This is a genomic window from Paenibacillus caui, from assembly GCF_019904135.1.
Taxonomy (GTDB): domain Bacteria; phylum Bacillota; class Bacilli; order Paenibacillales; family Paenibacillaceae; genus Fontibacillus; species Fontibacillus caui.
The window spans coordinates 1-112196 of sequence record NZ_JAIOGQ010000014.1; the positions used below are offsets into that span (position 1 = coordinate 1).

93 protein-coding genes, 1 tRNA gene, 2 pseudogenes, 1 riboswitch and 1 other annotated feature are annotated in these 112196 nt (G+C 50.2%); of the genes and pseudogenes, 18 read left to right on the forward strand and 78 right to left on the reverse strand.

Going from position 1 to position 112196, the window contains the following annotated elements; translation table 11 throughout:
• Window positions 1-156: 156 nt before the first annotated feature.
• Together K7397_RS21495 and K7397_RS09985 are read left to right on the forward strand one after the other, a co-directional pair.
• Window positions 157-258: pseudogene (locus K7397_RS21495) on the forward strand (DUF6262 family protein); the annotation flags it as partial.
• A 548-nt stretch (window positions 259-806) separates the two neighbouring features.
• Entirely contained in the window at window positions 807-1460 is a 654-nt protein-coding gene (locus tag K7397_RS09985; protein ID WP_223067811.1) for a CPBP family intramembrane glutamic endopeptidase, read from the forward strand.
• Window positions 1461-1698: 238 nt separating this feature from the next.
• Here K7397_RS09985 and K7397_RS09990 read toward each other — a convergent pair whose 3' ends face one another.
• The 26 genes from K7397_RS09990 to metA form a co-directional block, all read right to left on the reverse strand.
• Window positions 1699-6018, reverse strand: coding sequence for a glycoside hydrolase family 66 protein (locus K7397_RS09990; protein WP_223067812.1), 4320 nt, complete (start codon window positions 6016-6018; stop codon window positions 1699-1701).
• A 104-nt stretch (window positions 6019-6122) separates the two neighbouring features.
• Entirely contained in the window at window positions 6123-7802 is a 1680-nt protein-coding gene (locus K7397_RS09995) for a glycoside hydrolase family 13 protein (RefSeq protein WP_223067813.1), read from the reverse strand.
• Window positions 7803-7847: 45 nt separating this feature from the next.
• A complete protein-coding gene (locus tag K7397_RS10000) occupies window positions 7848-8666 on the reverse strand; it encodes a carbohydrate ABC transporter permease (RefSeq protein WP_223067814.1) in 819 nt (272 codons plus the stop codon).
• Window positions 8666-9532: a carbohydrate ABC transporter permease gene (locus K7397_RS10005; RefSeq protein WP_223067815.1), complete on the reverse strand. Its 867-nt coding sequence runs from the start codon at window positions 9530-9532 to the stop codon at window positions 8666-8668. Before K7397_RS10005 ends, K7397_RS10000 begins: the two co-directional genes overlap by 1 nt.
• A 68-nt stretch (window positions 9533-9600) precedes the next feature.
• A complete protein-coding gene (locus K7397_RS10010) occupies window positions 9601-10830 on the reverse strand; it encodes an ABC transporter substrate-binding protein (RefSeq protein ID WP_223067816.1) in 1230 nt (409 codons plus the stop codon).
• A gap of 162 nt (window positions 10831-10992) precedes the next feature.
• A complete protein-coding gene (locus K7397_RS10015; protein WP_223067817.1) occupies window positions 10993-11997 on the reverse strand; it encodes a LacI family DNA-binding transcriptional regulator in 1005 nt (334 codons plus the stop codon).
• Between the two features lie 240 nt (window positions 11998-12237).
• On the reverse strand, window positions 12238-12702 hold the full coding sequence (gene trmL / locus K7397_RS10020) for a tRNA (uridine(34)/cytosine(34)/5-carboxymethylaminomethyluridine(34)-2'-O)-methyltransferase TrmL (protein ID WP_223067818.1): 465 nt from the start codon (window positions 12700-12702) through the stop codon (window positions 12238-12240).
• A 152-nt stretch (window positions 12703-12854) separates the two neighbouring features.
• The gene (gene serC, locus K7397_RS10025) at window positions 12855-13943 is read right to left on the reverse strand and encodes a 3-phosphoserine/phosphohydroxythreonine transaminase (protein ID WP_223067819.1); all 1089 of its coding nucleotides are present in this window, start codon (window positions 13941-13943) and stop codon (window positions 12855-12857) included.
• Between the two features lie 161 nt (window positions 13944-14104).
• On the reverse strand, window positions 14105-15055 hold the full coding sequence (locus tag K7397_RS10030) for a metallophosphoesterase family protein (protein WP_223067820.1): 951 nt from the start codon (window positions 15053-15055) through the stop codon (window positions 14105-14107).
• Between the two features lie 122 nt (window positions 15056-15177).
• Entirely contained in the window at window positions 15178-16602 is a 1425-nt protein-coding gene (glnA, locus tag K7397_RS10035; protein ID WP_223067821.1) for a type I glutamate--ammonia ligase, read from the reverse strand.
• Window positions 16603-16845: 243 nt separating this feature from the next.
• The gene (aroF, locus tag K7397_RS10040) at window positions 16846-17898 is read right to left on the reverse strand and encodes a 3-deoxy-7-phosphoheptulonate synthase (RefSeq protein ID WP_223067822.1); all 1053 of its coding nucleotides are present in this window, start codon (window positions 17896-17898) and stop codon (window positions 16846-16848) included.
• Window positions 17899-18197: 299 nt separating this feature from the next.
• Window positions 18198-19157, reverse strand: a complete 960-nt coding sequence (locus K7397_RS10045) for a 4-hydroxy-3-methylbut-2-enyl diphosphate reductase (protein ID WP_223067823.1) — start codon at window positions 19155-19157, stop codon at window positions 18198-18200.
• Between the two features lie 79 nt (window positions 19158-19236).
• Entirely contained in the window at window positions 19237-20718 is a 1482-nt protein-coding gene (locus K7397_RS10050; protein WP_223067824.1) for a sensor histidine kinase, read from the reverse strand.
• Window positions 20719-20721: 3 nt separating this feature from the next.
• On the reverse strand, window positions 20722-21411 hold the full coding sequence (locus K7397_RS10055; RefSeq protein ID WP_223067825.1) for a response regulator transcription factor: 690 nt from the start codon (window positions 21409-21411) through the stop codon (window positions 20722-20724).
• Window positions 21412-21523: 112 nt separating this feature from the next.
• Window positions 21524-23146, reverse strand: a complete 1623-nt coding sequence (locus tag K7397_RS10060; RefSeq protein WP_223067826.1) for a S1C family serine protease — start codon at window positions 23144-23146, stop codon at window positions 21524-21526.
• A gap of 192 nt (window positions 23147-23338) precedes the next feature.
• Entirely contained in the window at window positions 23339-24001 is a 663-nt protein-coding gene (locus K7397_RS10065; RefSeq protein WP_223067827.1) for a response regulator, read from the reverse strand.
• Window positions 23998-25035, reverse strand: coding sequence for a sensor histidine kinase (locus tag K7397_RS10070; RefSeq protein WP_420488773.1), 1038 nt, complete (start codon window positions 25033-25035; stop codon window positions 23998-24000). Before K7397_RS10070 ends, K7397_RS10065 begins: the two co-directional genes overlap by 4 nt.
• Before the next feature lie 7 nt (window positions 25036-25042).
• Window positions 25043-25984: a cell wall-active antibiotics response protein LiaF gene (liaF, locus tag K7397_RS10075; protein WP_223067829.1), complete on the reverse strand. Its 942-nt coding sequence runs from the start codon at window positions 25982-25984 to the stop codon at window positions 25043-25045.
• A gap of 221 nt (window positions 25985-26205) precedes the next feature.
• Window positions 26206-26340, reverse strand: coding sequence for a hypothetical protein (locus tag K7397_RS21840; protein WP_273545608.1), 135 nt, complete (start codon window positions 26338-26340; stop codon window positions 26206-26208).
• A 93-nt stretch (window positions 26341-26433) separates the two neighbouring features.
• A complete protein-coding gene (locus tag K7397_RS10080; protein ID WP_273545609.1) occupies window positions 26434-27051 on the reverse strand; it encodes a 3D domain-containing protein in 618 nt (205 codons plus the stop codon).
• A 109-nt stretch (window positions 27052-27160) separates the two neighbouring features.
• The gene (thrS, locus tag K7397_RS10085; protein WP_223067830.1) at window positions 27161-29098 is read right to left on the reverse strand and encodes a threonine--tRNA ligase; all 1938 of its coding nucleotides are present in this window, start codon (window positions 29096-29098) and stop codon (window positions 27161-27163) included.
• Between the two features lie 410 nt (window positions 29099-29508).
• Window positions 29509-30381 (reverse strand): putative sporulation protein YtxC, encoded by an 873-nt coding sequence (locus K7397_RS10090; protein WP_223067831.1) that lies wholly within the window; start codon window positions 30379-30381, stop codon window positions 29509-29511.
• 198 nt (window positions 30382-30579) lie between these two features.
• Window positions 30580-31716 carry a cyclic dehypoxanthinyl futalosine synthase gene (mqnC, locus tag K7397_RS10095; RefSeq protein WP_223067832.1) on the reverse strand — a complete coding sequence of 379 codons (1137 nt, stop codon included), beginning with the start codon at window positions 31714-31716 and terminating at the stop codon, window positions 30580-30582.
• Between the two features lie 168 nt (window positions 31717-31884).
• Window positions 31885-33078: a trans-sulfuration enzyme family protein gene (locus K7397_RS10100; protein ID WP_223067833.1), complete on the reverse strand. Its 1194-nt coding sequence runs from the start codon at window positions 33076-33078 to the stop codon at window positions 31885-31887.
• Complete coding sequence (locus K7397_RS10105; RefSeq protein ID WP_223067834.1) at window positions 33075-34259, reverse strand: aminotransferase class I/II-fold pyridoxal phosphate-dependent enzyme; 1185 nt, start codon at window positions 34257-34259, stop codon at window positions 33075-33077. The genes K7397_RS10100 and K7397_RS10105 overlap by 4 nt, the downstream gene beginning before the upstream one ends.
• Before the next feature lie 16 nt (window positions 34260-34275).
• Window positions 34276-35211, reverse strand: a complete 936-nt coding sequence (gene metA / locus K7397_RS10110) for a homoserine O-acetyltransferase MetA (protein ID WP_223067835.1) — start codon at window positions 35209-35211, stop codon at window positions 34276-34278.
• A gap of 116 nt (window positions 35212-35327) precedes the next feature.
• Window positions 35328-35450: riboswitch (SAM riboswitch) on the reverse strand.
• Window positions 35451-35883: 433 nt separating this feature from the next.
• Between metA and corA the strand changes: the two genes are divergently transcribed.
• Window positions 35884-36819 (forward strand): magnesium/cobalt transporter CorA, encoded by a 936-nt coding sequence (corA, locus tag K7397_RS10115; RefSeq protein ID WP_223067836.1) that lies wholly within the window; start codon window positions 35884-35886, stop codon window positions 36817-36819.
• Between the two features lie 83 nt (window positions 36820-36902).
• Here the strand turns inward: corA and K7397_RS10120 are convergent, their stop codons facing one another.
• Window positions 36903-37910, reverse strand: a complete 1008-nt coding sequence (locus K7397_RS10120) for an HRDC domain-containing protein (protein ID WP_337926705.1) — start codon at window positions 37908-37910, stop codon at window positions 36903-36905.
• A gap of 289 nt (window positions 37911-38199) precedes the next feature.
• Here K7397_RS10120 and K7397_RS10125 point away from each other — a divergent pair, with 289 nt between their 5' ends.
• On the forward strand, window positions 38200-38502 hold the full coding sequence (locus K7397_RS10125) for a DUF3055 domain-containing protein (RefSeq protein WP_223067837.1): 303 nt from the start codon (window positions 38200-38202) through the stop codon (window positions 38500-38502).
• A gap of 122 nt (window positions 38503-38624) precedes the next feature.
• On the opposite strand, the gene K7397_RS10130 is transcribed toward K7397_RS10125, so the two are convergent.
• The 12 genes from K7397_RS10130 to K7397_RS10185 form a co-directional block, all read right to left on the reverse strand.
• Window positions 38625-39515 carry a 5'-3' exonuclease gene (locus tag K7397_RS10130; protein ID WP_223067838.1) on the reverse strand — a complete coding sequence of 297 codons (891 nt, stop codon included), beginning with the start codon at window positions 39513-39515 and terminating at the stop codon, window positions 38625-38627.
• Window positions 39516-39618: 103 nt separating this feature from the next.
• Entirely contained in the window at window positions 39619-39981 is a 363-nt protein-coding gene (locus tag K7397_RS10135; protein ID WP_223067839.1) for an arsenate reductase family protein, read from the reverse strand.
• Between the two features lie 36 nt (window positions 39982-40017).
• Window positions 40018-40980 (reverse strand): RluA family pseudouridine synthase, encoded by a 963-nt coding sequence (locus tag K7397_RS10140; protein ID WP_223067840.1) that lies wholly within the window; start codon window positions 40978-40980, stop codon window positions 40018-40020.
• Window positions 40981-40986: 6 nt separating this feature from the next.
• Window positions 40987-41553 carry a cob(I)yrinic acid a,c-diamide adenosyltransferase gene (locus K7397_RS10145; RefSeq protein ID WP_223067841.1) on the reverse strand — a complete coding sequence of 189 codons (567 nt, stop codon included), beginning with the start codon at window positions 41551-41553 and terminating at the stop codon, window positions 40987-40989.
• Between the two features lie 133 nt (window positions 41554-41686).
• Window positions 41687-41950 carry an aspartyl-phosphate phosphatase Spo0E family protein gene (locus tag K7397_RS10150; protein ID WP_223067842.1) on the reverse strand — a complete coding sequence of 88 codons (264 nt, stop codon included), beginning with the start codon at window positions 41948-41950 and terminating at the stop codon, window positions 41687-41689.
• Window positions 41951-42116: 166 nt separating this feature from the next.
• Window positions 42117-43325 (reverse strand): aminotransferase class I/II-fold pyridoxal phosphate-dependent enzyme, encoded by a 1209-nt coding sequence (locus K7397_RS10155; RefSeq protein WP_223067843.1) that lies wholly within the window; start codon window positions 43323-43325, stop codon window positions 42117-42119.
• Window positions 43326-43338: 13 nt separating this feature from the next.
• A complete protein-coding gene (locus K7397_RS10160) occupies window positions 43339-43839 on the reverse strand; it encodes an Lrp/AsnC family transcriptional regulator (protein ID WP_223067844.1) in 501 nt (166 codons plus the stop codon).
• Window positions 43840-44007: 168 nt separating this feature from the next.
• On the reverse strand, window positions 44008-44403 hold the full coding sequence (locus K7397_RS10165; RefSeq protein WP_237690827.1) for a spore coat protein: 396 nt from the start codon (window positions 44401-44403) through the stop codon (window positions 44008-44010).
• A 15-nt stretch (window positions 44404-44418) separates the two neighbouring features.
• On the reverse strand, window positions 44419-44652 hold the full coding sequence (locus K7397_RS10170) for a hypothetical protein (protein ID WP_223067845.1): 234 nt from the start codon (window positions 44650-44652) through the stop codon (window positions 44419-44421).
• Between the two features lie 196 nt (window positions 44653-44848).
• The gene (locus K7397_RS10175) at window positions 44849-45379 is read right to left on the reverse strand and encodes a hypothetical protein (RefSeq protein ID WP_223067846.1); all 531 of its coding nucleotides are present in this window, start codon (window positions 45377-45379) and stop codon (window positions 44849-44851) included.
• A gap of 31 nt (window positions 45380-45410) precedes the next feature.
• Entirely contained in the window at window positions 45411-45824 is a 414-nt protein-coding gene (locus tag K7397_RS10180; RefSeq protein ID WP_223067900.1) for a DUF350 domain-containing protein, read from the reverse strand.
• Window positions 45825-45843: 19 nt separating this feature from the next.
• The gene (locus tag K7397_RS10185; protein ID WP_223067847.1) at window positions 45844-48204 is read right to left on the reverse strand and encodes an endonuclease MutS2; all 2361 of its coding nucleotides are present in this window, start codon (window positions 48202-48204) and stop codon (window positions 45844-45846) included.
• Window positions 48205-48396: 192 nt separating this feature from the next.
• Between K7397_RS10185 and K7397_RS10190 the strand changes: the two genes are divergently transcribed.
• Entirely contained in the window at window positions 48397-48753 is a 357-nt protein-coding gene (locus K7397_RS10190) for a phage holin family protein (RefSeq protein WP_223067848.1), read from the forward strand.
• A 64-nt stretch (window positions 48754-48817) separates the two neighbouring features.
• On the opposite strand, the gene K7397_RS10195 is transcribed toward K7397_RS10190, so the two are convergent.
• Entirely contained in the window at window positions 48818-49921 is a 1104-nt protein-coding gene (locus K7397_RS10195; protein ID WP_223067849.1) for a GGDEF domain-containing protein, read from the reverse strand.
• Window positions 49922-50151: 230 nt separating this feature from the next.
• Between K7397_RS10195 and K7397_RS10200 the strand changes: the two genes are divergently transcribed.
• Window positions 50152-50532, forward strand: coding sequence for a cupredoxin domain-containing protein (locus K7397_RS10200; protein WP_223067850.1), 381 nt, complete (start codon window positions 50152-50154; stop codon window positions 50530-50532).
• Between the two features lie 43 nt (window positions 50533-50575).
• On the opposite strand, the gene zapA is transcribed toward K7397_RS10200, so the two are convergent.
• The 3 genes from zapA to pheS all read right to left on the reverse strand — a co-directional run bounded on the left by zapA (window position 50576) and on the right by pheS (window position 55944).
• A complete protein-coding gene (zapA, locus tag K7397_RS10205) occupies window positions 50576-52267 on the reverse strand; it encodes a cell division protein ZapA (RefSeq protein ID WP_223067851.1) in 1692 nt (563 codons plus the stop codon).
• Window positions 52268-52441: 174 nt separating this feature from the next.
• The gene (pheT, locus tag K7397_RS10210; protein ID WP_223067852.1) at window positions 52442-54883 is read right to left on the reverse strand and encodes a phenylalanine--tRNA ligase subunit beta; all 2442 of its coding nucleotides are present in this window, start codon (window positions 54881-54883) and stop codon (window positions 52442-52444) included.
• Window positions 54884-54909: 26 nt separating this feature from the next.
• A complete protein-coding gene (gene pheS, locus K7397_RS10215; protein WP_223067853.1) occupies window positions 54910-55944 on the reverse strand; it encodes a phenylalanine--tRNA ligase subunit alpha in 1035 nt (344 codons plus the stop codon).
• Window positions 55945-56003: 59 nt separating this feature from the next.
• Window positions 56004-56295 (reverse strand) — a binding site (T-box leader).
• A 214-nt stretch (window positions 56296-56509) separates the two neighbouring features.
• Between pheS and K7397_RS10220 the strand changes: the two genes are divergently transcribed.
• Window positions 56510-56737 (forward strand): YwbE family protein, encoded by a 228-nt coding sequence (locus K7397_RS10220; RefSeq protein WP_223067854.1) that lies wholly within the window; start codon window positions 56510-56512, stop codon window positions 56735-56737.
• A 151-nt stretch (window positions 56738-56888) separates the two neighbouring features.
• Here K7397_RS10220 and K7397_RS10225 read toward each other — a convergent pair whose 3' ends face one another.
• The 7 genes from K7397_RS10225 to K7397_RS10255 all read right to left on the reverse strand — a co-directional run bounded on the left by K7397_RS10225 (window position 56889) and on the right by K7397_RS10255 (window position 64905).
• A complete protein-coding gene (locus K7397_RS10225; protein ID WP_223067855.1) occupies window positions 56889-57851 on the reverse strand; it encodes an ABC transporter permease in 963 nt (320 codons plus the stop codon).
• Window positions 57852-58928: an ABC transporter permease gene (locus K7397_RS10230; protein WP_223067856.1), complete on the reverse strand. Its 1077-nt coding sequence runs from the start codon at window positions 58926-58928 to the stop codon at window positions 57852-57854.
• On the reverse strand, window positions 58921-60459 hold the full coding sequence (locus tag K7397_RS10235; protein ID WP_223067857.1) for an ABC transporter ATP-binding protein: 1539 nt from the start codon (window positions 60457-60459) through the stop codon (window positions 58921-58923). Before K7397_RS10235 ends, K7397_RS10230 begins: the two co-directional genes overlap by 8 nt.
• 153 nt (window positions 60460-60612) lie before the next feature.
• The gene (locus K7397_RS10240; protein WP_223067858.1) at window positions 60613-61647 is read right to left on the reverse strand and encodes a BMP family lipoprotein; all 1035 of its coding nucleotides are present in this window, start codon (window positions 61645-61647) and stop codon (window positions 60613-60615) included.
• A gap of 318 nt (window positions 61648-61965) precedes the next feature.
• Window positions 61966-62039, reverse strand: a tRNA-Gly gene (locus K7397_RS10245).
• A 146-nt stretch (window positions 62040-62185) separates the two neighbouring features.
• Window positions 62186-63727, reverse strand: a complete 1542-nt coding sequence (locus K7397_RS10250; protein WP_223067859.1) for a putative bifunctional diguanylate cyclase/phosphodiesterase — start codon at window positions 63725-63727, stop codon at window positions 62186-62188.
• A gap of 218 nt (window positions 63728-63945) precedes the next feature.
• Complete coding sequence (locus K7397_RS10255; RefSeq protein ID WP_223067860.1) at window positions 63946-64905, reverse strand: aldolase catalytic domain-containing protein; 960 nt, start codon at window positions 64903-64905, stop codon at window positions 63946-63948.
• Between the two features lie 225 nt (window positions 64906-65130).
• On the opposite strand from K7397_RS10255, the gene K7397_RS10260 reads away from it, so the two are divergent.
• The 3 genes from K7397_RS10260 to K7397_RS10270 are packed head-to-tail and all read left to right on the forward strand — an operon-like array spanning window position 65131 to window position 67605.
• Window positions 65131-65373, forward strand: coding sequence for a FeoA family protein (locus K7397_RS10260; RefSeq protein WP_237690828.1), 243 nt, complete (start codon window positions 65131-65133; stop codon window positions 65371-65373).
• Window positions 65370-67394 (forward strand): ferrous iron transport protein B, encoded by a 2025-nt coding sequence (gene feoB, locus K7397_RS10265; protein WP_223067861.1) that lies wholly within the window; start codon window positions 65370-65372, stop codon window positions 67392-67394. The genes K7397_RS10260 and feoB overlap by 4 nt, the downstream gene beginning before the upstream one ends.
• 43 nt (window positions 67395-67437) lie before the next feature.
• Complete coding sequence (locus tag K7397_RS10270) at window positions 67438-67605, forward strand: FeoB-associated Cys-rich membrane protein (protein ID WP_223067862.1); 168 nt, start codon at window positions 67438-67440, stop codon at window positions 67603-67605.
• A 121-nt stretch (window positions 67606-67726) separates the two neighbouring features.
• On the opposite strand, the gene K7397_RS10275 is transcribed toward K7397_RS10270, so the two are convergent.
• The 8 genes from K7397_RS10275 to ilvB form a co-directional block, all read right to left on the reverse strand.
• On the reverse strand, window positions 67727-68833 hold the full coding sequence (locus K7397_RS10275) for an ATP-binding protein (protein WP_223067863.1): 1107 nt from the start codon (window positions 68831-68833) through the stop codon (window positions 67727-67729).
• Between the two features lie 412 nt (window positions 68834-69245).
• Window positions 69246-69650, reverse strand: coding sequence for a hypothetical protein (locus tag K7397_RS10280; RefSeq protein WP_223067864.1), 405 nt, complete (start codon window positions 69648-69650; stop codon window positions 69246-69248).
• Window positions 69651-69867: 217 nt separating this feature from the next.
• Window positions 69868-70413 (reverse strand): peroxiredoxin, encoded by a 546-nt coding sequence (locus tag K7397_RS10285; RefSeq protein WP_223067865.1) that lies wholly within the window; start codon window positions 70411-70413, stop codon window positions 69868-69870.
• Window positions 70414-70609: 196 nt separating this feature from the next.
• The gene (gene leuB / locus K7397_RS10290) at window positions 70610-71689 is read right to left on the reverse strand and encodes a 3-isopropylmalate dehydrogenase (protein ID WP_223067866.1); all 1080 of its coding nucleotides are present in this window, start codon (window positions 71687-71689) and stop codon (window positions 70610-70612) included.
• 174 nt (window positions 71690-71863) lie between these two features.
• Window positions 71864-73393, reverse strand: a complete 1530-nt coding sequence (locus K7397_RS10295; protein ID WP_223067867.1) for a 2-isopropylmalate synthase — start codon at window positions 73391-73393, stop codon at window positions 71864-71866.
• 198 nt (window positions 73394-73591) lie between these two features.
• Window positions 73592-74584 carry a ketol-acid reductoisomerase gene (ilvC, locus tag K7397_RS10300; RefSeq protein ID WP_223067868.1) on the reverse strand — a complete coding sequence of 331 codons (993 nt, stop codon included), beginning with the start codon at window positions 74582-74584 and terminating at the stop codon, window positions 73592-73594.
• Between the two features lie 186 nt (window positions 74585-74770).
• Window positions 74771-75256 carry an acetolactate synthase small subunit gene (gene ilvN / locus K7397_RS10305; RefSeq protein WP_420488774.1) on the reverse strand — a complete coding sequence of 162 codons (486 nt, stop codon included), beginning with the start codon at window positions 75254-75256 and terminating at the stop codon, window positions 74771-74773.
• On the reverse strand, window positions 75256-77001 hold the full coding sequence (gene ilvB / locus K7397_RS10310; RefSeq protein WP_223067869.1) for a biosynthetic-type acetolactate synthase large subunit: 1746 nt from the start codon (window positions 76999-77001) through the stop codon (window positions 75256-75258). Before ilvB ends, ilvN begins: the two co-directional genes overlap by 1 nt.
• Window positions 77002-77664: 663 nt before the next feature.
• On the opposite strand from ilvB, the gene K7397_RS10315 reads away from it, so the two are divergent.
• A complete protein-coding gene (locus K7397_RS10315) occupies window positions 77665-78120 on the forward strand; it encodes a GNAT family N-acetyltransferase (RefSeq protein ID WP_223067870.1) in 456 nt (151 codons plus the stop codon).
• Here K7397_RS10315 and K7397_RS10320 read toward each other — a convergent pair.
• From K7397_RS10320 to K7397_RS10340, 5 genes are all read right to left on the reverse strand, one after another.
• The gene (locus K7397_RS10320) at window positions 78114-78422 is read right to left on the reverse strand and encodes a hypothetical protein (RefSeq protein WP_223067871.1); all 309 of its coding nucleotides are present in this window, start codon (window positions 78420-78422) and stop codon (window positions 78114-78116) included. The genes K7397_RS10315 and K7397_RS10320 overlap by 7 nt on opposite strands.
• Before the next feature lie 137 nt (window positions 78423-78559).
• Window positions 78560-78919: a 50S ribosomal protein L20 gene (gene rplT, locus K7397_RS10325; RefSeq protein WP_223067872.1), complete on the reverse strand. Its 360-nt coding sequence runs from the start codon at window positions 78917-78919 to the stop codon at window positions 78560-78562.
• A gap of 36 nt (window positions 78920-78955) precedes the next feature.
• Entirely contained in the window at window positions 78956-79156 is a 201-nt protein-coding gene (rpmI, locus tag K7397_RS10330) for a 50S ribosomal protein L35 (RefSeq protein WP_223067873.1), read from the reverse strand.
• 32 nt (window positions 79157-79188) lie between these two features.
• Window positions 79189-79683, reverse strand: coding sequence for a translation initiation factor IF-3 (gene infC / locus K7397_RS10335; protein ID WP_223067874.1), 495 nt, complete (start codon window positions 79681-79683; stop codon window positions 79189-79191).
• A 298-nt stretch (window positions 79684-79981) separates the two neighbouring features.
• Window positions 79982-81223, reverse strand: coding sequence for a glycosyltransferase family 2 protein (locus K7397_RS10340; protein ID WP_223067875.1), 1242 nt, complete (start codon window positions 81221-81223; stop codon window positions 79982-79984).
• A gap of 688 nt (window positions 81224-81911) precedes the next feature.
• Here K7397_RS10340 and K7397_RS10345 point away from each other — a divergent pair.
• Both K7397_RS10345 and K7397_RS10350 read left to right on the forward strand, forming a co-directional pair.
• Complete coding sequence (locus K7397_RS10345) at window positions 81912-82442, forward strand: phosphatase PAP2 family protein (protein WP_237690829.1); 531 nt, start codon at window positions 81912-81914, stop codon at window positions 82440-82442.
• Between the two features lie 53 nt (window positions 82443-82495).
• The gene (locus K7397_RS10350) at window positions 82496-83635 is read left to right on the forward strand and encodes an MGDG synthase family glycosyltransferase (RefSeq protein WP_223067877.1); all 1140 of its coding nucleotides are present in this window, start codon (window positions 82496-82498) and stop codon (window positions 83633-83635) included.
• Between the two features lie 113 nt (window positions 83636-83748).
• Here K7397_RS10350 and trmB read toward each other — a convergent pair whose 3' ends face one another.
• Window positions 83749-84456, reverse strand: a complete 708-nt coding sequence (gene trmB / locus K7397_RS10355) for a tRNA (guanosine(46)-N7)-methyltransferase TrmB (protein WP_223067878.1) — start codon at window positions 84454-84456, stop codon at window positions 83749-83751.
• Between the two features lie 459 nt (window positions 84457-84915).
• Here trmB and mnmL point away from each other — a divergent pair, with 459 nt between their 5' ends.
• The 4 genes from mnmL to K7397_RS10375 are packed head-to-tail and all read left to right on the forward strand — an operon-like array spanning window position 84916 to window position 87891.
• A complete protein-coding gene (gene mnmL, locus K7397_RS10360; protein ID WP_223067879.1) occupies window positions 84916-85869 on the forward strand; it encodes a tRNA modification radical SAM protein MnmL/YtqA in 954 nt (317 codons plus the stop codon).
• 1 nt (window position 85870) lies between these two features.
• Complete coding sequence (gene mnmM, locus K7397_RS10365; RefSeq protein WP_223067880.1) at window positions 85871-86452, forward strand: tRNA 5-(aminomethyl)-2-thiouridylate-methyltransferase MnmM; 582 nt, start codon at window positions 85871-85873, stop codon at window positions 86450-86452.
• A 54-nt stretch (window positions 86453-86506) separates the two neighbouring features.
• Window positions 86507-86908 (forward strand): VOC family protein, encoded by a 402-nt coding sequence (locus K7397_RS10370; RefSeq protein WP_223067881.1) that lies wholly within the window; start codon window positions 86507-86509, stop codon window positions 86906-86908.
• Window positions 86909-86946: 38 nt separating this feature from the next.
• A complete protein-coding gene (locus K7397_RS10375) occupies window positions 86947-87891 on the forward strand; it encodes an alpha/beta fold hydrolase (protein ID WP_223067882.1) in 945 nt (314 codons plus the stop codon).
• Between the two features lie 189 nt (window positions 87892-88080).
• Here K7397_RS10375 and K7397_RS10380 read toward each other — a convergent pair whose 3' ends face one another.
• The 13 genes from K7397_RS10380 to K7397_RS10440 all read right to left on the reverse strand — a co-directional run bounded on the left by K7397_RS10380 (window position 88081) and on the right by K7397_RS10440 (window position 110490).
• A complete protein-coding gene (locus K7397_RS10380) occupies window positions 88081-92991 on the reverse strand; it encodes a GH32 C-terminal domain-containing protein (protein WP_223067883.1) in 4911 nt (1636 codons plus the stop codon).
• 193 nt (window positions 92992-93184) lie between these two features.
• On the reverse strand, window positions 93185-94660 hold the full coding sequence (locus K7397_RS10385) for a glycoside hydrolase family 32 protein (RefSeq protein ID WP_223067884.1): 1476 nt from the start codon (window positions 94658-94660) through the stop codon (window positions 93185-93187).
• 56 nt (window positions 94661-94716) lie between these two features.
• Window positions 94717-96174, reverse strand: a complete 1458-nt coding sequence (locus tag K7397_RS10390) for a glycoside hydrolase family 32 protein (RefSeq protein WP_223067885.1) — start codon at window positions 96172-96174, stop codon at window positions 94717-94719.
• Between the two features lie 26 nt (window positions 96175-96200).
• A complete protein-coding gene (locus tag K7397_RS10395) occupies window positions 96201-97868 on the reverse strand; it encodes a glycoside hydrolase family 32 protein (RefSeq protein WP_223067886.1) in 1668 nt (555 codons plus the stop codon).
• Window positions 97869-97989: 121 nt separating this feature from the next.
• Window positions 97990-99351 (reverse strand): ABC transporter substrate-binding protein, encoded by a 1362-nt coding sequence (locus K7397_RS10400; protein WP_223067887.1) that lies wholly within the window; start codon window positions 99349-99351, stop codon window positions 97990-97992.
• A gap of 134 nt (window positions 99352-99485) precedes the next feature.
• The gene (locus K7397_RS10405; RefSeq protein WP_223067888.1) at window positions 99486-100445 is read right to left on the reverse strand and encodes a carbohydrate ABC transporter permease; all 960 of its coding nucleotides are present in this window, start codon (window positions 100443-100445) and stop codon (window positions 99486-99488) included.
• A 20-nt stretch (window positions 100446-100465) separates the two neighbouring features.
• Window positions 100466-101368: a carbohydrate ABC transporter permease gene (locus K7397_RS10410; protein ID WP_223067889.1), complete on the reverse strand. Its 903-nt coding sequence runs from the start codon at window positions 101366-101368 to the stop codon at window positions 100466-100468.
• A 13-nt stretch (window positions 101369-101381) separates the two neighbouring features.
• Window positions 101382-103667, reverse strand: a complete 2286-nt coding sequence (locus K7397_RS10415; protein WP_223067890.1) for a DUF5696 domain-containing protein — start codon at window positions 103665-103667, stop codon at window positions 101382-101384.
• A 33-nt stretch (window positions 103668-103700) separates the two neighbouring features.
• Window positions 103701-104390, reverse strand: coding sequence for a Yip1 family protein (locus tag K7397_RS10420; protein WP_223067891.1), 690 nt, complete (start codon window positions 104388-104390; stop codon window positions 103701-103703).
• Window positions 104387-105856, reverse strand: a complete 1470-nt coding sequence (locus tag K7397_RS10425) for an NHL repeat-containing protein (RefSeq protein ID WP_223067892.1) — start codon at window positions 105854-105856, stop codon at window positions 104387-104389. The genes K7397_RS10420 and K7397_RS10425 overlap by 4 nt, the downstream gene beginning before the upstream one ends.
• A 13-nt stretch (window positions 105857-105869) precedes the next feature.
• Window positions 105870-106739, reverse strand: coding sequence for a carbohydrate ABC transporter permease (locus K7397_RS10430; RefSeq protein WP_223067893.1), 870 nt, complete (start codon window positions 106737-106739; stop codon window positions 105870-105872).
• 17 nt (window positions 106740-106756) lie between these two features.
• Window positions 106757-107656, reverse strand: a complete 900-nt coding sequence (locus tag K7397_RS10435; RefSeq protein ID WP_223067894.1) for a carbohydrate ABC transporter permease — start codon at window positions 107654-107656, stop codon at window positions 106757-106759.
• Window positions 107653-110490 (reverse strand): extracellular solute-binding protein, encoded by a 2838-nt coding sequence (locus K7397_RS10440; protein WP_223067895.1) that lies wholly within the window; start codon window positions 110488-110490, stop codon window positions 107653-107655. The genes K7397_RS10435 and K7397_RS10440 overlap by 4 nt, the downstream gene beginning before the upstream one ends.
• A 509-nt stretch (window positions 110491-110999) precedes the next feature.
• On the opposite strand from K7397_RS10440, the gene K7397_RS10445 reads away from it, so the two are divergent.
• Window positions 111000-112004, forward strand: coding sequence for a LacI family DNA-binding transcriptional regulator (locus K7397_RS10445; protein ID WP_223067896.1), 1005 nt, complete (start codon window positions 111000-111002; stop codon window positions 112002-112004).
• Between the two features lie 80 nt (window positions 112005-112084).
• Here K7397_RS10445 and K7397_RS22015 read toward each other — a convergent pair.
• Window positions 112085-112196: pseudogene (locus K7397_RS22015) on the reverse strand (group II intron maturase-specific domain-containing protein); the annotation flags it as partial.

Here is a 112196-nt window from a genome sequence, read left to right on the forward strand (position 1 = left end):
GTGACTTCCTCCATTCTGGGGTTTTTGGTTTGGTCACCGAAAAACTTCGCCAAATTGGGGTGAAGTCCCTTTTTTATGCCTGAAAATCCTTGTGGCTCAAGGGCTTATATTACTGCAAAATGCTCAATTAACTAATTAACTGTACTATGATTATTAGAGGATGCCCTTATTGAATCACTGAAACGGAAGATTAAAAAATTTGAAGATGATAACAAACAACTTAGAGAGCAATTGAAGGTTGCTTATGCAGAGATATAAAGTTTAGTTTATGGAGAGACGGTACTCTCCATCCCTGCTTGTTCAACAAACAGGCCATATTGCGGAGGAATTATGTAATCAAATATGGATATGTATTGAAACTATTCGACAAAAATACCGTATAAAAGATAAACATTTAAATTGAGAGGTTGAAGTGAAATGCAAACAATTTTAACTGCAGTGATTACTTTTGTCGTATTGATTGGAATAGGTAGAATTGTGACGAAGGTAAAAACGAAATAAAGGAACAAAGCTATTACATATTGATTTTGTTTTGTATAATAATCATTAAATGAAGAATTGGGCAGAAGAGGGAGTTCTTGATTCCGATTTAAGAATTACTTGAAAGTAGGGACAATAGACTGTTGTGCAATGTATTTAAAACTTCAAAACTAAGACATCTAATTTTTTGTATGCTGTTCACCTTTACCGTTACTGTTATTTTTTCAAAGTTCCCTTTTGTTCCGGAATTACCAAGTGAAGTGACAACACAAATAATTATTATCCTTTGTCTTTATGTAGTTCCTATTTTGTGGTTTACGAGGAAGTTGAAACAAAATAACGATTCAATCCATAGATTCTTTAAAAAGCCTGTACCGATTAAATTAAGAACTATAATCGCATCCGCAATTATGCCCTTGATTTTTGGGCTAGGGATGATATTGATTGTTATCGTTCTACTACTTAATATTTCACCAGAATCTACCACTGCAACGGCATTGCCATCGAAGGAAAAATTTATTCCTTGGTTTTTTGTTTTCAAACTAGTTTCTGTCGTCCTGATTGCCCCGATATGCGAGGAAATCATTTTCAGAGGATATCTTTTAGGACGTTTAACAGATAAATTCGGTTTGAAAAAAGGGATTATATTTTCCTCGGTTATTTTCGGTGTATTGCATTTACAAAATATTTTTGGTGCTACGATGATGGGAATTATTTTGTGCCTAATATTTATTAAAACAAACAGTTTAGTCACGCCGATCATTGTTCATATCACATCTAATGCTATTGTTGGTTTGAGAGATATTTATCTTGCCTTTGATGTAGGTACTCAAAACGTGCAATCAACCTCAGCACCTTCCTTACCTTTAATATTAATTGGAGCCTTAATTCTGACTATTATTGGTTCCATCTGGCTTGTGCCGTTTTTAAAAAGAAATTGGAAAAAATTAACTGATAAAGGTTATCCGTTAATTTTGTGAATACGTTACTCAAGGAACGGGCGCAATTGTTGAAAAAGAAGTAAAAGAGTGATACATATTATACATGACTAATATGTATCACCCTATATTTTTTTACTTTTTACAATTTAGGTCTTGATAACTTTAAAACAGTACGACTTTATTTCATAGCTACATTAGCGTCATGATGCTGGCAAAAACTCAAAAAAACTGGCGCCAACATGTGGCCGCCAGTTTGCAGGGCATAAATCCTGACTGTTTATTTTCCGTTATTTTCGAAAAAAGGCTGTGCACTGGTCTGTTTGGGGCTGCGGTTTATGACAATCATGGACCAGTATTCCAGTTCGGGAAGCTCAATGACAATGGAATCTCCGCTCCATCTGTAATGAAGCTCCGTCAGCGCGCCCTCCCCGCTGTCAGGTGTTGCCGCATATACCTTAAGCCCTGCGGCTTCCTGTTTGGTTACGCCAACGGGATAAGTGATCTCCAAATTTTTCTGGACGGCAGCTTCCTTGGCGGCATTGCGCCAATTGTCGTCATTGCCCAGCAGGTTGATCAAGTGCAGCACTTCATAGCTCTCAAAGCCTTTGTTGTCCTTGTTTTTACGGACCGTATACCACAAGCTGTTCTTGGAGCCATCGGTACTGAGCGCAATGCTTTGGCCCTTGCTGCCCGCAACAGCAATTTTTGTCTGGTCATCAGCTTTGCTGTCAAACAGCAGGTTTTCATACGCCGCCAAAAATTTATAGTACTCTTTCAAATGCTCCTTCGTCTCGTCCAGCAGCTTCTTGCTGCGGTTCGGATAATATTCGTGCGCCAGCATATTCGGCCCTTCCTCGAGCTTCTCCGCTGTTCCGAGCTCGATGTGAGTGGCTCCCATAGATGCGAGAGCTGCATCCATCAGTCTCACTGACGGCTCGTTGAAATAGCCGAGTGTCAGACGCCGGAGGTGAAGGACGCCTTTTTCGTCGTCTTGTTCCATCTTAAGCGTAATTTTATGCTTGCCCTTCTCCAGATAAGGAACAATAAAATATCCGTCCTCGCTATACTTGTTCAGCCCTTCCGTTCCATCAAAGGATACGGTTGCCGGATCGCCGTTCAAATTCTGCGCCCGCTTCCCGTCAATATAGAGCGAACGCGTCGTTGCCGTTCCCGGATTCGCATACGTATAGATCAGCGATGTTTCTCCGGACTCTGGCACCTCAACATCAAAGCTCACCTCGTCGCCAGCATGGCCAAAATTCTCTACCGTATCCTTGTTCAGTATCATGGCCGGAAGAATTTCTCCATTCTCCGCTTCATAAATCCGGTGATATGAAAGGTCGGCAGACGCTACCTGAAGGCTGTCTAGCTGAATGCCCTCGTCCTCCCGATCATCGACCTTGATCGTGATACGGTTATTCCCGGCCTGCAGCTGAACACCCGGCTGTTTCTTGTTCTTCCAGACCGGCCCGGTCGAATCAAACGTTACAGCACCGGCCGCTTCGCCGTTGATCACAACAGCACGGACCGCAGGCAGGACCAAACTGCCTTCCGTCTTGTACTGCCAACCCAAGTCATAAGTACCGGCAGCCGGCACGTTTACGTCAAAGGTGACAAAATCCCCTTCATCCTTGAAATCATGCACATAGCCAACCGAGGTTTGAATCCCTTCGGAGACGCTTGCCTTGTCAACGGTGTATACATCGCTGCCCAGGTTCAAGCTGCTAAGATTAATGTATTGTCCATCCGATTCCAGGGTCAGCTTAACCTTGTGTGAACCTGCTGGAACTGCAGTGGAAACGTCAAGCTCACCCATCGCTCCGTCCCAACCGCCGGAGGTGCTGGCAAAGGCCACGTGCTCGGCAACGGTTCTGCCGTCCACAGCAATGCTGAAAATCGGGTTGTTGCCGCTCCGGTAAACGAAGCCAAGCTTATCCACAGCTTGATCCGTATCGATGTCAAACTCGATCGATTGTCCCTGCTTGCCGAAATTATCGGTTTTGGCAAGAGTAACGTTCACACTGCCCGTCTTCGCTACAACCGGCTGCCATCCAATTGTCACCTTGGAAGCATCCTCCGCCTGATATGTCTTATTGTCCAGTTCAAGCTTGTCGATTTCCAGCCCTCCGGATGAAGAGGACATGTCATTCTTCAACATGATGGTAGGCGCATCTCCGCCGCTTTGCAGATAGAGCGGCAGAGAGACGGTGCTCCACGCTTTATCAGTAGATTTATAAGTAAGCACTCCCGCTTTGCGCCCGTTCACATAGACGCTCTGCTTCGCCTCGGTCCCTGTATTCCGGTAGGTTACCACAAGCGGATATTCTCCGGCTTTTGCGGGCTCAGGCGCTTTGAATTCGATATAATCCCCTTTTTGCGTAAAATTACCCAGATAGGTGTCGATCGCCTTAATTTCGGCCTTTTTGGCAGGAGACCAGCCTGTTTCCGCATACTGCGCCATATATATTTCCTGGCTCAGCTTCAGATACTGCAGGTTCAGGCCTGTATCATTACTGCCTTCAACCTTCAGCGTAATGACGTTGTCGCCCTTGTTCAGATGTACCATCGCAGTTTGACCTTCTTCAAACGCATCTGCCGCTCCGGTCGCCGTAAAATCGAGTCGGCCGTTCTTTTTGCCATTTACATATAAAGTTCGGCTTACCTGCCGGCTTTCGGCAGCATAGCTGAAGGACAGCGGATAATTACCGCCCTTGGCAGCCTTCACATGAAATTTCACGTAATCCCCATCGGTTTCAAAGCCATAAACATGACTATACTGATCGACATGGCAGCTGATCATCTCTGCGAACACGGCCTCGTAACGTTTGTCTACTCCCTCTCCCTTCACATCCAGGCTGGCCACATTCAGCCACAGATCGTTTGAATTGAGCTGCAGCTTGATCTTGTTGTCCCCTGCTTTAAGTTCGGCTTGGGCGGTTATCTGGGCAACCGGATTTCCCCATCCCGTCTTGTGGTCAAACAAAATGCTTCCAGCTGCAATCTGCTCATTTACGGACAGTCTGCCGTCGGGACTTCCCCCGTCGTTGCCATGGCCATAATTGAGGGTTAGTTCGTATTTGCCCGCCTTTGGAACGTTCACCGTAAAGATAAGCTGATCCTCGTCTTTTTTGCCAAAATCCCCAACCCAGCCGGAGGCAGTGCCGATGCGGGATGCAAACTCGGTTACTTTAGGCATGCCTGTCGCTTCTGAAGCATCATAGGGGACGCCCGTCGCTTGCTTGTAGTTTATATAACCGGCAATGACCATCGCCTTGCCCCCGTCTTTGGCACGGGTATCGTTCACTACCTCCTGCAAGTCCCGGTAACGGTCCTTATCCTGCCAGATTTCGCTGTAATCGAAATCGGTTTTCGTATCGGGACGGGTTACAGTGCTGTATCCCGAGTTGCCTCCAACCATGTTGAAGGTAAGATCGTTTTTCCCGCTGTTATTCTCAGTAAGCGATTCCTTTGTGCTGTTGATCAGCTTGTTGTAGTCCAGGGAATAGTAGCGCTTGTTTCCGTGATAATCGAGCAGGTAATCGTTATCCGAGGCTCCCCACTGATCGAGATGGATGCCGTTGAATCCGAACTCGTTGACAGCGCGGTCGAATTGCTTTGTAATGTACTGCTGCCATTCCGGATTGCCCGGGTCCTGAAGGTAAAGCGCCGTCGGATTGGGTTTCACCCCGCTGAAATAAAAACCGTTCTGATCCTTGATGCCAAAGACGCCCGCTTCATTCTTCGTCGCATTCTTGTTATACAGGCCCCATTCCGGCTTGACGCCAAAGTCTTCGTAATTTTCTCTCGCAGCGTAGTTCATTTCGTAAGCCATTGCCGCGGCGCCGTATTTCTGAGCCGCTGCCACCTGCTGTTTTACTGTAAGCGGATACAATAATCTGCCAAGCAAATCATGGTAAACTGTGTCTTTGTCGATTGGCGCCGTAATAAAATTACCCTCGGCATCCTTCAGCGGCTTGCCGTCCGCGTCCGTCTTCGAATAAACCGAAACGTCGTGACGCCACATCCAGTCGTAAAATTGATAGCCGTTCAAGTAGTAGTCCTGGGACAGCTGCTTCATCTTCTCGTCGCTTTGCTGCTCCGTCTCATTCGGGAACTCCGATGAATAACCGTAACGCGGATAACGCGTCCAGGTGCTGGATACGTCAACGGCTGCAGTCTGAACGTCAAGGGGTCTTGAGTCGATCCACGCTTTTACGATGTAGCCCTGGAAATCTTTCTCAGGAGGCGTCCAGGTTACAGCCATTGCCTCCGTTCCTCCGGCGCTGACCGAAATTGGCTGGGTGCCTTCCGCAATCAGCTGATCCAGCTGATAGACCCGGATGTTCAGGTTGCCCTTCCAACTGACGCTTTGATCCAGATGGAGGGTAAACGTTACCTTCTCCCCGGGGGCATATCTCGCCTTGTCTATCGTCAGATCGGTAAGGGGCTTTGGCGGGACAAATGAGGATAACGATGGATTTGCGCCGGTTGATTCTTCCGCATTGGCCTTTTGACTCCCTATGTAAACGGGACCCGTGCCTTGCACCAGCATTAGCGCAGCAATAAAACCAATCCATAGTTTACGCTGTTTAGACAAATTACTGTTCCTCCTCTTATGGTCGAGTTTTTATATTTAAAGGACCTGGATCTCTCCCTTTTTCAAGTTTGATACAGGCCCTGTAAATATCCATTTCGAGTTATTTATCCCTGGAACTTATACACCCTCGCTTCATATGGACGGAGCTCCAAATGCCGGATGTCGGAATCAGCCTCAACGTCATAATTGCTGATGAGCAGCTTTGGATCCGCATAAGAAATATCGGGTGGAAGTGTAAATTCGGCTGGAGCTTCAAAGAAGTTCAGCACGACCAACAATCTGTCATTCTTAAGGCTGCGGAGGTAAGCGTAAACTTGCTCATCTTCCTCGCCCAGCAGGATGTAATCCCCGTACACGATAACGTCATGCTGCTTCCGAAGCTGAATCAGCCGTTTGTAATAATGAAAAATGGAATCCGGATCCGCCATGGACTGTTCCGCATTGATTCTGGTGTAGTTCGGATTTACGCTAATCCACGGTGTACCCGTCGTAAACCCGGCCTTCGGCCCGGCGCTCCACTGCATCGGGGTACGTCCATTGTCTCTGCCTTTGGCATATATGGACTTCATGATCGCTTGTTCGTCATGGCCGGCGTCCTTATATTCCTTATACATATTCAGAATTTCAATATCCTTGTACTGATCGATCGACGAAAACTGCACGTTCGTCATGCCGATCTCCTCGCCCTGATAGATGTAAGGCGTTCCTTGAAGGGTATGCAGCAGCGTTGCCAGCATTTTGCCCGATTCCTTATGGTAGGTCGTGTCATTTCCAAATCTGGAAAGCATCCGGGGCTGATCATGATTATTCAAATAGAGACTGTTCCAGCCTTTTCCGTTTAACGCCGTTTGCCACTTGGTCATAATCTTCTTGAAATCGGTCAGCTTCCAGGGTGTAACGTCCCATTTTCCACCGGGGCCGCTGTCCACACCCATTAGCTCAAAGTGAAAGACCATATTAAGCTCGCCGCGGTCCTCTCCGACAAAACGCTCCGCTTCTTCCGGGGTCACGTCAATACATTCCCCTACGGTCATCACGTCGTATTTGGACAGTACATTGCGGTTCATTTCCTGCAAATATTCGTGGATGCGAGGACCGTTTACGAAATATTTTCCGCCGAAATGATACCCGTCCCCATCGCCCTCCGCATCCGCGAGCTCCTGAACCTTGGATACGAGATTAATGACATCCATCCGAAAGCCGTCGATCCCTTTTTCAAGCCACCAGGTCATCATGTCGTACACTTCCTGGCGCACCTTGGGATTCTCCCAATTCAGATCGGGCTGCTTGCGCGAGAACAGGTGGAGATAATATTCGCCGGTTTGTTCGTCCAGCTCCCAGGTCGAACCGCCGAAGAAAGAGCCCCAGTTGTTCGGCTCCTTGCCCTCTTTGCCCTGCCGCCAAATATAATAATCCCGGTAAGGGTTGTCTTTGGATTTTCGCGACTCTATGAACCAGGCGTGTTCATCCGAGGAATGGTTCACGACCAGGTCCATAATCAGCTTCATCCCCCGGTCATGCAAGCCATCCAGCAGCATTTGCCAGTCATCCAGCGTGCCGAATTCATCCATGATGTCCTGATAATCGCTGATATCATAGCCGTTATCGTCGTTGGGCGATTTATAGACCGGACAGAGCCAAATGACGTCAACGCCAAGCGTTTTCAAATAATCCAGCTTTGAAATGATTCCCTGAAGATCACCGATGCCGTCGCCGTTGCTGTCCATGAAACTGCGGGGGTAAATTTGGTATACTACGCTTTCTTTCCACCATTGTTTCTGCATGAGTAACTCTCCCATCTAAAAGGAAGTATTTTCGAAAGAACCACTTTATTTAACGGCACCCTGCGTAATCCCATTGATTATCCATTTTTGGGCGAACAGATAAATGATGACCATCGGCGATAAGGCAAGCAGATAAGAGGCAAACGCCAAATTGAAGTCTGTGCTGAACTGGCCTTGGAACACATACTGAACAAGCGGCAGGGTGTAGGAATCCTGGTTCCCCAGCAAAATGAGCGGCAGCATGAAATCATTCCATGTAGACAAGCAGGCCAGAATGCCGATTGTCGCATTAATGGGCGCCAGCAGCGGGAAAATAATTTTCCAGAACGTCCCCCAGGTTGAAGCCCCGTCCACCGTTGCCGCTTCTTCCAGCTCGTAAGGAATGGTACGAATATAGCCGACATAGACGAAAGTATTAAACGCTAGCCCGTAAACAATATACAGAATAATCAGACCCGTAATATTGTTCATGCTGAGGTCGGTCGTAACCTTGACGACGGGCAGCATGATGATTTGAAAAGGAATGAACATCGCGCTGATAAAGTAAAAATACAGTCCTTTGAAAAACTTCTTCTCCATATTGCGCGCAATGGCATAGGCGACCATCGAGTTAGTCAGCAGGATAAAGCCGACGGAACAAATCGTGATAATTGCGCTGTTCTTGAAGGCATTGAAAAAATTCGTAGCTTCGATGGCATTTTTGAAATTTTCGAAATGCAGTCCGGTAGGAAGCGAAAATATGGAGCGGGCCATTTCCTCCGAATTTTTGAGCGCTATGCTGATCGTCATATAGAGCGGAAACAAAATGAACAGCGAACCCAGTGCCACCAGTATTGTAATGGTCCAATTCGTCGATTTTCTCATCACAAATCCATCTCCCGTTTCTGTAAAAATTTAAGCTGAATCGCAGAGATCACGACGATGACAATAAAGTAAATAACCGCGTTCGCCGATTGGTAGGCGAATTCTCCGCCCTGAAATCCGCCGGTATAGATCAGAAGCGCAATGGATTGGGTTGCACGGCCAGGTCCGCCGCCCGTCAAGGCTACGATCTGGTCAAATACCATCAAGCCGCCTTTCATCGCAAGCACCATGTTGATCGTAAAGAAGGAAGCAAGCAGCGGGAACGTGATGCTCCAGAATTCTCTGAAGCGGCTTGCTCCATCCAGACTTGAAGCTTCATACAGATCTCTAGGGATCGTCTGCAGACCGGCAAGGTAGAGAATCGTGTTAAAAGCGATGCCCTGCCATACGGCTACAATGACGATGCCGATCCAAGCCCAGTTTTGGTTGCCCAGAATATTTTGCGACAGAAACTCGCTGCCCAGCTTAGCCCCCCAAACCGTGAAGACGTTTGCGAATAAATAGTTAAAGATAAAGCCGACAATCAGGACACTCAAAATGTTCGGCAAGAAATAAACGCCGCGGAAGAAGTTTTTAAATTTGATTTTCGAGTTGAGCCCGAGGGCAATCAGCAAGCTGAGGACGTTGATCAGTATGGTCGTTACAATGGCATATTTGAAGGTGAACACATAAGAATTAATGACGTTGGCATCCTTGAAAATATTCACAAAATTTTTAAACCCGACAAAGTCATAGCTGGCGCTGTACCCGTCCCAGTTGGTGAAGGAATAGAAGATCCCCTGAAGCGCAGGATAGGTATGAAACGCAAAGAATAGAACCAGTGCCGGAACGGTCATCAAGTAGAATGCGATACGGCGTTTTGCCATTGTTCTCTCCTCCTTTGGAAAGCGGCAGGAGAAAAGTAACTCCCCCTTCTCCTCCGCTCTTTTTCGCTCTATTTACGGTCAGCCACTTTATCCCATTCCGTGTCCAAAGTAGACAGGTACTGATCTATATCTTTTTTCTGCATGAAGTCCTGAATAAGGGTATCAACCTTCATGGCTCCAGGAATGTAGTGGTCGGCAAAGTCAACCAGTTTACCGCTTTCAAACGCACCGTTCAGGTCGGCAACGCTCGGATCGGACTGCGTTACGCCTTGAACCGCAGAGAATGCTTTTTGCTCATTGATATATTGCTGCGAGTTTTCGCTCTTGAGCAGGAACTCTATAAACTTCTTGGCTTCTTCTTTATGCTTGGAGCTCTTGGAGACGGTGAGCAGCGTGTCTACACCGGAAACGAGCATGTTTTTGCTTGGATCATTCGTTGCAGGGAGCGGGAAGATGCCAAGTTCAATGGACGGATTCGCTTTTTGAATTTCAGGGATTGCCCATACCCCCTGGATGTACATCGCAGCATCTCCCTTTGCAAAAGCGGTGTTGCCGTCGTTATAGCCTTTGCCGAATTGATCCTTTTGTCCGTATTCGGTCAGTTTCAGCTGCTTCTCAGCGACTTCGCGGAAGGCATCCTTAAAGGTTGTTGAGCCTTCTTTGCGCTTGTTGAAGAAATCGAGACCTACAATATTCGGCGTGAACGAGTTGAATGGAACCAGAGTCGTCCATGAATCTTTCAATGTAAAATAGAACGGATTTTTGCCGGCTGCTTTGATCTTGTCGGCCGCAGCAATCAATTCATCCCAGGTCTTGGGCACTTCAATGCCCAGATCTTTGAAAATGGCTTTATTGTAAAGGATGCCGCTGGCATTCGCGGAAAACGGAATTCCGTTCAGCTCGGCAAGTCCTGTTTGTTTCTTAAGCATATCAACATAGGCAGGCTGTATATTTTTCACCATCGGATCGTTTGTGAAATCCTCGAACAGTCCGCTTTTGGCCAAGGAAGAATAGGTGTCGGTAGCTCCCAGGCCGATAACGTCAGGCACATCTTTTTTGGCGACGCGTGTTTTCAAAACGGTTTCCGCATCCGGCGGGTTGACTTGGCTGACTTTAATTGTGGGATTCTCTTCATTAAACTTCGCTATCAATTTGTCAAAGGTTGCCTTAGCTTCTGTTTTGTTCTGGAAGAACTCTATTTTTACTTTGCCTCCCGAACCTTCACTACTATTTCCGCAAGCGCTCAACATGGACATTGTGAGTACACCAGCCAGCAGCGGTAACAATACCTTTTTCATTTTACAATCCCCCTGATCGTCATTAGTAAGCTCCTACACAGCATCAACCGCCAAACACGTAAACGTTTACTTTAAAGTGAAAAAATAAAACTTGTTCCGTTCATCCCTCCCTTGATGTAATAAAGAACGTAAGTAAACGTTTACGTTATATCGATGCAAAACTTAAGTTAAAGTTTTTACCGTCTGCCTTTCCACAATTTTATGCTCCACAATAGAACTTTCAACGACTCGCCCCGTCTCAATCATGCTGATCAGCTTCTCACACGCAATCGCCCCCATTTGGGATAAAGGTTGTTCAACTGTGGTAAGCGGCGGAACAACCATCTCGGTCAATTTGATATTGTCATATCCAATGATCGAAATGCGATCCGGTACCTTGATCCCTTTCCTGATTGCAACCGATAAGGCCCCAATCGCCATTTCATCACTCGCCGCAAATACAGCGGTGAAGTCATTGCTGTTCTGAAGCAGCTGCTCCATCGATTTGCAACCGCTGTCAAACATAAAATCGCCATAGACCAAATTTTTATTTCGGAAAGTAAGTCCGTTGTCCTTGAGCGCCTGCTTATACCCCTCGATTCTCGGGATTCCGGCGATAACATCTTCCTTGGTCCCGCTAATCATGGCAATTTTCTTATGGCCTTTTCGAATCAAGTAGGAGACAGCATCATAAGCCGCCTTTCGATCATCTACTTTCACGTAAGGGACCGACGGGTGACTGGTTTTGGAAGAAACAAGCGTTACCGGAATATTCATCGCTTTGAGCGCCTCGTAATATTCGTCTTGAAGCACTTCGGAAGCGAAGATAACGCCATCCACCTGCTTCTCGCGCAGCACCTTCAAGTACTTCATCGTCCGTTTGCCCACATCATCGGTATTGCAAATAACGACACTGTAATTATGGTCGTGCGCATACTGCTCAATCCCATGCAGCAGGCCTGAGGAGAAAGAGCTGGATACATTCGGCAGCAGCACGCCAATGGTTTCAGTTCTTTTGTTGATTAGACCTCTCGCAATGGCATTTGGCTGATATCCCATCTCTTTAATCGTTTCCAAAACAATCTGTTTCGTTTTGTCCGAATAGCCCGAAAGGTTATTCAACACTCTGGAAACGGTTGCAATAGAAACATTGGCCTTTTTCGCGACATCCTTAATGGTTGGATTCATATGCTCATCTTCACCTTTGTAATTCGTAAACGTTTACTTAGAGCGGTTTCAATGGATTATTCAGGTCAACCATCCATGAATTTTCACTACGTAAACGCTTACCTAAAATATAAGACCAGTTTCGATTTTTGTCAACAGCATTTTCGTTCAAGTCTCCCAAAATAAAAAACGGGCCAGCCTTGGTGGTCCGTTTCTTGCTATTTCCTTATAAAAGCGTAGGGCAGCAGCTAATACCGGTATTTAATTCATCCCCGGAAAATTCAGCTGCCGCAATGCCTCATACACGACAATGGCCGCTGAATTGGACAGGTTTAGCGAGCGTACTTTGTCCGTCATCGGCATTTTCATCGCCGTGTCCCGGTTTGCGGCAATCAGCTCCGGAGGAAGTCCTTTCGTTTCCTTGCCGAACACCAAAAAATCGCCGTCCCGGAATTCAAAGTTATGGTAGTACTTATCCGCTTTGGTCGTCGCATAGAAATAACGCCCACCCGGATAGGCAGCCTGCAGGTCCGCAAAGGAATCGTGATATTCGATATGAACCGCATACCAGTAATCCAGTCCCGCCCTTTTCAGCGCGGCATCATCCGTACGGAAGCCCAAAGGGCGAACCAGATGCAGATGTGTCCCGGTTGCGGCGCAGGTTCTCGCAATATTACCGGTATTTGCGGGAATTTCAGGTTCAACGAGTACAATATGTAATGCCATCTGTGAAAGACACCTCTCCAATCCATTATTCTAGTCGTGACCTAAATATTATAACAACTCCGTGGAATCAACAACAGCCAGTATGTCCTGAGCGCAAAGAAGAGCCTTTGCCGCTAAAGGGCAAAGGCTCGCGTTCCTTCACAAAAAGCAGATTAGGCATTCCGTTTGCGGAAATCATCCATAAAGTCAACCAGAGCCGAAATAGCTTCATAAGGAACGGCATTGTAGATCGAAGCGCGAAGGCCGCCTACGCTGCGGTGACCTTTAAGCCCGACAAACCCTGCCTGCCCGGTTTCTTTAATAAATTGCTTCTCCAGCTCTTCAGAAGCAAGGCGGAAGGTTACATTCATCAAAGAACGGCTATCCTTGGCTGCACAGCCCTTGTAAAATCCTCCGCTTTGGTCAATCGCATCATAGAGGATCCCCGCCTTCTTGCGGTTCAACTGTTCTATGCCTGCAAGTCCTCCCTGCTCCTCAATCCATTTCAGCACTTCATTGACCATGTAGATGGCGAAAGATGGCGGTGTATTGTAGAGAGAGTTGTTCTTGTAATGCGTATCATAACGCATAATTGTCGGCAAATGCTTCGGTGACTCCTGCAGCAGCTCTTCCCGGGCAATCACGACCGTTACCCCGGATGGACCCAAATTCTTCTGTGCGCCGGCGTACACCATGCCGAACGACTTCAAATCAAACGAACGGGACAATATGTCGCTGGACATATCCGCAATCAGCGGAACGCTGCCGGTACCCGGAAACTCCTTAAACTCCGTTCCTCCGATCGTTTCGTTAGAGGTCAAATGCAGGTAAGCCGTATGATCCGGCAGGCTAAGGTTGCTCAAATCCGGAAGAGACATAAACTTGCTTTCCTCGGAAGAAGCCGCAATGAAAGTTTCACCGATAAGCTTTGCTTCCTTGATGGCTTTGTCCGCCCAGCTTCCTGTTCTTACGTATCCCGCCGTCTTGCCTTCTGTCAGCAAATTCAGCGGAATCATAGCGAACTGCGTAGATGCACCGCCCTGCAAAAACAGCACTTTATAGCCTTCCGGATTGCCAAACAAATTCAACAATCTCGTCTGGGCTTCATTATGGACTGACTCGTAAACGGCTCCTCTGTGAGACATTTCCATAATCGACATTCCAGTTTCCTTGTAGTCAACAAATTCAGCCTGCGCGCGCTGCAGTACTTCCAGGGGCAAAGCTGCAGGACCTGCATTAAAATTGAAAGCTCTCTTGTTCAAAGTAACTCCCATCCTCTCAACCAGCCTGTTTAGGTATATTTACGGTTTATCATAGCAACAATCGAATGTTCCATCAAGAGTCATATTCATAAAAAATGTACCAGTTCGCAGAATTGACACATTAACGCTTTATTTTATTACAGCTTTTTCGTAAGAAATTTTTAAAAAGAGGCTGTAGATTTCTCCAACTTCTTTTCGGGAAGATGTCCTTCTTTCTCCAGAAGCACTTCCCCACCCTCGAGCCGGATCCATGTCTGAAAACCTGGCTTCCCTTCTTCCAGGCAGATCACGCGGGCGCCACGCTTAAACCCTTTCCTGCTGTAATTGTTATACCCGGTTTGCCTGCCGTAACATAAACGAATGCCGTGAAGCTCTCCCCAATAGCTGTTCACATGGTCATGACCTACGAAGGTACCCATCACATCGCCCATCTCGACCATCGCCGCAAACATACCTGTATTCACTTTCGCGCAGCAAACCGATTCGAATTTACTGCCGTAGCAGGTCTCTAAATCCCATACATCGTTATATTCCGGAAGCGGGATATGAAAAAACGCGAGTGCCGGAACTGGGCCACCGTTCTCTTGGGACATGGCTGCCGACTGCTTCGTGTACCATTCAATCTGGTCTCTTGCAATAGGCGCATATCCACCGATCCGGTGATTCGAATAGCTGCCTGAGTCCAGAAAAAACAAGGCTTTATCCAGGTTACCCTGGCTGTCTGCAATTCGAAGCATGAAATTGCCGGATCCACTGAGCTCTAAAGGCCCTGCTTCCGATAGGCAGTGATCAAATCCGAGAAGAAGGTCTGAGAATTCGCTTCTGGATATGCCCGCTTCCGTATCATGATTGCCAAACACGGCAGCCCAAGGCGTCCCCGTTGCTTCTACCACTTCGGCAATCTGTTCGATGGAGGCCTTAGGATCCAGACAGGCTGTGCTTTCGATCAGGTCTCCCGTAATAACTGCAAGATCCGGCTTCTCTTCATCCAGGACCTGCTCCATTAACCGTTTCGTCAACATGTCGTTACCATGACCGTTCTCCCAGTGCAGATCAGTGAATTGCACGATTTTGAAGCTTTTATTTATGTTGTAATTCAACTGCGTCGCCATAATCTCCCCATCCTCTCCCAGATTCTGCCCTTGTGTTTGCTACTAAAAAAGCTATCCCTCAGTCATTTGCGATGACTTTGGGATAGCCTTTTATGAGATTGAACTCTAGTTTATGCTTAGTCTTACAGGTCGAAGTACAGGCTGAATTCGTGCGGATGAACGCGAGTGGAAATCGCTCTAGCTTCGCCGCGTTTGAATTCAATAAAGTTCTCGATGAATTCTTTAGTAAATACGCCGCCTTCAGTCAAGAATTCGTAGTCGGCTGCAAGAGCGTCCAGCGCTTCGTCCAGGGAACCTGGAACGCTGCGGATGTTCTTCTTCTCTTCATCGGACAGCTCATAGATATTAGTGTCGAATGGTCCGTAGCCTTCTTTGCTTGGATCAATTTTACGTTTGATTCCATCAAGGCCAGCCATCAGCATTGCCGAGAATGCCAGGTAAGGGTTGGCAGTGGAGTCCGGAGTACGGAACTCGATACGACAGCCTTTAGGTGTAACTGCTGCAACCGGGATACGAACTGCCGCAGAACGGTTACCTTTGGAGAACACCAGGTTAACCGGAGCTTCAAAGCCTGGTACCAGACGTTTAAAGGAGTTCGTACTTGGGTTTGTGAAAGCGATCAGAGCAGGTGCATGGTACAGAATGCCTCCAAGGTAATGAAGTGCAGTCTCGCTCAGGTTCGCGTACGCACCTTTTTCATAGAACAAAGGCACATCGCCATTGAAAATCGATTGGTGAACGTGCATGCCGCTACCGTTGTCACCGAACAGCGGTTTTGGCATAAACGTTGCAGATTTGCCATACTTCTGCGCTGTATTTTGAACGATGTATTTATATATCATCAGATTGTCAGCAGTCTTTGTCAAAGTGTCGAAACGGAAGTTGATTTCAGCCTGACCGGCAGTTGCCACTTCATGGTGATGACGTTCTACACTAAGTCCTGCTTCTTCCAAGATACGGCACATTTCACTGCGCAAGTCTTGACCTTTGTCAGTAGGAGCTACAGGGACATAACCGCCTTTAACAGGCACTTTAAACGACTGATTGGCACCCTCTTCATCACGGCCCGTATTCCAGATGGCTTCATCGGAATCAACGGAATAATAGGACTTATTCATGCCGCTCTCAAAGCGCACATCGTCAAAAATAAAGAATTCGGATTCCGGTGCAAAGTTCGCATGTGTACCAACGCCGCTGTCTTGAAGATATTTCTCAGCGCGAGCTGCGACACTGCGAGGGTCACGTTCATAACGTTCGCCTTCTGGCGTATAAATATCGCACAAAACGTTCAGGGTCGGGTGTGCTGTGAAAGGATCTACAAATACAGAACCGCTATCAGGCATCATGACCATGTCGGACTCTTCAATACCGCGGAAACCTGGGATTGAAGAACCGTCAAATGCCACACCGTTCACGAACGTGTCTTCGTCTACTGCTGATGCTGGAAGAGTGATATGATGTGAACGTCCAGCCAAGTCTACAAAACGGAAGTCCACCCACTCAATCTGTTGTTCTTCGATTAATTTCAAAACATCCTGTGCCGACATCCTTATTTCCTCCCAATCACGAACATTAAAGCGCAAACCAACGATTAACGTTCATACTTTAATATTTTTTGTTGTCGTCATTATAATCCGACATAGACGAAATCGTCAATAGCTATGTAAGGTATTTTTGTTCAATTATGTAAGGTATCATCACATTTTCGCCATCACTTTACCGTAGTAATGCACAATATCCCTTCCGGCAGATCCGGAAGGGATATTAACGTAACTATGTTAGATTTCCAGTTACACCGAGGCTGTTGAAAGCATTGATTTAGGTGTATCGAAGCGCCGTCCGACCAGCGGAGCCAGCTTCTCTAAATCCTGCATCAAGCCTGCAAACTGATCCGGAAACAGGGACTGAACTCCATCGCCTGTCATGGAATTGTCGGGATCGGTATGCATTTCAACAATCAGACCATCCGCGCCAGCGGCAATCGAAGCCTTGGACATAGGCTCTACGAGCTCGCGCCGTCCGGTTCCGTGACTCGGATCGGAAATAACAGGCAGATGGCTGAGATGCTTCAAAGACGGAATAGCCGAGAGATCAAGCGTGTTGCGCGTATAAGTTTCGAAGGTTCGGATTCCCCGTTCGCACAGCATCACATTCGGGTTGCCGCCTGCCAGAATATATTCGGCAGCATTCAGCAGCTCGTCATAAGTGGCGCTGAATCCCCGTTTAAGCAATACAGGCTTCCCGCATTCGCCGAGCTTGCGGAGCAGATCGAAATTTTGCATATTGCGGGTGCCAACCTGAAGAATGTCTGCGTATTCCGCGCAAATGTCCACGTACTCCGGCGTCATGACCTCCGTAATGGTAAGGAGACCATGCTTTTTGCCCGCTTCGGCCATCATGACCAGCCCTTCGACTCCAACCCCCTGGAAGCTGTATGGGCCTGTACGGGGCTTGAACGCTCCTCCACGGAGCACCTGGGCGCCCGCAGCCTTGACCAGCTTCGCGATTTCGTCGATCTGGGCCGGCGATTCAACAGCACACGGTCCCCCCATAATTACGAGCTCTTCTCCCCCAATTTTGACATCACCAATGGTAATCACCGTATCTTCAGGTTGAAAATCCCGGCTTGCCAGTTTGTAGGACTTTGAGATTTTGACGACGTTCTCTACGTCCTTCAGCTGTCTTAAGTGCTCTGCCAGCTTCGGTTCAACCCGTCCGATCAACCCAATAACCGTGCGGTCGCTCCCGCGCGAGACATGGGTTTTGATTCCTTCTTTCTCAATCATTTCAACGATTTCACGGATGCGTTCGTCCGGTGTATGAACAGAAGTAATAACGATCATTGCTGCACTTCCTTCCAAAATTAAAAATTCACACTTTAATTAGCAATAGATATTTTTACACTTAAACGCTTGTTCGCTTTTAAGCTTTTAATCACTAAAGCAAATATAACCGATAATGCCGCACGCTGTCAAGTACAATTGTCCGCTTCTTCTTGTTCTATGATTATATCTTTATTTTGCACCATGAATAGCGGAATGCAGAAAAAAATGGAATGACGTCGCAAATCAAAAAAAGAACACTCGCCAAAGCAGGCGGGTGTTCACGATCATCGCTTCCGGTGATGTTTGGTTGTTTGTGGTCACTTGGATTTCGCGGCCGCCTTGTCCTTTACAGGAGGAAGCAGCTTGCTCATGTTGACGGTTCGCACGATCCCCCAGGTCTCTGGGCTTTCGGGATCATATTGCTCCAGATACGATATGACTTCTTTCGTAATGGGAGTCGGTGTGGAGGCTCCGGAGGTAACCGCGACCTTGCCCACTCCCTGAAGCCATTCCCGCTTCAGCTCTGACAGGTCGGAGATTCGGTATGCTTTCACGCCGGCAATTTCTTCCGACACCTGCGCGAGGCGGTTGGAATTGTTGCTGCGCGGGTCCCCAACCACAATGACAAGATCCGCCTGTCCAGCCTGCTCGGCAACCGCTTCCTGGCGCACCTGCGTAGCCAGACAAATCTCATTATGAACTTCAGCACCCGGGTATTTCTCAAGCAGCTTGTTCATAATGTGCCTGATATCCCACTGGCTCATTGTGGTCTGGTTCGTAATCAAAATCCGGTCAGCGCGAATGTCAAGAAGGTCGATCTCCTCTTCCCGTTCGATCAGATGCACATGCCCCGGCGCGACTCCAAGCGCCCCCTCCGGTTCCGGATGCCCTTTCTTGCCGATGTAAATGATTTCATAGCCTTCGGCCGCCTTTTCTTCGATAAGAACATGCGTCTTCGTCACATCGGGACAGGTTGCGTCAACCGTAGTCAATCCTTTCTCCTTGGCAATCCGCCGGACTTCAGGCGATACGCCGTGCGCGGTGAAGATAACCGTTCCTTTGTCAACCTTATCGAGAATTTCGAGACGGTTCGGTCCGTCGAGCGTAATAATCCCCTCGTCTTCAAACGATGTGGTGACATGGCTGTTATGAACAATCATGCCGAGTATATAAATCGGCCGCGGCAAATCAAGATTTTTGGCAGCCTGGCGCGCCAGCACCATAGCGTCCACAACACCGTAGCAGTAGCCGCGCGGCGAAATTTTAATCACTTCCATGAACATTAAACCTGCCTTCCTTGTTCCGTTATCAGCACGGGCAACAGAATATGCCGTGAAGGAACAATTCCATTATACCTTATTCCGTTACGGCGTTAAAGCTTACAGGAAGCCAGATAAGAAAGGTAGTCCCTTCGCCTTTACGTGTAAAAACTTCAACGGATCCGTTGTGCTCATCAACGATCCATTTGGCGATCGACAGCCCAAGCCCGGTACCCGGTGTTACGCCGCGGGATTCATCAGCCCGGTAAAAGCGGTCGAAAATATGGGATACTTCCGTTCGCTCCATGCCAATGCCGGTATCCGCTATCCGGATGCCAAGCTGTCCGCCGTTCCGCATCGCATCTATGACTACCTGGCCTTTAGGGGTATACTTGAAGGCATTCTCGATAAAAATGAACAGCATCTGCTGCAAATAATCCTTGTCGCCTTCAACAATTGCTCCTTCCAGAGCGGTGAGATCCCCCTGCAGCCAGTCTGCTTTGCGGGGCAAAAACTGGGCCCTCCGGATGACATCGGTAACCAGCGGTTCCATCTCCACAGGCGACTTTTCAATCGTTTGGCCCGCGTCCGCACGAGCCAGAGAGAGCATGTCATTCACCAGACGGCTCATCCGGCTAGCCTCTTCGGCAATATCCGTGACCGCTTCTACGGAAAGCTGGTGCAGTTCCTTATCATCCAGTTTTCGGCCAGAAGCCTCCTCTTGCGTCCACACTTTCTTAAGCAGATCTACATTGCCGCGGATCGTCGTAAGCGGAGTGCGAAGCTCATGAGAAGCGTCGGATACGAAGCGGCGCTGGGCGGCGTAAGCCTGATCCAGTTCGTTGTAGAACGTTTCAGCACGTGCAAGCATGCCGTTCACCGTCCCGATTAGCCGTCCGATTTCATCCTGCGGACCTTGGTAATCGATGCGGACACTGAGATCGTTCCCTGTCTGAATTTGATTGGCCGCCTGAATGACCTTGCCGATCGGCCGCATCGATGTGCGGGCCAGAAAAAGTCCGAAGGTCGAAGCAACGACGATCGTGATTAATGAGCCGAACAGAAGAACCCTTTGCAATTGGTTCATGATATGGTCCTCTGCAGCGGTATTGTAGGCGAGCTGAAGAAACCCGATAATAGCCGCCTTTTCGTTGACGGATGCGGGAATAGAGATAGGGACCATAAGTACGATGAACGAACTTCCATGCACTTGAATGGTTTCAAAATGGACTTTGTAATTTTTACTAACCGTTTCTAATGAAGGTACGGGAAATTTCAGCGACCGATTTTCCATGCCGGAAGAAATCCGTGTCAGCCCCGAGACGTAGCTGGTAATTTGCCAAAAAATTTGCGCATCCTCCAGACGAATCCGCTGTCCCAGATCAGGCGCAAGGTCCAGGCCTTGCAAAGATGTATAGTTCAAGGATTGAAGGGTCGGAAGCGCCTGATCCGCAATCCTGTTTTTCACTTCCACATACATGTTATATCGTACGATTCCATAGATGGAAGCGCCAAACACGATAAGAGTTATAGCCAATATGCCGGTATACCACGCTGTCAGTCTGAGCCTGATCGACATTTTCTATGTTTCTCCTCTCAATATATACCCGGCTCCACGGATCGTCTGGATGATCCGCTTGCCCCCGTGTTCCTCCGTTTTTTGTCTTAGCATGGCTATATATACTTCCAGTACGTTCGATTCCCCGCTGTAGTCATAACCCCATATTTTGTCCATGATGAGATCCCGGGTCAGCAGCCGTTTCGGATTTTGCATGAACAAATGAAGCAAATCGAATTCTTTGGCTGTAAGTTCCAGGCGGTTGCCGGCTCTGACCACTTCACGCGCATCCAGATCCATAATCATGTCTTCGAATATCAAGCGTTGTCCGCTCGCATCTCCGGAAGGCTCCTTGCGTCTGAGCAAAGCGCGCACCCGGGCCAGCAGCTCTTCGAGCGCAAACGGCTTCACCAGATAATCATCCGCACCGGTGTCCAAACCTTTTACCCGGTTCTCGATTTCGTCCTTTGCGGTCAGCATGAGGATCGGTACCGTGCTCCCGCCTTCCCGCAGTCTGCGGCAAACTTCAAAACCGTCCAGCTGCGGCATCATCACGTCCAGGATGACCAGATCCGGGTCGGCGGACAGCATCATTTTAAGCCCCTCAACGCCATTGTTTGCCGTATAGACATCATAGCCTTCAAAGGCCAGACCTCGGCGAAGCATGGATGTTATTTTTTCATCGTCATCAATAACCAAGATACCATTTCTCACTTCTCTATCCCCCAACCTGCATCATTCGATTCCTATCAAGAAAAGCGGTAGGGAGGAATCCCTGCCGCTTCATCATTTAAGACCCATTCGCAGCAATTCGTCAAGATGGAAATCACTGCTGGGAAGTGCTGAAATCATTTTTATTGCCGATCGTCACGGGCAAATCGATGTTTTTACCGTCGCGGACAATGTTAAGCGTGACCTTGTCGCCAACCTTGTGGGACTGGATATACACAATCAAATCGTCCGCAGTTGAATATTTGGTGCCGTCAGCGCCGGTAATAATATCGTAAGGGCGGAGATCGGCGGTATAAGCAGGGGATTTATAAAGAACTTCCATAACGAGCGACCCCTCCGTTACATTCGTGCCCATTTGTTTGGCCACCTGCGGCGTTACGGTCTGCAGGCTTGCACCGATGAACGGCTGCGGAGCTGCAGGAATTTCTTCATTGTTCTTCAGCTTGTCAAGTACTTCGGAAATCGTGCTGGTCGGTATGGCAAAGCCGATACCTTGCGAATCCGAGCTTACCGCAACGTTAATCCCGATCACCTCGCCGTTAAGGTTAAGGAGCGGACCGCCGGAGTTGCCCGGGTTAATGGAAGCGTCCGTTTGCAGCAGGTTCTCATATTTGCGTTCTTTCTCGCCGTTCTCGCCGGGAATGGAGATTTGACGCCCGGTTGCACTGAGCACGCCGGCTGTTACCGTATGATCAAAGCCCTGCGGGTTCCCGATCGCAACGACGCTTTCGCCGACTTCTTCTTTGGTGGAATCCGCCAGCGGAATCGAAGGGAAGTTGCCGTCGCCGTCGATTTTCAGCACCGCCAGATCCAGATCGTAGCTCTTGCCTAGAACCTTGGCTTCATACGGCTTCTTGGTTCCTTGAACTGTTACCTGAACCACATCGGCTCCGTGTACCACGTGCTCATTGGTCAGAATGTAGCCGGCTTTATCAAAGAAGAAGCCGGAACCGAGACCGGAGGCAATCAAACCGTCGCTGCCGCTGTTCCCGCTCCCGCCTCCGTTTCCACCGCCGCCGAAGTTGTCACCGAAGAAGTAATTGAAGAACGGATCGCTGCCGAAAGAACTGCCTCCGCTCTGTCTATTGGATTTAACAAGCGTTTCAATCTGAACCACTGCCGGTCCGGCTTGCTTCACCACGGATGTGACATCACCGGCGCTGCCGATAGGCAGCTTGACATTCGTGGCCGAAGAATCGGATGCCTCTGGCGAAGACGGTGTTGACCCGGGAGCAGTAGCCATTACCGCCTGTTTATCGCCGGTAAACAGATTTTCATAATCCGCATAAGCCATAGCTCCTGTCATGATGACCATACCTGCAAGCACGCCTGCGATAACGGATTTAACCGTGGATTTCGGCTTACGGTTATACTGCCAGTTATTTTTGGCGTTCGGATTTCCAGAATCCGATTTTCCCGAATTTGACGCATTTTCGAAGGTTGACCGGACAGGGTAGCTGGAAGGAAGCGGCCGTACCGGCTTCGGAGGGGTAATTTCCATATTTTTCTGGATGCTTGGTTCATAGCTGCTGTTGCTCGAGCTGTAATCGTCACGGCTGCGTTCCTGGGATTGGTAAGGACCGTATGAATAATAAGAAGACTTCTCTGTTCCATTTTCCTGACTGCTGTTATCATGATTCGAATGGTTATTATTGTTGTAATCAGGACCGGCTCCGTAACCAAAACCTTGACCTGGCTTGTTGTTTTGTTCGTCCATTGTCTATTTCCTCCTCATCCCTGGTTAATTAAGGGTTATGTTCTTTTGATGTCTTTATTGTGTACTACCAACCTTAAGCATACCTTAAAAACAATTAAAAAGAAGATAAATCCCTATTTAACTACAGTTTTCGCCATTGTTCGTTGCTGCTTGCAAAGGTATGAGGCATGAATGGAGACCCGTAATCGGACCTCAGGAATTTGATACCCACCCTTGGCGATGAGCATAAATAGCCAGCTGGGTACGGTCGTCGAGCTCGCATTTCATCAGCAGGTTGCTGACATGTGTTTTGACGGTCTTGATGCTGATATGTAATTCTTCTCCGATTTCCTTGTTGCTCTTCCCTTCTGCGATCAGCAGCAGCACTTCCTTCTCACGCTCGGTAAGCCCGGCGGAATCCCCTTGGACCGTTCTTTGGCGAATTCCACGCGTTAAGGCCTGAGCCACATCTCCTGTCATTACCGGCATTCCTCTATAGGCTCCCTGGAGGGCATAGATCAGTTCTTCGGCCGACACGGTCTTCAGGACATAGCTGACCGCCCCCGATTCCACAGCTTCCACGACCAGTTCATCTTCGAGAAAGCTGGTCAAAATGACTATTTTCAGCCCCGGGTAACTGCCGAGGATGTGGCGTGTCGCCTCAGCGCCGTTCATGCCGGGCATCATAAGATCCATTAGTATAATATCGGGATAAAGTTCAGACTCGGCATTATTCAGGTAGTTGATAGCCCCCTGGCCGTCGCTCGCTTCCGCGATCACTTCAAAGCTTGGTTCCATCGATAAATACGTTTTCAGTCCCATTCGCACCATGTCATGATCATCGACGATCATGACCTTTACTTTTCCATCACTCATTGTTGTTCCCCTTTCTTCGCTTCCTCAAACTTCGGAATATGAATCCGAATGGTCGTTCCCGCCCCCGGCTTGCTGATAATCTCCGCCTGTCCGCCAAGCTTCTCGGCACGCTCCCTCATCGTCATCAATCCGTAGGAGCCCTGCTTGTGGAGCGAAGAACTGAAGCCCTGACCATCATCGCTGACACTAAGTACGACCTGCCGGGCCGATTCGTTCAAGGCAAGACTGACCAGGTGAGCGCCTGAATGCTTGACAATATTCGCCATAGCCTCCTGAATAATCAGAAAAAGCTGATGTTCAATCGCTTCGGAAAGCTTTCCCTGGAGATCGAGGTCTTTTACGCCCTTGAGGCCGTTTTGCCTGCAGTAATCCGGAAACCATTGGTCCAAAGCCTCAGCGAGCGACTTGCCGACCAATTCCATGGGGCGAAGCTGGGCAATCAGTGCCCGCATTTGCTTTTGAGCTGTATTAGACATCTGAATCAACTGCTCCATAACCTCTCGTCCCTGATCGGGCTGAATCTCCAGTATTTTTGGCAAGGAAGAAGCGGCCATATGAACAGCAAAAAGCTGCTGGCTAACCGTGTCATGCAAATCACGGGCCAGCCGCCGCCGTTCTTCCAGTACCGCCCTCTCCGCGGTCTGCTCTTTATTGGTCACTTCCTGTTCGCCCAGCTGCTGAAGCAGATGCATCTTTTTCTCAACAGCTTCGGTCATGGTGTTAAACTCGCTGTATATCCCGGCAAATGTGAGATCCAGCGTTTCGGGAATCCGGACAGCCAGATTGCCTTTGGCCACTTGAAGCATGCTCAAATGGAGCACGTCGATCCGCCGCTGAATCCGCTGACCCGCAATGTAGCCAATGACAACGGTGAATATCAGGATCCCCATCAAATAATAAATCCATATCCTGGAATCTGTAACTTCAATGTAATGGGCCCAATTTCCAGCAAACAATACGCCCGCCGTCAGCACACCCGTCAGCAAAAAGTAGCAAAGCAGCTCCCATTTCGTACTTTTTAAAACCTTCATCATAATCATATTATCCCACCGTATTGACCCGGATGTCGCCGACAAAGACGCTGACAGACAGCTTTACCCGTTTATTTGTTTCATTATAGTTTGGTGTATGCGAAGAGACGCTGCTTAAGAATCCGCCCTGCTTCTCCTTAAGCACCTTCATGTCCCCGATAAACGAGCTGGACGAAACCGAAATTCCAAGGTCTGCATCCGCAGGAATGAACACCTTGACGTCGCCGATGAATGCGGAGACATTGATTTTTGTTTCCCCGTAAGGAATTTGCGCTTTGGTCAGGTCGATGATCGTATCCCCGATAAAGTGGGAAATGTTCGTAGGCTTAAGCTCAAAATAGTCGTCGCCCAGCCTGACGTCGCCGATGAATCCGGACCGGTTGAATTTATGGGCGTGGCCATGATCATACCCCGAATATGAATGGTGCCGGCGCTTCTCGTCTCCGGCTTTGTGTTTTTTCTCTTCTTCGTCATTACGCTTCTTCTCTTCCGGAAATGCCTGTTCGAATGCTTCATCCACAGTGGATCCGAAATCCGGATGCAGACTGCTGTCAATGGGAGCCGCAGGCGGAACTGGCCGCTCATAGCCGGAATCGCCTGAACGATTGCGTCTGGAAGGTTTGAATAATACGGACAGGCCTGCAACAATTAGCACAACAGGCACCGCAAATTTAAAGAAGTCGCCGGCGGACAAATCGATCAGGTCCAGATTTCTTGCCAGAAAAAAAGCGCCCACGGCAGTTACGATCATGCCTCCCAACGCTGCTCCGCCATGGCGGAAGCCGTGAGACAGCTGCGAAAGACCGGCCAGAATAACAAATACCGGCCAATAGGTGGCGAACAAATAACCGATGCTGACATCAACGATTCCCAGCATATTCAAAAGCAGCAGAACACCTAACCCGAGCAGGATCAAACCTCCAAACGCTCTGCCAGACCATCCATTAAACATGTTAATCCCCCGTTTTCATAAACTAGTTGATGCTTCATCTGTACCCTAGTTTAACTGATTCATCAAGAGTTGGACAGCGGCGGCAGATTGAAGGGACCTCGGTCTTGAGACCGATTTCCCGTTTCAAAAATTCAGGAACAGCCAAGCAAACTGCCATCTTCAGCACAAAACAAAAAGGATGCCGTTTCTTTGGCATCCTTTTTGCATGGATCTTTAGTCCATTATTTACTTTGTCCTTGGCTTTGTCCTTGGCTTTGGGCTTGCTTTACTTTCTTTTGCACAGGATTGGCGGAAAGATCAGCAAACTCAGCGTCAAACTTTTCGTTCGGTGTTTTGTAACCTTTGTTTTTGGCCACTTTGAAGCACCTCCAAATATATTTGAGCTTATCCCTAAAGGATTAGCCGAAATGTATTATGTGAAGATTGCCCCCCACGTATGCAGGTAACATTTAGATAGACTCTTCCCAGCCCGTATCAATCAGATCCTTGTTGACTGCAATCGCATTGCCGAATTCCTTCAGCATTTGCTCCGTCAGTTTCCCGCTGCCGCGCCTTACGACGCGCACTTCAACTTTTTTCTTGCCCCATTCCTTGAATACCTGTTTTGTAGTCGAAAAATAAAGGTCAAGCTTTTTCCCTTTGATCGCGGAGCCTTTGTCCGCAACGACACCGTATCCATAGCCCGGTATATACAGAATTGTACCTAATGGAAATACTTTCAGGTCAGCGGCAATCGTCGATACCGTATTTTTGTCGCGTCTTACCTTCACGCCGGAATAGGTAATTCCGTACTGAGGATGACCGAGACGTTTTCCTGTCGACTCAAACCCCGCCGTATAACCTGTTGCCACAACGGTTACTGTCTCGGGCTCCTTTTGCTTTCCTGCAACAGGCTGAGCCAGTTTGCCGGCATCGGGCCTAACCTTGCCGATCATATTGCCCGCTTTTCGAACCGCGGCGTCCCCTGTCGCCAATGCCGTATTCCCGCCTTGAGTGCCTAAATTTATAAACAATACGGATAGAACAAACCCGATGGTAAATTTTCTCCAAAAATGAAAATAGCGCATGTGTAACCTCCCCCTTAGTCGAAGGGTGTCCACATGCGCCTTGATTTATACCTATTTCATAATAATCTGAAGAAATGGTCCAACTTCAAACCCGAAATCAGCTCCGGAATCAGATCGCGTGAGTACGGATTTCTTCCTGCAGCAGAGCAACCGTTTCGGCCAGCACTTTCGCGCCGATATCGCCTTCGCCGCGTTTGCGGATGGATACCGTTCCACCATTCTGCTCGTTCTCGCCGACGATCAGCATATATGGCACTTTTTCCAGCTGGCCTTCCCGGATCTTGTAACCGAGCTTCTCATTCCGTAGGTCCGCTTCAATGCGAATTCCGGCTTCCTGCAGCTTTTCGGCAACTTCACGGGCGTAGGCTTCGAATGCGCCGGATACCGGAATAATCTTCGCCTGAACGGGAGACAGCCACAGCGGGAGCGCCCCGGCAAAGTTCTCCAGCAGGAAGGCCGTCATACGCTCCATCGTACTGATAATGCCGCGGTGGATGACAACCGGACGGTGTTTCTGGCCGTCGTCGCCGACAAACTCCAGTTCAAAGCGCTGCGGCAGCAGGAAGTCAAGCTGGCAGGTCGACAAGGTTTCCTCCTTGCCCAACGCGGTGCGAATTTGCACATCCAGCTTCGGACCGTAGAATGCCGCTTCGCCTTCCGCTTCGAAGAACGGAATATCAAGCGCCTCAACAACCTCACGAAGCATTCGCTGAGACATTTCCCACATTTCATCATCCGGAAAATATTTTTCCGTATCCGCCGGATCGCGGTAGGACAAGCGGAAGCGGTAATCCTTGATGCCGAAATCGTTATAAACCTGCTGGATCAATTTGATGACCCGTGCGAATTCATCCTTAATCTGGTCAGGACGGCAGAAAATATGCGCGTCGTTAAGCGTCATGGCGCGAACACGGTGCAAACCGGTCAGTGCGCCTGACATTTCATAGCGGTGCATCATGCCGAGTTCGCCAATCCGGATCGGCAGATCCCGGTAGCTGCGCATTTCGCTTTTGTACACCATCATATGGTGAGGACAGTTCATTGGGCGGAGGACAAGCTCCTCGTTGTCCAGCACCATTTTCGGGAACATATCCTCCTGATAGTGCTCCCAGTGGCCGGAGGTCTTGTACAACTCCACATTGCCCATCACCGGCGTATATACATGCTGATACCCGAGGCGTTCCTCCAGATCCACGATGTAACGCTCCAGCGTGCGGCGAAGCTTGGCGCCGTTAGGCAGCCAAATCGGCAGCCCCTGACCTACCAGATTCGAAAAAGTGAAGATTTTCAGCTCCTTGCCGAGCTTGCGGTGATCACGCTTCTTCGCTTCCTCAAGCAGATGCAAATGCTCGTCGAGCTGTCCCTTTTTCACGAAGGCTGTACCATAAATTCGCTGCAGCATCTTGTTCTTGCTGTTGCCGCGCCAGTAAGCGCCGGCTACGCTAAGCAGCTTGAATACCTTGATTTTGCCGGTTGACGGAACATGCGGTCCCCGGCACAAGTCGAAAAATTCGCCCTGGTCATAAATGGAAATGACGCTGTCTTCGGGAAGATCGCGGATCAGTTCAAGCTTGTACGGATCCCCAAGCTCCGTAAAGATCGCGAGCGCTTCTTCCCGGCTTACTTCACGCCTAGTAATCGGCAGGTTTTCGCCAACGATTCGCTCCATTTCCTTCTCAATCTTCTGCAGATCCTCCGGATTTAGCGGATGCTCAAGATCCATATCATAGTAGAAGCCGTCTTCAATGACGGGACCGATCCCGAGCTTCACTTCCTTGCTTCCGAACAGACGCTTCACGGCCTGCGCCAGCAAATGCGCCGTACTGTGGCGCATCATTTCCAGCCCTTCCTTGGAGTCGAGGGTCAGCAGCTCCACCTGGGCTCCGTTTTCAAGCTTCGTGCCAACATCCACCGTGATTCCGTTCATTTTGCCGCCAACCGCATTTTTACGAAGACCGCTGCTGATTGAAGCCGCTACATCTTCCAAAGTACTGCCGTCCGCATACTCTCTGACAGAGCCGTCCGGTAAAGAAATCGATACTGTCATGTCTGTTTTCCTCCTAAGTCCTAAGTTTGAAGTGCTCCGGAAGCGGAAGACATAACAAAAACACCCGCCCCGCAAAGGGACGAGTGTATTACCCGTGGTTCCACCCTAATTCAGCTTTCGTTCCGGTTATCATAAACCCTGGAAACAGCAGCCCTCATTAAGCCATTTCATAACGGTAATGGTTCCGGCGGTTCTTACTTCAATCCAATCCGGCGTTAATCTGGAAAGGTTGGTTCGGAGCCGCAGCTATAAAGGGGTAAACCAAACCGGAAGTCCGGAGGAAATTGCAGCCTTGTTTCCTCTCTCTGCTCGGCGCCAGCGTTTGGTTCATGTCTTCGTCCTCGCTGTTAGCTTTGAAATTCTGACAGTAATTATAAACGGTCCGTCTTTCACCCGTCAAGCCCCAGCGGTCAATCGCTGCACAGCTGTGCGCGATCCCCGAAAATTTCCTGTATGGTAGCGATCATCCGAAGCTCCGGCTCCCGGGTGTGAATCATGATTTTTCCCGGGGAAAGCGAGATGAGTGAACTGACGACGGCATCCTCCATCTGCAGCTCTTGATCCTCCATCGTTATCGTAATTCCTGTAAACTCGGGAAGCGGCTGAACGGGCAGCATTTTTTCATCAAGAAACTCGAATTCGGTACCCTTGATATGGTTCAGATGAATTAAAGGGATCCGTGTATCCTGAAACTGAACAAAGTACTTCAAAAGTTCAATAAATTCCTCGTACTGTTTGTCCAGTAAATACTCATCAACAGCCAGATCCAGCGCGTCTTTGAGTTCCTCCATGAAGCCCGGCATTCGGAAAGAAATCCAGCCGTCTATATCGATTACAGAGGAAGTCTGCAAATAATCATGAAATGAGCTGTAAATTTCCGCAATTCGCCGCTCACGGCTTCTCTTGTGAACCTCGTAATCAGACCATCCGTCAAGAATCTGAACGGCCAGCTTTACGATTGCCGGAACGTCCTCATGATTGTATAGCGAGTAATATTTGTACAATAGCCTGCGAAGCAGAAACGGCTCTTTCTTCTCAATCACATGCTCTGTAATCATTTCCGCTGCTTTTGTTTTAAGTCCTTTCAACGTTCTGGATGACAGTGGCGTAGAACCTTCGTTTTCACATATCACGGTTACCCGGCCAGGCTCGTAAGCAAAACGATAATCAGCGCCGGCGCTTCGGCTGTGATTCAAGCCGATGGCGCTTTCTCTGAACGCTTCGCAGAAATCCTCTGCAGCCTGCCGGGAATCCACCGATGTTGTAATGGTAAACAGCTGCATCTTATCGCCCCTTCCACTAATCCTCCTGAAAAGTATATGGTTCAAAGGGAGCATGTATACGAAAACGGGACCTTGTAATGGCTGGAAGGCAGCCGTTCTTTTCAACAAAAAACGTATAAAAAAGCCGGTTCTCCTATACCTTGGCAAGGGAAAGGGAACCGGCTTTTTCATTGAGGGCTGTTCGTTTGATGGATGGGATTAGTTCTGCATGACAAAATCATGTTCAATCGTCATATTTTCATCGAACACGCGCAAAATTTCATATTTCGTATTCCGCTGGGCCGGAATTTTTCCTGCCGAACGGATAATGGACAAAATCGATTCAATGTTGACCTTGTGGGTAGCCCCGGCCGATGAAACGACGTTCTCTTCAATCATCGTGCTTCCGAAGTCATCGCATCCGTATTGCAAAGACAAACGGCCGATTTCCGGTCCCATCGTGACCCAGGACGATTGAAAATGCTTGATATTGTCCAGTACGATCCGGCTGATCGCTACGGTCTTCAGGTATTCTTCAGGCGTCTGGCGTTCCAGCTTCAGATTCGTGTTGTCCGGTTGGAAAGTCCACGGGATAAAGGCCAGGAAGCCTTCGGAATCAAAGCCGCTTTGAATGCATTCATCCTGAGCATCCCGAACGCGCATCAGGTGCAGCGCACGTTCTTCCATCGACTCCCCGAGGCCGATAACCATTGTCGCCGTCGTATTCATGCCGATACGGTGCGCGGTCTTCATCACATCCATCCAGTCCGTCCAGGAGCCTTTAAGACGGCTAATCTTGCGCCGCGTACGGTCATCCAGTATTTCCGCTCCGCCTCCGGGCAGGGAATCGAGGCCAGCTTCGTGAATTTGGCGCACAACCTCCTCGAGCGGCAGGCCGTCCGACACAACCTTCATTTTCTGAATTTCGGCCGGTGAAAATGAATGCATCGTGATGCCCGGGAATCTCTTCTTAATATTTCGCAGCAAGTCCGTGTAATAACTGAACGGCAGGTTCGGATTCGTACCGCCCTGCATCAGGATTTCCGTTCCGCCTACATCGATCGTTTCCTGTATTTTCTGGAAAATAACCTCATCCGGAAGCACATAGCCTTCTTCGGAGCCGGGTCTGCGATAGAATGCGCAAAAACGGCAATACACGTCACAAACGTTCGTATAATTGATGTTGCGTCCTATGACAAAAGTGGTAATCGGGTCAGGATATCGTCTTTCCATTAATATGTTAGCGGCATGCCCCAATTTCTCCACTTCATTCGATTCGAATAAAACGACCGCTTCATCAAGGTTTACCCGTTCTCCGCGCAGCGCCTTATCAAGTATTGAATCAATAGCTACCACGAAAGCAGCCTCCTTCCGTCCCTTAAGCTTTATATCTCATTTAATGAATAAATAATTAAATATCAAACCTTAATCAATCGTAACATACTCCATATAAGAAAAGAAGCACCCGAAGGCTCGGATGCTTAAAATTTGTGAAAATCGTTTCATTGGATGGAACGGTAGCTTTCAGACCGGATTTTGCTCCAGCGCCTGCTGCAGATCGGCGATCAGATCTTCAATATTTTCAAGTCCGACCGAGAAGCGCAGCAGTCCGTCCGTTATGCCGCGCTCCCGTCTCACCTCAGCAGGCATGGAAGCGTGGGACATCATGGCCGGATAGGACAGGATGCTCTCCACCGCGCCCAGGCTTACCGCCACAAGCGGCAGCTTCACGGCGTTCAGCACCCGCTTCGCCCGTTCTCCGGAGCCGGCATCGAAGGATATGACGGCACCGTATCCGCTGGATTGCCGCTCCTGAATTTCACGGCCGGGGTGGCCTTCAAGGCCGGGATAATAAACGGCTTCGATATCCGGCCGACCGCTCAGCCAGTCCGCCAGCTTGCGCGCGCTGATTTCGCTGTGCGCCATCCGCGCCGACAGCGTCTTTATGCCGCGCATCAGCAGCCAGGAATCCTGTACGCCCAGCACGCTGCCGAGGCCGTTCTGCAAATATTTGATTTTGCGTCCGAGCTCCTCGTTCGCCGTGACGGCAAGTCCTGCGAGTACATCGCTGTGGCCGCCCAAAAACTTGGTCGCGCTGTGCAAAACGATGTCTACCCCCAGCTCAATAGGACGCTGATAATAAGGCGTCATAAACGTATTGTCCACCATGCTGAGCAGCCCCTGCTCCTTGCCCCAGGCGGCAAGAGCGGCAATATCCGTAATTTTGAGCGTAGGATTCGAAGGAGTCTCCATATAAATCCCCTTCGTGTTCGGTCTTAGCGCCGATTTGACCTCTTCGATCCGGGTCATGTCCACGAAGGAGGCGTCGATTCCGAGACGATTCAGAATACCGGTAAGCAGGCGGTAAGTCCCTCCGTACACATCTTCCGTTACGATCAAATGATCGCCGGAGGAGAACATCATGAACGCCGCCGAGATGGCGGCCATTCCGCTTGGAAATGCAAAGCCGTTCGTCCCTCCTTCCAGCAGGGCTATATAGTCCTCGAGCGCCTGCCGCGTCGGATTTCCGGAACGGCTGTAATCGTGCTGAGGCGGATTGAAGATATCTTCATGATGGAAGGTTGACGCTTGATAAATCGGCACGCTGGAAGCGCCCGTCGCAGCGTCTACCTCCGCACCGAAATGCAGCAGCTTGGTATCGAAGTTGAGGGCTTGTTGTTCTTTATGCTTCTGATCCGTATTAATTACGCTGCTCATCGGCTCTGACCTCCTTCAACCTCAAGTCGTGCTGCTTCCAGCGCCTGCGCCAGATCCGCAATCAAATCGTCCGGATGCTCGATGCCAACGGAGAAACGAAGGAGACGGTCATCCACTCCGACAGCTTCCCTGATTTCCGCTGGAATATCGGCATGCGTCTGGATAGCGGGATAAGTCATCAGCGATTCGACTCCACCCAGGCTTTCGGCAAAGGCGATCAATTCAAGACTGCGCAGAATCGGCTCTACATAGCGGGCGTCCGTCACTTTGAATGAGAATATGCCGGTATTCCCCGATGATTGCCGGTTTTGAATGTCATGGCCCGGATGATCCGGTAGCCCCGGGTAAAATACTTCGGCTACTTGCGGATGCTCGCGTAAATAGCTCGCGAGTGCAAGAGCGTTGCTTTGATGGCGCTCCATCCGAAGCGCCAGCGTCTTCATTCCCTTCATCAGCTGGTAGCTGTCTGTCGGGCTAAGCACGGCGCCGATCGAATTGTGCAGAAATCCAACTTCTTCCGAAAGCTTGGCTCCCTTGGTTACAATCAAACCCGCCAGCACATCGTTATGACCGCCGAGGTACTTGGTGGCGCTGTGTACGACAATATCCGCTCCAAGCTCCAAAGGCCGCTGGAAATACGGCGAAAGCAGCGTATTGTCTACAATGGTCAGCAGACCGTGCTTCTTGCCCCATGTACAGACAGCACTGATATCCGTCACCATCATGAGCGGATTGGTCGGCGTTTCGATGACAACTGCCTTGGTCTCCGGACGGCGCGAGGCTTCAAGCGCATCGAGATCGTTGGTATCGACATAAGAAGCCGTAATGCCGTAACGGGACAAAATCCGCTCCAGCAAGCGGTATGTACCGCCGTAAAGATCAAGCGACACAATCAGATGGTCCCCGCTGCTGAACAGCGTGAAAACCGTTTGAAGCGCAGCCATGCCCGAGCTGCAGGCAAATCCAGCGTCCCCGGATTCCAGCTCTGCCGCCGCTTGTTCAAGAACCGAACGGGTCGGACTTTTTGTGCGCGCATAATCGAAGCCGGTGCTTTGGCCAAGGCGCGGGTGTCTGAACGCCGTTGCCTGATAAATAGGGTAATTCACAGAGCCCGTAACCGGTTCGTGAATGGATCCGATCTGTGCCAGTCTGCTTTCAATGCGAAGTTTTTTGTCAGTCATGATTTCCCCATCTCCTTTATATTTGGTAGCAGAAGCTCAATTCGGAATCTATATCGTAAGGCGTTTCCTGGTACACATAGTAATTCAGCCAATTGGAAAATAATAAGTTTGCGTGCGCCCGCCATGAAGACAGTGGAGTACGCGAAGGATCGTCTTTCGGAAAATAATTCTCCGGCAGCGGCATATCGATTCCCTTGGCTACATCGCGCTCATACTCCCATTTCAGAGACAGCGGATCATATTCGGGATGGCCCGTCACGAAAATTTGCTTGCCATCCCGGGTAGCCACGAGGTAAATGCCCGCATCTTCCGATTCCGATAAAATGTCCAGCGAAGGCTCCTTCTCGATATCTTCCTTCCGGACCTCGGTATGCCGGGAATGCGGCACAAGATACTGTTCGTCAAAGCCGCGAAGCAGCTTCGTATTCGGAATATTGACACTGTGCGAAAAGATACCGAAGCATTTGCTGAGAAGCGCGACTTTCGGAATGCCGAAATGGTAATACAGTCCGGCCTGGGAAGCCCAGCAAATATGCATCGTTGAAGTGACATGGGTTTTGGTCCATTCGAATATCTGCTTGATTTCATCCCAGTAGGTCACTTCTTCGTACTCAAGCTGCTCAACAGGAGCACCCGTTATAATCATCCCGTCAAAACGAAGATGCTTGATCTCGTCAAATGTTTTGTAGAACTGCTCCAAATGATCGGCCGACGTATTTTTGGAAGTATGGGAGCTAGGATGCAGCAGCACAAATTCCACTTGAAGCGGAGTATTCGCAAGCAGACGGAGAATCTGTTCTTCGGTCGTCTCTTTGGTCGGCATCAGATTGAGAATGGCGATCCTGAGCGGACGGATATCCTGCTTAAAAGCCTGGCTTTCATCCATGACGAAGATGTTCTCATTTACAAGCACTTCTTTGGCCGGCAAATAATCGGGAATTTTGATTGGCAATGATGTTCCTCCTTTGATCATATGAGCGGTAATCCTATGACAGAAAGACGAGCGCCTAAAGCAAATAGACCTTTCTCCAGCTTGAGAAAGGTCATATCGTTCACTTGTACGCGCCTCTCTCATCTCTCAGACACTTTAAGAACGCCTGTCTTAAAGTTCCGCAAGAATTAGCACCGTGCGATCGCTCGCCGGTTGCCGGGTTTCATCGGGCCAGTCCCTCCACCTGCTCTTGATAAGATTTCGCCTTATGCAATTTTTATTAATTCATGAAAATGTAACATTCCATGCAATAACTTTATAGCATGGGCCGCCTTTCGTCAAGCGGAATATAATGCTTTATTTTGTATGTATCCGGCACCTTTCAGGGACGATTTCCATATGCTGCTCTAGACCGTTTTAGTATAGACTTATGCTTGAAAATAATCATATCGCAGCGTTATACTAGACAGGTGTTAAAAGCCTAAAAGAAAAAAGAGGTGAACTGGAAATGGAAGGCGACCCTAGTCCGCAGAGCAAATCCCCAAGGGCAAACACAACCGCACAGGAAAGTCATCAGCAGAATGCTCACGGAAGTAGGGGATTCTTTCGTTTTCCGGCGTTTTATTAAGCATGCATTCATGGCCGGCCGCTGATTCTCTCTCCTGTGCAAGACATACAAAGGAGTGAAATCAGATGAAAATCCGCCTTGTAAACGCAGGGGTATTTACCCCTGTAGAGGACCTGAAGGCAGCTCTGACTGCACCGGCTGAAGGCTTTTACTGGATTGATGCCGATACAGACGATCTGGCCTTGCTTCAGCCTGTATTCGGATTGCACGATCTCGCCGTGGAGGATTGCCTGAGCGAGGAAGAACAGCGTCCAAAGATCGAAATTTATGAAAACCATTATTTTATTGTTGTAAACAGCATCCGGTTTGATGATGAAGAAATTTTCCTTCGCGCCCTCAATATCTTTCTGGGCCGGCATTTTATCATTACCGTCACCAAGCAGAAGATCAACGAGCTTCGTGCCGTCAAACCCATTCTGTGGGAGCAGGAAGTAAGTGAACCCGACCGCTTTCTCTATCTGCTCGTTGACCTCGTGGTTGACAATTATTTTCTGGTCGGTGACCGGATTGAAGACAAGATTGAAAAGCTGGAAGAAGATATATTGGTTCATACCAAACGATCTCATCTAAGTGAAATTATCGGGCTTCGAAGCGAAATTTTATGGCTCAAGAAAATGCTTGGGCCGCAAAAGGAAGTCATCAACGTACTCAATAAAAAAGACCTCCGGCTCATCGATGACCAGCTGCAGAAATATTTCAGCGACATCTATGAGAATGCCGTCAAAATATCTGAAAACTTTGATACGTTCAGGGAGCTGATGGGCAACTTGCGCGAAGCCTATCAGTCGAGCATCGCCAACAGAGCGAACGAAATCATGCGCGTGTTTACTGCGATAACGACAATCTTCATTCCGCTGACCCTTATAACCGGAATTTATGGAATGAACTTTGAGAATATGCCTGAAATTCATACCGAATATGGCTATTTTATCGTGCTTGGCATTATGCTGACGCTTGGCCTCGGCATGTTCTATCTCTTCCGCAAGAAAGACTGGATTTGAAAAATAAGGGCGAAAGCAGGACTAGGACTTATCCGGACATACCCGGGCTGCCTGCTTTCGTCCTTTTGAATGCTATGCGTTCATCATGCACTCTGCGAGCGGCCTTGATTACTTCTGCGGTACCGGATTCGAATCATCCGGAGCTGCTCATATCTTCTCTCCAATTCTTCATTCCCGGGCAAACCGGATTCACTGCCATATACCCGTTGCAGCACCGGTTTCAGAAAAGCATCGCCCATCTCCCGGTAAGCATCCCATACCGCGGATTGTTCCGCTTCAGGCATTTCCGCAAGCTCCAGCGCAAGCAGCTTGTCCGTGTCATATCCTTCTTTCTCGAGCTGCTCCAAAAACTCTATCGCTTCGCGCCGTCCCAGGCCGGACGTCTCCTTGATCTGTTCCAAACTAAGCCCGTCCTTAATCGCGCTAAGCAGCACTCTCCGCAGGCTGAATTTCTCCATTTCAGCTTTGAACCTGGCTTCCTTCTGTCTGTAGATCCATGAGCGGAATACTTCCTCATCCAGCTCCTGCTGCACCCAATCGAGGGGAAAATCGAGGTCGCGGTGAACCTCTGCGGTCATGGCGAGCAGATCGTCTCCGTACTCCCCAGCTTTGCCTTCTCCGACGCCAGGCAGCTGTATCAGCTCTTCTTTATTCTTCGGGATAAACGTGCTGACAAGCTTCAGCAGCCGGTTGCTGGCGATCAGGTACGGCGCTTTGCGCTCGGCCGCCGCCCGTTTGCGCCGCCACGCGCAGAGCTGGTTGTACAATTCTTCATCCGCCTTAAGCTCGCTGTAACAGATAAGCTTCTGAGTCAGGCTGCCCCGCATGTCCTCGTTCTCATGAAAGACACCCTCGATAACCGGCCGGTATCCGTCTCCCAGCTTGACTGCAAGCTGATAACGGTAAATGTGCAGCATCTCCGACCAGGAATCGCCTTCGTACCACAAATGCCCGGTCTCGCCGTTCTCCGGGATTTCATCCCAGCCGATTCGCCATATCCCCTGCTCCTCGCCGATCCATACCTGAGCCGTGCATAGCTGTTCGCCACGGCTCCGTTTCTCCAGGCTGTTTAAAAATACAATCCGCATCATTAGCCACCCTCCCTCATATTCAGCACACACCTAGAAACGGATGTTGTCCACCATTCTTCAGGGTTAGTACCGCTTCTCCCGAGAACATAAAAAAGCACCTCTCCTGCCATGCTGGGAGAGGTGCTTCCTCGTTTGTTGTATACTGTTGTATCTATAATACCATAATTTGTAATCCAGTCAATGGAATAGCTGGATTTTCGTTCCCTGGCACGTTTTTTTTCGTTATAATGGCAGAGGAACGAATGTTACCCGAATTTCTATCATGTACTTAAGGAGGCTCAAGGCCATTATGTCGATTTCCGATAAAGATCTGGATTATCTGTCGGACAGCACCGAGCAAACCTCGACCCGTTTCGTGACGTTCATCGGCCCTTCCCTGAAGCGGTTCGATCTGGCCGTAACGACAACAAACCGGTTTTACGGCAAGAAGCTCGTAACCGATCTTCAGGCGGGAAAAACCGCCATCCTGGGTACGGATGACCTTGAAGAAGAGGGGTATCTTGCCTCGGTCTTCGGCCTGACGGAGGAAGAAGAACCGGAACTGCGCAGCTTCTTGAACCAGGTGCTTGGCGATCCGCATTTTACCGATTGATTGAAATTACTGGGCTACTTGTCCGCCAAAGACAAGCGTGTTGCTGAGCAGTCTGCCCGGCGGGGTCAGTATCTTTCCGCCGGCGTAGATCCACGGCTTTTTTTTCAAAATGACATAAGCCTTCACAGGGCCGTCACTCCCATCCATGAACAAATGCTCTTCATTTCCAATTCTTCAAATTTGGCGACTACGGAAGGAGGGTCCAGTTCCCATCGGCAGGATTCCAAATTGCATTCAAGCTGAACATCGCAGCGGATGTACGCCAGCTCCCTCGATAAATGCAGCATATTAAGGTCAGCCTCAATCTTCGTGCGAATCCCTTTGGATAGTTGCTCCAGATTGGCGAGAATGCCTTCAACGTCGCGATATTCCTGAACGAGCTTCAAAGCCGTCTTCTCGCCAATACCTCGAACTCCCGGGTAATTATCGCTTGGATCCCCCATAAGGCCTTTCAAATCTATAATTTGCGAAGGCGTTAGCTGTCTTTCTTCCATCAGGCTTTGCGGCGTATAGACGAAATAATTGCCGTGGCCCTTTTTCATAATGGCCACACTGGTCTGATCTGTAACCAATTGCAGCATATCGTGATCCCCTGTCAAAATAAGCACATGCATCGTATCGCTGCTGTACATCGCGGCCAATGTGCCGATGCAATCGTCGGCTTCGTAGCCCTCGGCGCTTATATTCGGTATGCCCAGGCTGTCCATGACCTCCCGGATGACGGCGAACTGGGGAATCAGATCATCCGGCGCTTCGGAACGGTTGCCTTTATATGCGGGAAACTGCTGGGTACGGAACGTCTTGCTGCCAAGATCCCAGCAGCAGGCTACATGGGTGGGAGCAAATTTCTGGACGGCGTCCCAGAAATAACGCATGAAGCCGTAAACGGCATTGGTAGGCAGGCCGGCTTTGGTGCGGCGGATGTATCCGCTCGCGGCCGAGGCGTAATAGGCGCGGAACATCAGGGCCATTCCGTCTACAAGCAGCAGCGTTTCTTCCTTGCGGTCTGTCAATATTCTCTCTCCTTAAACCATTTATCTTGTTTCGCAGATTTCATATTTTCCAAATCTACTTACAACTATATCATACGAAGTATATTAGCCGGAATTAAGCAGTTTATCGTCCCCAGACGGATGAAAAATCTTCCTGCTTGAATCCAACGGTTACGCGTTTGCCATCCGTTACGATCGGGCGTTTGATCAGCTTGCCATTTGACGCAAGAAGCTCCAGCTGCTGTTCAGGCGACAACCCGGGAAGCTTGTCCTTCAGTCCGAGCGACCTGTATACCTCGCCGGCTGTATTAAAAAATTTCTTCAACGGAAGGCCGCTAAGCTCCACAAGACGCCCCAATTCGGCAGCTGAAGGAGGGGCGTCCACGATATGATGAAGCTCCAGCTCGTGGCCTGCCTCCTGAAGCCATTTTACGGCGCTTCGGCAGGTCCCGCATTTCGGGTATTGATAGACTGTCAGTTTACTCAAAATTCAGTCACTCCTTGTAGAGTAGTTCATTTTATTTTATGGCTGTCCTTGGATCAGCAGTTGCCTCAGCCGGTGCATATCCTCCGGGAGCGGAGCCGTAAACACGATCTGCTCTCCCGTCAGGGGATGCTTAAATCCAAGCTTCTCGGCGTGCAGCGCCTGCCGTTTCATGCTCGCATCCAGCTTTGCCGCTGCCTGGCGTTTTTCTTCCGCCAGCGATTGCAGCATGGAGAAGCCGTACATTTTATCTCCGATTAACGGATTACCCAGATGGGACATATGAACACGGATTTGATGGGTTCTGCCGGTTCCAAGCTGAAGCTCTACCCAGGAACCGTGTTTATAGCTTTCTTTTACACGATAAAAGGTCAGTGCGGGATATCCGCTCTCCGTAACGATCCGGCGGTGCGGCTCAAGCGGGTCGCGGTCGATCGGATCATCGATCCTTCTCTCTTCTATGGGCGGTGTTCCATGAACAAAAGCAGAATATTTCTTGAGCACCTGATCAGCGAGCATCTGTTCGGAGATGTGCTGATGGACGTACGCATTTTTCGCAACTGCCAGCACGCCGCTCGTTTCCTGATCGAGCCGGTGAACCGGACGAAAGCGGAAGCGTTCGCCCCGCTGCTGCCAGTAATAAACAACTCCATTCGCCAGCGTTTCCGTATAGTGTCCATGGGTAGGATGAACAATGATGCCTGGCTGCTTGTTAATGATCAGCAGCGCGTCATCCTCGTAAAGAATATCGAACGGAATGGGCTGCGGCAAAATATCTTCGGAAATCTCCTGCTCGAGCCGGATGGCAACCTGGTCGCCTTCCTTTACGGTCACGCTGATATAGACCCGCTCTCCGTTCAGCGTTATGCCCTGCTCCGTCAGCTTGAGTCTGGACATCAGCTTGCGGGAAACGCCAAGTCTGCGCTGCAGAACCGTCTTAAGCAGCCAGCCGTCTTCCGCAGCGGCAACGGTGTAAACAATCGGGTTGTAATACTGGCTCATGATCGATTAACGAAACACCTTCCCGCTGCGTTCATATTCGGTCTCTGGCTTTCCGGCCCTCGTATTGGCGAGGCGTGCCGCTACAAACAAATAATCGGACAAGCGGTTCAAATACCGGATGACTTCAGGATTCGCTTCACAGCTTCCCGCCATCGTCACTGTACGGCGTTCGGCTCTGCGGCATACCGTTCTGCACACATGAAGTGTTGCAGCCAGCAAGGAGCCGCCCGGAAGAATAAAGCGTTCCAGAGGCGGGTTCTCCTCTTCATAAGCATCCATCCAAAGCTCCAGTTGTTTGGCCATCTCTGCCTGTACTTTATAGTCTTGCTTCCCCCGCTCCACAAAAGCAAGATCGGAGCCGCAGTCGAACAATTCATGTTGAATCCGGATCAACTGTCCCTTAAGATCGTCAAAGAGTTTTCCTTCCACTTCCGCCAAAGCTGCCGCCTGGCCGACAAAGCTGTTCAACTCGTCGATCGTGCCGTAGGCTTCGACGCGGTCATCGTCCTTTCGCACCCTTCCAAAGCCCGCCGACGTTTGTCCCTTGTCCCCCGAACGTGTATACATTTTCATAACCTTGCAATAGCCCCCTTCAACCTGCATATGAACTTATGCTACATAATATAACACATTCCAACAAAAAGAAGACCCCTAAGGATCTTCTCTTAAGCGCGGAAACTATAAAATTCACATGGTCAGGCGTTCGTTACTGTTTATATTTGGCTCTCATGTATTCATTGATCTTTAAGTCAAGCAGGGTGCTGATCTCAACGACAATATCCGATGTAAAAGACTGTTCTTCAAGAAAAATCTTCTCCATCCGACTGCGAAGCATCCTGATTTCATCCTCCAAGGAGGCTTTGCGAGCAGAAGTGGTGATGCTGCGGGCTTCGATGATCCATCTTTCACGGTTGTCCTCAGCAACAAAATCTCCAGCGTAAATCGGCAAGTTGTATTCACCACAACTCATGGTCATTCCTCCTTGACTGTTAAAAACCGCCTTCTTCTCCGGGCAGAACACGGAATATGAAAGCCAAAAAGCCTTTATAGAAAAAAATTATACCATGTGAAGTATCCAGCGTTCAAATAAAAGATGAAGAATTTGTTAAACAAGCCTTATTTACCCGAATACCGGACTATCGGCCCAATTTATACACGAATTGTCCGATCCGATGAAGGGCCTCGTTGAGTTGTGCGACCGAAGTCGCATAAGAACAGCGCAGAAAGCCGTCTCCGCCAAGTCCAAATACGTTCCCTGGGACAGCCGCTACTTTTGCTTCAACAAGCAGTCTTTGCGCGAACTCATCCGAGCTTAAGCCCGTCGATGTGATGCTTGGAAAAGCATAGAACGCCCCGTGCGGCTCATGACAGGCCAAACCGATATCCCTAAGTCCCTGAACAATCAAGCGACGGCGCTGATTATAGGAATCTACCATCCGGTCTTTCTCTTCCATTCCGTTGGTGAGCGCTTCTAGAGCAGCTACTTGGCCCATTGCCGGCGCGCACATGACCGTATATTGATGAATCTTGAGCATGGCCGAGATCAGATCCGGATGCCCGCAAGCATAGCCCATTCGCCAACCGGTCATGGCAAATGCTTTCGAGAAACCGCTGACCAGAATCGTCCGATCCTTCATACCCGGAAGAGAGGCAAAGCTAACATGTTTCCCGGAATAAGTGAGTTCGGCATAAATTTCATCCGAGATCACGATCAGATCATGCTCTTCCACCACTTTTGCAATAGGAACCCAGTCCTCATAGGTCATGATCCCGCCCGTTGGATTGCTCGGATAGTTAAGCACCAGCACTTTGGAATTCGGCGTAAGCTTGGCTTTTAAATGCTCAGCCTTCAGCTTGAAGTCATCCTCGGCAAAAGTTTCGATGCCGACAGGCACACCGCCTCCAATTTTCGTGATGGGCGAATAGGAGATATAACAAGGCTCCGGAATCAGAATTTCATCTCCCGGAGCAATGAGCGCCCTGAGAGCCAGGTCGATCGCTTCACTGCCCCCAACGGTAACTAGAATTTCATCTTTCGGCTCATAAGTGACCTGAAAGCTGTCATGCAAATATTGTGCAATGGCTTCCCGCAGTTCCGGCGTTCCCGAATTCGAGGTATAGCGGGTAAAACCACGTTCGAGCGAATACACGCAGGATTCTCTCACATGCCATGGAGTTACAAAGTCGGGTTCACCGACTCCAAGCGTAATAATATCCTTGCTTGAGCTGACAAGATCAAAAAATTTCCGAATCCCTGACGGTTGAATCTCCTGTACGCGGGGAGCCAGATAAGAATGCATTGAAGTACTCTTGCTGCCAGTCTGTTTGTCAGAATTCACGATCATCTCAATACTTCCTTTACGGAGAAATCATAAGACGGTGGTCTTCTTCATGGTCTTCAAATATAACGCCGTCTTGTTTGTACTTTTTCAAAATAAAATGCGTTTTTGTGGAGAGCACCTTTTCAAGCGTCGAGAGCTTCTCGGAGACAAAGTTCGCCACTTCCTTCAGGTTTCGTCCTTCGACCTCCACCAGCAGATCGTAGGCGCCCGACATCAAATAGACGGATTTCACCTGTGGAAACAAGTAAATTCTTTCCGAAATGGCATCGAATCCTCTGTCCCGCTCCGGCGTGATCTGGACCTCGATCAGGGCGGTTACCTTTTCATCATCCAGCTTCTTGCTATTGATGACGGTCGCATATTTGACGATAATGTGATCTTCTTCCAATTCGGCGATAGCGGATTTGACCTCATCCGCCGTAACGCCAAGCATGGTGGAAAGCAGCTCCGGCGTATACCTTGCATCCTCTCTTAACAATTCGAGCAAATTTTGTTTGAGTTTGCTTATTTCCTTCATATGTCCCCTCCTAAGCCTGCTGAGTTTATACCTATATTACATGAATTCCTTGCCTATGCAAAGAAAAACCGTCCATTCCGTGGCAGATTACAACACGGACGGACGGTTTTTCCATTTTATCCAAAGTGCGCACAAAAACTTGCTGAATTCTTAAGCAACAAAAACGGGTTAGCTATATTGTGGGGTGGTGCCCACATTCGGCTGATGAGGCGGTACGGCCGTCTGAGCTCCCATAGCCTGAGCCCCCATGGCAGTCAAATGCTGCTGGACGAACTGCTGGGCTTCGGTTTGCGTTTGCTGCGCGTTTTGCAAACGTTTGGTGACTTCCTGACGCTGTACTTTGGATGGAACATTGTACATATTGTTGCTTGCCATCAACTGGTACAGCTCTCCCTGGATCTTAAGCGAACTGTCCGTCAGCTGTGTAAACATTTGACGGACCATCGGGCATGCGGCTTCGGTTGTAGCCGTTGCATATTCGCGTACCGAACGGCGCAAATCGGCGAGTGTTGCATTCAGTAGGTCTTTTTCAGGTAGCATCTGGTTTTGCTGCATATTCATCATATATCTCTCCTCTCGTTATTGAAGCTGCGCCGGCGCAAGCTGTTCATGCTGACGAAGACAATCTGTCAGCATCTTTAAATGCTGCTCATGAGTTTGGACAAACTGCTGACAAGCCTGGCGAATCGCCTGATTTTGGGTTGTGGAAGCAACCATGCTGCATAATTTGATCTGAATGTCTTCGTTGGTAATCGAATCCGAAATGTATTCAAGTTCCTTGCCTGAAAGAGCCTGCATCTGCTGTGCGTTCATAGACGGTTTCCTCCTTTATTTAAATGAACAATCCCTATTATGTCCTTCGCTCGTTCCATTATGTGAAGGACGAAATATATCCATATATCTCCCGATGAACTGTTCTCGCCCCGGCGAAATTCAAAACCGTCACCGTCTTATTCGCTAAAAAAAGCCGCTTCCTTTACCGGAAGCGGCTTAATTTTGCTAAAACCGTTTATTCGATGGCTGTTTGCACATTCTTAACAAAACGCAGCTGGTCTTTTTCCGTCAGGAAGCTGCTCACATGAAAGCATGCGGGGCAAACGTACACGCTCATCGTGAATGGGGCTTGCAGAAGCGGTGACTTCAGCGGCCGTGTAATGTTAGCCGTATAAGCGTCACCGGGTAATACGCTTTGTCCGGTAAACAGCATATACTCCCGGCAATGCGGACATTCCGGCATCTGCTCCTGGTTTTCCAGCACTTTTCCGGTAGAAGACTCATAAGCAAGCAGGTCGTGTTCTTCACCCGGAATAGAAGGAAGCCGGGTCAATCCATGCTGACGATCTTGCTCCCATGAATCGTCCGTAGTATCCCCTTCATACGACGGATCGTGATCCAGATCTTCCTCATCTTCACCAAGCGCAATATTCAAAGTACGGTAACCCTTGAGTTCATTATGGCAATGAGGGCATTCTTCCTCGGGTCCAATTTCTTCGTCCCAAACGATCTCGGTTTGACACCATGGACAAACAGTATTTTCCATATTTCAACACTTTCCTTCCGGCTTAATCTATCTATACAATGCTTGCAGCAATAACGAGCGACAGCGAAATGGAGATGCACATGGATATAATTCCAACCGCCAAATTCCGGGCCTCAATTTCCCGATCAATCCGGAATACCGGCGTAACAAATTCAAACAAAACATAAGCGATAAACAACAGGAGCGTGCCAATGAAAGACCATAATATAAAATCATATATATTGGTTTTGTCTGCGACCGACCGAATAATAATGCAAATGCCGGCAATTTTTCCGCCCGTCGCAAGCGCAGCTGCCAAATTGCCCTTTCCGATTTCAAACCAGCAGCGGTAAGAGGTCAAAAGTTCGAAACAGGCAAGAAAGACAACCAACTCCAGAATCGAAACCGATAAAATACCAACTGTATGTCCAAGCGGATATTGCAGCAGTTGATCTATCGTACTCAGGGCCGATTCCTCCTTATGCCTACTTGAGTTCGGCCACAGTCACCCCTGTGCCTCCCTCTCCATAATTGCCAAGCCGATAGCTCTTTATATGCTTGTGCCTGCGCAAGTAATCTTGAATCCCGGTTCGAAGGATCCCTGTTCCTTTGCCATGGATAATGTAAACCTGTCCCAGGTTTCCCAGAAAGGCCTCATCCAGGAAGCGGTCGACCTCAATGAGCGCCTCTTCCAGATTGGAGCCCCGCAGATCGAGCTCGGTCCGAACCGAATCGTCTCTGGTTCGTTTTACGCTCGTAACGGTCCGCTGCGCCGGTTTGGCTGCCGGCTGCTGCTGGATCAGTTCCAGATCATCCAGGCTAACCTTCATTTTCATGATGCCGAGCTGAACAACCGCTTCCTTGCCTGCCAGTTCCACGACATGCCCTTTCTGGTTCAGGCTGTAGACCATAACTTCGTCACCGGAACCGATTTGCCGCTGCTTGAGCGCTTTTCGAACAGCAGGCGCTTTCCTCCGCTGATCCGGCGCCGCTTCATCCAAAGCTTTTCTGGCCGCAATCAGCTTATGCTCCTTAACGGACGCGCCTTCCTCCATAGCCAGCCTGCGCAGGTCGTTAATGATCGTTTCCGCCTCGCTGCGGGCTTTGTCCACAATCGCTCTGGCTTCATTCTCGGCTTTCTCGATCCGCTTGTCACGCTGCTGCTCCAGCTTCTCGACATCCTCTTCATAACGCTTGCGAAGTTCTTCCACTTCGCGGCGAAGTCTTCCCGCCGTTTCCCGTTCCTGCTCGGCTTCGGTCCGGTTCTGTTCCAGCGATGCAATCATGTTCTCAACGCGCAGGTCTTCCTCCTTCACCTCACCGCGAGCGAACTCAAGAATTTCCGCAGAAAGACCCAGACGTTCGGCAATGGCAAAAGCGTTGCTTCGTCCGGGAATACCGATCAGCAGACGATAGGTCGGGCTCAGCGTATTGACGTCAAACTCCATGCTGGCGTTAATGACCCCTTTGCGGTTATAAGCATATGCCTTCAATTCACTGTAGTGGGTCGTGGCCACCATCCGGCAGCCGAGCGCGTGAATATGCTCCAGAATAGCGATGGCAAGAGCCGAGCCCTCGGCCGGATCCGTTCCTGCTCCAAGCTCGTCAAGCAGGACAAGGCTTTTCGGAGACATGTTCTTTAGGATGGATATAATATTGGTCATGTGGCTTGAGAAAGTACTGAGATTTTGCTCAATGCTTTGCTCGTCTCCAATATCGGCATAAATGGCATCAAAGACGCACATTTGGCTGCCATCCTCGGCCGGAATAAACAGACCGGACATCGCCATCAGACTGAGCAGGCCGATCGTCTTCAAAGATACCGTCTTACCGCCGGTATTGGGCCCTGTCACAATAATGGATGAATAAGTATTGCCAAGCTCCACGTCGATCGGGACCACTTTCTCCATAGGGATGAGCGGATGGCGCCCTTTTTTCAGCTTCAGAAACCCGCGGTCGTTCATCCGCGGCAGCGTTGCCTTCATTTCCCGGGCCAATCTAGCTTTGGCAAACACGAAATCGAGCTCGGCCAATACATCGCAGTCGTAAAGCAGCGGCTCCACTTGTTCGCCGACCAAAGCCGTCAGCTTCTGCAAAATCACTTCAATTTCCCGTTCCTCGGCCAGCCGTGTTTCGCGCAGCTTGTTGTTCATGGCGACTATGGATTCCGGCTCGATGAACAAGGTCGCTCCAGAACCCGATTGATCATGCACAATTCCGCCAAAATAGGAACGGTATTCAGCTTTAACCGGAATGACAAAACGGTCGTTCCGGATCGTAATCAGTTGATCCTGCAGCATCTTTGAAACGTTGGAAGAACGAATCATCGTTTCCAGCTTTTCGCGGATCCGGCTTTCCCCGCCGCGCAGTTCCCGGCGAATTTGAGCCAGCAGCGGGCTTGCCGTATCCAGCACGTCCGCATTGTCATCGATACACCGCTTAATTGCGTCTTCAAGGGGCTTCTGATCGCTAAGCTCCTCCGTCAGCCGGTGCAGCCAGGGAATCGCATCCTCATCGTGAATGGCTGCCAAATGCCTTTTAACTCTGCGTCCGCCGTATAATGTTCCGGCAATTCCATGCAGTTCATGCGGGCTAAGCGTCCCGCCGATCCGCGCGCGTTTAACCGCAGGCGCTATGTTGACAATTCCGCCAAAGGGCGGAGCGCCCTTTAGACGGTCTACTTTATAGGCTTCATCCGTAGCCTGCAGCAGAACCTTAACCTCGTCCAAATCCGCCGAAGGCATAAGCTTTTTCACCAGATCCCGGCCCAGCTCCGTTCCGGTAAAATTTGTTAAATAATCTATAATTTTATGGTATTCCATCGTTTTTAAAACTTTTGGATTCAAGAACGCTGCAACTCCTCTCGGTGCGGAGAATGAATCAACAAACTTCATCCGTTCATTTCCGCATATGATTTTATTATAAACGAAACTGCCCATGAATCGCCATTTACTGACTAATACATAACTTTAACGTTGTCGGTCAATGATATAAAAGATATTTCAAATGACGTATCACAAAAAGGAGGCAATCAGAAGATGCAAATTCTTGGACACATCGTGCGATTCATTGTGTCGGCACTAGTACTGCTCATTGTAGGATGGCTGGTTCCCCAGTTTTCCGTTGGCGGCTTTGGCAGTGCGCTGCTGCTTGCGCTCGTAATCGCTTTGCTTGGCTGGGTCATTGAAGGTGTATTCGGCAAAAGAGTTACTCCTTTCGGACGGGGTATCGTTGGCTTTATCGTCAGCGCTCTCGTGATCTGGCTGGCTCAGTTTATTATTGGCGGTGTTTCCGTTTCCATTATCGGCGCTTTGCTCGCTGCGCTTGTCATCGGGATCATTGACCTGTTTATCCCTATGGGCTCGCCGTTTAATGCAGCGCGCGACAAAAAATAATCACCCGCACCAGTCGAAGGATAAACCCCTGGTCCATAGAACCAGGGGTTTATTGTAAACTGGCTTACGTCATACATACGATCGGACCCTTGATTTGATGGACAATGACCCGGTTTTTCCCGGAACGTTTTGCATAATACAAGGCAGCATCCGCATTCCGGAACAGCTTTTCCTTGCCATCGCCAATATAATAACTGCATAGGCCCGCGCTGAAGGTGATCGTCCGGCCATCCAGTTGGGGCATCCGGATCTCCTCCACTTTACTCCGGATTGCTTCGCTGCAGGCATAAGCCTGTTCGGCCGTAGTATCCGTAAAAATGAGCGCAAATTCCTCGCCGCCATATCTCGCCGCAAAATCGTTTGGACTCATCAGTTCAAGCAGGACCTGCGCAACTTCCTTAAGCACGATATCGCCAACCCAATGTCCAAAGATATCGTTAATAGCCTTGAAATTATCGATGTCGAGAATGGCCAGATGGATGGAAACTCCATTTGTTTCGGCATGCTGAATCAAATTTTCAATATACTCATGAAAGGTTTTATGATTGTACAAGCCCGTTAAAGCATCCATTTTCAGCAGCTTATCGGAGATCGTCTTTTCCACAATGAGCTTTTGCTCGGATTTGACCAGCCCTTCCACAGCTTTCCGCATTTCCAGGGAACGGGTGATCACCCCTTGTCCAAGCAAGGTCCCAATGATCAAAACGGCCATGACAAGAATGAAGTCGGAAATATCAAGCCGGGTTAGCCCGAGCGCCGCAGGAACCAGCGCAATGACGACATAGATCAAAATGTTAAGAAGCGCAAAAGCTTTCAGCAGCATTCGTTCGAAATAAACTAAAGAAATAAGCAATGGCATGATAAGCACAATCTCAGAACCGTCGATAACGGGTGTTAGCAAAAAATACAGAATATAACTTAAAACAAGCCCGCAGAGTAGAACCGCACGCTTCAAATAAACTTTTTTCTCTCTTCTGAGCCAAATTTCCGTCACGGAAAGCAGCAAAACAATACAAAGATCGACAGAGATGGCGGTCGAGCTGTTATATTGCCAATACTCCGCGGCTCCTGTAAAAATATCAGGAAAAATAAAAGAAAGTCCTTGAACCAGAAACAGCAGAATCGCGCCAAACCAGTAATAGATCATAATCTTACGGTTCCATGACAACGAATCTAATTTTTTCCTAGAAATACCGAGAATATAAATCGCCTACTTTAAAAAAATATGTTGCATTAACGGGCTATAGTAACGGACTATAGTATATGTACGCAGGTGCACCGCTCCCTGAGCATATGGACAAGCTATTCTGGTGCGTGTATCTTTATATTTCAATGAATAACGCTATTATACCGTATGAAGCACATGTATTTCTATACTCTGAAAGAGGTAGGTTAATCATGAAAAAAAGTTGGTTTGTCCTTGTCGCTACTCTATCGCTGTTTGCCATCACCGCCTGTTCCAACAGCGGAAAGTCCGGGGATTCCGGCCCGGCCGCAGGCAGCGGCATCATTGCCGAACAACAGCTCCATATCGAAGCTGTCAATTACAAATTTGACCAGGAAGTTTACCATGTGAAGCTGGGCGTCCCTGTTGAAATCATTTTGGACAACAAAAAGGGAAATCATGGACTGATTATTAAGGAACTGGGTGTGAACCTGGATCAAGCTCATAAGTCAGCAGTCGTGATCCCTGATCAAGCCGGGGAATATGAAATATCCTGCTCCATTCCATGCGGACCCGGACATAAAACGATGAAAGCCAAACTCATTGTAGAATAAGGAAAAGCCTGCAGAATCCAGGCTCTGCAGGCTTGCTCCCCGCCTAAGACGTTTGATCCTGTTCGAGCAGTTCAATCCACTCGTTATATTCCCTTTGCAGCTTTGCATATTCTTCCTTCAAACTGTTCAGTTCCTCTTCCCTCTTGCTTGCACGTTCCTGTTCGACTTCGCGTTCAGCCAGCAGCAAACGATACTCATGGGATACGAGTTCAAATTGATCGCCGATTTCCTGCAGCTGCCCGGCTAATTGTTCCTTCTCAGCTTGGGCGGATTCCACTTCGGAAACCATAGCTTCAGCCTTCTCTTTACCGGCTGCGCATTCCTGCTGCCACTCCGCAATCTGTCTGTACAGATCAGCTTCGGCGGACTGGAGCGCCTCAGTCCGAGCCTCGGCGGCTTCATACTGGTTGCGCCACTTTGCAGCCTGTTCACGCTCGGACAACAGCTCAGCCTCGCGCTCATCGACAAGAGCGGCGTATTCCTCGGCCTCGCTTTTGGATTCGTTCAGGCTTTGCTTCAAAGACTGTACTTCGAGCCGCTGTTCCTCGGCCTCCCGGAGATAGCTTTCCGCTTGTCTGCGTTCCGCCTCCGCTTCCTCAGCCGCCCGGTCGGCCCGCAGATTCGCTTCTTCCAGTTCCGCTGCAAGCCTGCTGCGGTCCTCCGCCATCGATTCAAGCTCGGCCGAGGATTGCTGCATTGCCGCTTCCTGGGCTGCAAGCTGCTCTTTCAACGCCTGGATTTCCTCCTGGAACGCCGACAAACCGTTTTCCAGCGTTTCATTCTGCTCCGAAGCCTGCATCAGCTGCACTTCCAGCCGCTCCAGCTCATTGCTGCGCCGCTCGGCAAGCTCCTTCCAGGTGTGAGCATCTTTGGAAGACTGCGCCGATTCCCTGGACAGTTGCTCTTCACGGCGTCCGGCATCCTCGAGCTGCTGCTTCAGCTTCCGCTTCTCTTCCACGGAAGCTGCGAAGTTTGCCTGCAAATCCTTGTACTGCTGCTCCAATTTGCCGAAATTCTGCTTATGCTGCTGCTCCAGACGCCCAGTTTCCTGCTTGTGCCGGTTCTCAAGCTGAAGCTGCTTCTCTTTGTGCTGCTGCTGCAGTTTAACGCTTTCTTCCTTCAGCCGCTCCTCTCCCGCTTTGGCGGCAGCCTCCTGCTTTCTCGCTTCCTGAAGCTGCTGATTCAAAGAGGCGCAAGTCTCCTTCGCCTGATTGAGCTCCTGATCGGCAGCCTTGAGCCTTACTTCAAGCTTGCCGTTTGCGCTTCGGAGATCGGCAAGCTGCTTCTCCATTTGGGCAGCTGCTTCACTGCGCTTCTGATCAGCCTCTTCGAGACTTTTGAGCGCACTCTCCAGCTTGGAAATCTGCTCCAGAGCTCCTGCTTTCTCCATCTTGAGGGCGGAATGCTCTTCCTGCAATGTCACATACCGCTCCTGGTGCTTGACGGCATTGTCCTGCAAAAGCGCAATATCCCTTTTAAGGGCCTCCCTGTTCTCGGTTAAAGCCGACAGCTCCTGCTTAAGCTGTTCGCTTCGAATCGCCTCTTCGGCCATATTAACGGCTGCCAATACGGCTAGCCGGGGAATATCCAGGTGATTGTGCGCTTTTGCTATGGCATGCATGTGGTCGTCCACATGCCCGGCAACCTGTTTCATGTATTCGGCATCGGTGCCGACAATTTTATAGGATGTTCCATAAATCTCAACGGTAACACTGATTCGTTCGGATTTAGCCAAAGCGCTGTGCCTCCTTCATTCTTCTGTTTGGTCATTGATGTATTGCAGCACAAGTTGAAACAGCCAGACCTTCCATTTATAAAACGGTATCCGTTTCCTTTCTTCTTTTCGAAAAAAGCCGCATCGAACCCGTCCTCTCTAAAAAGGATTCGATGCGGCTTTCTGCAATTCCTGCTATTTTCTCAATTCCGCGCCAAAAGTTTGCTCAAGCGCAGCAACGGCACGCCCGTGCACCTCCGAAATTTCTTCGTCGGTGAGTGTCCGTTCCATGTGCCGATATACAAGCGACAGCGCGACGCTCTTCTTGCCTTCGCCAAGCTTGCTGCCTGTGAACACATCGAATACATGCACATCTTCCAAAAGCTCGCCGGCACTTTCCGCAATCGTCTTGATCAGGCTTGCAGCTGTTACATCCCTGTCGACGACAATGGCAATATCCCGCTGTACGGCCGGGAATCTTGGAAGATCCCGATATTCGATCGGTTTGGCGTATGCAGCAAACAACGGCTCAAGCATCAGTTCGGCGACATACGTGTCTTCCAGCTCTTTGGCGCGCTGCAGGTCGGGATGGATTTGTCCCATCACACCGATTCGTTTTTTCTCTTTATTAACTTCCAGCATGATGGATGCCGAACGTCCCGGATGGAAACCGGCCGGGCGATCCGCTTCATAAGAGACAAGCTCTTCAAGGCCGAGATAGCGAATCACGGTCTCCACGGCACCCTTCAAATCGTAAAAGTCCACCTTTTCAGGGTTCAGATTCCACTGTTTGTCCTGACGTAAGCCTGTCAATAAAATGCCGAGTACAGAAAGCTCTTTCGGCTGGACCGTCAGCATTTCTTCTTCGGATTGGAATACAGAGCCAAGTTCAAACAAAGCCAGATTATCCTGTTTGCGGTTCCGATTAAAAACAGCTACGTCCATCAGCTGCGGAATAAGGCTGGCGCGGAGCACGCTCCGGTCTTCACTCATTGGCATCGCAAGCTTTACCGAATGGCGGTTCTCCTTCAGCACAGGGAACATTTCTTCGGCTTCGCGGTTCGCAAAAGAATAACTGATGACCTCCTGCAGTCCGCCCTTCGTCAGCATGCTCCGAATTTCGCGGCGCAGCAGCTGCGGTCTGGTGTAGCCGCCTTGAGTGGTAGGCCCTTCAATCGCGGTGACCGGAATTTTGTCATATCCGTAAAGACGGGCTACTTCTTCAATCAAATCCACATCGCGCGTAATGTCGCCGCGGCGGGAAGGAACCCTTACAGCAAGGGTGTTATCCGGCATATCCCCGCACTCGAAATGCAGCCTTGCAAAAATCGTCTTCACCTCAAGCGAGGAAATGCTCGTCCCCAGAAAAGCGTTCAGCTTCGTCAAGGACAGCGGAATCACCAATGGCTCAGCAGCCGCTTCCCCGCTCTGTACGATTCCTTGATGAACCGTAGCGCCGGCAAGGGAGGCAATCAGAGCCGCTGCGCGATCCAGAGCCGGGATAACCGTTCCCGGGTCGACTTCTTTCTCAAACCGCTGGGAAGCTTCCGAGCGAAGTCCGAGCTGGCGGGACAGCTTGCGCACGGTACCGCCGTGGAATTTGGCCGATTCCAGCACGAGGTTAACCGTGCTTGCGGTGACCTCGGAATTGGCCCCGCCCATAACGCCTGCAAGGCCAATCGGCTTTTCCGCATCCGTTATCAGAAGAGCCCCTGCATCAAGCTTGCGCACTTGTCCGTCCAGCGTTTCGATCGTTTCTCCAGCCTTCGAAACCCGAACTTCGATGCGTCTTCCGGCAATCCGATCGGCGTCAAAGGCATGAAGCGGCTGTCCGTACTCCAGCATCACGTAGTTTGTCACATCGACTACGTTGCTGATGGGGCGTATTCCTGCCGCGATCAGCCGATTCTGCATCCACAGCGGAGATGGACCGATTTTGACATCGGAAATGACCCGTACCGCATAGTGGCTGCAGAGCTCCGGATTGCTTACCGTGACGGAAATAGCATCGGACGCAGGCGGAGCAGTCTCCACAAGCTTGGCATCCGGATGCGTGACATCCCGGCCAAGGATGGCGCCTACTTCATAAGCGGCTCCGAGCATGCTCAGGCAATCCGAACGGTTTGGCGTCAGATCGAAATCGAGCACTTCATCATTCAGACCAAGCACGCTTTCAATTGGAGCACCGATTTGGGTTCCTTCCGGGAGAACCAGTATGCCTTCCTGCTGGTCTTTCGGCAGCAGCTTGTCGTTCAGGCCAAGCTCTTTGGCCGAGCAGATCATGCCTTGGGACGGAACGCCGCGCAGCTTGGCTTTTTTGATCTCCACTCCGCCAGGCAGCTTTGCGCCCACGAGCGCTACGGGCACCTTTTGTCCGGCTTCGATATTTTTGGCGCCGCAGACGATCTGGAGCTCCTCGTCCAAACCGGCATCCACAGTCACCACATTCAGCTTATCCGCATCCGGATGCTTTTCTTTCGTTTTCACGTAACCTGCCACAACCTTAGATACGCCATTGTTTCGGCTCTCCACGCTGTCAATTTCAATCCCGGATCGGGTAATCTGTTCAGCAAGCTCCTGGATGTTCACATCTTTCAAAGATATATAATCAGACAACCAGTCTGTTGATACTTTCATTCTTCACATCTCCTTCTATTGGCCTTTTATTGACGGGCGAATTGTTCAAGAAAACGAATATCGTTGTTATAGAAATGACGGATATCGTCCACACCGTATTTCTTCAGCGCAATGCGTTCCACGCCCATGCCGAAAGCAAATCCGCTGTAAACCTCCGGATCGTATCCGCCCATTTCAAGCACCCGCGGATGCACCATGCCGCTGCCCAGAATTTCAACCCAGCCTGAGCCTTTGCATACCCGGCAGCCTGTTCCTCCGCATTTCATGCATGTCACATCGACTTCAATACTTGGCTCCGTGAACGGGAAGAAGCTCGGGCGAAGCCGGATTTGGGTATCTTCCCCAAACATTTTGCGGCTGAACTGGAGCAATGTTCCCTTCAGGTCGCTCATTCGGATTCCTTTGCCAATGACAAGCCCTTCAATCTGATGGAACTGGAAGGAGTGCGTCGCATCATCGTCGTCGCGGCGGTAAACTTTACCCGGACAAATAATTTTAACCGGCGTCTCTCCCTGTTTGGCCTTCATCGTCCGTGCCTGAACGGGTGAGGTCTGTGTGCGCATGAGCAGTTCTTCCGTCAAATAAAAGGAGTCCTGCATATCCCGCGCCGGGTGGTTCTTCGGCAGGTTGAGCGCCTCGAAGTTAAAATAGTCGGTTTCCACCTCCGGACCTTCCGCAATGCTATAACCCATGCCGATAAAAATATCTTCAATCTCCTGGATGACGCGATTGAGCGGGTGTACGCCACCCTGCTTGAGCGGACGGCCGGGCAGCGTAACATCCAGCTTCTCGGCCGCAAGTCGGCGCTCCGTTTCCTGCTGTTCGAATTGCTGCTGTTTGCTTTCGATCAGCGTTTCAATCGCACTGCGAACTTCATTCGCTACCTGGCCGATCACCGGGCGCTCTTCCGCGCTAAGCGAGCCCATTCCCCGCAATATTTCAGTCAGGGCTCCTTTCTTGCCCAAATATTTGACTCTCAGCTCATTCAGACGGCCGGCGTCGATTACTTCATTCAACTCGGCCAGAGCCTCTTGCTTCAGCTGTTCCAAACGGTTTTTCATGACTAACCTCCTGATATGGTTGTAAACGGCATTCAAAACAAAAAAAGCCTTTTCTCCCGAAAAGGGACGAAAAGACCGTGGTACCACCCTTGTTAGAGACTCCTTACTGAATGTCCTTCCTGCCAATCCAGGCAATTTTCGGACATAGTATCAATCATCTCTCACTTTTCGAAATAACGGCTCGCGACCGGTATCCTCTACTGATATGAAAACATTTCGTTCTCTCATATGTTCAAGGAACTGCTCCGGAGTGAATTTCAGGACAGCCTGGTTCTGTAGAAACGCTCTCAATCTCCGGCGTTTCCTCCCTGTAAAGAGGCGCTGCTTACTTGTCTCCATCATTGCATTTGTTGTTCTTGCTGCCGTTATGAACGGCAAAATGACTATAGATTATTATATGCAATGAATTACGGGAAGGCAAGCCCACCCGTAAAGAAAGTCCAAAATGACTGTACCTGGATGGAATAATCTTTCTCATCAGGCAACCATATTTGGTGTTTCAATCTCTATATGATAAGGTTGAAGCAAATCATTTCATCTTGAGTCAACGTTTCAAGGAGGATCTATGAGCGGAACATTACGAAGCAGCATACTTCCGGGCATGACAGTCGATATCGTGCTGAAGCAAGATCAGCGAACCGGCAAGCTGACAAGAGGAATCGTCAAAGATATTTTGACGAAATCGCCGTCTCACCCGCATGGTATCAAAGTACGGCTGCAGGATGGCCAGGTCGGCAGAGTAAAGGTTATTCATCCCGGTTCAATCGAAGCTCGTCCGGACAGCAGCCTATAACAGCAGCAAAGAGAAAGCCGGCCCGCTATAGCAGGCCAGCTTTCTCTTTGCTGATATCGCATAATTTGCTTGATCGCTTCCGGTTGCAGAAAGCTGAAATCTGTCAAACAAACCATAAACTGATTACCATTCAATACTCCTTGGGCAAAAACTACCGTTTACCCGGATCATACGGCTGTCCCAGCGCTGCAGGAGCGGCCGACCGGCCTACAGCGGCAACGAGCACGATGATGGTCAGGAGATAAGGCAGAATATAGATAAATTCCTGCGGAATATCGTGCGCCCAGGGAAACAAAGTTACATAGGTGCGCAGCGCTTGGGAAAGGCCGAAAAATGCAGCAGCGCCGAATGCTCCAAGCGGGTTCCATTTACCGAAAATCATGGCGGCTATTGCAATATAACCTTGACCGGAAATCGTATTGTGCGCAAATGTGCTGGTGGTGGTCAGGGTAACCGTAGCTCCGCCAAGCGCAGCCAAAGCGCCGCTGATCATGACCCCGATGTAACGCATCCGGTTTACATTGATTCCGGCCGTATCGGCAGCGCTCGGATGCTCGCCTACTGCTCTCAGACGCAATCCGAACGGAGTTCGATAAATGACGTAAAAAGTGACAAACACGAGGATGATCACAATGTAAGTTGTCGGATAATTGTGAAACAGCCCTTCCCCGATAATCGGGATCTGGGATAGTCCCGGTATGGAGACTTTATTAAACACCTCTTTAAGCAGCGGACTCTCTCCCGCCCCGTCAAATAGCAGCTTGACGAGATACAAGGTGCTGCCGGCAGCCAGAAAGTTGATAACAATACCGCTGATGGTCTGATCCGCTTTAAACGTAATGGACGCGACGGCATGAATTAATGAAGTAATGATCCCCATGACTAAAGCCGCAATCAATCCAATCCAGGGAGACGCCGCGCCCATGCCCGCATCTTCTGCATAATAGGTTCCAACAGCCGCGGCGAAAGCGCCGAACATCATAAACCCCTCTATCCCGAGGTTGGTGACTCCGGAACGTTCGGAGAAGATCCCGCCCAACGCGCCAAAAATGAGGGCAGTTGAAAACACAAGCGTCGTATTAATCAACTGACCCAGTGTCGTTACCCAATCCATTTACAACACCTTCTCTTTCTTGCGTTTAGAATAAAAGGGCTTAATGAACCAACGCACAATACCTTGCGCCGCAATAAAGAATATGATAGAGCCGATTACGATCCGGATCAGCTCCGGAGGCACTCCGGCGCCAAAGCTCATACCTGCCGAACCATAGGTTAATGTGCCGAACAGAATCGCTCCAAGCAGGATACCAAACGGATTGTTCATGCCGATCAGGCCAACGGCAATTCCATCAAAGCCGGTTCCCGGAGAACCCGACATAACGGTCTGGTTATGGAAGACGCCCAATATTTGGACCGCTCCGGCAAGCCCGGCAAATACTCCGCTTATAAACATCGCCTTCACAATATTGCGCCCGACATTCATCCCTGCATACTGCGCAGCGTTGGGGTTGCTTCCGACCGCGCGCAGCTCATAGCCTTGTTTGGTTTTCCACATGAAATAGTAGAAGAAGACGGCCACTAGAACAGCAAGCAGCATCCCCCAGTGAATCCGTGCGCTGTTCATTAAATCCGACAGCGACTGAATGGTGATGGAAGCCGTAGGCAGAATGTCCTCTGAACGCTGTTTCCCCTGCATAAGCAGAAAATGTCTGACAATATAATTTGCCAAATATAACGCGATCCAGTTTAACATGATACTTGTTATGACTTCATTTACTCCGCGTTTTGCCTTCAAATAGCCGACGATTGCCGCCCACAGGCCGCCGCACAATCCGCCGGCAATAATGGCAAGCGGCGCGTGGATGATTGCCGGAAGTCCCGTAACTTTAATGCCGACTACAGTAGCCGCAGTCATTCCGACTATGAATTGTCCTTCGCCGCCGATGTTAAACAATCCCGTTCGGGCCGCAAATGCAAAAGCCAAACCGGTTAACACCAATGGGGTAATTTCGCGAAGTGTTTCACCAAAATCGTAAGTATTGCCAAATACCTGGGTAAACAGCGACTGGTAAGCAAGCAGCGGATTATACCCGCCAACAAGCATTACGATCGCTCCGACGATCAGACCAAGGATAATGGCTATGATCGAGACAGTAGCGCTGCCCGAGAATATTTTAAAAATTTTATTCATGCTTTACACCTCCAGGAGCAGTGCTGCCCGCCATCATGAGTCCCAGTTCCTGGTCGTTGGTTTGTTCAGGAAGAACCTCTCCGACGATTTGTCCTTCATAAAGGACCGCGATCCGGTCAGAGACGTTAATAATTTCATCCAGTTCAAACGAAATAAGCAGCACGGCCTTTCCTTGATCGCGCTGGGCGATGAGCTGGGACTGCACAAATTCGATAGCCCCGACATCCAGGCCGCGCGTCGGCTGAGCCGCGATCAAAATATCCGGATTTTTGTCTATTTCCCGGGCTATAATTGCTTTCTGCTGGTTCCCCCCTGACAAGGAACGAGCTTTCGTTTCAACGCTCGGCGTTCGAACATCAAAATTTTCAATTAGTTTTTCGGCCTGCTTTTTAATGGCGTCATAATTTAAAAAGCCGTTTTTGTTGTACGGGGCTTTATAATAGGTTTCAAGTACCATATTCTCGCTCATGGAGAAATCCAGCACGAGTCCGTGCTTATGCCGGTCCTCGGGAATATGGGACAGCCCGCCCTCAATGATTTGGCGAGGCGACAAATTGGCTACTTCTTTGCCGTTCAGTCGAATAGAACCACGGTCAACTTTTCGTAAGCCGGTCAACGCTTCGATCAGCTCGCTTTGGCCGTTGCCATCGACTCCCGCGAGCCCCAGTATTTCGCCTGCCTTAACGTCCAGATTTAATCCATTGAGGACCAAAGCCCCTTCCTTGTTCTTAACGAACAGATCTCTGATCTCTAGAACAGGCTTGCCAGGCGTTGCCGGACGCTTGTCCACCGTGAACGAGACATTTCGTCCGACCATTTTCTCGGCCAGAATGCTTGGCGACGCTTCGGACGTTTTGACCGTATCAATGACCTTGCCCCGCCGGATTATAGTCACCGTATCCGATATATGCATAATCTCTTTAAGCTTATGGGTAATCAGGATAATCGATTTGCCCTCAGCGACCAAACGGCGCATAATTTCCATCAATTCCGTAATTTCCTGGGGAGTAAGTACAGCCGTAGGTTCATCAAAAATAAGTATATCTGCGCCGCGGTAAAGTGTCTTCAAAATTTCAACACGCTGCTGCATGCCTACCGAAATATCATGGATTTTGGCATATGGATCCACACGGAGACCGTACTGTTCGGACAGCTCGCTAATGCGCGCGGCTGCCGTTTTATGATCCAGGTTGAGTCCCTTTTTCGGTTCCATTCCCAAAATAATGTTCTCTGTAACTGTAAAAGGATCCACAAGCTTGAAATGCTGGTGAACCATTCCGATGCCCAGATCAATAGCTTTGTTCGGGTTATCTATAGTAACGGGGGTTCCATTGATTTCAATGCTTCCTTCGTCCGGTTGATACAATCCGAATACGATATTCATGAGCGTGGATTTACCTGCTCCATTCTCGCCAAGCAGTGCATGAATTTCGCCTTTATACAGTTTTAAGCTGATCGAGTCATTAGCTACGACACCGGGAAAACGCTTCGTAATTCCTTTTAACTCGACGACGGGAGTCGCTTCGTTCATGTGATCACCCTTCATTTGAATTAGGCCCGGGTGGGCTCATACAACAATATACACGATAACGTGAGAACAAGGCCAGTTAAAAAACCAGCCTTGTCACAGATTCTACTCTTATTCAATTCTACCTTGGCTTATTAAAGATCCAGTTAACTCTTATTACTTCGTAGGTGTAGTTGGAACCGTGACTTCACCGCTGATGATTTTTTGTTTGTATTCATCAACTTTTGCCAGTACATCGGCTGGAACGTTCTTGCTGGAAGTCTCGGCGATGCCTACGCCGTTCTCTTTCAGACCAAGCACTTCGCTGCCGCCTTTGAAAGAACCGTCAATCACTTCCTGGCTGACGCGTTTAACCGCTTCGTCAACACGCTTGATCATCGAAGTCAGAGTAACCTCGTCGCCGAACTCAAGGGATTGGTCTTTGTCTACCCCGATAACCCATACTTTTTGACCGGATCTAACGCGGGCCGTTGCTTCGTTAAATACGCCGGTGCCTGTTGCGCCAGCTGCTTGGAAGACAATATCTGCTCCATCGTTGTAGAAAGTGGAGGCTGCTGTCTTGCCAAGATCAGGCTTGTCAAACGCGCCTGTATAGTTAACCAGAAGTTCGGCATTCGGGTTAACAGCGGCGATGCCTGCTTTAAAGCCTGCTTCAAAACGTTCGATAACCGGAATTTGGGCGCCGCCTACAAATCCGATTTTGTTTGATTTCGTCATCATACCGGCTACCACACCAACGAGGAAGGATCCTTCATTCTCGGAGAAGGTAACGGATTTTACGTTCGGCTGATCAACAGTTGCGTCGATGATTGCCAGTTTAGCGTTCGGATTTTGCCCGGCAATTTTGCCAATTGCGTCGCCCAGGTCCATACCGATCCCCCAAGTCAAATCATATCCGCCTTTGACAAATTTGTTCAGGTTTGTTTCATAATCGTCCGGTTTCGTACTTTGCAAGTATTCTGCTTTGGCACCACTCAACGCTTGAAGGCCTTCCCATGCAGACTGGTTAAACGATTTGTCGTTTACGCCGCCCACGTCGGTAACCATTCCGACTTTAACTTTAGCTGCATCACTTGAAGCGGTGTCAGCTGATGCGCTTGAGCCTGTATTGTCCTTTTTGCTGCCACAGCCGGCCAGCACGACCGTAAGCGCGAGCAGCATTACGATCGTCAACTTGAAACTTTTCTTCATTGAGTGTTATCCCCCTTAAAAATTGAAAATGACAATGAATTCCCGTACCTTTCGGCACTATCTTTTGACAAACTAGATTATACATTCAAAAAAGCTCAAAATCCACACAATAATGACCAAAGTTCAATTAATATTCGCTCTTTTTTTATTGAAAACGGTTTATTTCGATATACTTTACATAGTACGTTCGGTATATGTAACAATCGCCATGATTTTATCCCGAATCTATTCCAGCTATATTATTTGTCAAAAAGGCAAAAAGCATGCAAAAAAACCTTCCGTGCTCAAACGGAAGGTTGTTAATTTTCGTTATGGAGATGGAGCGGGTGATGGGAATCGAACCCACGCTACCAGCTTGGAAGGCTGGAGTTCTACCATTGAACTACACCCGCAGTTGTTTACAAAAAATCCGGCTTCAATGTGCTGATCGTTTCCAGACATGCTGCTTATTTATCAGCAAGAAAGATCATATCATGAATTAACATGAAATGCAAGCCAGCAAGCACTGCGAAATTTAGCTACTCGCTTATGACCGGGATTAAACGGCCACTTTCACCAGAAAATCTCGCTTCAGCTCCTTGGCCGGCACTGGCCTGCTGAACAAATACCCCTGTCCTTCGTGACAATTTTGCAGCTTCAGAAATTCAAGCTGGTCCGTATTCTCTACGCCTTCTGCCGTTACTTTCAGCTTGAGATGATGCGCCATTGCAGCGATCGTTGAAATAATCGCCGCATCGCTTCCGTCAGCCACAACTTCCTGGAGAAAGGAGCGGTCAATTTTGATCCGGTCGATCGGCAGGTTTTTCAAGTAATGAAGTGAACTGTATCCTGTTCCGAAATCATCGATACTGATAAAAATGCCGAGCTGCTTAAGCCCCTGCAGCTGCTCGAAGGCTGATTTTTTGTCGATGGTCATGCTTTCCGTAATTTCCAGCTCCAGATATTTTGCGTCCATCCCCGTTTCTGTCAGAACATCCGCGACCAGCTCGACAAACCGAAAGTCCCTGAACTGGCGCATGGATAGATTCACGGATATGGATACCGGCTCAAATCCTTCTTCCTGCCAAAGCTTGTTCTGGCGGCAAGCTGTTCGGAGCACCCATTCTCCAAGCTGTACGATGAATCCGCAATCCTCGGCAATCGGGATAAACTCTGCGGGAGACATCAAGCCGCGCTTCGGATGAGCCCATCTCACCAGCGCCTCGAGTCCGACCATTTTACCGGAATCCAAATGAACCTGGGGCTGATATTCAAGGAAAAACTCCTGTCTCTCCAGTCCTTTGCGCATGTCGTTCTCCAGCTCAAGCCTGGACAGCGTACGGGTTTTTATAAAATTGCTGTACCTATAAACGTCTATGCCGTGTTCTTTGGCATAATAAACAGCCAGCTCCGCATTCCGGGCAAGCTGCTCGGCCGTTTCCCCATCTGCGGGGTAAAGGGCGATGCCCTGGCTCAGAGAAATATAGTATTCTGCTTCCCCCAGCATGGCCGATAGATTAAGGCCCGAAAGCAGGTTCTCCGCTCTCTGGTGCATATCATCAGGACTCGCATATTCCCCTAGAATGATCGAATAATCATCCACGCCAATCCGGAACATTTCCTCCGAGCTTTCGCATCTGCCAGCTATTCGCTTTCCGATCATCTGAAGCAGCCGGTCCCCGGCCTCATAGCCAAGAATACCGTTAAGAGTTTTGTAGCAGTTGACATGAATCATGAGGACCCCAACAGCCAATCCCAAAGGTTTCGCATGATTCAAACGTTCCCGGAGCCTGATTTCAAACCGGGTCCGGTTTGGCAAGTTCGTCAAAGCGTCATGCTCATCCGTTGTCTTAACGTGCTCCTGATCCTGAACCTTCGTAAACGGCCGTTTATGAGGGGCGTCGCTGCAGTCCAGCCTGTAAAATCTTCCGCACATATAGCAGCAGGCTAACAGCAAACACAAATATTCAATCTGCTCCACCCTGCTGCCGGATCTTAAGGCTTCGATAAAAAAAAGCGCGCAAAAGCCCAAAATAACCAAGATCAACGCCTTTGTGCACTGCGCCCGCAACGCACTTTTTCTCTCTTTCCTGAATCGCATATGCTTTCAGCCCCCGGATGTATAATTATACGATCTCAGTTTATGTACCCGTGTTGTCAAACAAGCACGCTACCCTCGCTATATTTGTAACAATTCCACAGATTTCATGAATTTCCTTCCAGATGTCGAAAAAAGTAATGATGTGCCTCAAGAAGATAAGAAAAGAGCCGCATCAGCAGCAGATTTCCTGCTTCAAATAGCGGCCCTTTCATTTACGGTTATTTCTTCTCAAAGCTGACTTCCGGCGTCGTAAGCTTATCATAAAAGTCCACAACGGCATCTTTCTTGTCGGAAGCCCGGACAGCCATAGCCGAACGAGGATGTTCATTCAATGTTCCTGTAATCAAATACGGGATCAAGTAGCCCCATTCCTCCTTTTCGCGCAGAGGAACAAGAAGCTTCTCGAGCACTTCCAGAACGGGACGTAGTTTGTAATTGGTATTCTTCAGATGGGATACCAGCAGCTCGGTCGGACAGTTGCCTGCAGCGCGCCCCATTCCATAGACGGAGGCATCGAGCAGTTCTACACCTTTTTCTACCGCAACCAAGGTGTTCGAAAAAGCGAGCTGCATATTGTTGTGCGTATGAACGCCAAGCCGTTTATTCGGCAAATGGGTCTTGAATTTTTCAATCAGGTACTCCATGTCCTTATTATCCAGGCTTCCGTAAGAATCCACGACATAAACGACGTCTACGACGCTCTCGCGAATCATTTCAAAAGCTTCGATAAGTTCATTCTCCATCACACCCGAGAGGGCCATAATATTAATCGTCGTTTCGTATCCGCGATCGTGAAATTTCTGGACCAGCTGCAGGGCCTTATCGACATCCTTCACATAACAGGCGACGCGAATCAGATCGAGCATACTTTCACTGCGCGGCAAAATATCGTTCTCATCCACTCTCCCTACATCCACAAGCGCGGACAGCTTCGTGTGTCCTTTCTGAGGAATAACCTTACGCAGAAATTCATCATCCAGGAAACGCCAAGGACCTGCTTCTGCCGCGCCGCTAAGCAGCTTTGGCGAATTTTTATATCCGATTTCCATATAATCAACGCCTGCTTCATTAAGACCGGCATATAGCTGCTGAACAAACTCCACGCTAAAATCCCAGTTATTGACGAGTCCCCCGTCCCGTATCGTACAGTCCACAATTTTGCTCTGATTCATCTTCATATAGAACCCTTTCCTTAAGTAATATAATTAATTTGTTGTTAACTCTTATCTTACTTGATGCAATTCGCTAAAGTAAAGAAGATTGTTTGCCGCTTTAAAGCAAAGATTAGTGTGACATTTATCACAGTAATTTTTATAGTGTTATGATACAGTCTGCTTACATATAAATGAGATTGATTATCAATTACAATTAATGAAGAATATTACAGAGGGGAGACATACCTTATGAATCAAGAACGAATTGCCCTGGACCAGCTGCGGCCAGGCAACAGCGCCCGTATTTTTCAAATGGACCTGGTTGCTCCCCTGCTTAAATCACGCCTCTCCGACCTGGGAGTTGAAGAAGGAACCGCCATAAAGATCAAAAGCCGCATTCCTTTCGGCGGACCGATTACACTCGAAGCGGCAGGACAGCTTATCGGGATCAGACAAAGCGATGCTGCCAGAATTGAGGTATTCCTTTCATGAAAAACGCAGCGTTAATCGGCAATCCCAACACAGGGAAAACCTCTCTGTTCAACAAGCTGACGAGTTCCTACGAATATGTGGGGAACTGGTCCGGCGTCACCGTGGAAAAAAAAGTTGGCGAACTGAGGGACAATTCGGGGCTGCTGACGGATCTGCCGGGCATTTATTCTTTGCGGCCCTTGTCCAAAGACGAAGCTGTTGCGGCCCATTACCTGATGGAGGAATCTCCTTCACTGCTTATCAATATTGTTGACGCTTCCCAACTGGAACGAAATCTGCAGCTCACCCTGCAGCTGGTGGACTACGGCAAACCGGTTGTAATCGGCCTTAATATGACGGATGTCGCCAAAGCCAGAGGGATTGAAGTGTACTCCGACGTCTTGGCCGATGAACTGGGTGTGCCCGTTATCCCTCTCATTGCCCGAACCGGGGCCGGGAGCCGGGAACTGCTTGAAAAGGTACGGGAGCTGGAACCTCCAAGCGACGGAATGGCGGCTGGCCATCTGTTCTATGGCGCCGCGATTGAAGAAGCCGTGGACCGCATTAGCAGGGAACTCGGGGCAGCTTCTTTTCCGAAAGACACTCGAGCTTCCCTGCGCTGGATTGCACTGCAAATACTGGAGAACAATCCGGCCGTTATGGATGCTCTTCCGCACGGCTTGAATGACAGTCTGAGCTTAATCTGTGCAAGCTGCAGCTCCAGACTTGAAGCGGAGGGCGTCAGTCAATCCATACCCGAATATATGAAACACATCCGAACAGAACGGATCAACCGGATTTGCCGGAAAGCGATGGACCGGTCCCATCAGAAGCCGCACAGCTTGACGGAACGGATCGACAGCGTTGTCACGCATCCCTTGTTCGGTCTCCCGCTGTTCGCGGCTTTCATGTTCCTTATGTTTCAAATTACGTTCGACTGGGTCGGCAACCCATTGTCCGATCTGCTGGACAGCTTCATTTCCGGCCCGCTGAACAACTGGATTTCTGATGGTCTTTCCGCTATTCATGCTTCGGCATTTACCAGCGCGCTAATCCTGGACGGAATCGCTGGGGGCGTAGGGGGAGTTCTTGTTTTCGTACCGCAAATTTTCCTTTTGTTTCTGATGATTTCTTTCATTGAAGACTCGGGATATATGGCCCGCATCACCCTTCTGACCGACAAATGGATGGAAAAAATCGGGCTCAGCGGCAAATCGATCATCCCGTTCATTATCGGTTTTGGCTGCAACGTTCCGGCAATCATGGCTGCGCGCAGCATTGAGCAGCCCAAAGAGCGTACGCTGACAATGCTGCTTGTTCCGCTTATGTCCTGCTCCGCGCGCCTGCCGGTTTATGCTTTGTTTGCGGGCATTTTTTTCGAGAGCCATCAAGCCTTGATCGTGCTGTCCCTGTATCTGCTCGGTATTGTTTCGGCTATGCTCGCAGCCAAATTATTTTCTTCCGTGCTGTTTAATGGCAGTTCATCCTTGTTTGTCATCGAGCTGCCGCCATATCGTATGCCGCAAATGGCTGCCTTGTTCAGAAACACCTGGGAAAAAGGCAAAGGATTTCTGCGCAAAGCCGGTACGATTATTATGGGCGGTTCCGTCGTTATTTGGCTGCTTACCTTTTGCGGTCCTTCAGGAATAAACGTTGATATGAATGACAGCTTTCTGGCCTGGATCGGCGGATTGGTCGCTCCCCTGTTATCGCCGATTGGCTTTGGCACCTGGCAAGCGGGAGCCTCGCTCATCACCGGTTTTATGGCCAAGGAGGTTGTCGTTTCGACGATGAACATTATTTATCATGCTCCCGGCGATCTGCTTGGCCAGCAAATTGCCCATGCTTTTACTCCCCTTCAGGGATTAAGCTTCATGGTCTTTGTGCTGCTGTATACTCCTTGTCTGGCAACCGTTGGCGTCATCCGCAAGGAATCCGCTTCCTGGAAATGGACGCTGTTTTCAGTTGGATACTGCCTTATACTCGCATATCTGGTTTCGTTTATCTTTTATCAAGGAGCCCGCTTGCTTGGATTTTCCTGAGGAACCAAAGGCTCGCCGGGCATTCGAGGAGGTATAGAGGTTTATGATCGGTATTGGGATTACGTTAGTGATCTTCGCCTATGCGGGATGGACATTGTACCGTTTCTTTAAGAAAAGCAAGAAAGGAGCATGTGCTGGCTGTTCTCACAGCAAAGCCTGCACGGCTGCCTGCTGTGCTCCTCCTGAGGGAAGCAAAAAAGCCCCGTTATAAACGGGGCTCGACTTTCCTTGAGAAACCTGATTGACCTAAAGAGCTGGAAATATATGGGTTTATATGACCAAAATTTGCTCACTTGTTTAGCATATTACCCTAAAAGTAGGAGGTTTTGCTTTCAGTGAGCTAATGGAAGCGATATCATAAAGGTAGTACCCTTGCCTATGCTGCTTTCCACTTCTATGGAACCACCATGATTTTTAATGATGCGGTAACTTTCCGATAGCCCCAGACCTGTCCCCTTTTCCTTGGTCGTGAAAAAAGGATCGGACAATCTATTCAGGCTTGCTTGCTCCATTCCGCTGCCGTTATCGCGTATCGATATAATAGCGTTGGTGCCGTCGGATTTGGCATCGATATGAATTTCTCCTCTTCGACCGGATATTTCCTCTATCGCATCCATGGCATTCTTGATCAGGTTCAGAAGCACCTGTTTGATTTGTTTGGCATCGATCGATATAAGCATCTCTTCCTGTTCCGATTCGAACGAAATTTCGCAGCCTTTCATCAAGGCCTCGCTTTCAGTTAAAAGCACAGCCTGTCTAAGCAGCGAAGATACTCTGAGAACGGCCTTTTCCGGAGCGGACGGCTTGGAAGAGTTCAGAAATTCATAGATGATATCATTGGTCCGATCAATTTCCGTCAAAATAATCCGCGCATACTCCTCCTTGCCCAGCTGGATCAGATGAGGCCGCAGCAGTTGGATGAACCCGCGGATCGCTGTAAGCGGATTTCTTATTTCATGGGCAATGGCTGCGGAAATTTTGCCCAGTACCGCCATTTTGTCGTTATGATAAGCCGTACGTTCAATCTCTTTAAAATACGAAATATCTTTGAAGCTGAGCAACAGATCCCCATCAAGTTGATCCCCATATGTAGCTGACACAAGCCAAACTCTTCCGTATTCGTCTGTCATTTCAAGCTGCTTTTTATGCTTGCATATTATTTCACGATAGATGCTGATGATCCGTTTACGCTTGTCCCTTCCTAAATAAGGGTGACGTAGCAGCCGCAGAAGATTGCTGCCGATGAGTGTCTGGCGCGACGATAATTCCAGAATATTAGCCATTTGCGAGTTGGCGAAGGATACCTGACCTTCACAATTAAATAAAATGATTCCATTGTCCATGTGTTGCAGGACATTTTCATACTTGTTCTTCACAAGCTGGGCCGACTCAAACATTTCTACCGGTTGGAGCAGAGTTTCTTCGATTTCACTCAACAAGTTGTTTTCCTCCTTTTCCCATGAATGATGTTCCTGCCTGGTTGGCTCTTCATCGCAGAATGGAGAAATTGCGGATATACGTCAGTCATCTCCGTTAAGACCGCAAACACTTTTCAAGTTTTGTAACCAATAACCCATAAATTCCGGTACTTTTCAAAAAACTTATATGCAAATATGCAAACTTAGAACAGCAGCATGCAGGCAATCCCGCTCAGCACTTGAAAAGGTAAGTATCTCCGGTCTTCTCCCACAAAAAAGTTACTCTGTTAATTTAATCATAAATAGGTTGTCTGATCCAGTCAATCAGAGATACTGTCGAAAAAAGAGGGATATTCCTATGGAAACGTTTAATGGGGAAAAAGCGGCCTTCCGTTTCGGAAAACCGCTTCTTCGCCTGAATTTGAAGCTCCTGTTAACGATGCTGGAGCCGTGTTTTTCGTCTGCTCATAAAGGCAAGCCGCAGTTTCAGCTCGCTCTCCCATTTTTCGTCTCCAATATGTTTGGCAACCATAAGCAGGTCGAGCGAACTGTCAATCTGTCTCTTTACAATATCCAGCGGATCCTCCCGCTCATCATTGACGCAGTTAACAAAAATGGATTCGTCGTCTTCGGTTACAAAATCGGAAAAATCAATTTCCGTTGCCCCATCGGCATGCGCATATTCAGCCAGTATTTCGTATTCGTTCTCGACCTTGTAATGAACCTCAACCCGATGACATACCGGGCATAAAAGCAGGGGAACATTGTGGACCTGTGTACGATAATGTTTTAGTGTTCCCTTTGTTCCCACCATACTGGCTCCGCAGCAAAAACTCATTCCCCATCACCTTCCTGATCTCGGTTCATTCTTAATATATAACTTATTCTCGAATGGGAAGAGCGATTCCTGTCGTCATGTTAGATTTTTACCCATTTTTGCGTATTTCAGTCAGCGTTTAGTCAGCAGTAAAAACACCTCGCTCAACGGTGCAAAAAACCCCCTGCTTGACAAATCGTCAAAAGGGGGTTTCATTTGCGGCAACCTGGTTCTGATATTAAACAGTCAGGTTTTTGTCGCCTGGTTTCCAGTTCATTGGGCACAATCCGCCGGATTGCAGAGCTTGCAGAACGCGGAGCGTTTCTTCAACACTGCGGCCCACATCGTTGTGGTTAACCACTTGATATTTAAGCTCGCCTTCAGGATCAATGATGAACAATCCGCGAAGCGCTACGCCTTCTTCTTCAATCAGAATGCCGTAGTCGCTGGCCACTTTCTTCGTAATGTCGGAAGCAAGCGGGAAGTTGAGTTGTCCAAGACCGTTGCTTTCCTTCGGTGTATTGATCCATGCTTTGTGGCTGTGGATCGAGTCAATACTTACACCAAGAACTTCGGTATCAAGCGCTTTGAATTGATCAAAAGCCTCGCTCAGCGCCGTGATTTCCGTAGGGCATACGAAAGTAAAATCGAGCGGATAGAAGAAGAATACCAGCCATTTACCGCGGTAATCGGACAATTTGGCATGCCCAAATTCCTTGCCGTCTCCGGATACAGTCTCCATACTGAAATCTGGTGCGGGTCTTCCAACTAAACGTTCTGCCATGATTATAATCCTCCTTTGAAATATGTAAGGACGGCGGATTGATCCGCATTCCTAGATGATATTTTTGTTCTTGATTACATTTCAAATGGTATCATCTCGGCATAATCAAAGTCAAGATTATAGTCATTATTTTTTTAGAATAATTATAATTTAGTGATATTCAGTGAACATTCAGCAGCGTTCGAACGTTTGAAAACTACTTCTTCATCGCCGCAATAATAAGATCGCCCATGGCATCGGTACCGACCGCGCGGGACTTGTCAACGGCAATATCGCCGGTACGGTGGCCCGCATCCAGCACTTCCGCTACAGCCGCTTCGATCGCATTCGCCGCATCCTCATAACCGAATGTAAGACGGAACATCAAAGCCACCGAAAGAATCGTCGCAATCGGGTTCGCCAGATTTTGTCCGGCAATGTCCGGTGCGGAGCCATGAACCGGCTCGTACAGACCGAAGCTGCCTTCTCCGAGCGAAGCCGAAGAGAGCATGCCGATAGAGCCCGTCAGCATCGCTGCTTCATCGCTCAAAATGTCGCCGAACATGTTCTCGGTAACAATAACGTCAAAGCTGGACGGACGGCGCAGCAACTGCATCGCACAGTTGTCGACGAGCACGTGCTCCAGTTCCACATCCGGATATTCCGCTGCAACCCGGATCACGACTTCACGCCACAGACGGGAAGTTTCAAGAACATTGGCCTTATCGACCGAAGCCAATTTTTTGCGGCGCTTGCGGGCAATGTCAAAGGCCTGGCGGACGATCCGCTCCACTTCGCTGACATTATAGGTGCAGGTATCCACGGCTTGCTGCCCGTTCTCGGTGTCACGGCGATATTTCTCCCCGAAATAAATGCCGCCCGTCAGTTCGCGCACTACAATCAAATCCGTTCCTTCCAGCACTTCCGGCTTCAGGGTAGATGCATCCTTAAGACAGTCAAAGACAACTGCAGGGCGAAGGTTCGAGAACAAACCCAGCGCTTTGCGGATCCCCAGAAGACCTGTTTCCGGACGAAGCTCTTTCGGATTGCTGTCCCATTTCGGACCGCCGACGGCGCCGAGCAATACAGCGTCAGCCTTCTTGCATATTTTAAGGGTTTCCTCCGGCAGCGGAGTACCCTTCTCGTCAATCGCAATTCCTCCAAACAGCGCATGCTCTGTTTCAAAGCGATAGCCGAACAGCTCTTCCGTACGCTTTAATACTTTTTCCGCTTCCCTGACGACTTCGGGACCAATTCCGTCGCCGGCAATAACGGCGATTTTCTTGACTTCTGACATAAGAACACTCCTCTTTATTCGGTAATTCCATCTTATTCAGTTGTAACATACCGGCAGGCTATAGACAAAGATATAGAAGCTATTACGCTAATAGGATTATCCTATAAAAACATGAAAGGAAGGCCGCCCCCTCCGCACGCTTTTTGCAGAAGGAAAGCAGCCCGTTATTGGCCTTTAGCCTTGCACATTTTCGAAGGATTTGCGGCGTTCGGCTAGTCCGTTGAGCGCATCGATATAAGCTCTTGCGCTGGCTTCCAGAATATCTGTGCTGACCCCGCGGCCCTGTGCGCTCAGCTTGCCCTGACCGAGCACAACATGAACCTCGCCCTGGGCATCCTTGCCCCGGCCAACCGATTTGATCGAATAGTCAGAGAGGGTAACCTCTTCGCCCGAGGCTTTGTCAATCGCGTTATAAATGGCATCAACCGAACCGTTGCCTTCGGCCTCTTCCGTCACTTCGCTTCCCGCCACGGTCATCCGTACTTTGGCGGAAGGCACGGACTCGTTGCCGTAAGTTACATAGATCGTTTCCAGATGGAATACCTCCGGTCTTTCGACCAACTTCTCCTCCAGAATAGCTAAAATATCCTCGTCGGTAACGTCTTTCTTCTTGTCAGCCAGCGTTTTGAATTTGGCGAACGCTTCATTTAAACGCTCCTCACTCGCCGTATATCCCAGATCCAGGAGCTTCTCACGGAAAGCGTGCCGTCCTGAATGTTTGCCCAGCACAAGCTTGCTTTCTTTCAGGCCGATCGTTTCCGGGGAAATAATTTCGTAGGTGCTCTTCTCCTTCAGCATGCCGTCCTGGTGAATGCCAGATTCATGAGCAAACGCGTTCGCTCCGACAATCGCTTTGTTGCCTGGAACGACCATGCCTGTCAGCTTGCTGATCAAGCGGCTCGTACGCGCAATTTCACTGAGCACAAGCGATGTCTTGGCACCAAAATAATCCTGACGCGTTTCCAGCGCCAGGGCGATTTCCTCAAGCGCCGTATTGCCGGCGCGTTCGCCGATGCCGTTGATCGTACCTTCGATCTGGTCCGCGCCGTTCAGAATAGCCGCCAGCGCATTCACGGTTGCCATACCCAGATCGTCATGACAGTGGGCGCTGAGCTGGATCTTTTCAATACCTTCCACATTTTCCTTAAGTGTCTTAAAAATATTCCCATATTCATACGGGGTTAAATATCCAACCGTATCAGGTACGTTGAATACCGAAACGCCTTCACGAACGGCCATGGAAGCAACCTCGCTCAGAAAATCGATCTCCGTGCGGCCGGCGTCCTCAGCGGAAAATTCAATCTGTGAAAAATATTTCTTCGCGTAACGGATCGCTTCCTTCGCCGTTTCAATGACCTGGTCCTTCTCCATTTTCAGCTTATACTTCCGATGGATCGGGCTTGTTGCCAGAAAAAGATGAATCCGGGCGTCTTCAGCGCCCTTAAGCGCTTCGTAAGCCGCATCAATGTCCTGGGTTCGAGATCTCGACAAGCCTACAATGGTTGACTTCTTAACGGCACGCGCCACCGCATCCACAGCAGCCAGATCGCCGGGAGACGCGGCAGGAAAACCCGCTTCGATCCGGTCGATGCCAAGCCGCTCCAGCTGAAGCGCAATTTCCACCTTTTCCCGTGTGTTGAGATTTACGCCGGGAGACTGTTCTCCATCCCGCAATGTCGTATCAAATATATAAATTTTCCTCATGCCTGCACCTCCTTCAAGTAAATGACGGGTCTTTCCTTCAAACCCAAAGATGCGGCCCACGCAAATCAATTGCACGGCCGCATCAACTGAAGGCAAAAGACCCGCCTTTTGGCTTCCCCCGAAAGCAGCGTAGAATCCGGCTGCTTGCTGCGATGATCACACGCCCGAGGAAGCCTATCTTAAATCCTTAGTATAGACTTATTTCTTAATCCAGTGCATCAGACCACGAAGCTCAGCGCCAACCACTTCAATTGGATGAGCGGCTTCATTGCGGCGGGTAGCCGTCAGGAATGCACGGTTGGACTGGTTCTCGAGAATGAAGTCGCGGGCAAATTTGCCTTGCTGGATATCTGCCAGCACTTCTTTCATCGCTTTTTTCGTTTCATCGGTTACAACGCGTGGACCCGTTACATAGTCGCCGTATTCAGCCGTGTTACTGATGGAGTCGCGCATCGTAGCCAGGCCGCCTTCATAAATCAGATCGACGATCAGCTTCAATTCATGCAGACATTCGAAGTAAGCCATTTCCGGAGCATAGCCTGCTTCGGTCAGCGTTTCAAAACCGGCTTTGATCAGGGCGCTTACGCCGCCGCACAATACAGCCTGTTCACCAAACAGGTCCGTTTCGGTTTCTTCGCGGAAGGAGGTTTCAATAACCCCGGCGCGCGTACAACCGATCCCTTTTGCATAAGCAAGACCGATTTCTTTGGCTTGTCCGGTTGCATCCTGATGAACCGCAATCAAGCCTGGTACGCCGAATCCGTCGACATAAGTGCGGCGAACCATGTGTCCAGGAGATTTTGGAGCAACGAGCAGCACGTCGTTATCTTTGGAAGGAACGATTTGACCGAAATGCACATTAAAGCCGTGTGCGAACAGCAGAGCTGCGCCCTTCTTCAGGTTAGGAGCAATCTCTTTGTTATACACAGCTGCCTGCGTTTCGTCAGGCATCAGAATTTGCACGACATCCGCGCGGCTTGTTGCTTCGGCTACGGACAGCACTTCAAAGCCGTCCTCTTTAGCCTTGTCGAAGGACTTGCCTTCGCGAAGCCCGATAATAACGTTCAAACCGCTGTCGCGGAGGTTTTGGGCGTGAGCATGACCTTGGCTGCCATAACCGATAATCGAAATGGTTTTGCCCTTTAATACGTTGAGTTCTGCATCTTGTTCGTAATACAAAGTAACTGCCATGTTTATGAATCCTCCTAGTAATGATGTTTCGCCGTTTTCGCTGCAGCGAATAGCGGCGTTTTTCCTAACCCTTCAACCTAATGAGCGGGTATTTCAGACGACCTACCTACCCAAGATCGCCTCAAACCCCCGCTCATTAGAAGCGGGTCTTATGAACATTTTTTTAGGCGTTGCCCGATACAAATTCTAAAGATTGCCCCGCGTCATAGCCGTTACGCCCGTCCGCGACAATTCCTGAACGCCGTAAGGCTTCAGCAGCTCCAGCATCGCATCAATCTTATCCGTATCTCCTACAACCTGCACCATCATATTTTTCGTGCCGATATCGACAACCGCTGCCCGGAAGGTTTCAACCAGACCCATAATTTCCGGCCGTTCCGCCGGCTCCGACTTGACCTTGATGAGCGCGAGCTCGCGGGATACCATCGGCATGGTGCTAAGATTCACTACTTTGATCACATCGATCAATTTATACAGCTGCTTTTCAATTTGCTCCAGTGTATGGTCGTCTCCCTTGGTGACAATAACCATCCGGGAAAGACCGGGTTCTTCCGATTGCCCGACCGTAATGCTTTCGATGTTGAAGCCGCGCCGGCCGAACAAGCCGGACACCCGCTGCAGAACGCCAGGCTGGTCATTTACTAATACCGCAATCGCATGGTTCATCATCATTATTCACAGTCCCCCATCAACATTTGATCAATGGTAGAACCCTGAGTAACCATCGGATAAACATTTTCTTCCTTGTGGACCACGAATTCTACCAGCACCGGTCCCGGTGTTTCAAGCGCCTCCTGCCAAACGGCCTGCGCCTCTTCCTTGTTTGCAGCCCGCAGCCCCTTAACGCCGTAAGCCTCGGCAAGCTTCACGAAATCAGGACTTCCGGCCAGATCGATATGGCTGTAACGATTGTCATAAATCAGCTCCTGCCACTGTCTGACCATGCCCAGCACCTGGTTGTTGATGACGACGATTTTGACCGGAATGTTGTTGATCGCGCAAATGGCCAGCTCCTGGGAACACATCTGCATCCCTCCGTCGCCGTTGATCGAGATGACCAAACGGTCCGGATGAGCCATCTGCGCTCCGATAGCGGATGGGAAGCCGAAGCCCATCGTGCCCAGCCCGCCGGACGTAATCCATGAGCGCGGCTGATTGAATTTGTAGTACTGTGCCGTCCACATTTGATGCTGCCCAACGTCCGTTGTCACAATCGCCTGTCCATGTGTCGTCTCGTCCAGCATTTCGATGACCCACTGCGGTTTGAGTCCGTCGTTAGTATCCTTGTACTTGAAAGGCTTCTCCGCCTTCCAAACCCGGATCTGGTCGCGCCAGGCGTCCGCCTTGTCCGTGCGCTTTACCATCTTGTTCAGCTGCTTCAGCACCGTCTTGACATCGCCGACGACCGGGATGTCCGCATGCACGTTCTTGCCGATTTCAGCCGGGTCAATATCGATGTGGACGATCTTCGCTTTCGGCGCAAAGCCGTCCAGCTTCCCGGTTACCCGGTCATCGAAGCGGGCCCCGATGCAGATCAGCAGATCCGATTGCTGGATGCCATGGTTCGCCGTGTAGGTGCCGTGCATTCCCGGCATGCCCATCCACAGGCTGTTGCCGCTCGGGAAACTGCCGAGACCGAGCAGTGTAGTCGTGATGGGAATTTCGGTCCGCTCCACAAACTCAAGCAGCTCTTCATGGCCTCCAGAGTAGACTACCCCGCCGCCGGCGAGAATGACCGGACGCTCGGCTTCTTCGATCGCGGCCGCCACTTTCTCAAGCTGCAGCCGGTTCGGCGTGATCGTCGGATTATATCCGCGAAGGTTCATCGTTTCACTAGGCTCAAACAGCACCGTCGCTGCGGATACATCCTTCGGAATATCGATCAGCACCGGCCCTTTGCGTCCGCTGTTTGCGATATGAAAAGCCTCGTGGATGACCCTTGAAAGGTCTTTAACATCCCGGACCAGGTAGCTGTGTTTCGTAATCGGCATAGTGATGCCGGTAATATCGGCTTCCTGGAAAGCATCGGTGCCGATAAGCGTCGTTGCCACATTCCCGGTGATGACAACGAGCGGAACCGAATCCATGTACGCCGTCGCAATGCCCGTCACCAGGTTGGTTGCCCCCGGACCCGAAGTGGCGATGCAGACGCCAACCTTGCCGCTGGCTCTTGCATAGCCGTCAGCCGCATGGATGGCCCCCTGTTCGTGGCGGGTGAGCAGATGGTGGAAATCGCTGAAACCGTAGAGCGCGTCATAAATATACAGCACCGCTCCTCCCGGATATCCAAAGACACATTCCACCCCTTCAAGCAGCAAGCTTCTAAGTAAAATTTCCGAACCGGTAATGACCTCCGGCTTCATCCATTTCTCACGTAATTGTTCTGTAGACCGCATTTCTGGAATTTGCGTTTTCACTTTGGGTCTCCTCCTCTTTAGGATTAGCGGGCAGTTTTTTCGTTATGATCTCCATATCATTGTCTTAACAACAAAAAAAACCTTTCGTCCCTCTTGCAGAATAGCTGCACTAGAGGGGCGAAAGGTTATTCCCTTACGCGGTACCACCCAAATTCACAAGGCACTTCACAATGCCAAGTCTTGGCGGGTAAGAAAGAACAGGATACATGGTATTCCCTTACCCAAAGTCCGTAACGTAGACCGTACGATTCCCCCTAATAACCGTCTTCTGCGGTATACCTTCCGGACAGAAGCGCTTTTCAGGGAAACAGCTCCGAGGTGAGCTCGCATTTAAGGGAATAATGGTGGTGGTCTCAGCAAATCCATCCACTCTCTGAACATAGAGCCCTTAAACCTTCGTCCTCTTCATAGCCGTTGGTTTATAGCGTTAAATTGTTAAAATGGTTAGGAACATTATATGATTCCTTACACGCGTAGTCAAGAGTTTTCAAAATAAAATTTTACGTCACCCTCCGCGGCTTCGAATCATAGGATAAGCAAGGGCGCATACCGAAAGGATGCCGGACGCACGCTGGCATCCTCTTTAGTCCTTTTTAGGGCTCAGGGATGAGAACAGCGTCTGTTCCCGCATGCTTAGTCCGAAGTCGAAGGAGGAGTACGCAGATGATTCGTTATCGGAGGCCAAAACAGGACGACCCGGTCATCTACAGACTGATTGAGAAGGAGCTTGTCCCAAAGAGCCACCTGTCTGCAGATGAACTGGAAAAGATCCGAAAAAATCTTCCCGATCGCATGAAACACGGCGTAACTCTTATAGCCGCCCCCCATTATGAAGCCGATCCGGTCGCTTTTATCCACTTCATGATTCACGGCGACCTGCTCTTTATCGATATGATAGCCGTTGCCAAAGAGCATCAGCTGAAATGTTACGGCAAGTCGCTTATGGCGCAAGCCGAGAATTTTGCCGCCTCCAGGGGCTGCAGCCGGTCAAAAGTAATGGTGGACGGGGGAAATGCCCGCGCCCACCTATTCTACAGCAAACTGGGATATCACACCCTTCGGTTTATGCCACAGACTCAATGCTTTGAAATGGAGAAGCCTCTATCTTCCCGTCAGTAGTAATACCCTCCGTACGGATAACCTCCATAACCAGGGTAGCCGTATTTGGGATAACCATAACCAGGATAGCCATAGTAACCGCCATAGGCATACGGTGCTGTGCCAATAGCCAGCAGATCAAATAACACAAGCGGCAATATAGCTTTGGTTCTTACTTTCTTTCCGGATTGGGGCTGGACATACAGACGTCCGCCTCTAATCTTTACCAGTTTGCCTGTAACCACACTGCCGTCTTTTTTATAGGCAACGATTTTTTTCCCTACCAGTTGTTTAGCTTGTTTTTCAATAGCGCCACGGTTCATAAATTCCCCTCCTCCTCACGTTTCTCCTCTTAATGTATTCAACGGAGAAGGTTGCCGCCTGTATTTTAGCCTGTATAAGCCAAAAGGGCGTCCCGGTTTCGGGACGCCCTGCCAGCTAAAAGCCGGGTATTTACTATTTACGCGTTGATCTTCTCTTTGGCAACTGCGGCCAAGGAATTGAACGCTGCAATGTCGTTAACAGCCAGATCCGCAAGGATTTTGCGGTTGATGTTCACTTCGGCCAATTTCAGGCCGTGCATCAACTTGCTGTAGGACAGGCCGTTTTGGCGTGCTGCAGCATTGATACGAACGATCCACAATTTGCGGAAATCGCGTTTCTTCTGACGACGGTCACGGTATGCATACAGCAGGGATTTGTTAACCTGCTCTTTAGCCGTTTTGAAGATGCGGTGTTTGGAACCGAAATAACCCTTTGCGAGCTTAAGTACTTTTTTATGACGACGACGAACGACGAATCCGCCTTTAACTCTTGCCATATCAATAAACCTCCCAGATAAATTGTATAGATATTACTACTTCAGATTAGCCAAGCCTTGTTTCAGACGGCTTACGTCGCCGGAATACATAACCGGGCTGCCCGCGAGCACACGTTTAGCGCGTTTCGATTTATGGGACAGAAGGTGGTTTCTGTTGGCTTTGTAGCGTTTAACTTTACCGGTTCCCGTAATTTTAAAGCGGCCTTTCAGGCTGCTGTGGGTTTTCATTTTAGGCATTTGGTCTTCCTCCTCAAAGTTTTAAATTGCGTTTAGGCTTTTGGCGCTAAAATCATGATCATGCTGCGGCCTTCCAGCTTGGGCTGGCGTTCGACGCTCGACAATTCCGCCACTTCCGTCTTCACGCGCTCCAAAATTTTCTGGCCGATATCCGCATGAGTAATCTCACGTCCGCGAAAGCGGACAGAGCATTTTACTTTGTTGCCATCATTCAAAAATTTGATCACATTACGAAGCTTTGTCTGGAAGTCGTGTTCCTCGATGTTGGCACGGAACCAAACTTCTTTGACATCGACGATTTTTTGATTTTTACGGGCTTCCTTTTCTTTCTTCTGCTGCTCGTAACGGAATTTGCCGTAATCCATAATCCGGCACACCGGCGGTTTGGCCGTTGGCGCTACGTTCACCAAATCCAGATTCAAGTCGATCGCCATTTGCAACGCTTCACGAATCGGTTTGATGCCGATCTGTTCGCCCTCCGGACCAACCAAACGCACTTCCCTTGCCCGAATCTCGTCATTGATCAAATGTTCCTTACTGATAGTTCTCCACCTCCAAAAAGTTCGCCGCAGCAGGCGGCTAAAGTAGGACTTGAAAAATAAAAGGGATGCGGATCAGACACCCGCATCCCAAATTGACCGTCAATTCATCATGAACATACACATTCATAATTCACTCGGATCAAAACCAGCCAACTGACGTCGGTCAGGTGAGAAGCAAAAGGCCTCTGCTTGCAATCCATATGTTTGCAACACTTTTGTTAATATAACATACGCTAATCGCCTATGTCAACAACTCTTTGAATAATAACTTTCGCCCCATCCCTTATCCCTGTTTGCTCGTCTGCACCTCTTCCAGCCGTACAACACGTGTATGCTGGGTATGGCTCCATTGTTTGTTGTTCTGGGTAAAGAACGCATAGAACGTAATCGGATACCAGGAGATCAGGTAGACCGGGAACAACACCAGATAGAGATAGACCTTTTTAAAAGTAACCCGCTCCAGACCCATCGCAAGCAAAAAGGTCACGATATTGGCGCCAACCGCAACAAATGAAGCCCACATCGGCAAAAAGGAATAGAGCGTTGCAAAATGCGGTCCGCTAAACAGGTACTGGTCGGCCCAAATCAAGGCTGCAAGCAAAAATGTGATCAATACGATATATACATTGACCGCATAAAGCGCCATGTCAAGCTTGATAAGGCTCCGTTCCTTGATGCTTCGCCACAGCAGAGGCAAGAAGTATCTGCGCGCCACTGTAAAATGGCCTTGCATCCAGCGGAGTCGTTGACGAGAGGACGCCTTAAAGGTAAGCGGCTTTTCGTCAAACAGCTTGGCGTCATAGTTAAAGACCGGATAAACGCCGCGGTCGACACAGCGCATGGTAAACTCCAGATCCTCTACTAGGCTTGTCGCTCCCCAGCCCATTTCCTTGAGCAGCTGTGTTTCGAAACACATCCCTGTTCCTCCAAGGAAATTGGCCATTTTCAAGTTGTGGCGCGAAAGCTGCCACAAACGGTTCACATACCAGTAGGAAATGCCGTAAGCCGCCGTAATCCAGGAATCTTCCGGGTTTTTGGTATCGATATATCCCTGAATGACTCTGGCCCCGGAGCACAGATCGTTGTTCATCTCCTGCAGGAAATTCGGATGCGCCAGATTGTCGGCATCAAACATCACGATACCGTCGTACTGCCGCGGCATTTCCCACAGCTTCTGGAGCATCCACTCAATAGCAAAGCCTTTGCCCCGCTTGTTCGGATTGGTGCGGACACAGGCGTTCATCCCGTGACTGCGGACAACTTCAGCCGTACGGTCCGTACAATTGTCGCAGATGACAAACACGTCGTACAGCTCTTTCGGATATTTGAGCAGCTTCAAATTCTCCATCAAGGCGCCAACAACCCGCTCTTCATTGTGCGCCGCAACCAGTATGGCAAAAGATTTCGTCGGTGCATACTGCTTTTTATGTTTCTTTCTGTACATGCCAAACAAAGAGAATACGAATTGATATACGGCAATTACCGCCAGTATGACCTGGAGGGAAATCAGAATATCGCCAAACATAATTCTCTGCAGCCCCCTTTTTTTTAACCCTGATGAATTATTTTTTGTTTTCTTTCTCTTTCTCTCTAGATCATCCATGCTTTTTTTCTCTGGATGTTGGTTTTTCGGAAAACTTTGTTTTCCATATGACCCGCTTGATTCGATATTGCAGCTAATGCCGGTAATCCTCCAGGGCTCGGTGATGCGCCATAACGATTCTCCACGACTTTAGAGCATTTGTCAAAAGCTGATTTCCGCTTATTTCAGCTTAATTAGCTTAAAAACAGCCGAAGAAGCTCGCTTTGCTGCAGCGTATCATTCTACCCTTGGTTTCAGACCAGCTTATTTCTTATTTTCATCATTTTTAATCCTTTTTATTTCCTCTTGCCCTCCTTTTTTAAAATTTCAGGAAGACCAGAATTCTCCGGTGGCCGGATCGCCATTTTGATCGCCTTTAACTATTACGAAACTCAGGGCCAAAAAGTTTACATTTCAGCTCATTTTATTTTAAACTTATTGCTTATCATTGAATCATTCCAATTCAGCCACTAACCCAAAACTAAACAAAACCGTCACAAAGAAACAAGGCGGAGCATTTTCTATAAAAGCCCGTCCTGAAAATAAAAAATATGATACATTAGATCAAGATATTCCAGAATATTTCCTTGAAGGCCTTGCCGGGGATGACATGAAGAGAGGGGAGTCTGCTATGCAGCCGCAGTTTTTCGACAAGCTCAAGCTTTTGGATCAGCGTTTGTTTGTAAAAATAAATACCGGACTTCACCGCCGTTTTCTCATTTCCTTACTTTATTATATTACCCACCTGGGGGGTGCCATTTTTACCATTTTGGCCTGTATGGCGATCTGGCGTTTTACGTCGGGACCCTGGAGCACAGCCGGTTTAATGAGCCTTACGGCTCTTGCGGCCAGTCATATTCCGGTTGCCATAGCCAAAAAAACCTATCCGAGGCTTCGTCCTTATCTCGCGTTGCCGGGAACCCATACGTTTCGGAATCCGCTTAAGGATCATTCTTTTCCGTCGGGGCACACTACGGCTATTTTTTCAGTTACCGTACCTTTTATGATTCTCCAACCCCTGCTGATTCTTCCGCTGCTGCCTGTAGCGCTGACAGTGGCTCTTTCCCGAATTTATTTGGGACTCCACTACCCTTCCGATGTGCTTGCAGGGGGAATTATTGGTACGATAGCGGCGTTTGGGACGGTTGCATTATGGCCTTAAAGGGGATATTGTATTTATAATGGTAAAACCTTGCGGGAAAAGGTGAAACTAAAGTGCATAAACAACGAATACTGCTGTTATCGGAGGGTTTTGGAGCAGGGCACACGCAAGCGGCGTACGCGCTCTCTAGCAGTTTACGCGAAATTGCGCCAAATGTGCAGACTAAGGTCCTGGAGCTTGGAAGTTTTTTAAATCCAAGAATGGCGCCTTTCATCATCACTGCTTACAAAAAAACCGTTTCATCCCAGCCTCGTCTGGTGAGGATGATGTATCGCAGCAACTATAAAAAGTCTTTAAACAAATTTACGACGCTGGCGCTGCACCGTATTTTTTATACACAGACGTCCCAACTGATCAAACAGCTGCACCCGAATGTCATCGTTTGCACGCATCCGATTCCAAGCGCAGTCATTTCAAGAATCAAGCGTCTTGGACACGATGTGCCTCTCTGTACCGTCATTACGGACTACGATGTTCACGGGGCCTGGGTCAGCCGCGAAGTGAACTGCTATCTGGTTTCCACCAATCAGGTGCGGGAAAAGCTGATTGAACGGGGTGTGGAGGACTCCAAAATTCGCGTAACCGGCATCCCGGTTCACCCGAACTTTTGGGAGCGGCACAACAAGGAGGAGATTCGGGCCAGCTTCGGCCTGAACAATCTGCCGACCGTTCTCGTCATGGGCGGCGGCTGGGGCTTCATGAAGGATGAAGCGGTGAACTCCCTGCTGGCCAGCTTCCGTGATCAGGTTCAGATTATATTCTGCTTTGGCAACAACACAAAGCAGCTGCAAAAAATGCAGGAGGATCCGAGGTTCCAGCATCCGAATATCCGTCTGCTCGGTTTTACGCGCGAGGTTGACAAATTGATGGAATTCTCCGATCTGCTTGTTACCAAACCGGGCGGAATGACCTGCACGGAAGGTCTCGCAAAGGGAATTCCGATGCTGTTCCACAAGCCGCTTCCCGGTCAGGAAGAAGAGAATTCCGAATATTTCACTTCCCAGGGCTGGGGTACGCCGATTACCTCGCTGAATGCGATTACCGCCTGGATGGACCGGCTTATCAACCATTATGACGAGGTGGTCAAGAAGCGCCTGGAAGTGCTTGAGAAGATCAACCGGTATCATCCGACCGGCAGCGCCCGGGCGATCATTGAAATGCTCGAGCAAAGTCAAAAAAAGGTGATCTCCTAACGGGAGAGCACTCAAAAACGAATAAGAATATGTAAAATGGGCCGCTAGTGAATAGCGGCCCATTTTACATATTCTGTATTCGTTTTACCCTGAGGTCAGCAGTTACCCGGCTATCAGAACATGCCCATCTTCCGCTCTTCGTACCGCCGAAGCGCCTCCTTGCCAACGATCACCTCGCAGCGATGAATGTTCATTCCCTGCGCATGAAATTTGCTTTCATATTCGGTCATCACATGCTTCTCGTTCAGCCCGTCCCGGTGCAGGTTAAGAGTAATGTCGCTCATCTGCAGACCGGAAGCCGCAAACGCATTAAGCGAAAATTCAAAAAGAGTTTGCGAATCCGTTTTAAAGTGAATTTCCCCATTATCATTGAGCAGCTTCTTGTACTTGTCCAAAAAACGAGGATGCGTAAGGCGCCGGCGCCCATGCTTTGTCTTCGGCCACGGATCGCTGAAATTCAGATAAATCCGTTCAAGCTCCCCCTGCTCAAAGAATTCTTCGATAAATTCAATGTTGCCCAAAGCCAGATTCAGGTTGGGCGGGTGCCCTTCCCCTTCCAGGGACCAGGCATTTTTTGCTTTCTCACCGGCTCTGCGGATCAATTCGTCATACATATCCATGCCTATGAAATTGATATCCGGATATTTGACGCTCATGCCGCTGATGAACTGCCCTTTACCCATGCCAAGCTCGACATGGATCGGACGGTTATTGCCAAACCTTTCACTCCAGCGTCCTTTATACTCCCGGGGATCCAGAACAACCAGACCCGGCTGGCTCTCCAGGTTCTCCCGGATTCCTTTTCTTCCGCGCAAACGCATGTATTATCTCCGCCTTCTTGTTTCCTCATTTAGTACCTGACACTATATTTTGCCTAAGATTAATGCAAATGTAAAGGGCAAAGCGTAATGAAAAAGGAACCCGCAAGGCCGCCAAAAATACGGCAAGGTGGATTCCTTTTTCTTATATTTGGAATTGGGGTCCAACAAAGTTATCACTCGCAGCCCGCCTGACCGAAAAGACACAGCCCAAGTATAGGCGGAAGTACGAATGCCGGACAAAATACTCATCGATCATGGAGCCTCAAGGCAGCCCCATCTTGGGTTTCGCTTATATAAAATAGCATATTAAGCAGAGCAAAGCAAGGAATCAAAACCAAGGTTGATTCCCCTTTTTTCACTATTTTTGATACAATAAACTAGTGTACGCAGCCTTCGCCGCTTGACCTGCGCCAAAGGCTGCGTTTTCATAACAAGATTGATAAAACAAAGGAGTCACCCATGAGTATACAAATTTCCTCATCCCCCCTGCTGTGGAGTGAGAAACGATTTCATACATGGAATACCGAAATGCGGGAGCAGTTCGGTGAAAAAGTGTTCAAAGTGATGCTCGATGCGGGCTTCACCTGCCCGAACCGGGACGGCACGATCGCCAAGGGCGGCTGCACCTTCTGCAGCGCAAGAGGCTCCGGCGATTTCGCCGGCCGCAGGCGGGACGATCTGGTCACCCAGTTCAACACGATCCGGGACCGCCAGCACCAGAAATGGCCGAACGCCAAATACATTGGTTATTTCCAGGCGTATACGAACACCTATGCTCCAGTGGAAGAGCTTCGCGAATATTACGAGGTCATTCTCGAGCAGCCTGGCGTGGTCGGGCTGTCTATTGCCACGCGTCCGGACTGCCTCCCGGATGACGTGGTGGATTATCTCGCCGAGTTGAACGAGCGGACCTATCTCTGGGTTGAAATGGGACTGCAGACGATCCACGAATCGACGTCTGAGCTCATTAACCGCGCGCATGATACCGAGTGCTATCTTGAGGCGGTCGAGAAGCTCCGGAAGCGGGGAATCCGCGTTTGCGCGCACATCATTTACGGATTGCCGCAGGAGACGCATGAAATGATGCTCGAAACCGGCAGGGCCGTAGCAAATATGGATGTTCAGGGCATCAAGATCCATCTGCTTCACCTGATGCGGAAGACGCCAATGGTGAAGCAGTATGAAGCGGGCCTCCTGCGCTTTCTGGAGCAGGACGAGTATGTGAAGCTCATTGTCGACACGCTGGAATTTCTGCCTCCCGAGATGATCGTCCACCGGCTTACCGGCGACGCTCCCCGGGACCTCTTGATCGGCCCGATGTGGAGCCTCAAGAAATGGGAAGTCCTCAACGCCATTGACGATGAGCTGAAAAGCCGGGACACGTGGCAGGGCAAGTATTGGAGAGGACGGTGATATGGGCTTCCTCTCCGTCTTGAGCTTCGCCCGCCAGCTTGTGTCCCAGCGCCTTCAGCCCGGCGACACGGCCGTTGACGCTACAATCGGAACCGGAGCGGATACGCTGTTCCTGGCTGAGGCCAGCGGCCGCAAAGGGCATGTGTTCGGCTTTGACATTCAAGCCGAAGCCCTGTCCCTGGCAAGGAATCGCCTTGCCAGGGACAACAGCGCCCGGCTGGCGAAGGTGACGCTGCTTGAGCGCAGCCACGCCGAAATGGCCGAGGCGCTGCCTAAGGAACATCACGGCCGGGTAGGCGCCGTGATGTTCAATCTCGGCTATTTGCCGGCCGAGGGGGCCGACAAGGCCGTCATTACGCAGCCGGAGAGTACGATCGCGGCGCTGGACGCCGCTCTCCGGCTGCTTCGGCCGCGCGGCGTCATTACCGCGGTCGTGTATCCCGGCCACGAAGGCGGGCTTGCGGAGGCGGCGCGGGTCGAAGCCTGGGCTGCCGCGCTTGATGCGGCGGCCGGACAAAGCATGATATACCGGCAGCTTCAGCGCGCCGTCGCTCCCTATCTGATCGCCATAGAGAGAAAATAGCAAGCTTTATGGCAAACTATTTTATAATCATATGATTCAAAAGGGGATTGTCTGATGAGTGTACACAAAATAGAGCATGTCGGAATCCGGGTCTCTGCGCTCGAGGATTCCGTTGAATTTTACACCCGGGTGATCGGCCTTAAGCTGCTGCATACAATCGGAGCGGTTGAAGACAGCGTGAGGCTGGCCTTCATGTCTTTTCCAAACCAGAATAATGTTGAATTGGAACTGGTCTATAAAAAAGAGCATGAGGAGCTGGCGAACGAAGGGCGGGTCCACCACATCGCCTTTACGGTCAGCAACATCGAACAGGAGTATGCCCGAATTTCGGAGCTTGGCCTATCGGGCCTGGATCCGGTAATCAGAGATCTCCCCGGAGGCAGCCGCTTCTTTTTCTTCAATGGGCCGGACGGCGAGCGGATTGAGTTCTTCGAGCCGGCGCTGCCGGGAAGCTAAAGCGGATCTCCACTTTCGGTGAAAGGATGTCAGGTATAATGATGGAGTTTCCCTTCTCGATGATCAGTGAGGACGGCCAGTCTGTTCACGTGTACCACTGGGCGCCTGCGGATCGTTCCATCCCTCCGAGAGGCGTGATTGAAATCGTCCACGGGATGGCAGAAACGGCCAAGCGCTATGAAGAAGCTGCGGCAAAATTCGTTGAGAAAGGCTTTCTGGTCTATGCCGCCGATCTGCGCGGACACGGCCTTACGGCCTCGCAGCAGGGGGCCCTCGGTTATGCCGGCAAGGACGGCCACAATGCCATGGTCAAGGATACACTTAAGCTTGGCCAGGAAATACGCAAGAAGCATGAAGGGCTTCCGCTGTTTCTTTTTGGCCACAGCATGGGCTCCTTTCTTGTTCAGAAGATTATGTACACCGCACCGGAGATTTATGCCGGATTTCTGCTGACAGGCACCTGCGGAGCGCGACCCTTCATTTCCATCGGCGAAAGAATCGCCGCTCTGCAGTGCCGTCTGCAAGGGGACCGTAAGCCAAGCCAGCTGCTGAATGGCCTAGTATTTGGTCCTTACAACCGCCAGTTTGCGCCTGTGCGTACTCCCTTCGACTGGCTTACCCGCGATGAAGAGGAAGTCGACAAATATATTGACGACCCGTGCTGCGGAGAACTGTGCAGCGCAGGGTTTTTCTGCGATTTCTTCCGGCTGCTAAGCGAAATTCATCGGCCTTCCTCGATGGCCAAAATTCCGAAGGAGAAGCCTGTTTTTATATTTTGCGGGGAGCAGGATCCGGTCGGGCTTAACGGCAAAGGCGTTCGCCGTCTGATTGACGGCTACGGCAGACTTGGACTGAAGGATTTCGAATGGAAGCTGTACCCCGGAGCCAGACATGAGCTGCTGCATGAGATTAACCGGGATGAAGTGATCCGGGACGTTATAGGCTGGCTGGAAAGGCACACTTTGGAGCAACCGTCAGGTTGAAATTTGCAGGCAGAGCAGCTTACAAAAGCCGCTAGTTCTTTGCGACATGTGAAAAATACCCCCAAACAGTAGAAACCTCGGGATTTCACTTTTGGGGCGGATTCAGCTGCTTTGACTTTGCTTCGGACCTTTGGAAACATACAGCAAGCCCCGTCAGCTTAAGGCTGACGGGGCTATTTGTTTATTCCTTTAGTCTATTTCGCCAGGAACAGCCGCAGCCGCGATCTCCTGGAGCTTCCATCTCTGGGAGGCGCGCGAGTCATCCCTTGCCTGCAGGAACACCGTGCCGTCGCCGGCAGCCTCCAAAGCCATGCTCTCATCACGCTTCGATACGATGGAAACAGTACCGTCCTCATGCGGGATCATTTTCCACCGCTGATTGTCATAACCGAGATACGGGTACAGCTGAATCCGGTTCTGCCCCGTATCCCAATCAAGCGATTTGCCGCTAATGGCATTTCGTATCGTGTATACGCCCTCTTCAACTTCAAAATAAACCCATCGCTGTTCTTCCGCAGAGGTGTCCTGCTGCACAAGGACTCTCGAGAAATTGTCCTGGCTCTCCGCGCCGAGGACCAGGCCGCCCAGTTCGTTAGCCAACCGGTAGACTCGCGAGTCTACCGCCGTCATTCCGGTGACATTGACATTTTGATAATAGATCGTCCCGTCAAATACGTTAAGCCCGAACTGTCCCTGGTTGTAGGTGCCATTCTGCAGATCGATTACTTTATTCCCGGCGAAGTAGATCTGGATCCGGCGTCCCTCGGCCACGATTTTTACATGGTAGGTTCGGCCCGTCTCAATCGTCATCGGAACCGTTGCCAGCACTTGTCTCGGCTCTACGTCACTCTTTCCGGGCGCCTTGTAAAATAGCCGCAGCGAGCGCATATTTGGATCCATATTGAAATAATAGGCGCCGGAGCCGTCGGCATTCGATCTGAACAGCATGGAGCCGGCTCCCTTTGAAGTCAGTGTGACATCCGCCTCATACGTGAAGTCGGCCGCCTGGACGGCAGACATGTAATTGGCATCCGTGCTGTAGGCCCCCCGGATTCCCAGCTCCGTAGGAACCCACTCAGCATCAGGGGATTCTTTCCATCCATCTAAATTCGTGATGAAGGTTCCAACGGTGACGACCGCCGAGCCTCTTACCGACCCGTCCGCGGTTCTGGCCGTCACAACGGCATTACCGGGAGCTACCGCTTCAAGAACGGCGCTCTGTGCGTCGATTGGGGTTACTTTAACAATCTCCGGATGGTTTGTTTCCCAGACGAGCTGCTCGTCAGCGGTATAAGGCAGCGCGCTCGCAAAGATACGCCGCGTGTCCCCTGCCCCCATTTCAAACTTGCTTCGGTCTAGTACAATTTTCTGCGCCCTTTCCCCTGTCAGCGGGGTATCTGTCCAGACATTCTTCAGCGGGCATACCTTAAGCGATTTCACAACGGCGCTGCCGTCTTTCACGTAAAAGCTCATCCCGCTTCGTGCGGCATCCGGAAAAATCAGGTCCGAGATGACAGTCTCCCCATCACCCCCGAACACCTCAACCGATGATGCGTCGACGAGAATCCGCAGCCGGATGAGGCCGTTCTTCGGCTCTATAGCCGCCTCGTGCCTGGTTGTAAAACCCGGGGCGAAGTCGTTTCGCCCGGACGCGGACCGGTCAACAAACATTTTGCCCTGATCGCGCTTGTATCCGACAACGGTCTGCTGATCTCCTCCTTCCCGCAGCCTGAATCCAAATTCGGAGGCTGCTCCGGCCTGGGGCAGTTCAATTTCCGCATCTATCTGATAAGCATTTCCGTATATCCCCGACAATAGATTGGCCGTTTCCGGCGTAACGCTTACGCCGCTCCATTTATGAGGCTCTCCCCGCAGCGCTTCCAGTTCGGCCACCGGCTTCTGCACAAGCCGTATCCCTTCATCCGTCTCCTTCAAAGACAGCTCGCGCGGGAACGTGAACTGCCCTTTCCAGGGCGAAGTAGGAAAGCTGAACGTGTAGTTCCAGTTGGTCATCCAGGACAGCATAATGCGGCGGCCCCCGGGTTCATTGTAAAAAGAAGTTGCGGCATACTTTTCTTTGCCGAAATCCGTCTTCAGAATGGTTCTGACAGGGTTGTCATTCAGAAACTTCCCGTCGGCCGTAAACTCGCCGATAAAATATCTGGCATCCGATCCCCCCGTTTTGACATGCGCCCCGGTGCTGATCATCAGCACCCACTTTTTCACCCCGGTGCCATCCACAGCCAACTGAAAAAAGTCCGGGCACTCCCATATCCCTTCCTGCAACTGTCCGTCTACCGCGATCTCGTCAAACCCGAATTGGTCTGTCCGCGTCCAGTGGATCAGGTCCGTTGAAGTAAGAAAGTGGATATTGTCCCCGCCGGAAACAACCATAACCCATCTATTGTGCTCTTCATCCCTTACCACCTTCGGGTCGCGGAAATCCCATCCGCCATCAGCTCCACCAGGGTTCCCGATAATCGCCTCGTCGCCATAATACTCCCAGGTTCTTCCCCGATCCTTGCTGTAAGCCAGCCCAATCTTCTGATTGCCGCCCTGCTTATCCGGATTGAAGGAGGTATAATAGGCGATCAATCCCTTTCCGCCGGAGTCCCCGAACAAACCCGAAGCGTTGGTCAAATCCGCGACAGCCGCACCCGACCAAATGTGTCCCATATCGTTCCATGCCAAGGCAATCGGCATACGCTTCCAGTGGAGCAGGTCCTTGCTGATGGCGTGCGCCCACTGGCCGCCGTCCTGATGAAACAAGTGGTATTCTCCTTCAAAATAGACCAGGCCGTTCGGGTCGCTGGCCCACCCTCTTGCCGGTGAATAATGGTACTCCGGACGGTACAATTCCGAGGAATATTCATCCAGGGGGGTCACGTAAACATTTTGGAAAAAGGCTGTGCCCCCGCGGACTGAAAGCCCGGCATAGTTCCCCGAAAATTCGTTGTCTTCGGCTGTAATTGCCGGGTCCGCATAGCCGTCAATATGAGCTTCTATAGCCGATCCTTTAACTTTAATTTCAATGTGATGCCGCTTGCCGGCGGCAACAGGATGGCTGCCGCTGCCTAAAAGCGCCAGATCATCGCCGTTTCTTTTATACAGCTCCGCCTTGCCGTCAGGCGAAAGGGTTAACATATAGCCTTGCGTGCCCGCCTGATTTGCACGGAACAGCAGTCCGGACGCGCCCGGATTCTGCGGGTCGGCCGTAACGTCCCCTTCCAGCAGGTAATCAGCTGGATGATCCTTCGCCGCAAAGCCGGTATCCGCAAGCCGCAAAGCCCATTCTCCAGGTGATGCGCTCCCTCTCATGCCGGCTAAATCGGGATTCCACTCGCCTCCGCTCGCTGCCCAATCCTTCAGATTGGTCGCTATATTGCTCACATAGATATTCTCGAACCGAACGGAACCGCCATAGACATGAAGACCAAGCAGTCCCTCCTGCAACCGGGAATCTTCCGTCTGGATGACAGGATTATATTTGCCGTCAAAATAAACCTTGAGCGCAGACCCCACGGCCTTGACGCGTAAATGATATATTTTGCCAATGGCGAGTAACGCGCTTTTCTCCAGCATCAGCCCGCTTCCCGTCTCCCCCTGGCTCACATCCATCAAGCGAATCATCTGAGCCTTATGGTCAAGCTGAACCAGATAAGCCTCTCTGCCGCTGTCATCCGAACGGATGACAAGCGAGCCCGCTGCGTTAGCCGTGAGCAGGGTGATGTCGGCATCAAAGACGAAATCACGGCTTTTCGTTCCTGAAAGCGCAATCCCGGTTTGCGGTGAAGCGAGCAGCAGGCCGGAAGAGTCCTGGCTGATCCCCCCGTGTTCACGCACCTGCCAGCCGTCAAGATTTGTTTTGACCCCGGAATAGTCCGCGTTCAGGTCTGTAAACAGAATGTTCTGAAAAACAGCGCTGTTGTTGTTGACGTGAAGCCCCAAATACCCGCTGCTGTATGAGCTGTCCTGAATATCGATCAGAGGGCTTTGCTCGCTATTCCAAAAAACCTGAATCCGGGTTTCCTCCGCGATCACCTTCAGATGATACGGCTGACCCGGATCATTCAAAGCGACAGCCTGCTCAATGAGCAGAGGGTCCGGCACCTGGTCATTGGCATCCTGGAGCCGCACCTTTCCCGTTCCGGCATCCGATTGCTCGAATTGCAGCAAATAGGAGCCCCAGCCGTTCTCATTGGACCGGAATACGAGCGACGCCGTTCCCCCGGTCTTTAGCGGTGTAATATCAGCTTCATAGATAAAGTTGCCGGCGGCATTGCCGGAAAGGGCAAAGAAATTGCCCGCAGAGGTCAGTTTCATCCCCTGTGCAGTCTTTTCAAGCGTTCCGTTCTCCAGTGTCCGCCAGCCGGTCAAATTCGTGATCACGGCAGAGCTTTCGGGCCCGATATCCTCCGCGTTGACGTTTTGAACCAAAACCTCGCTGTCCCACACAATAATGCCGAGCTGTCCCGAGGTATAGCTTCCGTTTGTCAGATGGATGATGGGAGTGGTCATATCTGCAAAATAAACTTTAATATCCGTTTCCCCGGCCTCGATCTTCACATGATAGGTTTGTTCCGGTTCCAGTTTCTGCGTGGGGGTATAGATGTCGCGGATTCCGCCGTCTATCAGGCGAATTTCGTTTTTAGAGGGTACAAGCTGCAGTTTATAAGAATTCCAACCGCTTTCATCGGAGCGGAAGACAAGTGAGGTATGTCCGGTAGCGCTCTTCATCGTGAGATCCGCTTCATAGACGAACTGGTCCATAACAGGCGAAGCCATCATGACCGTATTTGTTCCGAACGAGGTAATCAGCTTGCCGCCGGACTGTGTCGTCCAATCGTTGCCTTCCTTTTTGGTCCAGCCGGGCAGGTTGGTGCTCCACCCGTCAGGCTCCGTGCTGACAAGCGAAATATCGTCTGTCAATGAAGCCTGATCAAGATCGCCCCGGAGCGTCCAATTGGCCGGATCGGTGACAACCAGGGAGCTGCCCGTCTCTTCAGCCTGTGCCGGATTTCCTGCCAGCAGATTTGGCAGGCACAACATAAAAACCAGAGCCCATTTCAAGCTAAACACCAATCTTGTCTTCACTTCCATATTATTCCTCCTCGACAAATGGATTGGAACAAGGCATCCCGAAAACTTGCCGCTCTATCCTTGATAACGCTTACGGACAGCCTTTAACAAAGGCGCCCACACTGGTGTGGACGCCCGTTGTTTCGCTGATCTGCATGTACAGCAATACTGCTGCACCTTGGATTTTGCTTTTGTGCTTATCGCTTTTGGATGATCACTTTTCGCTTATTGCTCCGCTTTTCGCTGCTGGGTGCAGAGCAAGCTTCCATACATCCAGAGACTCGAGGCTTACCGCGCCCTGCGCGAACAAATGGATGCCGAGGCTTGAGGAAGCCGGATAAATCCGGTTCGTCATCGTCTTTCTCCCCTCGTTCATAAACAGCTCTACCGAGGATGTGTCCAGGAACAGGTGCAGCCGAACCCGACCGTCTTCCATTGGCGCAAGCTCCACTTCGCTGATCCCGCCGTTTCCGGCGCCGGCACGATTGCGGTCCATCTGCAGCTTGCCTTCGCCATGACTGTAGGAAATTTCCGTGTACTCGGCTCCGTCATCCGAGCAGCGCAGCCGAATGCCGAATGTCCCGTCCGCCTGACCGGATACATCAATAACCGCGCTGATTTCGAGTGAATCGCCTTCCAGATAAGGCAAAGCCAGCGTCCCATGTTCCGGGATAACCACGTTGGTATAGCTATGATGCTCTCCCCGCAGCGACTTCAATTCCTCGACCGGAATAAACCGGAGCGTGCCGTCCTCAGCCAGTTTCAGCTCACGCGGCAAAGTAAACGAGCCCATCCAGCCGTCCTCCCGCTCCGGCATATCCGCTCCCCAAATGTTCATCCAGGCGTACATGATCCGGCGGCCGCGGGCGTCCACCATCGTCTGCGGAGCATAGAAGTCAAAACCGTAGTCCACGCGTTCTGCGTGGCGCAGGTCGAATTTCAAGCCGGTATAGTCGAACTTCCCGGTCCAATAAAACGTCTTTGTGATGCCCATATTCATCGGCGAAAAAATAAGAACATGATCATCCTCGGCTCGGCCAAGCGGAAACAGATCCGGACACTCCCACATATCTCCCATCGTCCCGTCGCTTTCTGCGGCCGGACCGTGGTAATGCCAGCTGCGGAGGTCGGAAGACGAATAGAGCAGCGCTTTGCCCAGCCCGTCTTTTCCATAACCAACGACGAGGTACCACGTATCTCCTCTTTTCCATACTTTCGGGTCGCGGAAACCAAAGCATTCCTCGTCTGGCGGACCGGGGATGACCGGATTCTCCGGCAGTTTCTCAAATACGATCCCGTCGCTGCTGAACGCAATGCACTGCACTTCTTCCGGAGAATTTCCGTCCACATGTCCGGTATAGACGAGCACAAAAGTTCCCTGATCGTCCACCGCACTGCCCGACCAGCAGCCGGAAGCTCCTTCCCCTCCTTTGTCATAAGACTCGGATGGAGCAAGCGCAACCGGGAGATGCTCCCAATGCACCAAATCCCTGGATTTGGCATGGCCCCAATGCATCGCGCCCTGAAACGGGGCGTAAGGATAATGCTGATAAAACACATGGTATTCACCGTTATAATAGCTGACGCCGTTGGGGTCATTCATCCAGCCTGCAGGAGGCATCAGGTGATAATGCAGTCTGTAGCGTTCATTGCTTATTGGCGTTTTATCTTTTTCGGTTATTGGACTCACAGCAGGTCACACTCCTATACAAATGATAAAATTTCAAATAGCGGACAGCCCTTGCCTTACGGGCGCCAGACGGAACGTAAAGGATAAATATTAAGCTTGGTGAACGTCACCGAACCCCCGGAAGCGAACAGCTCGATTCCCTTGCTTTCCGGGTCTGGATAAATGAGCGAGGTGAACACGGTCTCCCCGTCATCTACAAACCACTCCACAACGCTGTCGTCGACGAAACAGCGCATTTTCAGCGGATTGCTCCGGGTTGTTCTGACTGCTTTCAACACTTTGGCAAAATGGGCCGGCGCATCGAAACGATTGATAAGCTCGGTATAGCCCGATCGTGTCCGGTCCAAATACAGCTCTCCGCTGTCCGGACGATAGCCCAGCTTCGTTCCTTCCTGTTTCGAGCTGCGTAGCGAAATACCAAACTCCCTGACTTGCTCCCACTGTATTTCGGCTTCAATTTCATAGGACAGCCCTGCCTGAAAAATATCCAGCTTGACGACCCCATCCGCAGCCTGAACCGGACCTAAGGCTATCACGTCTTTCCGAAGCTGTTTCAGCTCCTCCAATGGCTGCTGCACAAGCTTCGGCTCGCCGCTTCCGTCCGTCCGCAGCGACAAACTCCGGGGAATCGACATTCCGCCCTTCCAGGGATTCGTTGGCGAGGAGAAAGGATACTGCCAGTTTGAAAGCCAGCCGAGCCAGATCCGGCGTCCGTCATGATCCGGAATATCGCTATAGCTTACCGCGGCGTAAAAATCTTGGCCATAGTCGGTCCAGCGGATCTCCTGATCCGGAGCATCACTCACGAACCGGTGCCCGTCGAAATCCCCGATGAAATATTGAGCATGGGAACCGTCCGTTTCCTCGTTGTCTCCGATGCTGACATGAAGCACCCATTTGGCCTTCAAAGGATCGCCGTCCACAGGAAGCCGGAACAGGTCCGGGCATTCCCATACGGCCGCCTGACAGCCCTGTCCCTCGCCGAACCGGCTTTCGAAGGTCCACTCTTTAAGATCAGGGGAGCTGTAGAAGTAGATTTCCTTATTCACCGAAACGACCATGATCCAGCGGCCGGTTTCCTCGTGCCACAGCACCTTCGGATCGCGGAAATCCTTAAGTCCCGGATTGGGGATGACCGGATTGCCCTGATACTTCGTCCAGCTTCGCCCCTTGTCGCTGCTGTAAGCTATGCTCTGAGACTGGAGTCCGTCCTTGTAATGCGTAAATATCGCGACAAGCCCCGGTTTGCCTCCAAAAAAACCCGTCGTATCGCGCCAGTCCACGACGGCGCTGCCCGACCAGATGTCGCCCAGCTCATCCCCCACCAAGGCAAGCGGCAAATGCTCCCAGTAGAGAAGATCCCGGCTGACCGCATGTCCCCAGCGGCCGGTGAACTGGTAAAATTGATGGTATTCGCCTTCAAAATACACCATCCCGTTCGGATCGCTCATCGGTCCTTGCGGCGGGGTAAGATGAAATTGAGGGCGGTAAAGCTCTTTGTACAGTTCAGCCATCCTTGTCACACCATCCTTCCTTAAGATCAGGAGGAGGGAAGAAGCATCTTCAGATCCTTGACGGTGGTCAGCCCCCCGCCGGAATACCATCCCCATGATTTGCCCGGCATTTTATAAATCCGTGTCGTTAGAGCCACTGAATCTTGAATATAGAAGGTGCACACATCATTCTCCACGATGAGGGTAAAGGAGTACGGGGTATTCGCCGTAAGCTCGATGGGAACCTGGATATCCGGGTTTAAGGAGCCCAAAGCGTCTCCTGGAGCGGCATCGTACCGGACACGATTCTCGCCCGGTTCAAGCCTGATGCCGTATGCCTTTTCCGGTTGGTCTCCTGCGCCGAACACGATTCCGGTGTGTTTCACATCCGCATCAAAGGTAACGGTGCCGGTTATTTTAGCCGTAGCCGGAAGCTGCTCAAATACGAGGCCGGCGAGCCCGTTTTTGCCCTGCAGTTGAATGCTTCCCTCGCTCCCTGAAGCCTCTCCCAATGTCTTGACTTCTTTAAGCGGCGCTTCTAACGAGAACAGCTTGCCGACTTCATCCGGCACCTTCACCGCCAAGGTTTTGTCCGGGTTCTGAATCAGCTCATGCGAAGCCATGTTGCCGGCCCAGTCCCACTTCATATAATCCTTTTCATTCTGGCGGGTGGGAACCCAGCCGAACAGAAAGGTTCTGTTGCCCAGCGCGCCTGTTTTGGCCGCGTAGAAGCCTTTTCCGTCAAAAAGATCCTGTGCGGGCTTCTTCCATGGACCGTTCAGCGACTTACTCATCCGGTAATGCGTCGCGCCTTTGTCGCTGAATTCGGAGAACACCATGTACCAGGTATCGCCGATCTTGAACAGGTCGGCGCATTCCAGCATGAAATAGTTATCCGTATCCTCAATCTTCAAGGGCTCGCGGTACTTCCAATGGCTCATATCCTTGGACGTGAACAAGGCAAGCACTCCGCCGCTGACGCCTTTTTGTCTGGCGCTGACGAGCATCCAGTACTCCTGCTTTTCTTCGTTCCAGATGACGAACGGATCGCGGAAATCATCCCGCTCATACCCTTCAGGCGCATAGAAGGTATCCTCCGGAACCTTCTTCCAGTTCTTCAGGTCCTTGCTGACCGCATGCATGACGGCTTCCTTCGGCTTGTTCTCGTCAGGAAACATCCAGTTATGTCCTGTATAGTAAAAATGATAGGTATCTCCCGCCTTGATCACGCTGCCGGTCCCGATCGCCAGGTCCTGCTTGCCGGCTTCGGAGAAAGGAATAGCTTCCGCTTTGTACGTATAATCAATCAGATTGGACGTCGTCACCTGAAAAATCGGATGAAAGCCGGGAGCGTCGTTGCGCCAGTCCTGCAAATAGTAAAGTTCAATCTGCTTTCCGTTATTAAATGGCATCACATCGCCGACCCAGCCCTCGGGCGGCTTCCAGAATATCCGGTCCGGCACCCGGACAAACGGCTGCTCGGAGGCTTGCAAGGCCGTAGCCGGGTTCGTGCTCGGAGCCGCGCTCCCGGTCGTACTCTGGGACCCGCCGGCGGGTCCCGAATCTGTACCGGAGCTGGCCGCCCCGGCGCTGTCAGCCGGAGCGCTGATATCCGGCGCAGCTCCCTTATTACCGCCCGAACAGCCGGCAACCGTAATCAGGATGGCGCACAGCGATATCCACAAATTCTTTTTAAACGCTGATGTAATCGTCAAGCATCTCCCTCCGTTTACAGGGCAAGACCCCCCTGCCGTCTCCCGCCGGAGCTACCAGCCGCCATAAAGACGGGTTCCCCCAAGAGACGGCATGGGAATCCAGGCTGCCTCGTTCACACGATCACTGGGTCAAAGTGATCTTGATGCCTTCTTCCAGAATGCCTTTCGCTTTGGCAGCGAAGGTGCCTACAGGCGTTCCCGATTTGATGCCTTTCATCACTTCGGCATTGGCGTCGAAAAACTTCTCTACGCCAATCGGCGCGAACAAAATGCTCGAGGCGAGCTGATTCATTAAATCCACTTTCTCCTGGCCGTACAGCTTGACATTGTTGGCATTTGCCACTTCAAGCTCGTTCTTGGCCAACATTTTGATAAATTCGGCTCCGCCCTGTGGATTCTTCGAAACGGCCGGGATCGACCATCCGCTAAGTCCGCCTGGACCTACGCCCTGCTCTCCTTTGGGACCTGTCGGAACCGGTACAAAGTCGATTTCATAGTCGCTTTTGAACGCATTGTAGCCGCCAAACCCGTATTCCGCGCTCATGGCCAATTTGCCGTTCTTGAACTCCTTATTGAAATAGTCGCCTTCTTTGGTTCTGTCGATGAATTTGTCTTTAAGCAGCGCATCCTGGGTAAATTGCATCGCTTCTTTAACATTTTCCGAGTCGTAGTTGGTTGTAATGGTGCCGTCAGCATTGTAGGAAAGAAGGGTTTTCCCGTTCGATGCCAGCATCAGGGCATAGCCCGCATCCCACCAGCCGAAGCCGAACTGATCGATTTTGCCGTCGCTGTCCGTATCCTGAGTCAGCTCTTTAGCCACTTCGCGGAAAGCGTCCCAGGTCCAGTTCCCTTCTGCATAATACTCGGCAGGTGTCTTCACACCGTTGTCCTCAAACATCGTTTTATTATAGAAAATCACGATTGGAGCCGCCGTCGATCCTACCGCATAGGGCTTGCCGCCAAATGAGAACGCGCTGGTCACCGACTTGTTCCAAAGCGAATCTTTCAAATCGATATATTGATCGATCGGCTGCAGGATCTTTTTAAGCGGGTAGACCGGGAAGTTCTGATCGTTCGCCTGTGCCACGTCCACCTGGTCGCCCGCATTCACCATGGAGATCAAGGTAGACTTTTGATCGCCCCATGGAACGGCTACAACGTTCACCTTGCCGCCGAATTTCTTTTCAAATTCCGGAACCGTTTCCCAGAGCGCATCGTAGGCATCCGGATTAGTGGCTTTATTCTGTTCATATTGCTTTTTCGAGGTGTGATACAGAATGGTAATGTTCGGATTGTCCAGCTTGACTTCTTCCGGCGGCTTCTCGCTTTCCGTGCCTGTGCTTGCACTGTTTCCGCTATTGCCGGATGGCTGCGCGCTGTTTCCTCCGTTTCCGCTGTTTCCCCCGGAGCAGCCTGAAATGAGCGCTGCCAGCATAATGACCATAAGCAGCAAGGAACCAAATGATTTTCTAGTTTTTCTCATTAATGAATACCCTCCCAAGCTTTTGTGGTAATAAAAACATCTGCATGACCTAAAAACTCCCTTTTTCCCTAAACGAAACGCCCATTCATTCAAGCGGCGGCACCACCACCCTTACGGTAATCTGAAACCGTCTGTTACTTGATCCCTACATGCTCAATGCTTTCGGTAAAATAACGCTGGGTCAGCAGGTACAGAATAAATAGCGGCAGAATGGCAAGCAGCGCCCCCGCCTGAATGCGGGTCACCACAGCGAGCGGATCGCTGATGGTCTGCACGTTGACCACGGACTGCAAATCGACCCGCAGGGAAGACAGCGCAATGGCAAAGTTCTTCTTTAAATTGCCAAGCAGCAGATTGGACAAATAATATTCGTTCCAGTGCCAGACGAAAGAGAACAGGAATACGGTTATAATCGAGTTTTTCGCGTTTGGCAGCATGACCCGGAAGAAGGTTTTGAACGGACCCGCTCCATCCATGTAGGCTGCGTCCTCCAGTTCAACAGGCATGCCCTTGAAGAATTGGCGGAAAATAAAGATGTACAAGCCCGATCTGAGCCCGAGTCCCAGCAGGGATGGCAGGTAGAACGACGTATAGCTTCCTACCAGGCTGACCGAATCCGGCCCTCCCGTCACAGCCGACACCAGCTTCATGATTCCAAAACCGTCGAAATACTTCATGTCCGCGTACATCGGCAGAATAATCGTCTGCACCGGGATCACAAGCGTCAGAATCACCAGCCCGAAGAGCACATTCGACAGCGGAAATTTGAATCTCGCAAATCCGTAAGCGACAAAGGCGCAGGACAGAACGTCCAAAATCCCGCACCCGAGCCCAATAAACAGGCTGTTCTTGAAGGCTCCCCAGAAATCCATAACGCGGAGCGCATCCGTAAAATTGCTCAGCGTAAATGTCTTCGGAATCCAGATTACGCTCGGGTCAAGCGCGTCGGCCGGAGCGCGCAGCGACATGCTGAGCATGTAAATCAGCGGGTAGAGCAGCTGGTAGCCCAGGGCGGCAAAGACGATGAACCGCAGAGTGGAGATGATCAGTTTTTTCGTTCTTTTGCTGAGACGGTTCCGGAGCATTTCGTTCATCTGTGTTTCCTCCTCTCTCATTAATCCTGCAAGTAGACGATGCGTTTCTTCAGGAACAGGTACACCACGCCGAGGAATACGGCGATCGCGAGACAATACATCCAGGCCATGGCGCTGCTGTAGCCGAACCGGACCTGGGAAAAGGCGGCATTATAGATCATCAGGATGACCCCGTTGCCATAATCGGTAAAGGTGTCGATGATCGTGTACACGATATTCAGGAGCATCATCGGCGTCAGCATCGGCAAGGTGATTTTCCAGAACTGCTCCCACTTTCTCGCGCCCTCAAGGGAAGAAGATTCATATAAATAATCCGGTATCGTATGGAGCCCGGCCAGGAAGAGAAGCACCTGCACGCCCGACCTCCAGGTTAAATCGAAAATGCGGGATATGACGTTGTTGAAGACGCCTATGAGCTGCTGTCCAAATCCAAGCTCGGTCAGTACGCCATCAAGGCCTCCCCCCGAGAACAGATATACGCTTTCAACTCCGCCGCGCATCCCCTGCGAGAACACATCCTCTTTCAGAATTTGCATCAATACCCCGGAAGCGATGATGACCGGCAGGAACGAAACCGCCCGCATCAGTCCTCTGCCCCTGAACTTGTTCTTAAGCAGAACGGCCACGAACAGGCTGTATACAATAATCAGCGGCACGCTGTACAGCATGTTGACCAGCGAATTGACGCCTTCGCGGATGAAAGCCGGGTCTTTATACAGCGCATATTTGAAGTTGTCCAGACCGACATAGGCGCCCTTCAGGCCCTGCGGCGTCATCTCCAGATTTTGAAATGCATACTTGAAGGAGACGATCATCGGCTTCAGGAAGAATAGAATAAATCCTAAAATCCACGGGAAAACGAACATGAGACCGTATACCTGTTTCTTCTTCTCATAGGGTACTAACTTCCATCTTCGGATCACTCATGTCACCCCCTTATTGAACCAGATAGCTGTCCGCTTCCACGCGTTCAGCACCGACTGTGACGGCTTCGTCTGTATAATTGACAATCGCCGATTTTCCGCCTTCGAAGGTCGTACGGTAAACGCCCGGGCCAAGCTGCTCATGACCGATAATCGCACGGCCCATAATTTCCCGCATCGCATCGTTTAGTGTGTTATATTGCTTCGTCACATCGTCGAGCCAGGAATCGAAATTGCCGCTGTACAAGGAATCGAGCACCGTGCCCTTCAGCACATCTCCGTCCCTGGCAATAAAGCGGTATGACGGGTAAGTCCCGGTTTCGATCAGCTTGAGCATATAATGATCCGGATCGCTGGACAGGTTGACCGGCTCGCTGAATGCGGGAATCAAGCCGCTGACCACAATGCTGTAGAAGGGAACAGTCTCGTCCTCTACATCAAAATCGCTGGCATACAGGGGGACATCGGTGAGACGATCCGCAAAAGGAAACGTATAGGCTGCGGCGTGCTCAAACATCATACTGAAGTTGCCCTCGCTTGCCTTTTTAAGGCCGTCCTGCCATAGACTGCCGACCTGATTTTTGGAAAGAGAACGCTTGCGGAAGTCTGAATACATCGTACTGCCCATCCCTTGGTAGGCCACGCCGCTCAGACCGTATCGGTTCGCGGACCCCGCGAATTTTTCAAGGGCGCGGGCCACCGATTCCGGTTTAAGCAAATACCAGGGACTGATCTTCGGATTTTTCGTTCCATCGCTCAAACGGAATGCATACTGCAAAGCAGGGCCCCTGCTGATTCCCTTGGCGACATCCCAGAATTTATGGAATCCGTTGCCGCCTTTGTAGTAATGAACCGGATCTACTGCGGGATAGAAAGCAACGCCTTCATCCTTCAGCTCATTCGCCAGCTTCCTGAACTGCTTTTGGCCGCCCAGGTTCGACTCGGCTTTGACGGACGTAGTCACTTTCCCCCGCAAGCCTCCCGCCTGCCATCCTTCGTACTTGATCAAGAGATTGTTCAGCCCTTTCTCCTTCAGGACTCCGGCTGCCTTTCGCAGATCCTTGTAGGAGGTGAGCGCTTTAACCGTGCTGTATGGAATACCGAACAAGGTTTCCCGTTTCTTGATTCCACCAAGGAAGGTCATGAGCAGCGGAATCTGATCCTGCTTCCCTAGCGCCTCGGCGCCCGCACCCTGTTCTTCAGTCAGGTACTCCCGGTATCTGACAGCCATTCCGGCATAACTGGCCTGATCGCCGCTCAGGAAAAAATACTTCACCTCATACGGAATCGTTCCGAAAAGCGGCTCGGAGGAGCGAACAACCTGTTTTTCGTTAGCGGTGCCTTCCAGAATCAGGTTCGATTCGGATTCCATCCCGTTCAGATAACTGTAAACGGTGTTGTACTGGTTGTTCTTCCGGCTGACATCTGCGGTGATGCCTGCCTGGTAAGCTCCTTGATGAATGACCGCCAGAAAGGCGTGATCATTCTTTTTAATTCCGAATACCGGAAGCTTGATGTCCTCCTTCACCGCGGTTTGCTGCGTGACCGTGAGCGCCTGGTCAGCCCCGTAGACGCGATCGTTATAGCCTTTATTGATCTGCTTGTTGTTATTGAAACGGATCAAGGCTCCGCTTCCGTCCGGGACAAACAAATAACCGTCGTCTTTTAGATTGCCGGCCCCAAAGAAAGGCAGCAGGCTTATGTTCACCAGCTTGTATTTAGCCCCCTGTGTAATCCGGTCCGTCAAAATTTTCGCCGAAAACGAATCATCGCTAATCGTATACTGAACAGGAATGGTCATATCCGCCTTCGGAAAAGTAAACGTGATTTCGATGCCTCCGTCGATCTTGCTCCATTCGAATTTCTTGTTCTTGATGCTTCCCGTATAATTGTTCAGCAGGAACGGTTTGGACTGCAGGTCGACGTACTCGAGCAGCAGCTGGGAGCGCAAATCCATCTTTTTGGTTCCCTTAGCGATTTTGTCCTCCTTCAAATCTTGAGGGTTGCTGGTCCAAACCTCCCCTGACCTCAGATCCGTGACCGCAATTTCACCTGTCTGCGAATTAAAATCAAGGGCCAGATTCCGGCTCGCGGCGACGCGCTCCATCCCTTGGGCGCTTACGGCTGCTGCAGCGGTACTCCGGACAGCGGACGGCGCGGGCGCAGCGGTATTCCGAACTGCGGATGACGCGGGCGAGGCGGCGTGACCCATAGGGCTCCCGTATGCGGAACAACCGGTTGCCAGGATCAGCCCGAATGCCAGAACGGTCCCTGCAAATGAACGTCTCTTCATCTTCATCTTCAGCTTCCTCCTTTCTCCACCATGGTCCGTCTAAGCCCGGAACAGTAACTCGTTGTATATCGTATAGAGAAACACATACAGCTGCTGGAACAGCGTATAGAACAATACGGCCAGGAAGACTACGATGCCCATGGCGGCAAAGGTAAGAAGGATCGATTGCAAGGTCCTTACAAATCCGTAATCATGAATGATTCCCATGCCGATCACCATCAGAATGCTGCTCCAGATCAGGCCGACCACCATCATATAGTACAGAAAGGCGCCCTCTTCCCGAAGCAGCACATTGCTGAAGAAGATCGTGATCAGGGTTGCAATTACATACGGAATAAGCGAATAGGCGCTAATAATGACAATTTCGGCTGCCTTCCCTTCGCCTTCCATCCATGTGGCCACCGCCCAGTTGCAGACGACCCACAAAACGAACAGCACAATGGTCTTGGTGGCGATCAGCCAGACATTCAGAGCGGCGGGGTCCGCATAGTTGAAGATAAATCCTGAATTTTGCCGTTCCATCAAGGCGGAAAGGAAGAAGACGAACACGATGATTCCGGCTGCCGGGATCGAGCCTTTACGATCTTCTTTAACCGCATAGAAGCCGTCGAACGGATGAATCAGGCAACGCAGCGGATTGATCTTACCGCGAAACAGCGTGAAGATTCTCATGGTTTGGTCTCTTTGCAGCGGATTGATCTTGCCGCGAAATGGCGTAAAGGCTCTCATGATTTGGTCTCCTTTCTTTTCTTGATGGTCCAAAAACGCTTAAGCTTCACAGCATAGTAAACAGCGGCGAGCAGCAGAATCAGCGTCATAACGAGCGGCAAATACTCGCGAACCGCGCGGATCCTGACTTCCGCAAAGGTATCCGAATAACCTGCGTGATCTGCGCCCATCCGGTACTGCTTCATCGCTTGCCCGTACTGCTCATCCTTCTCGAGCGCCTTCGCGATTCCTATGTTAGCCACGCGGCTGTTCTGATTGCGCCTGGACACTTCCTTCCAGATCTGAGAGGCTTCCTCGTACAGCCCCTGGTTGTAGAGAACGGTTGCCTTGCGCACCAGCTCGCCGTATTCGCTCAGCTTGAACACGGTAATATTGAGCTTAGCCGTGTCCAGCACCAGCACTTCGCCATTCCGGTAAGCCACGGCGGTGGGCTGAAGAAATGTTCCTTTCTGGTTGCCGAGGGACCCGAAGACCGCCACCTGGTTGCCTTCCTGGTCATATTCGAACACATGTCCGCGCGTCCGGTCGAGCGCGGCGATAAACCCGTCTCCGTCAATGGCAAGATCCACGAAGGAGGTATCCACCTTGACGGATTGCTTCATCGTGTACTCCCTGTCGCCGAACCGCAGCTCGCCCTGCTCTCCCTTCAGGACATTGTTACCGAGCGGATTCAGCTTCTTGATCTGCTCGCTGGAGTTTTGCGATACGATGGTCGTCGTGTAGACGAAATCGTCCCGCCCCAGGTCCAGATTGGAATATTCGATCGGCAGCAGCTTCGCCATGGAATCGCGCTGTTCCTTGGTCAGCACGCTTTTCCAGAACGACTCAAGCACGACTGCCGGCGTTACCTCCACCTTGTTGCTGCCGAAATAACCGGTAAATTGTCCGCTCGTATCAAACTGCATCAAACCATAATACTGGCCTTCGGACAGGACATAGATTCGGCCGGCGCTGTCGGCAGCCACCTTTGTCGGCTTAAAGACGAACGCTTTGGGAATGAGCGGATGAGCCGGGTTCTTGATGACGAGATCGACCTTGCCGTCTGGCCCTATCCTCAGGACGCGGCCGTTGCCTTTATCGGCAACATACAGCTTTCCTGCAGAGTCTGCGTAGATGCCGGTCGGGCCTGATAGCTTCGTCTTTTGTCCGTCCATCTCCAGCTCTTCGATAATGCCTGTCTTCTGAAATTTGCCGTTCAGTTTGACGATCCGGTTATTCCCGGTATCCGCAATGTAAATCAAACCGTTATTGTCAACGAACATATCCTGGGGCTCATTGAACTGTCCCGCCCCGGCATCCAGGCCCGTATAGATAGCCTTTGGCAAATAGCTGAGCGGCGCCGCCTTCGATTGGTTCCACTCATTGTAGACATAAGCTGGGTAGGATGCCTCTGCGTTTACCCGGGCCGTTCCCGCCGCAAGCATGGGAAGCAGAAGGACAGCGGCAAGCAGGATCTTGATCTTCATGTCTTTCCTCCTGTCACTTGATTCCCGCAAAAGTCATAGTTTCGACGACCTTGCGCTGGAGCAAGACGAATATAATAATTGGCGGAATCATCAATATGACCGAAGCCGCAGCGCCCGCGCCCATCCGGGCAATCGGATCGCTCGCCGCGATCTGCTCAAGCGCCATTTTGAACACCTTGAGCGACTCGCTGTAGATCAGCTCCTTCGGAGCGTAGTTCCACAAGTTTACAAACTGGAAAATAACGACCGTCATGACAGCCGGGATGCAGTTCGGCAGCACGATCTGGAAGAACGTTCTGAACTCGTTCGCCCCGTCGATCCGCGAAGCCTCCAGGATGGCGTCCGGGAGCTGCTCTATGAACTGCTTCATCAGGAACAGTCCCAGCGATGCTCCGATCCAGGGCAGGATCAGCGCTCCGTAAGTGTTGACCAGCTTCAGATTGGCCATCAGGATAAACTGCGGAATAAACGTGACCTGCGGCACGAACATCAGGGCCATTACGATGATCGAAAAGAGCGCCTTTTTACCCGGAAACTTGTGCTTCGCCAAAGGGTAAGCGGCCATGGAAGCGAAGAGCACATGGAATACCGTCCCGAGCACAGCCACGATCACGGTGTTGAAAATATACCGCGTCAGCGGGACCCACATGTTTGACGCTATTTGAAACAAGCTTTCATAGTTATCGAAGGTTGGCCTTCTGACGATCAGCCTTGGCGGAAACTGCAGCAGCTCATTGATGGGTTTAAATGACGTTATAAGCGCAAAAATGAACGGAAACGCGGAAAACACGCCTAAAAGGGCAATGATGCCAAATATAATAATGTTCCCGCCAAGGGACCTTCTAGCTTTGGCCCCGGCTTTCTTCTTTTGGATCCTGAACATGTTCTCCCTCCTTAAGGTCAGGTGCCGACTTTGCTCAGCAGCTTGCTTACGACCCGGTTCGTCAGCACCATCATGACAAACAGCACGACAGCCATCGTGGAGGCGTAACCCATTTCATACCGGATCGTCCCGTAGTCCATAATGTGCGTGACCATCGTCTCGCCCGCATATTCCGTACTCGGAAAGCCGGCCAGCTCGATGGAGACGTCCGCGACACTGAACGACACCACAATCTGCATGACCGCGCCGAACACCAGTTGCGGAATCATGGACGGAAGCGTAATGTACCACAGCTCCTGAAACCTGTTTTTGATTCCGTCCATCACTCCGGCTTCGTAGAGGCTCCGGTCGATCGTCTGCAGCCCGGCGACAAAGGCCAGAAAGCTGATGCCAAGGCTCATCCAGAGCTGAACGACAATGAGGATAGGAAGAACATATTTCTGGTCAACCAGCCAGGCGATGGGATCGCTGATGAAACCGAGATTCATCAATATACCGTTCAAATAACCGTAAGCATCGGAGCTGAAGAACAACCGCCACATCGGATATACGGAAGCCCCCACTATGGCCGGCAAATAGAAAACGACTGTAGCAATGGAACGGAGCGTTCTGGACAAGTCATTGATCATCCAGGCGACCAGAAAGCTTAGCGCATAGCTGATCGGTCCCGTTATAAAGGCAAAGAGCATCGTATTCTTCAGCGCAATGATAAAGATGTCGTCGTCGAGGAACAGCCTGATATAGTTGTACCAGCCGACGGCGCGGGGCGGCTCGATCATGTTGTAATAGGTGAAGCTGAATACAAAGGACAAGATGACGGGCAATATCGTAAAAAGAATAAAAAATAACAGGTAAGGCGCCATGAGCAGATAGCTCTCTTTATGCTTTCGTATACTTTTCCATATTCCCGTATTCATTGATCCACCCCGAATTCATACCGCTTGCGGGTAATTTCCTCATTGATCTGCTTGTTCCAGAAATAGAGCGATTCGCGCGGATTTTTCCACTGGAATACAACGCTGCGGAAGGCGTTGTCGATATTCCGGGAAGTGTAATAGCCGCCCGGCAGCTCCGGAACTTCCTCCACCTGTTTCCACTGCTCCATCAAAACCGTTTGCTCGCTTCGGCTCCATGGCGTTGCCGCGAATGCTTCGATATTGGCTGGCGTACGCCGGCCCAGAACGCCCATTTCGTTCTCCAGCTCTTTGACAAATTGGCTTTGCGTCTCCGGGCTGTTCCACCACTGCATGAATTTCCAGGCAGCTTCTTTGTTCTTTGCATTTTTGAGAATAATGCCTGCCGTGCCATTGGCCGCACTGATTCGATTAATGCTGCCGTCCGGCTCTCTTACTCCAGGGATCGGAGCCATCTTCCACGTTCCATCAATTTCGGGCGCAACTGCCACCAGCGTGTTATACAATTTGTAGCTGGTAATCACAATCGGCATTTCCCCGCTCCAAAACCGGTTAAAATCGTTCTTGTACAGCGGGTAGTCATACAAGTTGTAGAAATCGGTCCACTGCTTGAACGCCTTGTAAGCTGTCTGTTCATTGAATCTTGTTGACGTATGCTGATCGTTGTAGACTCCGCTGTCGTGCTGCATGAGCAAGGTCGGGAACAAATTCAGAAGACCCATGCCCTGATTGAGCAGCGCATACGCGTCCAGGCTTTCGTAAGGAAGCCCGATCTGAAGGTTGTTATTTTGCAGGACCGGAGCGATCTTCATGAGGTCATCCCAGGTTTCGGGCGCCTTGAGACCCAGTTCCTTCAGGACGTCCTCCCGGTAGAACATCATGAAAAACTGCTGCTCATCCGGAATCGCAAAAGTATGGTTCTCGTACTTGTAAGGATCGAAAGCGGTTGGCATATACTCCTTCGTCATAGTTTCAAAGCCACCAAACTGGTCCAGCGGCTCGAGCGCGCCGCGAATCGCCAAATTCATCGTATCTCCCCGGTTCGTGAACAGGTTGATGTCCGGTCCCACCCCGGCCATGACCGCTTTGACCAAAGCGTCCTTCACGAGGTTCAGGTTGACGCTGATCCCTGTCTCGGGCGTGAACGATTCCTGGATCATCCGGTTCAAAACATAAGCCTGGTCGCGGCCAAGGCCGATCCACACATCAAGGGGTTTGCTGGCCGCCCTTTTGTCCTCCGCGCCGATCGTGTCGTAATTCTGCATAAAGGAGCCGCTAAAGGCTCTCATCTCATGGACAGCGCTTTCAGCAAAATTAGCGTCGCCTCTCGGAGCTGCGTGATCCGGTGAAGCCGTATATAAATAGTCCAGTTCCAGCGGCTGGCTTTTAACAGTCAGAATCCAGTCCGCCACTCCGGTAACATTGCTTTTGTAAGCATCAAGCCGTTTCGGAATGGTATCGGGACGCTCGACAAAACTGTCCAGCTGCAGCGCCAGCATCCGGAAGGTCGAGGAACCGGCGTTCTTCTGTGCCGACATGTGATCCAGCGCGTCCGCTTCCTTCTTCAATCCTGCGGATAACCGCTTGAACTCGCCGGTCAGCTCAGGAATACTCTTATCCAGATCGTAATCCCGGTAAGGGTCCGGCGTTACGCCCGTGATCATGACGATTTTCCGGTAAATCTGGTTCATGTCGAAAACCATGCCCTGCACGTTCCGCAGAGATTCCGCCAGTTCTCCGAGCGTTACTTCCATTTTGATCTCATGGGTTCCTTTCGTTAAATAAAACCGGTAAGGCTCGCCGTTCTCATCGCCAAGGTCTTTGATCTTCCAGGCGGTATCATAATAAAACCGGACATGCTCAAGCTCGGAAAAAGGCACCTGACCGTCCAGGTATATTTTTCTGGAGACAAAAGATCCCTTTACCCGGTTCTGGTGATAGCGCATCCCGATCTTGTACCAGCCGTCCTGCGGAGCCTCGACTTCCCAACTGATCCACTGCCCCGCCACATCCCAATTGCCGCCCCCGATCGTATTCATCCGGATCTTTACCGGATTGTACGGCTCTGTCAGCGGACTTGAACGGTCCGTTGTCGGAAAAAGGCCTGCCGCCGACTTCAAATAGGGGGATTCCGCCTGAACGGTTTGAAAATAATTTTTGTCCGGCGCACCGCTGCCGTTCCCTTTATGCTGCTGGACATAATCCGCGTAGCTCAGAGGTTTCTTCACCTCGGTCAAACGCAGGTAATCGAGCATCGCAGACTCGCGGCTGTTTGTCAGCTTGATCGTATGCCTGCCGGCAGCGAGATCCAGCTTCAACGTTCCGTCACCCAGTTCATCCGCCTCACGCACCATCGTCTCAAGCCATATATTTTCTTCAACCTGCTTCGGCCTGAGCTCATTTCCATCCGTTTTCTTTACCGCCGCCGAGGCGTCTTTCCACGCGCGGTTCAATGTAAACGGTTTCTGACCTCCCAGCACCTTACCGTCAAGCGTCATCGAAAACTCGATATCCTGTCCGTTGCCCTTAAGCGGATAGTAGCCGATCGAGACTTCATACTGCCCGCTGGCAGGAACATCAACGTTCCATGCCACCGAGCCGCCTTCCTCCCATTTGACCACTTCGCTTCGCTCTTTCCATTCCGCAACAACAGGCGAAGCGGACAGGTTGCTGTCCTTCGCATAAGCCATGATCCCGGTGTTCGGACGCTGCGGCTGCTTGTAAATATAGGCCGGAGGAGACGCTATCTCCTTTTCGGAAAAAGTTAGAATACTGATCACGGCCAAAAGCACCACCAAGCCAGCACAACCGGCAATTGCAATCATCCATTTTTTCATCTCGGCCTACCCCCGGAAACGTTATGCACTTATTGTGCATATATTAAACATTTGCTTTACATAAAGCATTACATAATGTAAACATTTATGTGTGCACAAGCGAAGTATAGCGCTTTCAAATTGAAGTGTCAATGCCAATTCCATTAAGTTCACAATTGTAAATTACCCGTGATGAAACGACGCATTTTTTCAGAAAATGTATTTGTCTTTCCATGCCTGTTGTGGCTTTAATCGCTGTTAAAATAAGAAATTTCGCCAAGCTCTTTAACTTTGTAATAAATGGGCACAAGCTCTTTTTTTACCCCGAAAAAATACTTATAATGAAATTAAGCCGCTCAAAACGGATAGGGTTGGGACCAAGATTTGCGAGCCATTACAAGACTGCATGGACACCATTTCTATCCCCGCATCATTTACACTATAGTTTACATTTGCACATATTAATGCTAACATTTCATCATAATCATGACAGTACTATAACCGTAAATGACTGTAAAAGGAGCTCAGGTATGGCGGAAAGAGTTACGATCCAGCAAATTGCCGACGCTTTGGGATTGTCGCGCAATACTGTATCCAAAGCGCTGAACAACCATCCTCAAATTCCCGATACGACGAAGGAGAAGGTTGTCCAGAAAGCAACAGAGATGAAATACAAAAACTTTCATTCTTTAAGAATTGGCAACATCGCCCTTCTCGCCAGAGGCGACATTAATGCGATCAGCTTTTATTCCGAAACGATCAAGGGAATGGAGACGAGGCTGCGCGCGGAAGGATTCAATCTGATTCTTTCTCTGGTCAGTCAGGAAGATATAAAGTCGCGGAGGCTTCCGGCCAACATCCATTCCTCCAACGTTGACGGCATTGTATGCATCGAAATTTTTGACAAATCGTATATTCAAACCGTGCTTAATACCAATATACCGACCGTGTTTATCGATTTTATTCCGGACACCGTATTCACGAGCCATAAATACGACATCATTCTGATCGAGAATGAGTATCCAAGCTTCACACTTACGGAAGGATTAATCAAGCGGGGACATCAGCACATCGGTTTTATCGGGGACTATAACCATTGCCGGAGCTTTTATGAGCGGTGGCTCGGCTTTGACCGAGCCTTAAGAAATTCCGGCGCCGCACCGGGCAGTCCTTACAGCATTACTTTGCCGGACAATAACCCTTATCTTCATGTAGAGTGGATGGCGAACCAGCTCAAGCAGCTGCCCTCCCTCCCAACCGCCTTTGTATGTGCGAACGACGATATCGGCATTGCGGCCATTCGCGCCCTCAAGGAAATGAACTACCGTATTCCGTCGGATATCGAAATAACCGGTTTTGACGATATCGCCAACGCGGAAATTATCGATCCTCCGTTAACTACCGTGCATACCTACCCTTATGATCTTGGTACCCGGGTAGTGGATGCGCTGCTTGTCCGCATCGAGCAGCCCGAACGGAACAATGAAACTATCTATCTGGAGACGATCATAATTAAGCGGGGCTCTACAAAATAGAATCGAGTAGGAGGGGGCGGCTAACCCCCGTCCTCTCACACCACCGTACATGCGGGTCCGCATACGGCGGTTCCAAAAGGTTAACGAAGTTCCAAATAACGAGAAAGCAAACTTTTCAGCCCTTTCGCTTCCCAGAAAGAAGTCGGAAGGGCATTATTTGTGTTTCGAGACATTTCCCATGCACCACGCCGG

Bases quoted from the DNA above. Each gene is read 5' to 3' on its own strand.
- K7397_RS10050 (WP_223067824.1), bottom strand. From the start codon at position 20,718: ATGTCGATCAGGCTCAGACTGACAGCGTGGTATACCGGCATATTGGCT.
- mnmL (WP_223067879.1), top strand. From the start codon at position 84,916: ATGAGTATACAAATTTCCTCATCCCCCCTGCTGTGGAGTGAGAAACGA.
- K7397_RS10260 (WP_237690828.1), top strand. From the start codon at position 65,131: ATGAATCAAGAACGAATTGCCCTGGACCAGCTGCGGCCAGGCAACAGC.
- K7397_RS09995 (WP_223067813.1), bottom strand. From the start codon at position 7,802: ATGCAGAAACAATGGTGGAAAGAAAGCGTAGTATACCAAATTTACCCC.
- K7397_RS10175 (WP_223067846.1), bottom strand. From the start codon at position 45,379: ATGGAAAATACTGTTTGTCCATGGTGTCAAACCGAGATCGTTTGGGAC.
- K7397_RS10375 (WP_223067882.1), top strand. From the start codon at position 86,947: ATGATGGAGTTTCCCTTCTCGATGATCAGTGAGGACGGCCAGTCTGTT.
- K7397_RS10200 (WP_223067850.1), top strand. From the start codon at position 50,152: ATGAAAAAAAGTTGGTTTGTCCTTGTCGCTACTCTATCGCTGTTTGCC.
- K7397_RS10380 (WP_223067883.1), bottom strand. From the start codon at position 92,991: ATGGAAGTGAAGACAAGATTGGTGTTTAGCTTGAAATGGGCTCTGGTT.
- feoB (WP_223067861.1), top strand. From the start codon at position 65,370: ATGAAAAACGCAGCGTTAATCGGCAATCCCAACACAGGGAAAACCTCT.
- K7397_RS10010 (WP_223067816.1), bottom strand. From the start codon at position 10,830: ATGAAAAAGGTATTGTTACCGCTGCTGGCTGGTGTACTCACAATGTCC.
- trmL (WP_223067818.1), bottom strand. From the start codon at position 12,702: ATGGCATTACATATTGTACTCGTTGAACCTGAAATTCCCGCAAATACC.
- K7397_RS10140 (WP_223067840.1), bottom strand. From the start codon at position 40,980: ATGAGCCAGTATTACAACCCGATTGTTTACACCGTTGCCGCTGCGGAA.
- K7397_RS10435 (WP_223067894.1), bottom strand. From the start codon at position 107,656: ATGAATACGGGAATATGGAAAAGTATACGAAAGCATAAAGAGAGCTAT.
- ilvC (WP_223067868.1), bottom strand. From the start codon at position 74,584: ATGGCAGTTACTTTGTATTACGAACAAGATGCAGAACTCAACGTATTA.
- K7397_RS10045 (WP_223067823.1), bottom strand. From the start codon at position 19,157: ATGGAAGTGATTAAAATTTCGCCGCGCGGCTACTGCTACGGTGTTGTG.
- K7397_RS10230 (WP_223067856.1), bottom strand. From the start codon at position 58,928: ATGAATAAAATTTTTAAAATATTCTCGGGCAGCGCTACTGTCTCGATC.
- K7397_RS10415 (WP_223067890.1), bottom strand. From the start codon at position 103,667: ATGAAGATGAAGAGACGTTCATTTGCAGGGACCGTTCTGGCATTCGGG.
- K7397_RS10005 (WP_223067815.1), bottom strand. From the start codon at position 9,532: ATGGCAAAACGCCGTATCGCATTCTACTTGATGACCGTTCCGGCACTG.
- liaF (WP_223067829.1), bottom strand. From the start codon at position 25,984: ATGTTTAATGGATGGTCTGGCAGAGCGTTTGGAGGTTTGATCCTGCTC.
- K7397_RS10080 (WP_273545609.1), bottom strand. From the start codon at position 27,051: ATGCGCTATTTTCATTTTTGGAGAAAATTTACCATCGGGTTTGTTCTA.
- K7397_RS10220 (WP_223067854.1), top strand. From the start codon at position 56,510: ATGAGCGGAACATTACGAAGCAGCATACTTCCGGGCATGACAGTCGAT.
- K7397_RS10345 (WP_237690829.1), top strand. From the start codon at position 81,912: ATGCAGCCGCAGTTTTTCGACAAGCTCAAGCTTTTGGATCAGCGTTTG.
- K7397_RS10285 (WP_223067865.1), bottom strand. From the start codon at position 70,413: ATGGCAGAACGTTTAGTTGGAAGACCCGCACCAGATTTCAGTATGGAG.
- rplT (WP_223067872.1), bottom strand. From the start codon at position 78,919: ATGGCAAGAGTTAAAGGCGGATTCGTCGTTCGTCGTCGTCATAAAAAA.
- K7397_RS10120 (WP_337926705.1), bottom strand. From the start codon at position 37,910: ATGATGCGGATTGTATTTTTAAACAGCCTGGAGAAACGGAGCCGTGGC.
- aroF (WP_223067822.1), bottom strand. From the start codon at position 17,898: ATGATCGTTATTACTTCTGTTCATACACCGGACGAACGCATCCGTGAA.
- K7397_RS10030 (WP_223067820.1), bottom strand. From the start codon at position 15,055: ATGGCGACGCAGTTGAATTACAACATAAATAAAAGCTTCAAAATCGTG.
- K7397_RS10155 (WP_223067843.1), bottom strand. From the start codon at position 43,325: ATGATCGTGAATTCTGACAAACAGACTGGCAGCAAGAGTACTTCAATG.
- K7397_RS10250 (WP_223067859.1), bottom strand. From the start codon at position 63,727: ATGCGATTCAGGAAAGAGAGAAAAAGTGCGTTGCGGGCGCAGTGCACA.
- K7397_RS10235 (WP_223067857.1), bottom strand. From the start codon at position 60,459: ATGAACGAAGCGACTCCCGTCGTCGAGTTAAAAGGAATTACGAAGCGT.
- K7397_RS10090 (WP_223067831.1), bottom strand. From the start codon at position 30,381: ATGCAGCTGTTTACCATTACAACATCGGTGGATTCCCGGCAGGCTGCA.
- pheT (WP_223067852.1), bottom strand. From the start codon at position 54,883: ATGAAAGTATCAACAGACTGGTTGTCTGATTATATATCTTTGAAAGAT.
- K7397_RS10270 (WP_223067862.1), top strand. From the start codon at position 67,438: ATGATCGGTATTGGGATTACGTTAGTGATCTTCGCCTATGCGGGATGG.
- K7397_RS10070 (WP_420488773.1), bottom strand. From the start codon at position 25,035: ATGATGAAGGTTTTAAAAAGTACGAAATGGGAGCTGCTTTGCTACTTT.
- thrS (WP_223067830.1), bottom strand. From the start codon at position 29,098: ATGACAGTATCGATTTCTTTACCGGACGGCTCTGTCAGAGAGTATGCG.
- K7397_RS10320 (WP_223067871.1), bottom strand. From the start codon at position 78,422: ATGAACCGTGGCGCTATTGAAAAACAAGCTAAACAACTGGTAGGGAAA.
- K7397_RS10370 (WP_223067881.1), top strand. From the start codon at position 86,507: ATGAGTGTACACAAAATAGAGCATGTCGGAATCCGGGTCTCTGCGCTC.
- K7397_RS10255 (WP_223067860.1), bottom strand. From the start codon at position 64,905: ATGAAGATGAATCAGAGCAAAATTGTGGACTGTACGATACGGGACGGG.
- pheS (WP_223067853.1), bottom strand. From the start codon at position 55,944: ATGAAAAACCGTTTGGAACAGCTGAAGCAAGAGGCTCTGGCCGAGTTG.
- K7397_RS10420 (WP_223067891.1), bottom strand. From the start codon at position 104,390: ATGAGAGCCTTTACGCCATTTCGCGGCAAGATCAATCCGCTGCAAAGA.
- K7397_RS10240 (WP_223067858.1), bottom strand. From the start codon at position 61,647: ATGAAGAAAAGTTTCAAGTTGACGATCGTAATGCTGCTCGCGCTTACG.
- K7397_RS10170 (WP_223067845.1), bottom strand. From the start codon at position 44,652: ATGAACGCACAGCAGATGCAGGCTCTTTCAGGCAAGGAACTTGAATAC.
- rpmI (WP_223067873.1), bottom strand. From the start codon at position 79,156: ATGCCTAAAATGAAAACCCACAGCAGCCTGAAAGGCCGCTTTAAAATT.
- K7397_RS10440 (WP_223067895.1), bottom strand. From the start codon at position 110,490: ATGAAAAAATGGATGATTGCAATTGCCGGTTGTGCTGGCTTGGTGGTG.
- K7397_RS10000 (WP_223067814.1), bottom strand. From the start codon at position 8,666: ATGAGAAAATCGACGAATTGGACCATTACAATACTGGTGGCACTGGGT.
- K7397_RS10340 (WP_223067875.1), bottom strand. From the start codon at position 81,223: ATGTTTGGCGATATTCTGATTTCCCTCCAGGTCATACTGGCGGTAATT.
- K7397_RS10430 (WP_223067893.1), bottom strand. From the start codon at position 106,739: ATGTTCAGGATCCAAAAGAAGAAAGCCGGGGCCAAAGCTAGAAGGTCC.
- K7397_RS10190 (WP_223067848.1), top strand. From the start codon at position 48,397: ATGCAAATTCTTGGACACATCGTGCGATTCATTGTGTCGGCACTAGTA.
- K7397_RS10425 (WP_223067892.1), bottom strand. From the start codon at position 105,856: ATGAAGATCAAGATCCTGCTTGCCGCTGTCCTTCTGCTTCCCATGCTT.
- K7397_RS10445 (WP_223067896.1), top strand. From the start codon at position 111,000: ATGGCGGAAAGAGTTACGATCCAGCAAATTGCCGACGCTTTGGGATTG.
- corA (WP_223067836.1), top strand. From the start codon at position 35,884: ATGAAAATCCGCCTTGTAAACGCAGGGGTATTTACCCCTGTAGAGGAC.
- K7397_RS10125 (WP_223067837.1), top strand. From the start codon at position 38,200: ATGTCGATTTCCGATAAAGATCTGGATTATCTGTCGGACAGCACCGAG.
- K7397_RS10405 (WP_223067888.1), bottom strand. From the start codon at position 100,445: ATGAACGAAATGCTCCGGAACCGTCTCAGCAAAAGAACGAAAAAACTG.
- K7397_RS10105 (WP_223067834.1), bottom strand. From the start codon at position 34,259: ATGACTGACAAAAAACTTCGCATTGAAAGCAGACTGGCACAGATCGGA.
- glnA (WP_223067821.1), bottom strand. From the start codon at position 16,602: ATGTCGGCACAGGATGTTTTGAAATTAATCGAAGAACAACAGATTGAG.
- leuB (WP_223067866.1), bottom strand. From the start codon at position 71,689: ATGTCAGAAGTCAAGAAAATCGCCGTTATTGCCGGCGACGGAATTGGT.
- K7397_RS10400 (WP_223067887.1), bottom strand. From the start codon at position 99,351: ATGAGAAAAACTAGAAAATCATTTGGTTCCTTGCTGCTTATGGTCATT.
- K7397_RS10065 (WP_223067827.1), bottom strand. From the start codon at position 24,001: ATGAGTGATGGAAAAGTAAAGGTCATGATCGTCGATGATCATGACATG.
- K7397_RS10280 (WP_223067864.1), bottom strand. From the start codon at position 69,650: ATGAGTTTTTGCTGCGGAGCCAGTATGGTGGGAACAAAGGGAACACTA.
- K7397_RS10015 (WP_223067817.1), bottom strand. From the start codon at position 11,997: ATGAATCCAACCATTAAGGATGTCGCGAAAAAGGCCAATGTTTCTATT.
- K7397_RS10160 (WP_223067844.1), bottom strand. From the start codon at position 43,839: ATGAAGGAAATAAGCAAACTCAAACAAAATTTGCTCGAATTGTTAAGA.
- trmB (WP_223067878.1), bottom strand. From the start codon at position 84,456: ATGCGTTTGCGCGGAAGAAAAGGAATCCGGGAGAACCTGGAGAGCCAG.
- ilvN (WP_420488774.1), bottom strand. From the start codon at position 75,256: ATGATGATGAACCATGCGATTGCGGTATTAGTAAATGACCAGCCTGGC.
- K7397_RS10150 (WP_223067842.1), bottom strand. From the start codon at position 41,950: ATGAGTTGTGGTGAATACAACTTGCCGATTTACGCTGGAGATTTTGTT.
- mnmM (WP_223067880.1), top strand. From the start codon at position 85,871: ATGGGCTTCCTCTCCGTCTTGAGCTTCGCCCGCCAGCTTGTGTCCCAG.
- K7397_RS10165 (WP_237690827.1), bottom strand. From the start codon at position 44,403: ATGATGAATATGCAGCAAAACCAGATGCTACCTGAAAAAGACCTACTG.
- K7397_RS10390 (WP_223067885.1), bottom strand. From the start codon at position 96,174: ATGGCTGAACTGTACAAAGAGCTTTACCGCCCTCAATTTCATCTTACC.
- K7397_RS10060 (WP_223067826.1), bottom strand. From the start codon at position 23,146: ATGGACGAACAAAACAACAAGCCAGGTCAAGGTTTTGGTTACGGAGCC.
- K7397_RS10315 (WP_223067870.1), top strand. From the start codon at position 77,665: ATGATTCGTTATCGGAGGCCAAAACAGGACGACCCGGTCATCTACAGA.
- K7397_RS10295 (WP_223067867.1), bottom strand. From the start codon at position 73,393: ATGAGGAAAATTTATATATTTGATACGACATTGCGGGATGGAGAACAG.
- K7397_RS10100 (WP_223067833.1), bottom strand. From the start codon at position 33,078: ATGAGCAGCGTAATTAATACGGATCAGAAGCATAAAGAACAACAAGCC.
- K7397_RS10225 (WP_223067855.1), bottom strand. From the start codon at position 57,851: ATGGATTGGGTAACGACACTGGGTCAGTTGATTAATACGACGCTTGTG.
- K7397_RS10145 (WP_223067841.1), bottom strand. From the start codon at position 41,553: ATGAAAATGTATACACGTTCGGGGGACAAGGGACAAACGTCGGCGGGC.